The organism is Aeromonas sp. R1-2, from assembly GCF_040908505.1.
Taxonomy (GTDB): Bacteria; Pseudomonadota; Gammaproteobacteria; order Enterobacterales; family Aeromonadaceae; genus Aeromonas; species Aeromonas veronii.
On the sequence record NZ_JBFODU010000024.1, the window covers coordinates 1 to 112,965 of the forward strand.

Below are 112,965 nucleotides of genomic sequence, written 5' to 3' on the forward strand. Positions count from 1 at the left end.
GGCGTTGTTTCCCAAATCAACCATCAAGCAGCAACTGCCCCAGCCCCTGGTGACCGCTACACTCGGGGCTTTCTGACAGGTAGACCAAGGGTATTCAGCTTGTTTATGGCGCTAACATACGCCATGACTTCTCCCACTTGGCCGTTGTAGTTACGCAGACTGATTTTCCCCGCCAGCAATTGCTTGAGCCGATACATCGCCGTCTCTGCCAGCGAGCGACGGTGATACCCCGATATCTTCTTCCAGTGCGCCAGCCCTTTCTTGCGCATCACCAGCACGGCCTCATTTCTTGGATGCCCCTTTTTCCATAACCCCGCGCTCTTACGAGGCGGGATACAGGCTGTCGCCCCTTTGCGCGAGATAAGCTGATGGCTGGCTTTGCTGTCATAGGCACCATCCGCATAAACATGTCCCAGCTTACGCCGCAGAGGGTTGAGCAAGGTGGGCAACACCTCGGCATCATGGACATTTTCCAGTGAGACTTCCGCCGCCACGATATCGTGGGTCACCGGGTCTACCGCCAGATGCAACTTGCGCCACACTCGCCGCTTCTCCGAACCGTGTTTTCTGACCTTCCACTCGCCTTCCCCAAACACCTTCAGCCCGGTTGAGTCGATAACCAAGTCGGTAATACGTTCCTTTGGGGGCTGTCGATAAGCCACAGTCACCGAGCGTGCTCGCTTGCTGACGCAGCTATAGTCCGGTGCGCACAACGGTACATTCATCAACTCGAACAGGGAGTCTAGTAGTCCCTGAGTGGCCCGTAGAGTGAGGTTGAAAATCCCCTTGAGCATCAGGAAGGTACAGATGGTCTGGTCGGTGTAAAGCTGGCTGCGACCTCGGCGCCCATGATGGTCGTGGTGAAACCAGCTGTTCATGGCTTCGGCATCAACCCAGAAGGTGAGTGAACCACGGTTAATCAAAGACTTGTTGTATGTAGGCCAGTTGGTGATGGGGTGAAGCGACGTGCCCATGATGCAAACTTGAAGAGGATGGTGGTGATCAGATCTCCGAGTCCTCAGTAAGTTCCCTTCAAACTGCATCGATTTAGGCAACAACGCCGTTTGCAGATACACCTTGCCCACCCCTTGAGTGCACCGACGAAGAAGGTGTCGACTGCCACCAGTTCCCCGGTGTAGTGAACCTCAATCTGGCGTTCGCGAAACTCGGGGCTGAAGCGTTCTAACAGGCGAATCTGCTCGTCATTGAGCTCAATGGTCTGCTCACGGTGCGTTTTCTCGAGGCGCAACAAGCGGTCGTGTTTGGAGAGCAAGTCGTGCCGTTGCCACACGCCACACGCCACGCACCCCACACCCCACCCGCACAGACATTGATGCCTTGCAGAGCCAGTTCTTGCGCGACCCGCAGCGGGCCATGAGTTGATCTGGGGAGGGAATAATCGAGAATGGCCTGTTCAATCTCGGGTGCGACCCGATTGGGATGAGCTCCTTTACAGCCGGGCAATTTGTCGAGCAAGCCCTCGGCGCCATAGGTCTGGTAATTACGGCGAATTTCGTAGAACTGCTGACGGCTGTAGCCGATGAGCTTGCAGGCTTTGCTGACATTATTGAGTTCTTTGGCGAGCGCTAGCAGGCTGAGTTTGCGACGTGCTATTTTCTCGTTGGTGATCATGCAGAGGCTGATAGTATTTTGCAGGTGCAAAAAAGCCCCTTGGCGGAGCTTGGTGTCTGGCAAGGCCGGTGTCGGGGTTATCAATCGAACAGGATGCGGCCGCTGGTGCCGGCATCGCTGTCTTTCCAGCTGGCGCCGCTTTTGCGCAGGGTGTAAGTGATGGTCTCCTGCTTGAATTTCAGGTGGTCGCTGCCGCTGTGACTTGGTTTGACCTGATTGCCATCAATATAGGTCTCCCCTGTGGTATCGACGTGAATTTCGGCCACGGTGCGGCCATCGTCAGTGACCGCTTTATAGTTGCCAGCCCACGGGCTCTCGTCGCCATACTGCACGGCCCCTTCCTGAGCGTGCGCTTGGGCATGGGTCTTGTGGCCGTGATGGGTTTTGGCCACGGCGCAGCCGGAGATACCGACCGCCAGCAGGCAACCGAGGGTGACATTGAGCAGAGTCTGTTTGGATTTCATTTTCATTTACCTGTATCAAATAATTACAATGGATAAGGGGTGGAGCCCCCACGGTCGGTGTGGGCCCCGTTGAGCCATGGCTCGAAATCAGTCCTGATTGATCCCCGAAATATGGCCGTGGGAGTCGGTGAGGCAGTGCCAGAGCCGGTCATGGGGCCCCTTGATATCAATCATCATCCCCGCCTGGGAGTCGGCCACATAGTCGAGGGTCAGTTTGCTGCGGCTGACGCCCGCTTTTCTGGCGACGGCGTTCATGCAGGCGTTCTCGGCAACCTTGGTTTGTGCAGTGCTGCCGTTGTAGGCACTGCTACTGGCGCTCTCATCATCATCGCCGTCGACATCGTTCTCATCGTCATTGAGCTGGCAGGCGCCGCTGTCGCCATTTTTGACAAAATAGGTGATGCCCCAGTCGCCATTTTTCACCATGGAGAGGGTGGTGCGCCCCTTGCTCGCCTCGTAGAAATTTGAATTCACTTTTTTAAGCGGAACTTGCTGGTTATTGATATAAGCCGTGCCATCTTCGACGCGAAGATTAATATGTCCAGGACAGCTGGCGGATAAATCAGGCACCCCTGCATATGCGGTTCCGGTCATGACCAATACAGAGAGAGCAAGCAGCGTTTTTTTCATCAGATAACCTCAAATCAACAAGGATCAGCAAGTGTGATGTCGTCAAAATAACGGTTGCTATGCCTGAACGTTATTTATGTGCTCATTGCACACCTGTTATTGGTAGCCCGCAGTCAGTCGTTTCAGTGCGCCTCGTCCCGCCGGGATGACGCCAAATTTAGCAGTAGGGTGATGTAAGTAAAATAAAACAGGATTAATTGGGTTCATAAAATATGAAAAACTATAAACCATTTAAAACAATGGGTTATATGTGGTTTAAGTCACTTTGAAAAAGATGGGGGACCATCCGGGATGGTTCCTTATGGGTGTCGATAAAGTTGGCCATAGGGCTGCAATGCCGGGAGTAGAGTATTTCCTATGTTGCATGATGGCACAGGCTGGCGATATCAAGGGCCAATCAGCCATTGCGCGCCGTAAATACACAGACAAAAAACTCCAATATTCGGTGTGTGAGGGGGGAATTAGCCTACCAGCAGGCAGATATTTTTACCTGATATGACTGGGTGGTGAGGCATATGAAAAGGACAGAATAAATAAACCCTCCATCAATAGAGACATGATTATCTGGAGTGTTAATGTACTTTTCCTGAGGATTGCCCACTCTTGGCAGGCAAAACTAACGACTCAGAAACTCATGGCCAACCCGATGGAATAACCGCTGGTGTTGTGGCTGAACATATAGCGGGCAACCAGCCGGGTACGGGTGACTATGATGTCGTATTTGCTGCTGTCCAGCTCCAGACCGGCGCCGATAGAGTTGAGGGAGTCAAAGCCAAGCAACCCCCGCTGCTCCCCCAGATATGCGGTATGGGCCCCTTCCAGTACATAGCGTACCGGTCTGTCGAGCAGGGGCCAGTGGAACAGCGGGGCCCGGCGGCGCAGATAGAGACCGAGGTTCTCCGCCTCGGCGTGACCACGGACGCTGGTCGAGGTACCGCCAAAGCTTTGCAGGTGTTGGTAGGAGTAGCGCACTTCGATATCGATATCCTGCACCTTTGAAAAGAGCTCGTAGTCGAGCATCAGCGAGCCTCCCAGTCCGTACATATTGAGCTGCCCACCATCGAGAAAATCCAGCGAGTAGCCCTTGGTGCGCTCCAGCAGCCAGTTGCCGATCCGCAGATCGCTGGCCATGGTACCGAGCGAGACGTTGGCGATGGGGCGAAGTACCCAGTGGCCACCGCGCGGGTCTTCATGGAGGGCGATATCCCAGCCGATCCCGCCTGAAGCTGTCAGGCTGTTCCATTTGGTCGGGAGGGTGCGGCTCTCGGTGCCGTTGCTCACCACAAACTGGGGATCGTAGCGGCTAAAGCCGATCGCCCCTTCCAGATAGATGGGCACGGCTTCGCTCATGGTGGCGCCGCCACCGATCTGGGTCATGTTCAGGGCGGCAGATTGATTGGTGCCGCTGCCGATATCGAGGTTGCTGGCGGTGATGTCGGGCACCACGGTGAAAGTCATCAGCGAGAGCACCGCATTGGCGCGCTCCTGTGCCCACTCCTGATCCTGTGTTGCGGCTTTGACGGCGCCGCCGGATAGCGCCAGCAGCATTGGCAACAACATCTGCAATAAAGAGGAGCAAGAGCTGTGCATGAGTGTGGTTCCCGATAAGCGGCGTCTGGTTGCCCTGGTTTTACTGTAGCGAGCTTCCTGCCGGTTGGCACGGAGCTAAGAGGGGGGAACAAGCGCCGCTTGCGGTCAGTTGCCGCTTGGGGGCAAGCCTTTGCCACACCAACGGCACGCCTTTGCAGTTTGTCGCTAAAGCTTGGCCTCTTGCCGCCGATATCTCTTGTGAGATCGTGTGGAGGACAAGCAATTGAACGCTTGGATGTTGGGGTTGGTCAGCATATCCGTGAGTATGCAGTTACAGGCTGGAGTCACCGAATTTGGTGCCGGTCTGGATCAATCCGTCTGGCGTTTGACCTCCGATACCCAGATTGAGTGTCGCCTCGAGCATCCTATTCCCAACTGGGGAACGGGGGCCTTTGTCAGCCGCGCCGGGCGCAAGATCAACCTCGACTTCGAGCTCAAGGGCAAGCGGCCGCAGGCCCAGACCCAGACGGTGAGCCTTGGCATCATGCCGCCGGTATGGCGCCCGGGGATCGCCGGGCGAGAAGTGAGCCAGCTGCGCTTCTATCAGCAGTTCGATGGGCTGGTAGAGGGGCAAACCGCCTGGACCATGCTCGACGAGCTGGAGGGGGGGCGGATGCCGACCTTCCAGTATCGGGACTGGTATCGCCAGAACCGTGCGGTGCGAGTGTCCCTCTCGTCGGTCAACTTTCGGGTGAAATATCAGGCCTTTATAGACTGTCTGAGCGGACTGTTGCCCTACAGCTTCAACGACATCGCCTTTAGCGTGCTCACCTACGACAAGAACAGCGATCAGCTCTCCATCCCCTCCAAGCGGCGGCTGGCGATGATCAGCGAGTTTATCAAGGCGGATAAGAGCATCGACGTAGTGGTGATAGACGCCTACAGCGACAGCTATGGCGGCCGCTGGCCGAACCTGAAACTCTCCGAGAAGCGGGCCGATGCCATCAAGAAGGTGTTTGTCGATCTGGGGATCGATCCCGGCAAGATCTCGGTGGAGGGGCATGGTGAGAAGCAGCACGTTGCCTCCAACGAAACCGAACAGGGACGTGCCAAGAACCGGCGGGTGGTGATCAGCATGGGGCGCAATGGCGAGATCTAGCGCCGTCCTAGGTCAGAGAAGCATAAAAAAGAGCGCATCTGCGCTCTTTTTTGATCCTGCCATTAGGCAGCGGGATTAGGGCTGCTTAGAAGCTGTCACCGAGGCCAGTACCGGCATCTTTCTTGGCAATCAGTTCAATCTTGTAACCGTCCGGATCTTCGACGAAGGCGATGACGGTGGTACCGCCCTTGACCGGGCCCGGTTCGCGGGTGATCTTGGCACCGGCGGCGCGCAAGGCATCGCAGGTGGCATAGATGTCGTCCGCTTCCAGCGCGATGTGGCCATAGGCTGAGCCCAGTTCGTACTCGCTCACCCCCCAGTTGTAGGTCAGCTCGATCACCGCTTCATCCTTCTCGTCACCGTAACCGACGAAAGCCAGGGTGTACTTGTACTCGCTGTTCTCGCTCTTGCGCAGCAGCTTCATGCCAAGGACACGGGTGTAGAAGTCGATGGAGCGTTGCAGATCGCCGACACGCAGCATGGTATGCAGAATTCTCATTGCTCAGTTCTCCGGGTTGGTGATGTGTACTGCTTTCAATCTCGGTTGCGAGGCTATCAGTTCTCGGGATAGACCTTCTCTTTGTACTCGCACAGATCCTCGATGATACAGGAACCACAACGGGGCTTGCGAGCCAGACAGGTGTAACGCCCGTGCAGGATGAGCCAGTGGTGGACATCCAGCTTGAACTCGGCGGGTACCACTTTAAGCAGCTTCTCTTCCACCTGATCCACGTTCTTGCCTACCGCAAAGCCGGTGCGGTTCGATACCCGGAAAATATGGGTATCGACGGCGATGGTGGGCCAGCCAAAGGCGGTGTTGAGCACCACGTTGGCGGTCTTGCGGCCGACGCCCGGCAGGGCTTCCAGCGCTTCGCGATTCTCCGGCACCTCGCCGCCGTGGCGCTCCAGCAGGATGGCGCAGGTCTTGATGACGTTCTCGGCCTTGGTGTTGAAGAGACCAATGGTCTTGATGTACTCCTTGAGCCCGTCCACCCCGAGATCCAGCATCGCTTGCGGGGTGTTGGCCACCGGATAGAGCTTGTCGGTCGCCTTGTTGACGCTGACATCGGTCGCCTGCGCCGAGAGCAGCACTGCGATCAGGAGTTCAAACGGCGAGTTGAAATTGAGCTCTGTGGTGGGGTGCGGGTTGTTTTCCCGCAGCCGCTCCAATATCTCTCTGCGTTTCTGGTTGTTCATGCTAGGCGTCCGATCATAGCTCGGTCGCCCGGACGCGAGCCGGGGCAACGTTGCAGTGGGCCACGGTAGCGGCCTGTTTGCGATCACGCCAGTCGTTGATGGCGTTCTTGGCAGCGATCAACAGCCCCAGCCCGATAAAGCCGCCCGGCGGCAAAATCGCCAGCAGCAGGCTGGCATCGGCGTGGAACAGCTCGATGCGCAGGGATTTGGCCCACTCGCCCAGCAGCAGCTCGGCGCCATCAAACAGAGTGCCCATGCCGATGATCTCGCGCATGCCGCCCAGTACCAGCAGCACCAGGGTAAAGCCAAGGCCCATCATCAGGCCGTCGAGGGCCGCCAGCAGCGGCGGATTCTTGGAGGCATAGGCCTCGGCGCGGCCGATGATGACGCAGTTGGTGACGATGAGGGCGATAAAGATGCCGAGCGCCTGATAGAGGCCATAGGTGTAGGCGTTCATCAGCAGCTGCACGCTGGTTACCAGCGAGGCGATGATCATCACATAGACCGGGATGCGAATATCTTTCGGCACCCAGTTGCGCACCAGCGAGACGGCGAGGTTGGAGCAGACCAGCACCGCCATGGTGGCAAGGCCCAGCCCCAGCGCGTTGGTAAAGGTGGAGGAGACGGCGAGGGTCGGGCAAAGCCCCAGCACCTGCACCAGCGAGGGGTTGTTCTTCCACAGCCCCTGACTCATCAGCTCCTTGAGCTCGCCCTTGCGGCTTTCCAGCTCGGCAATCGGGGCAGCGCCCGTTTCAATCTGTTCCATCTGGTTCATGATGGCTCGACTCCGTTAGTTCGCCGCCGGACAAGCCGGGGCGTTGCTGAGCAGTTCGGGTTGCTCCTGCTGCAGTTTAAGCAGGTTTTTCACCGCCTTGACCACGGCTCGCGGGGTGATGGTGGCGCCGGTAAAGGCATCGAACTCGCCGCCATCCTTCTTCACCGCCCACTGGGGCTCGTTGTCATGGGTCAGGAATTTTCCGGCAAAGCTGTTGATCCAGTCCGATTTCTTCAGCTCGATCTTGTCACCCAGGCCCGGGGTCTCGTTGTGAGCGAGCACGCGCACGGCGGTGATGGTGCCCTTGGCATCAAAACCCGCCACGATGCGGATCGCCCCGCTGTAGCCATCCGGCGCGATCGCCTCCAATGCATAGCCGGTCACCACGCCATTCTTGCTGGCGGTATAGAGGGCCTGCGGCTGATCACTGCCCAGATACTTCCTGCTGGTCACCTGCTTGCAGCTGGCCACCAGATCGTTGTCATAGCTCCCCTCCGGCAGCAATACCGAGAGTGTCTGCTGTTTCTCCAGCTGTTGCTGGTGGGCGATTTTATCCTTGGTCAACTCGTTGGTCAGTACCACCAGCGCGGTACAGCCGAGCGCGAACATCGCCAGAATAAGGCCGTTCTTGCGCATGCTCTTTAACATGTCCGGGCTCCGTCAGCTGTGATGGGGGAAAAGGGCAGAAACATCATTGGCGACGGGCTCCATACACTTTCGGGCGAGTCAGGCTGTCAATAAAGGGTACGCAGAGGTTGGCCAGCAGCACGGCGAAGGCAAACGCATCCGGATAGCCGCCAAAGCGGCGGATGATGTAGACCAGCCCCCCAATCAGCACGCCATAGACCAGTCGGCCGCGCGGCGTGGTGCAGGCGCTGACCGGATCTGTGGCGATAAAGAAGGCTCCCAGCATAGTCGCGCCGCTGAATAGATGGAACATGGGCGTGGCGGTCGCATCCGGGCTCACCAGATAGCCGATGGTGGAGGCTGCCAGCAGGGCACCGAGAATCGCGGTGGGAATGCGCCAGTTGATCACCTTCTGTTGCAGCAGGAACAGGCCGCCCAGCAGATAGCCGAGGTTGACCCAGCTCCAGCCGATGCCGCCCCAACCCTCAAACAGCGGGCCGTTCAGGATCTCGCCGGTGGTGAGTCCCTGAGTCAGGCCGGTTTTCAGGGTATCGAGGGGGGTCGCCATGGTGAGACCGTCCACCCCCTGCTTGAGCTGGGCCATGCTGTAACCGTCGAGGCTAAAGCCGGTGAATATCACCGACGCCGCATCACCAAAGCCGAGGCTGTAGGCGCGCACGCTCTCCGGCGGCAGCCAGCTGGTCATCTGCACCGGGAAGGAGACCAGCAGCAGCACATAGGCGACCATGGCCGGGTTGAACAGGTTCTGGCCCAGTCCGCCGTAAAGGTGCTTGGCGACAATGATGGCAAAGGCCGTGCCCACCACCAGCATCCACCACGGCAGCAGCGGCGGCAGGGAGAGACCGATCAGCACGGCGGTGAGCGCCGCACTGCCATCCATCAGGGCAGGCTTGATGGCGCGGCCCCGCAGCTTGAGCACCAGCGCCTCGCACAGCAGCGCAGTGACCATCGCCAGCAGGATTTGGATAAAGGAGCCCCAGCCGAAGAACCAGGTCTGGGCCAGCAAGCCCGGCACGCAGGCCAGGATCACCAGCAGCATCAGGGTTCGGGTCTGTTTGCGGTTATGGGCAAACGGCGCAGTCGCAATATTGAACATGAGTCTGTCGATTACCTTGTGGTTGTTCGGTCGGCTGACGGTGCATCTTCAGCGGCGGTCTCTGCGGCTCTGGCTGCCTCAGCCGCCAGCTTCTTCGCCTTGGCGCGGGCCACCGCGGCTGCAATGGCCGCTTTTTTCGGATCAACCGGGGCATCAGCCGCAGGGGCGCTCGCTTCAGGCGCGACAGTGACGGCAAGTGGTTGCTCACTGCTGGCTGCATCGCTTTGCATCGGCTCGGCCGGTGCGCGCTCACCCTCAGTTCCGACACTCTCTACCTGAGTACCAGCACTTTCTACCTCAGCACTGGTACTTGCGCTCTGCTGGGCCAGCTTTTTGGCTTTGGCACGGGCGATGGCAGCGGCGATAGCGGCCTTCTTGGGATCGACCGCTTCACTTGCTGCCGTATCGCTGTGGCTGGTGGTTACTTCGCTCTTGGCTACCGCCACGTCGCGGGTCTGTGCGCTGGCAGTTGGCTCACTCTGCGCACCCTCAGCACCGGCACTTTCGCCCTGCTGGGCCAGCTTTTTGGCCTTGGCGCGGGCAATGGCAGCAGCGATAGCGGCTTTCTTGGGATCGACCGCTTCGCTGGCCGCAGATGGCACAGTGCTTTGGGTTGCAGCGGATTCGCTGGTGCCAGCATTTGCGGTCGGGTTGCCCTCAGCGCTGTCGCCCTGCTGCGCCAGCTTTTTGGCCTTGGCACGAGCGATGGCAGCAGCAATTGCAGCTTTCTTGGGATCTGCGGGTGCATCGCTTTGGGTGTCAGCGTCGGTTGTTGCGCTGTTGGCTGCGCTTACCGGCTCGCCACTGGCCTCGGCCTTTTTGGCTTTGGCACGGGCAATGGCGGCGGCAATTGCTGCCTTTTTCGGATCAACCTCTGCTTTTTGCTGATCAGCATCTACCGCAGGCGCAGCAACGGCTTCGGCAGCCACAGGCTCGGCGCTATCGCCAGCCTGAGCGGCTTTTTTGGCCTTGGCGCGCGCCAGTGCGGCGGCGATGGCTGCTTTTTTTGGATCGCTGGCGGGGTCAACCGCCTCGGCGGGTTGCGCCGCAGCGGCTGTTTCGCTGTTTGCGCTCTCTGCCAGCTTGGCGGCACGGCGCGCTTCCGCTTCCCGTTTGCGGGCTTCGCGGGCGGCAATCACCACGCTGTTGTCGGGCAAGCCCTCGGCGGTGGCGGCAATGGCAGTGATGGGGGCATCCTGCTTGGCCTTGATACGGGCCAGTGCGGCGGCTACCGGATCTTCCCCGCCTGCGGCCGTCATGGTCTGACGGCGCTGGGCGGCGGCTTCGGCGTGGCGCGCTTCGCGGGCTGCTTTCTCCCGCTCGAAACGGGCCTGCTTGGCCTCGAAACGCTGCTTGGCGCGTTCGGCTTTTTCGGCCTCGGCACGGGCTTCGCGAATGTCGTCTTTGGCGATCTTGTAGTACTGCACCAGCGGGATCTCGCTCGGGCAGACCCAGGCGCAGGCGCCGCACTCGATGCAGTCCATCAGGTTGAGCTTCTCGGCCTTGTCATACTCCTTGGCCCGGCTGTACCAGTAGAGCTCTTGCGGCAGCAGGGTGGCCGGGCAGGCATCGGCGCAGGCGCTGCAACGGATGCAGGGCTGCTCCGGGCCGGGGGCGGGCAGTTCGGCCTGCGTCGGCGCCAGCAGGCAGTTGGTGGCCTTGACCACAGGCACCATGGCGTGGGGCAGGGTAAAGCCCATCATGGGGCCACCCATGATCACCCGTTGCTCCGCTTCCGGTTGCAGTTCAAAACGCTGCAACAGCCAGCGTACCGGCGTACCCAGGCGCACCCAGGCGTTGCCGGGCTTCTTGAAGCTGTCGCCGGTGAGAGTGACGATCCGCTCGATCAGCGGCTCGCCGTCGATGATGGCGCGCTTGATGGCAAACACGGTGGCGACGTTGAGCACCATGATGCCGATATCGACCGCGCGGCCCCCCTTGGGCACCTGACGGCCGGTGAGCAGTTCGATAGTTTGCTTGGCACCGCCGGAGGGGTACTTGGTCGGCACCGTCTTGACCAGCACATCTTCGTCGGTGGCGTGACGGGTCAGCTGCTCGATTGCCTCGGGCTTGTTGTCTTCCACCCCGATCAGGGTCAGCTTGGGCTTGAGCAGGTGCTTGAGCACCCGGATGCCATCCATGATCTCGTCGGCGTACTGCTGCATCAACCGATCATCGGTGGTGATATAGGGTTCGCACTCCAGCCCGTTGACGATCAGGATCTCGGTGAGCTGGCCGCGGCCGTCGAGCTTGCTGTGGGTCGGGAACACGGCGCCGCCAAGGCCCGCTACCCCCGCCTGCTGGATGCGCTCGAGCAGCTCGCCCCGCTCCAGATTCCAGTAATCGGCTTTGCCATTGCGCTCGCCCCACTCATCCTCCCCATCCGGGGTGAGAATGACGCAGAGATCGCCGAGTCCGGAGGGGTGGGCAACCGTGTGGTTGCCAATCTCGGTGATGGTGCCGGAGGTGGAGGCATGGACAGGGACGACCCGCCCCTTGGCATAACGGGTCAGCGGCTGCCCTTTTTTGACCTTGTCGCCCACCTGCACCAGCAGATCGCCGGCGGGGCCTGCGTGCTGGCGCAGCGGAATAATGAGGCGCGGCGGTAGACCGGCGTCTACTACCGGGCTCTGGCTTGATTGCAGCTTGTTGTCGGCGGGGTGAATGCCACCGTGAAAGTCCCAGAGCGTGCCGGCTTTGATACGTTCGAGTAAGGAATGCATGGTTGCTCCGCTGTTTATTCCACTATCTTGACCGGAATCTTGCCCGGAACATGCACGTTATTGAGATCCCACTTCCAGTTATCGACCGTGGTGGGCACCGGGATCATCTCGATGCAATCGGTCGGGCAGGGATCGACACAGAGATCGCAACCGGTGCACTCGTTGGCAATCACGGTATGCATCGCCTTGGTGGCGCCGACGATGGCATCCACCGGGCAGGCCTGAATGCACTTGGTGCAGCCGATGCACTGATCTTCGTGGATAAAGGCGACCTTTTTGACTGGCACCGCAGCCTCGTCACTACCCCCCAGCGGCTGGGGCTCGACCCCCATCAGATCGGCAATCTTGCGCATGGTGGCCTCGCCACCGGGTACGCACTTGTTGATCTGATCGCCGTTGGCGAGCGCCTCGGCGTAGGGTTTGCAGCCGGGATAGCCGCACTGGCCACACTGGGTCTGGGGCAGCAGGGCATCGAGCTGATCGACGATGGGGTCTGCTTCCACATGAAACTTGACGGCGGCAAAGCCCAGGATAATCCCGAACGCCAGCGCCAGCAGGGTGAGCACCAGAATGGCAAAGAGAATATGGATCATGGTTATATCTTGATAAGGCCGGTAAAGCCCATAAAGGCCAGCGACATCAGACCGGCGGTGATCATGGCAATCGACACCCCGCGAAACGGGGCGGGCACATCGGCGGCGACCAGACGCTCGCGCATGGCGGCAAACAGGATCAACACCAGCGAGAAGCCGGTGGCGGCGCCAAAGCCGTAGATCACGCTCTGGATAAAGTCGTGTCGCTCATTGATGCTGAGCAGCGCCACCCCGAGCACCGCGCAGTTGGTGGTGATGAGGGGCAGGAAGATCCCCAGCAGGCGATAGAGGGTCGGGCTGCTTTTGCGTACCACCATCTCGGTAAACTGCACTACCACGGCGATCACCAGAATAAAGGCGAGGGTGCGCAGATAGGCGATATCCAGCGGCAGCAGGATATAGTGCTCCACCAGATAGGAGCTGGCACTGGCGAGGGTCATCACAAAGGTGGTCGCCAGCCCCATGCCGATGGCGGTTTCCAGCTTGCCGGACACCCCCATAAAGGGGCAGAGGCCGAGGAATTTCACCAGCACGAAGTTGTTAACCAGCACGGTGCCGATCAATAAAAGCAGGTACTCAGTCATCAATTACCGTCACTGAAAGTCGGGTTATCCGGGTTTGAAGGCGGCCGGTATTATCTGATGTTAGGGCAAGTTAAACAACCGCAAGGCCGCATGGTTATTATGCAACTGGATAATTTAGCCGGGGTTTTGGGCAAGAATCCGGTGGGTTTTGCGTCATCTTCCCACCGGGTGAGAAGCCTTACTAACCAACAGCCAGTTTGGCGGCCTCTTTCCACATAAATGGCGGCATCGGAGTAGTGAGACGCCATTTAATGTTCATCGGTTGGCTGCCAGTGTGGGATACGTACTCCACCTCACCAAAGTTCACAAAGCCAAGGGTGCGGCCAAATTCATCTTTGCTCTGCTCACGAACGAACAGAAACAAGCGCTTACCTTCTGCTCTGTGGTTTATGTAACTCAGCCCCTTACCCCGTTCTGGGCGAGCGCTGTTTTGGCTCTGCCAATGAAACAGCGACTCGTTGATGGCGTAGTCGTGATAACGGGTAGTGGGGGAGAAGTGCTGTTCCGTTTTGTTCAAGGTCACGAACAGCAACTCGATATTTTGCTCTGCGATGACATAGACCCCTTCGCGAGCCGTGGGTTGCTGCGCGAAGGTGGTCGCACCAAAGCCAACCAGCACCTGCTCTCTGGCATAGCGAGCATGCAGTTGCAGCGGATTACCGGGAAGGTTTGGCATGGCGCTTTGTTCGTGTTGCACCCGGTTGAGCAGCATGGGCAACAGATCTGCCAGCTCGGCCCTTAACTCTGGTTGATTGAGTTGTTTCAGGCTGTGCGCCAAGGAGCTAAAGCCTGCATTGGGGCCGCTCTGTTGCCAGAAGTCGTAATGGCACATCAAGGCCATACGTTCATCGTGTTCGGCCGTTAAGGTAAAGGCGTCTGCCACCAAGGTTTGTAAGAATTTCAAGTAATGGAGCGCATCGCAGCCCAATAGCCGGGTTTTGATGGCCCGGGTGTAGAGGGTCGACAGCTTCTCATCGCTCATTTCAGAAATGGTATGGTTGCTAGCCTGTTTGACCAAGGCGCTCCAGTTACCGCGCTTGTAGATCTCCTCAAGGCTGATGTGAGGGTAGAACTTCAAAAAGTTCGCCAGCGTCAGTGGTAAATCACAGTCCTGTGAGAAACGGCGGATCAGGCCCATGAGGCGCGAGGTATTGAGGGTCGCCCTCTTGATATTGCTCAGAATGAACTCTTGGGTCTGTTTTGAGAGCTCGATGCGGCAACCCAATGGGGCGTGAGGGAAGCCCTGTTTGATCTCGTGGCTGATCGCCTTATTGGTTTTACCCACCAGAGCCCGGAATTTCTGGGCAAAGTCATACTCAGCACGGGCATTGCCAACAAAGTCCAACACGGTGCAGCACTCTTTATCGCTCGCCAGCCGCAGGCCCCGCCCTAATTGCTGTAAATAGATGGTGAGGCTTTCCGTTGGTCGTAAAAACAGCAAGGTATCGACTTCTGGGATATCAACCCCTTCGTTGAAGATATCCACCACGCAGAGAATATTGATAACGCCGGTACGCAAATCTTGTTGTTTGCTATACCGCTCGTCTCGGTTATCGCTGGTGAGAATATCAGCCTTGATGCCCTTCAATAAAAAGGACTTGCGCATAAAATCGGCATGTTCACGGCTCACACAAAATGCCAGTGCTTTGATCTTGGTAATATCCGTGACGATCTCATTGAGGCTCTGGACGATTTTCTGTACCCGCTGCTGATTGTGGGTATAGATATTGGTGAGCTCAGTGATGTCATAACGGCCATTTTTCCAAGCCACTTGGCGCAAGTCAGTATCATCATCGATACCAAAATATTGGAACGGACAGAGATGGCGACGATTGATAGCCTCGGGCAAGCGTATCTCTGCTGCGATGACACCACAAAAGTCGGCAAGAATATCACTGCCATCATGGCGCTCTGGCGTTGCGGTTAATCCCAACAGAATGTGAGGTTCAAAGGCGGCGAGCAGACCGCGATAACTGGCCGCCGCAATATGGTGAACCTCATCGATGACGATGTAATCGAAATAGTCTGGGCTAAGACGTAAATTAGCCAGCTGGTTATTCAAGGATTGCACCGAGGCAAATAGCTGACGGTAGTGGGTTGGCACGGCGCCGCCGACTAAGAGTTCGCCAAAATTGGATTGCTTGAGCACTCCGCGGTATGAGGCCAATGCTTGGCGCAAGACCTCCTCTTTGTGGGCGACAAACAGAAACTTGGCGTCGGGTTTGGTTTTCAGAAAACGCGCAAAATCAAAAGCGGAGATCAGGGTTTTCCCTGTACCGGTGGCCGCAACCACCAAGTTACGGAAGCGCTGGTGTAAAGCGCGCTCCATCGCCAATTGTTCAAGGATCTCCAGTTGATGGGGAAACGGCGTGATATCAAAGAAATAGGCAGGGCTATTTTTGTCCCCATCCCCACGGGCCTCTTGCAGTGCATGCTGCAATTTTGTACAGCTTTCGAGCTTGCCATCAAACAGCTCAAAATCATCGGATTCCCAATAGGTTTCAAAGGTACTTAGAGATTTCTCGATAATATGAGGGATCTCTTGCGAGGTGATTTTTAGGTTCCACTCCAAGCCGCTAGTGAGGGCAGAGTGAGAGAGATTGGAGGAACCTATATAGCCGGTATGAAAGCCGGTATTTCGGCAAAAGAGATAGCTCTTGGCATGCAACCGCTCGCGCTGGGTGTTATAGCTGAGTTTGACTTCGGTATTTGGGAGGTTGGCTAAAAATTCAACTGCCTTGGCGTCGGTCGCCCCCATATAAGAGGTAGTAATTACTTTTAATTGGCGGCCGCTGCGAGTGAACTCTTCCAGCTCATGACGGAAAATCCGGATACCTGCCCATTTGATAAATGAGACCAACCAGCAGATGCTATCTGCCGATAAAATTTCCCGTTTAATCTCCGACTCCATCGACAAACCCGCATTGCTGCCACAAAACAGTTCGCTCTGAGTGAGACCTGTCAGAGGGAAAATATCCTCGGCATATTGCTTTAAATTGGCGGAGATGGGGTTATCCAACTGGTAGAGTGCTGTCAGAATTTTTCCCTGACTATCGATGAGGTTCTCGCTAATAAAGTCTGGGTCTTGGGTGCGATCCTTTAGCCAAAGCAATAACTGGTTAGCCAGCTCAATCTGCCGTTGCAGCTGATCCTCTCCAGTTACCGAGCCCACCGCATATTCCAAAACCCGGCTCAGAAATCTGGATAACCAAACTGCCGCTTCGGTAGGTTCAAGCTGGCGTTCCCCTACGTAAAAGTGCTCGCGGTCGAGTCGAGATGTCAGCAGTTGAGTAATGAGCTGTTCATAAATACCGCATTGTTGCATCACGCACGAGCCTCGAACATTGTCTATAGAAGAAAGAGATAATATCATTTTTTTCATCTAAATCAGCATGTTATTATCGGTGGCATGTTTGGTTATGGAGCCCGTATTATTAATTTTTTCACGTGGCTCACAGATTCAAGATGTGGCAGCATTTTTTTCTTACCCCATGCTGGGCTTTATTACTGCCACTATCTGCAGTGACTGAGGAGTACAGATGTTCAAGAAACCGGTAGCGGTTGAACTGGAGGCCATCAATCAGGAAGGTGAGATACAGGTGGTGCGTGACAGCGGTCTGACCGTTCAAGGCTACAGCGTTTACTTGCGAGTCGAAGAGAGCAACGGCTGTGCCTTGGCAACCTGTGTGGCAGACTACGACACCATCGGCCCTGCCTACGAACTGGCGGAGCGGTTGAGTCAGGCGCTGGCCATCCCGCTCATTGTGATGACTCCAGAAGCATTAATGCCAGTGAAGAGTTAGCCAAACGCGACAACAGCAGCCATTGCAACGCCCAACTGAACACCCCTTAAAAATTACATCATCATTTGCGCTCGCTTTGCGCGCCACGGCACACATGGGTTTCCCCTTGCCGGGTATGATGGGGTAGCCCGCCGTGGCGACGACAGTCGGATGCTTGCGGGCATATGTCGGTCACATCAGCCAGATCACCACCAGGAGGTAACCATGATCAGCCATATCGACCATCTGGTATTGACGGTCAGTGATATCGAACGGGCCGTGGCGTTTTACAGTTCGGTGCTCAATATGGAGGCCATTACCTTCGGTGCGGGGCGCCGGGCGGTGGGGTTTGGCAACCAGAAGATCAATCTGCAACTGCTTGGGCAGGAGCCGCGCAATCGGGCGCAGGTGGGGTCGGGGGATGTCTGCCTTATCACCCGCTGGCCGCTGGAGCAGGTGATGGCCCAGCTTGCCTGCCACGGGGTGGAGATTGTCGAGGGGCCTGTTACCAAAAGCGGTGCCTGCGGGCCGATAGAATCCATCTACTTCCTCGACCCGGATCAGAATCTGATAGAAGTGAGCATCTATCCCTGAGCCCACTAAACCATCACCCCCATCGCCATCATCAATAGAAAGGGGCCGTCAATTGACGGCCCCTTTCTCGTATCGCTATCGACCCAGCGCCAGTGGCTCGTTGCTGATTCTCCAGAAACGCCCTAGAAAGGCGTGTTGCTCTCATCGTTCTCCTGTAAAAACTGCTCCACTTCTGCCTGATAGGCCGCATCAGGTTGACCGCTGCTGGCAGGGGGTACGGCTGCAGACCGAGCCACGGGAGGGGCGGTGAGGGTCTCCATCACCCGCTGCTGCAGATAGGGGTAGAAGGGGTTGGAGGAGGTGCGGGTGAGGGCGCCGGGGTTGACGATCAGCACACCGCGCTCGCCACGCAGGGCTAGGCCGCCGAGATTGATGCCATATTGCTCCCGCTGCTCCGGGCGCGCTGCCATGCCATAGAGGGGGTCGTCCATAGGGAAGGGGAGCGCCACATGGGAGAGGGAGTAGATCTCCTTGGGATAGTCGATGCCCAGCGGGTGAACTTGCTCAGGCTGGTCGGCGCTGGCCAGCGTTCTGGCCTGCGTCGCGGGGGAGGCGGGGTCCACATTGCCCACCACGGTGAGGCGATAGTGCCCGGGGGCGTTTGGCAGCAAGCGGTGCAGCGCCAGCTCTGAGGCCGAGCTCATCAGCGGGCCAAACAGGGTGCTGCGGTTGATATCAAACAGCACCAGTTCGCTGCCGTTGGCCGGCAGGTAGTGGTAGAGATCGGCAATGATGGAGCGGGTGCTGACGGTGTAGTCCATCACCGACTGGAAGGTGAGGGCGGGGGGAAACGCCGCCAGCTCGCCACTGGCGGCCAGTTGGCGCACCTGCTGCTGGATGGCGTGGGTCAGGCGATAGGACTGGCGCGCGCCGTTGACCGGAAACGAGTTGTATTTGAACGGGTTGAACTCCGGCATGGTGTCGAGCCAGGCTGCGTTGGCAAAGGCGGGCAGCAGGGCAGGCACGGCCTTGAGCCCGGCGAAGCGGGCAAAGCGGGTCACCCCGATCATCGGGGAGATCAGCACCAGCCGATCCGGTTTTGCCAGTGCGCCGCTCGGGTCGGCCAGTGCATCGAGCGTATATTTCACCGCCAGCGCGCCGCCGTTGGAAAAGCCCACCAGATGGAGCGGCCGCTTGCCCGGTGCCAGCAATCTGGCCTCCCGCACCGCCAATCGGGTGGCGGCCAGCCAGGTCTCCCAATCCACATCCACGAGGCCAGCGGGCACGGTGCCGTGGCCGGGGATCCGCAGCCCCAGCGCGATAAAGCCCTGCTGCTGATAGCGTCTGGCCAGATGGCGCAGGCTGTAGGGGGAGTCGGTCAGGCCGTGCAACAGCACCGCAACCCCTTTGACGTCCCCCTCGGGGCGCAGCAGGTAGGAGCGGTTCCAGTTCTGCTGAAAGCGGGCGGGATTGATGGGGGCGTCCTGATAGTAGCGATTGCTGGCCAGTTGCTGCTCGGGCGGTGTCTTGGCGACTACCTCGGTGGCCACCAGTTCGAACAGCTCTGCTTCGCGGGCCAGATAGGCTTGCCAGTCGCTGCTGTCGAGCTCATCGGCGCTGAGTTCGGGGGGCACCACTGTGTGCCACAGCTGCAGCGGCGCTGCCTGCCAGGCGAAGTAGGCGATCACCGCCCATGCGGTCAGCAACAGCAGCAACAGGGTCAGCAGAGCACGGCGAACAAGGCGGCGAGTGTGAGCCAGCATGGTGCAATCCTTGGCGATAGAGGGGGGGCCGCCTCTGGGCGGGCGAGTTTGGCGCAGCACATTGGGCGCGGCCAACCGGCTTAAAGCCTAATGGAAACAAGGTGATATGTATAGTTGATGGCGTTCGGCCGCGCTGGCTGTGGGCGCCGGATCCCGCCGTTGGCATCAGGCTGGTTGTTCAAAGGCGGCATCGCGGGCCATCCGGCGGCGTGAACTTGTCCGCAGATGCCCGCTTGGGCGCGCGACCTTGCAACTATCTGCCCCTGAAAGAGGGCAATTATGCTACTGTAGCGGCGTTTTTTGATGGATAAGCTGGCATTGGCCTTTTTTGAAGATGGAATGGTATGCAGAACTTTGACGTAGTGAATTGGCTGATGCAGCAGACAGCCTCCCCGGCGCAGCCGGAACAGGCGATGGCACAATCGGGCGCGGCCCAGAACCTGTGGCAGGTGACCCATGCTGGCTAACGAATCCATGCGCCTGAACAAATACATCAGCGAGAGCGGTATCTGCTCGCGCCGCGAGGCCGACCGCTTTATCGAGCAGGGCCACGTCTTTATCAACGGCAAGCGGGCCGGGATCGGTGATCAGGTGCAGGTTGGCGATCTGGTCAAGGTGAACGGTCAGGTGATCGAGCCGCGCGAGGCGGACAGTCTGGTGCTGATCGCCCTCAACAAGCCGGTGGGCATCGTCAGTACCACGGAGGCGGGCGAGAAGGACAACATCGTCGATTTCGTCAACCACAGCACCCGGGTCTTCCCCATCGGGCGGCTCGACAAGGATTCGCAGGGGCTGATTTTTCTCACCAACCACGGCGATCTGGTCAACAAGATCCTGCGGGCGGGCAACGATCACGAGAAAGAGTATCTGGTGACCGTCGACAAGCCGGTGACCGACGAGTTTGTGCGCGGAATGGCGGCCGGGGTGCCGATCCTCGGTACTGTGACCAAGAAGTGCAAGGTGAAGAAAGAGGCGCCGTTCGTCTTTCGCATCACGCTAGTGCAGGGGCTTAACCGCCAGATCCGCCGCATGTGCGAGCACTTCGGTTTTGAAGTGACCAAGCTGGAGCGCATCCGCATCATGAACGTCAGCCTCAAGGGGCTGCCGGTAGGCGAGTGGCGCGATCTCACCGACGACGAGCTGATCGATCTGTTCAAGCTGATTGAGGACTCCTCCTCCGAGGTGAAACCGGCCAAAGGCGACAAGCCCAAGGCGGCCAAGGCCCCTGCGGTGCAAAGCGCCAAACCGGGGCAGGGCAAGAAGCCGCGCCGCGATGATGATCACGAGATTGGCGGGCGTCCCAATGTGCCGGGCCCGGAAGCCTTTGAGAAGAAACTGCCGGTGGGTAAGGGGGGCGCGGGCAAAGGTGCTGCCAACAAGGGCGGCGCTGGCAAAGGGGCGCCCAAGGGTGGCAAACCGGCCGCTGGCAAGCCGCGCACCGCTAACACAGGACGGCAGAAGAAGGGGCGCTAAGTTGCTCCCCTGAGCGGCGTCAGCCTACCTTGTCATCCCTAACACGGTTATCCCCAACACACCGGCCTCAGGCCGGTGTGTTGTTTTGGGCCGCAGAGCTGGCCGGGAGAGGTGCCGAAAGGGACGGCTCGCTGGCGGTCGGTAACCCCATGACGCGGGGGTAGTGGCGCGGGTCGAGGCGCAGCACCAGCAGGCTCATCAGCAGCAAGCCCCCCAGTTGCCACTGCCAAGCGGCCGCGAAGTCGCCCACATAGTGATAGAGCCGCGCCGCCACCCAGGGGCCGGTGGCCGCCAGCATAAAGCCGAAGCCCTGCATCAGGGCGCTCAGGGTGCCGGCGCGGCGTGGGTCGGGCAGGTGATCGAGCGCAATCACCATGATCAGCGAAAAACTGCCACCCAGACCGGCGCCGCACAGCATGCACCAGAGAATCGGGGAACTGGCTGGCGCCAGCCAGAGGCCGCCGAATCCCGCCAGCTGCATGGCGATGGCAAGGCCCATCCACGGCCGCCGATCCTGACTGCGCGCCGCCAGTAGCGGCAAGCCGAGGCCGCTGGTGGTCTGCGCCAGTGCCAGCCAGGCGACCAGCTCGCCCGCCTGCGCGGCGCTCCACCCTTGCGCCATATAGGCGGGGGCCAGCCAGGCCACTACGATGCCGTAACCGCTGTTGATGATGCCAAAGCAGGCGATCAGCAACCAGCTGCGGGGCAGGGTGATCAATCGCTGCTCGCCGTCGGGAATCGCGACCGCCGCGGTGCTTGGCAGACGCACTTTCCACCCCAGCCAGACGAGGGCCAGCAGCAGCGGCAGGCTCCAGAGCGCCAGTGCCTGCGACCAGTCGAGGCTCACTGCCAGCCTTGGGGTGAGGCTGGCCCCCAGCGCCCCGCCCCCCATCATGCAGGCGGAGAAGATCCCCATCACTAGCGGCACCTTGCGGGTGAAGGCCTGCTTGATAAGGGCGGGCAGCACTCCCTGCACCAGTGCCGAACCCAGGCCGCAGAGCGCGGCGCTGGCGATCAGCAAGGCACCGCTTTGGGCATCGAAGCGCATAGCGCTGCCAATGCCGAGCAGCAGCAGGGCCGCCCCCAATAGTTGGCACGCACTGGCGCGCCGACGCAGGCTGGGTGTGAGCAGCACGCCAATCCCGATCAGCCAGAGCGGCAACAGGGTAAGCCAGGCGAGGGTGTCCATCCCCAGCGACAGGGCGCGGCCAATCTCGCCGCTCAGCGGGCCGATGGCGGTAAGAAAGGGGCGCAGATTCAGGCCAGTCAGGATCACCAGCACCAGCAGGGCAAACTGCTGGCGGCGCGCTTCTGCCGGGCGTTCGAAAGTCCCTTTACTCATGATCAGGCGCTGCTTGTTGCGGCTGGTGGCCGTAGAGATCCGCCGCCGTCATGGTGACGGCCAGTTTGACCAGCGGCAGAGGTGGCGGTGCCAGCGGCAGTCCCAGCGTTTGATAGGCGGCAGTGCTGTCAAAGCCGAACGGGGCCGCATCGGCGTTATCAAAGGCGTAATAGACGGCGGCTATACCGTTCATCACCAGCGCGCCGAGGCACATGGGGCAGGGGTGACCGCTGGCATAGACGATGCCGCCCGCGAGCGGCGCGCTCTGGCTTGCCTTGCGCAGCGCCTCCAGCTCGGCGAAGGGGCGACCGCCCTGCCGGTGATTTGCTCTGGCCAGTTGCACCGCCTGCTCCAGCCATTGTCGGTGAGTCTGGAGTGAGGTTGATGGGGTGAGCGAGCGAAGAGGGGTAGACGCTACAAGAGGCTGTGACATGATGAAAAACCCTGATTTGACAGAACAAATGCCAGCCTAGCGGCGAAAAAAGTCATTTGGAAATTAAATGATAGAATGAGTTTCAGTGGTTTTGTAAATGGAGTGCCCCATGCTGGATCCCCTGTTGCTGCGCAGTTTTGTCGCCATTATCGACACCGGCAGTTTTACCCGCGCCGGTGAACGGGTTCATCTGACCCAATCCACCATCAGCCAGCAGATCCGCCGCCTTGAGCAGCAGCTCGGCTGCCCGCTGCTCGATCGCGCTGGCCGAAGGGTGGTGGCGACGGCGGAGGGGGAAAAATTGCTGGGGCTGGCCCGCCGCATTCTGGCGCTGCTGGCGCAGGCCGAAGAACAAGTGACGGAAGGGAGCGTGGCGCTCAGCCTCGGGGTGCCGGAGGATTTCGCCGCCGGTGCCATCACCCCGGTACAGGCCGCCTTTGCCCGCGATTACCCCGAGGTGCGGCTGGAGGTGGAGAGCGGCCTGAGCCACGAGATCTGGCAGCGCTTCGAGGCGGGAGAGCTGGATCTAGCGCTGGTCAAACAGACGCGGGGGCAGGGTTCGCCCCTTGCCAGCTGGCGCGAGCCGCTGGTGTGGGTCGACAGCCGCGACTGGCCCGCCCGGGAACGGGATCCGCTGCCGCTGGTGGTGTTCCCGAGCGAAGGGCTCTATCGGCGCCAGATGACCGAGGCGCTCGATGGTCTGGGGCGGCGTTGGCGTATCGCCTATGTCAGCGCCAGCCTCGCCAGTTTGCAGGGGGCGGTGAGCGCGGGGATCGGGGTGAGCTTGCTGCCCAAACGGCTGATGCCCGCCGATCAGCTGGCCCTGACCCAGTGGCCCAAGGTGGCGCCGGTGGAGCTGGCGCTCCATGCCGGGGGAAGCGGGAGCGAGCCGCTCACCCGCTTGAGTGCGGCCCTAATCGCCCTCTGTGACGAGGTGATGGGGCCGCAGTGAGTGGCTATGTGGTGAAAAACTGAAGTCGGAAAGATAAAACGGGGGGATCAGTGATCCTTCCCCTCCGCCAGCTTGCGCTCGTAGTCATTTTTTACGATGGTCAGCGCCGCCAGCACCAGCTCGGGGGCCAGCTCATTGGTTTCCAGCAGTTCAATTAGATCCACCGCGAGTTTCACCTCGGGCGGGGCAGTTTCCAGTGACATGGGCAGGGTTCCGGTTGCGGGAAGAGGGGGGATTATACAGGGGCGCCGCCGCAGGCCGAAAGCGCCCGCTGTATCGGGAAGGGGAATCACCAAGGTCAGAGGTGCTGGCGCATCTCCTTGTCGATCTCCTCGCGCAGGGCGATCAGCTTTTTGGCGTACTGCTGCAACTGCAGATCGCTCTCGCTCACCGGCTGCCACTGGGGCACTGGGGTCGGCTTGCCGTGCTCATCCATCGCCACGAAGATGATGATGCAGTGGGTGGTTTTGTGGCGCTCGGTCTCGGTGGGATGGCGGCTGTAGACATCCACCGCCAGATGCATGCTGGTGGTGCCGGTGTGGATCACCTGGGCGTGCACCTCTACCAGTTGGCCAATCTGGATGGGGCGCAAAAAGCGGATCCCCCCTACATAGACGGTCACCGCATAGCCGCCACACCAGCCAGCGGCGCAGGCATAGCCCGCCTGATCGATCCACTTCATCACCATGCCGCCATGCACCTTGCCGCCGAAATTGACGTCGGAGGGTTCGGCCAGAAATTGCAGGGTCAGTTCGCGATTGGGCACAGTTACATCCTTATTGCCTGAAGGGTTTCCCTGAGCTTTGCCCCATCGGCCTGCCCGGTCAAGGGTTCATCCCCGATTCAGGGGGGCGGGGTCACTATCTTGCTCTATCGACGGGAACATAGCCGCAGGAGTGACACCATGAAACAGATGCTGGAACAGTTGCTGGGGGCTGGCAAAGGCTGGCTCAACGAAGGCGGAGAGAAGCGCAAGGGGCAGATGCAGGGGGCGCTGGCCGGTGGTGCGCTCGGTCTGCTGCTGGGCAATAAAAAAGTGCGCAAATATGGCGGTAAGGCCGCGGCCGTGGGCGGCGCGGCGGCCCTTGGCGGGCTGGCCTACAAGCTCTATCAGGATTGGCAGGCCCAGCAGGCGGCACCGGCCCAGCCCACCCATCCCATCAGTGGGCTGGAAGGCAATGCGCTGGATGCCCGTGCGGCCCTCTTGGTGCGCGCCATGGTGGCCGCGGCCCGGGCCGATGGCCATATCGACGGCGCCGAGCGCCAGAAAATTCAGGAGTACCTGACCGAACAGGGCCAGAGCGATGTCGCCCGCTGGATTGACGCCGAGCTGGCCCGCCCCCTCGATCCCCACGCGCTGGCGCGGGAAGTGACCGATATGGAGCTGGCCACCGAGGTCTATCTCGCCTCCCTGCTTGCCATCGAGGTGGATCACTTTATGGAGCGCGGTTATCTCGACGAACTGGCACGCGCCCTCAAGCTCGATGACAACCTGAAAGGAAGCATCGAGCGGCAGGTAGCCCAACTTAACGCCCCCGCCTGATACCCTTACCGCCATGGATTGCCGATAACGCCCCGCTCAAGGGGCGTTGTTGTTTCTGCTGCTCGTAAAAAGATACGAATGAGCCTATTTGGATTGCGGGACACAGCCTCTAAGATGGCGCAGGACCATCACTTTTTTGCAAGGAGCAGTAGTGGGAAATGCGACACTCGTTTATTAACTGAACTCCACATCATGTTAATGTCAAAGAACAATATCAACGTTTGCACAAGGAGCGTGCGTAATGTCAACTTCCCCGGCCGAGCTGGCCAAATATTATAGTGTTGATGATTTAACCAGTGCAACAACGGGTGGAGGCAGGCTCAATAACCTGCTTTTATCAGTTCAAAAAGGCTTGCCACTATCTATTTGGAGTCAGCAATACCTTGAGTCTAAAGGACTTAATGCCTTGCTCGGTTTTCTTACCGGGTCGTTATCCAAAGAGGAGTTTTATAGACGTGCCTTATTAGAGCGAGAACAGCGTATCGCAATTGCTAAAAAGCGGCAGCTTGAACTTGAAGCCATTAAAATAGCCGAGCAGAAAGCTGCCGCCTTGAGGTATGAAATGCTCCAGGCTCAATATGAAGCTGCACGTATAAAACGTGAGAACGATCCAAAGTTTATTGCGAGGAGAAAAAACCAAGAGCTTCGTCGGAAGTTTGGAATTGAATCCTTTGTGGAAAAACATCATTTCAAGCAACTGATGCAGATTTTGCGTACGCTGGATGCCAAGTCACGACTTTCTGAACTTGATTCTATATGGCTAAAAGTTGAGGGGCGGGACTATCAGACAGATGAGATATGGCATGCTTATCATCGAATAGAAGCTGATTTTTATATTTCAGAGTACAAGAAAACCTGCGATCCATGGCAAGCAGTCAATGCCAGTGCGCATCTTCGAAAATGTGCAGCAGCAGCCTCGGCTGTTGAATTGCTCTCGGCTATTCCAGTTAAAGACCAAGAGCATGCGAAGCTCAAATCTGCGATTAGAACAACCCATGGTGGGGCGTTGCGTGACTTGGGAAAGCGTACAGATGCTCTGAAAATGGGGGCTGAGGCTCATGCATTGCAACCGAATAATTTCAGACCATGCACACTGTTAGGTGCGCTCAATATTGAGCTGGGGAATATTGAAGAAGGACATAATTGGTATCTCATGGCGGAGGCTCGTGGTGCTAAGCGGGATAGTATCGAATACGAATTGCGTTCTCTGCTTTTGCGTATGAGTGAAGATAAGCGTAATGCGACTATTGCAGAGCTATTGAGGGTTGCCCCTCGAGAATATGGCTGGTTACGCCGACCATTGAAGAGGTAATTACAGCTGCACTTGGGTTCCTGTGTCATGAGCAGAATTATTGGCGTCATCTTACGTGCCTTGGGCAATTTGGCGATTGATAAGCTCGGCAAGTTTGAATAGGGCCTGCTCCAGCTGTTCGCTCCAGGGATGGGAGCTGTTGAGGCGCAGGCAGTGATTGTGTTGTCCCTGACTGGAAAAGAGCGCGCCGGGGGCCACTGAAAAACCGCTGCCCAGAGCCTTGGCGTGCAGGGCGCGGCTGTCGAAATGGGCAGGCAGTGCCAGCCAGAGGAAGTAGCCGCCATCGGGGGAGGAGATCCGCACCTCGTCCGGCAACAGCCGTTGCAGCGCCGCCCGCATCTGCTGCTGGCGCTGGGCCAGGGTGTGGCGCAGGCGACGAAAGTGGGCATCGACCCCGCCCTGGCGCAGCATCTCGGCCAGCGCCAGCTGGCTCGGTACATTGGTGGAGAGGGTGGACATCAGTTGCAGCCGCTGCACCCGCTCGGCATGGGGCCCCGCCACCACCCAGCCGACCCGAAAGCCCGGCGCCAAACACTTGGAAAATGAGCTGCAGAGCAGGCTGTCGCCACGCTGATCCCAGTGGCGGATCGGCTTGGGGCGCTCGCGGCCGAAGTAGACCTCCGCATAGACGTCATCCTCCACCAGCGGCACCCCGTGGCTGTTGAGCAGTGCCATCAGCCGCGCTTTGTGACCATCCGGCATGGTGTGGCCGAGCGGGTGTTGCACATTGCCCATCAGCCAGCAGGCCTTGACCGGAATGCGGGTGAGGGCGTCGGCCAGCAGGTCGAGGTCGATGCCCACCCCCGGAATAACCGGGATCTCCACCGCCTTGAGTTTCAGCCGCTCGATGGCCTGCAGGGCGCCATAGAAGGTGGGGGACTCCACCACCACCCAGTCACCGGGCTCGGTCAGCACCTGCAGACTGAGGGAGAGCGCCTCCATAGCGCCGGTGGTGATGATGATCTCCTGCGGATTGACCGCCACCCCGTCGCTGGCGTAGCGCTGGGCGATGGCGCGGCGCAGCGCTTCGTTGCCGGGGGGCAGGTCGGCCACCGTGCTGAAGGGATCGAGCTTGCGCATGCAGCTGGCCAGCGCCCGCCCGAGCTGGGGATGGGGGAACAGGGTCGGGTCTGCTACCGACATGCCAAGGGGCACCAGATCCCGCGATTTGCTCGCCTGCAACACCTCGAACACCAGATCGTTGATATCCACCGAGCCGCTGAAGTGGGTCTGGCTCGGCGTGTGCTGCACGACCTGTGGTGAGGCGGCTTTGACGTAGTAGCCGGACTGGGGGCGGGCGAGGATCCGCCCCTGACTCTCCAGCAGTTGATAGGCCTGCAACACCGTCATGGGGCTGAGCCCATGGGTCTTGCAGCTCTGGCGAATGGAGGGGATGCGCTCCCCCGGTTGCCAGATGCCATCGTCGATCTGGCTTTGCAGGCGGTCGGCCAACTGCTGGTAAAGGGACATGATCTGGATCAACTGTTATAGGTGTAATTCAATATAACTGCATCTGTTATAGGTGTCATGCTCCGTGATGTACTTGTCACGCACGAAACGTGCAAGGCAAATACAACAAAAGAGAGTGACGCATGATCAATCCGGATGACGTGGTCAGCCTGTCTCGCCTGCAATTTGGCGCCACGGCCCTGTTCCACTTCCTGTTTGTGCCCCTCACGCTGGGGCTGTCCTGGATCCTGGTGATCGCCGAGTCGGCTTATGTGATGACCGGCAAGGTGATCTATCAGGACATCACCCGCTTCTGGGGCAAACTGTTTGGCATCAACTTCGTCATGGGGGTCACCACGGGGATCACCATGGAGTTTCAGTTCGGCACCAACTGGGCTTACTACTCCCACTATGTGGGGGACATCTTCGGTACCCCGCTGGCCATCGAGGGGCTGATGGCCTTCTTCCTCGAATCGACCCTGGTGGGGCTCTTCTTCTTCGGCTGGGACAAGCTCTCCCGCGGCAAGCACCTGCTGGTGACCATGCTGGTGGCGCTCGGCTCCAATCTCTCGGCACTCTGGATCCTGATCGGCAACGGCTGGATGCAAAACCCGGTGGGAGCCGAGTTCAACCTGCTGACCCAGCGGATGGAGCTGGTGGATATCGCCGCCGTGCTGTTCAACCCGGTGGCGCAGGTGAAGTTCGTTCACACCGTTGCGGCGGGCTATGTGGCGGCCTCCATGTTTGTGATGGGGGTAAGCAGTTGGTATCTGCTGCGCAAGACGGAAGTGCAGTTTGCCCTGCGCTCTTTTGCCATCGCCTCCGGCTTCGGGCTGGCGGCCATCCTCTCGGTCATCGTGCTCGGGGATGAGTCGGGCTATCGCACCGGTGAGGTGCAGAAAGTGAAGCTCGCCGCCATCGAGGCGGAGTGGCACACCGAGCCGGCGCCTGCGTCATTCACCCTGTTCGGCTTCCCGGATCAGCAGGGGGAGACCACCCACGCCGCCATCAAGATCCCGTATCTGATGGGGATCATCGCCACTCGCTCCCTCGATGAGGCGGTGACCGGCATCAAGGATCTCAAGGTGCAGCACGAGGCGCGCATTCGCAGCGGCATGGTGGCGGCCGAGGCCCTTGAGCAGATCCGGCAGGGTGATGACAGCCCGGCCAACCGCGCCCGCTTCGAGCAGCATGGCAAGGATCTCGGCTACGGCATGCTGCTCACCCCCTATGCCAGCAATATCGCCAAGGCCGGTGAGGCGGAGATCGCCAAAGCGGTCGATGACTCCATCCCGCCAGTGGCGCCGCTGTTCTGGGGCTTTCGGGTGATGGTGGGGCTTGGCGTCACCATGCTGGGGCTGATGGTGGTGAGCTTTGTCCAGCTCTGCCGCAACCGGCTGCAAGACTCGCCACGGCTGCTCAAGACCCTGCTCTGGAGCATTCCGTTGCCCTGGATTGCCATCGAGGCGGGCTGGCTGGTGGCCGAGCTTGGCCGTCAACCCTGGACCATCAGCGATGTGCTGCCGGTCTCGGCCTCGGTCTCTTTGCTTCAGCCGGGCCAACTCTGGTTCAGCCTCATCGCCATCTGTTCCATCTACACCCTGTTGCTGGTGGTGGAGCTGTTCCTGTTGCGCCATGTGATCCGCAAGGGGCCCGCCATTCTCCATACCGGCCGCTACAGCGGTGAACAACCCGAACTTGCGAGGATCGCCTGATGGATTACGCAACCCTGAAACTCATCTGGTGGGCGCTGGTGCTCTTCATGATGGTCGGTTTTATCGTGATGGATGGTTTCGATCTCGGCATCGCCATGCTGCTGCCGGTGGTGTCGAAAGATGACGACGACCGCCGTCTGGTGATCAACAGCGTGGGGCCGGTGTGGGAGGGCAATCAGGTGTGGCTGATTGCCGGTGCCGGTGCCCTGTTCGCCGCCTGGCCGCTGGTTTATGCCGCCGCCTTCTCGGGGCTCTACATCCCCATGGTGGTGCTGCTGCTCGGGCTATTTTTGCGTCCGGTCGGCTTTGACTATCGCAGCAAGCTGGCCGATCCGGTGTGGCGCCGCTGGTGGGATCGGGCGCTGGTGGCCGGTGGCCTGATACCGGCGCTCATCCTCGGTGCGGTTATCGGACTGGTGATGGAGGGGCTGCCGTTTCGCTTCGACACGGCGCTGCGCCTGCACTATGGCGCGTTCGACTTCCACTGGGGCTGGCTGCTCTCGGTGCTGGCCACTGCCATCAGCCTGTTGCTGCTGCACGGCGCCGGTTTTCTGCAAGCCAAGGTGACCGGCACCCCAGCGCTGCGCGCACGGGGGATCGCCATCCTGCTGGCCCCGCTGGTGAGCCTCTGCTACCTGCTGGCTGGTTGGCATCTGGTGGATCTGCAAGGGTTTCAGCTGACCGGTGTCGGCACACAACCCTTTGACCCGAATGCCGCCATCAGCCCGCTGATGAAGGGAGTGATCCCGCACGCCGGAGGCTGGCTGCGCAACTACTTTGACTATCCGCTGCTGTGGCTGGTGCCGATCATCGGGATGCTGGCGCCGCTGGTGAGCGGGATTGCCTCCTGGCTGGAGCGGGGCCGAATTGCGCTGCTGGCCAGCGCCATTGCCTGCGCCGCCATGCTCTGCTCGGTGGCCATCGCCCTGTTCCCTTTCGTGCTGCCCTCATCCCTCGATGCAGTCAGCAGCCTGACCCTGTGGGACAGCACCTCCAGTTACAAGACCCTGGCCATCATGTTCGGCCTCGTGCTGGTGCTGATGCCGGTCAACCTGGGCTACACCGGCTGGGTCTATCGGGTGGTGCGTGGCAAGCTCGACCGTGCCCGCATCAAGCGCGACAGCCATCAACTCTACTGACCTCAAGGGATCTGCTATGTGGTACTTCACCTGGATTTTGGGCCTCGGATTCGCCCTGCTGCTGGGCCTGTGCAACCTGCTCTGGCTGGAAGCGCGCTGGCAGGCGGACGAACGGGACGGCAACTGACGGTGGGGCTCGCGCCCCGCCACGGCCGGTGGCTGGCGTTCACTCGTCGCCATCGGCCCCTCTATCCCCCCTCTTTAAACGACACAAACGACACACTTTCAACCGACAACCAACCGACAGGTAATTGTGATGAAACAGAGATTGAAAGCGGTGGCGCTGGCCATCGGGTGCGCGCTCACCGTCGCCCCGGCCTGTGCCGAACCGGTACAACTGACGCCACTGGATAAAACCTTCACCCTGCAGGTGCTCGGCAGTGGCGGCCCCATCTCCGACGACCTGCGTGCCTCCTCCAGCGAGGTGATCTGGTGGAAGGGGAAATCCCGCATCCTGATCGATGCCGGTGGCGGCGTCTACCTGCGCTTCGGCCAGGCGGGGGCCAAGCTCGAAGAGGTCGATTTTATCGGCATCACCCACTTTCACACCGACCATGTGACCGACCTGCCCGCCCTGCTCAAGGGGGCCTACTTCTTCGAGCGCAGCGATCCGCTGGATCTGGCGGGGCCACAAGCCGGTTCGGCCTTCCCCAGCATGAGCGGCTACTTCGATGCCCTCTTCAACAAAGACAAGGGCGCTTATGCCTACCTGAGCGGTTTCAAGGATGGCACCGATGGCCTCTTCCCCATCACCTTGCACGATGTGCCCTACCAGAGCCCGCAGCCTCACACCGTCTATCAGCAGGATGGGCTGACCATCACCGCACTCGGCATTCCTCACGGTGACGTGCCCTGTCTGGCCTATCGCATCGAGAGCGCCGAGGGAACCATCGTTATCTCGGCGGATCAGAACGGCAGCAACCCGGCCTTTGTGCCGTTTGCCAAGGGGGCCGACATTCTGGTGATGCCGCTCGCCATCCACGAAGGGGCCGACTCTGTCTCCGCCTCGCTTCACGCCAAGCCGTCGGTGGTGGCCAAGATTGCCGCCGAGGTGAACCCCAAGCTGCTGGTGCTCAACCACTGGATGGGGGTTGGTCTCAATCACAAGAAAGAGGCGATGGCCATCGTCAAACAGCAGTTCCACGGCCAGATCGTGGCCGCCCGCGATCTCTCCAGCTACCCCGTTTCATCCGTCAAGGAGTCCGCCCATGAGTAACTCAAGCAGCAACAAAACCACCGGCAAACTGACCCTCTCCATCGCCATGACCAGCCTGATTGCCCTGACTCCGGGGCTGGCGCTGGCGGCCACCCCGAGCGATGCGCCGGTCAAGGCCGCCCCCAGCGAACAGCACGGCGGCAAGTGTGCGGCGGGCAAGTGCGGCACCGAGAAGCGCTTCGAGAAGCAGGCCCTCGACAGCGATCCGCAGGGGCGGCTGGTGCGCGCTCGCGATGGCAAGTGTGGCGTGGCGGGCGAGGGGATTGATGGCAATACATCCAGCCAGGGCAGCAAGATGACGGAGGGGGTATGCTGCCAATAAGCTCCCGCAGTCGGGGGATCGGGCTGCGTCAGGAGCATCTGGATGCGCTCTGCTCCGGCCCCGTCCGCCCCGGCATCGACTTTCTCGAGCTGGCGCCGGAGAACTGGATGGCCATAGGCGGCGTCAGGCGGGCGCAGTTGCATCGGCTGGCCGAGCGTTACCCGCTGGTGGCCCACGGCCTCAGCCTCTCTCTCGGCGATTGCCAGCCCCTCAATCGCACCCTGCTCAGCCAGATCCGCACCTTTCTGGACGAGTTCGGTATCGGGATCTACAGCGAGCACCTGAGCTTTTCCCGCGACCAGCAGGGGTATCTTTACGAGCTTTTACCGGTGCCGCGCCAGTGGGAGAACATCCCCTATCTGGCAGAGCGGATCGCGCAGGTGCAGGAGGCGCTGGCCCGCCCGCTGGTGCTGGAAAATATCTCCTACTACCACGGCTATGACCACGAGATGCCGGAGGAGGATTTTCTCGCCGAGCTGGTGGCGCGCAGCGGCTGCGAACTGTTGCTTGATATCAACAACGTCTTCGTCAACAGCCGCAACCACGGTTACTGCCCCAAGCGGATGATTGCCGGGCTGCCGGGCACTGCTATCCGTTACTTCCATATCGCCGGTCATCTGGAAGAGGCGGATGGCACCTTGCTGGATACCCATGGTCGTCCGGTCTGTGAGGAGGTGGTGGCGCTGGCCCGTTATACGGTGCAGACCCACGGCCTGCGTCCCTTGTTGCTGGAGAGGGATCACCATCTGCCACCGCTGGCAGAGCTGGAGGCCGAGCTGGCGCGGGTGCACGGCGCCTGTTGCGAGGCACTCGACCGTCAGGTGCAGGAGGTGCGCTATGGATAGACGGTTATCCCTGATCACTGCGCCTAAAACGGCACCGCAGCGGATGCAGCAGCAGACCGCCTGGCTGGCGAGCCGGGTGCGGCTGCCGCAGGATGGCATCGCCAGCCACTATGCCCGCAGCGTGCGCGCCAATGTGGAGTCGGTGCTGGAGAGCGCTTTTCCGCTCACCCACGCTCACTGGGCGCTGGTGGATAGATGGCAACTGGTGGAGGGCTTTGTTATTCAGCACGGCGCCGAGGCCCCCGAGTTTCACCATATCGCCACCGAGTTTGTCCGCTATGTGCAGCATCGCCACGGCGAGGGCTCTCTCAACTGGCCCAGGCAGCGGTTGGCGCTGCTGGAGTACGAGTGGGCCTGCCTCTGTGTCGAGATTGATGAAGGGGTAGTGCCGCAAGTTATATCGGGGGAGGAGGTGACGGCGGAGAGTTCGTTTGTGCTCAATCCCACCCTGCAACTGCTGGAGCTCCCCTTTGCCATTCGTCGCAGCGGGGTGGTGCCGACCCGGCAGGGCAACCACTTCTATGGCCTGTTTCGCAGCCCGGATCATCAGGTGGTGACCCAGCGCTTGCGCGAATGGGACGTGGCGCTGATCCAGCTGCTGCAACAGCAGCCGGGGATCACCCAAGCCGGGTTCCAACAACAGGTACAACAGGTTCGCAGCGACTTTGATCTGACCAGGTGGGCACGCCATTTTCACCGGCTGGGTCTGCTGACCTTGTCCGTTGGCGAGCGCCAGACCGGCACTCCCTTGCCCCCATTTAGCAAACACCAAGGAGAATTCCCATGAACAACACTCTTATCCAGTGGTACGAGCGGGCGGTGGCCCAGTGCAAGCGGCTCGATTTTCTGGCCCTGCTGGCCATTCGCCTCTATCTCATTCCGGTCATCTATGTGGGGGCCCACTCCAAGGTGATGGGCTTTGCCGGCACGGTCGCCTGGTTTGGGGCCCCGGTCTCGGAAGGGGGGCTCAACCTGCCGTTCCCGACCCTGCTCGCCTTTCTGGCGGCGGGCACCGAGGTACTGGGTTGCATCTGCATCGCCCTTGGCCTCTTTACCCGCATCATGGCCATTCCCACCATCTTCCTGATGAGCGTGGCGAGCGCCATGGTGCACTGGAAGCACGGCTGGGACGCCATCGCCACCGGCAGCATGGAGGCCACTGTGCGCCTCAACGGCTTTATCGAGTGGCTGGCGGCGAACTTCCCCGGTCGCTACAACTACATCACTGAGCTCGGGGATCCCGTGATGCTCAACAACGGGATGGAGTTTGCCGCTACCTACTTTGTGATGCTGCTGGTGCTGCTGGTTTACGGCGGGGGCCGCTACGTCAGCCTCGACTACTGGCTCAAGCGGGCGGTGACCGGCAAAGCAGGCGTGCAACAGGCGGCATAAGGCTTGCCCACGGATAACAAAAACCATAACGACAGAGCGTGAAAAACAGCGAGCGGCCGGGGCCGCTCGCTGTTTTTGTGCTGTGTGGGTGGGAGTGTCAGTTGTGTCAGCCGTTACTGGTAGCGGCCGACCGCGATGGGGGACTCCTGCTCAATCTGGCCAAGGCGCTCGGCCCACTGGGCGAGCCAGGTTTCCCGCTCTTCTTGCGAGACCCGCACCGGGGCATAACAGATATGGGGGCGCAGCACGTCAAAGCCGACAAATTGCAGGATCCCGCGCTGGATGGGGCGCAGCACTCCGTCGATATCTCCGTTGAAGCCGTCGGGCAGATAGGTCTCGGCAGGGCCGCCGGTGGTGAGGCTCAGCAACGCCCGCTTGCCGCGAAACTTGCCGCTCTCGTAGATATGGCCCTGACCATAGACCCGCCCCATGGCAAAGACCCGATCCACCCACCCCTTGAGGATGGCGGGCAGGCCAAACCACCAGAGCGGGAACTGGAAGATCAGCAGATCGGCCGCCTCCAGCTTTTGCATCTCTTGCTCCAGCTGCGGGGCAAAGCGGCCCTGCTCGGTGGCAGCCAGCTCTTCGAGTTGCAGCTTGAGAAAATCGGGATCGCTGGCGGCAGTGAAGTTGCGCCGATCCGAGACGGGATCAAAGCCCATGGCATAGAGATCGCTGGTCATCACTGTGTGGCCTGCCTGCTCCACCGCCCTGATGGCGTGGCAGAAGAGGGCACCGTTGAAGCTTTTCGGTTCGGGATGGGCATAGACAATAAGCACCTTCATAACAGACTCCGTGGAAAATGATGCGAGGGTGACAGGCTTGGTTGCTGAAACAGTTGAGGGCTTGAGGCTGTGTCACAGCATAGAAGCCTGCCGCACCGATTGCAGCAGGCGCCACGCCCTTGCGTGACGCCTGCTGGCGCAGCTTATGCCTGACAGGCAGCGAGCCGGAGGGCTTCGCGGCGCTCGCTGACATGGGTCAGCCCGTAGGCCAGCAGCACGATAAGGGCGCCGATCCAGGGGGTGTGCATCAGGCCGAGGTGTTCCACCACCAAGCCACCGACTACGGAACCCAGCGCAATGCCGACGTTGAAGGCGGCGATATTGAGGCCCGATGCCACATCCACCGCCTTGGGGGTGTGCAGCTCGGCCTGCTTCACCACCAGTACCTGCAGACCCGGCACGTTGCCGAAGGCAAAGGCGCCCCACACCAGCACGGTGAGCACGGCCAGCACCGGATGGGGTGCGGTGAAGGTGAGGGCCAGCAGCACCAGCGCCAGACCGGCAAACAGCAGTTTCAGTGCGGGCAATGGGCCCATCTTGTCGGCCAGCTTGCCGCCCCAGATATTGCCGACGGCAACCGATACCCCGTACACCAGCAGGATCAGGCTCACCGCACCGGCGCTAAAGCCGCTCACCTGCTGCAGGATGGGGGCGAGGAAGGTGAAGGCCGTGAAGGCGCCGCCATAACCAAGGGCGGTTTTGGCGTAGACCAGCAGCAGCGGCTTTTTGGTCAGTACCGAGAGTTGCTCGCGGATGGTCGAGGCTGCCCCCTTGGGCAGGTTGCTCGGGATCAGCAGCAGGCTACCCACCATGGCGACGAGGCCGAGCAGGCTCACTACCAGAAAGGTTTCACGCCAGCCAAAGACCTGACCAATCCAGGTGCCAAGCGGTACGCCGGTCACCAGCGCCACAGTAAGGCCGCTGAACATGATGGCGATGGCGCTCGCCGCCTTCTCTTTGGCCACAAGACCCGTGGCAATGGTGCTGCCCACCGAGAAGAAGACCCCGTGCGCCAATCCGGTCAGGATGCGGGCCACAATCAGGCTCTCGTAACCCGGGGCTTGCCAGGCCAGCAGGTTGCCGGCAGTAAAGAGTGCCATCAGTCCCACCAGCAGCCACTTGCGCGGCACCTTGCCGGTCAGCGCCGTGAGCACGGGGGCGCCGATGGCCACGCCAAGGGCATAGAGGCTGACCAGCAGGCCCGCCGAGGGGAGCGAGACATTGAGCTGCTGGGCTATGGTGGGGATAAGCCCCACGATCACAAATTCGGTGGTGCCTATCGCAAAGGCACTCAAGGTAAGGGCAAATAACGCCAGTGGCATAACAACTCCTTGGTTTGGGACTCCCGACGGGAGAATGGCGCCAGTATGCCGATGGGTTTTGTTGGCAAAAATGACGGTGACATCAAATTACTTTTGCCAAATCAGCAGCAATGGCGATGGGGGGGAGGGGGTTGTGCTGCCCGCTGCGTGAGCGCAACGCAGTGATCTGCCTCGCAGAACGGGATGAACGCTGCTCCTTTTCTGAGCTTGCTTAAGCTCCAGTACAAGCTGGCAGCCATAGGATTTTCCCTGTGAAACCCGTGTGTGTTGAACCCATGCGCGCCGGTGTTGTGATGGCCGTGCGCTTTCATCTACAGGCAATAGACAGGCAATACCCAGCTGACAGGTAACATGATGACATTGAATCGACTCTCCTCTCTTTTGCTGCTGTGCGGCGCCTTTGCGGTACAGGCTGGCCAGAGCGATCCCCTCTCTGCCTGGAATGACACGGCAGCCAAGCAGGCGATCACCCGCTGGGTAACCAATGCCACCGATCAGCAGCAGGCCACTTTTATTCCGCCAGAGAAGCGCCATGTGGTGTTTGACAATGACGGCACCCTCTGGCCTGAAGCGCCCATGACCTATCAGCTGCAGTTTGCGATGGACGAGATCAAGCGCCTGGCACCGGAACACCCGGAGTGGAAGGCCGACCCCATCGTCGCGGCAGTGCTGAACAACGACCTCAAGGCCGTGGCCAAATCGGGGGAGAAGGGGCTCGCCAAGCTGGTGGGACTGAGCCACAGCGGCATGACCACCACCGAGTTTGCCGAGCGGGTCACTCGCTGGGTCAACAGCAGCAAGGATCCCCGTTTTGGCTGCCACTACGATCAGCTCGGTTATCTGCCGATGAAGCAACTGTTGGGGTATCTGCGGGATAATGGCTTCCAGACCTGGATTGTCTCCGGCGGCGGCGTCGATTTTATGCGGGTGATGTCCGAGCAGATGTATGGCATCCCGCCCCAGCAGGTTATTGGCTCCTTTACCCTCGGCGAGTTTGCCCTGACCGGGGAGGGCAGCGAGATCCGCAAGACCATGAACGGCGCCTATTTCGATGACAGCAAGGCGAAACCGGCCGCCATTCACCTCTTTATGGGGCAGCGTCCGGTCGGCGCCTTTGGTAACAGCGATGGCGACGTGCCCATGCTGCAATACACCTCGACCAACCCGGATTACCACACTTTTGGTCTGCTGGTGCACCACACCGATGCCAAGCGCGAATACGCCTACGACAGCCATCCGCCAGCCAGCGGCAAGCTGATCGACGGGCTGGCGCAGGCAAAATCACGGGGCTGGGTGGTGGTTGATATGAAATCAGACTGGAATCAGGTGTTCGATCCTGCCCTTTGCCAGAACGCGCCCTGATTGCGGAGCTGCATCTGGCATCAATGTGGCGACTGGACGCTCAGCAAGCGCTGCAAAGCGTGAGGCAAGAAAAGAGACAGGGAGAGCATGATGCTCTCCCTGTTTCATCTGGCTTGCTGGCGAGCCAGCCTTTTTTCGCGTTAGCCTCACGCCTTTCGCGTCAGTCCCATGCGGGGGCAAAATCGGGATTGGCGCAGCGCTCGCCCCTATCCAGCGTGGCGATGGCGGCCATCTCCTCGCTGCTCAAGGTGATATCGAGAGCGGCCAGATTGGCAGCCTGATTCTCCCGCTTGGTGGAGCTCGGGATCACTGTCATGCCCTGCGCCAGCAGCCAGGCCAGCGACACCTGCGCCGCCGATACCCCGTGGCGCTGGCCAATCTCCATCAGCAGCGGCTCGCTCAGCACCTTGCCATAGGCGAGCGGCATATAGGCGGTGACGGCGATACCGTTAGCTTTGCAGAACTCGACCACCTTGCGGTTTTGCAGCAGGGGATGAACCTCGATCTGCTGGTGGGCGATGGCCCCAGGCCCCAAAATCTCGATAGCCTGTTTGAGCTGGGCCACGGTGAAGTTGGAGACCCCGATCTCCCGGGTCAGGCCCCGGGCCTTGGCCTCGGCCAGCTGCTCCAGATAGACCGCCATCGGCACCTCATCCTTGGGGGAGGGCCAGTGGATCAGCGCCAGATCCAGATAGTCAGTGCCCAGTTTTTCCAGGCTCACCTCAAGGCTCGGGATCAGCTTGCCCGGGCCAAACTCGCTGGTCCACACCTTGGTGGTCAGGTAGATCTCGTGGCGGGCAACAGTGCTGCGGGTCAGCACGGCGCCGACCTCGGCTTCGTTGTCATAGATCTGGGCGGTATCGATATGGCGATAGCCCAGCTCCAGACCGTTGGTCAGGGTGGCAAGCAGCGGCTCGCCCTTCAGGCGGAAGGTGCCCAGACCCATGGGTGGCATATTGATCATCTCGTTCCTCAATGGGGTGGTGGTTGGCCCTTGATGGGCTGAACAGAAACAGGCTCTAGGGCCAGTCAGGCGCCCAGTGGCTGATAGCGGCGAATGGTGCTGCTGGCAAACCAGGGCTCGGCCTTGGCGACAAACTCGGTAAAGTGGGGTTGGCCCTGATGGGCGGTGAGGGCCGCTTCGTTCTCCCACTCTTCGTAGAGCATCCAGCTGTAGGGATTGTCCAGATCCTGATGCAGCTGATAGCGCTGGCAGCCAGCCTCTTGCAAGGTGGCCGCAATCAGCGGCTCAAGGGCGGCGCGAAACTGGGGGGCGAACTCGGGTTTGGCTTCAAGCTGGGCAATCACAATCACGGGTGATGACATCTGAACCTCCTTGGCAAAAACGAAGGGTCAGTATGCCTGCCGTGACTTGCTGGAAACAGAGCGCTGGTCGCAAAACAGTATTGAGGGGAGAGCAGCAATAGCAGTAGTGAGAAATTTTTATGAATGATTGTCGGAATTTGTAGTCAACAACCCTGTTTCTGCATGAGTCACCAGCTCACCTTCGCGGTTTGTGCGTTCAATGGCAAACCACCTAAAACCCGCAAAGAGATATTTTTGGCCCGCATGGACGCTTTTATCCAGTGCTTATCTCACAGTGAGGGCACAACTGTTTGCTCATCTAGTGAATTGTTCGGTTATCTGTGGCAGTGAATGTTGTCCAAGTTATGGTCAATCACTACAAGGCTGCCATGATGGCCGGATGAAGCTTTTTTGCGATCACCATGCCAAGGAAAATGGAGGCAAATAGAGGGAGAGGATCCCAGCTTCGTCGATAGCTGCGCCAGTTGCCATTGTGGTGGCGGAAAAGCCTGTAGGCGAGAACCAAGAGGCCAATGGCGGTTTGGATGAGGCAGTTAATTGAAAAGCTGATAAAAAATTTAACGAAATCTGGCAAGGTGAGAGTCCGAGTCTGTGAAAGTGTGCTCTTCAGAGCCTGTATTGCACTCAGTTTCAATCGGCAGCAGGAGCTTTAACCTTCTTCTGCTGTGCCTTCACTGATGTGCTGGTGCTCCAACTGCTCCCATGGGGTCAATCCAAGCTGCCGGCGCTTGAGCCAGAGTCCAATTAAGGTGAAAAGACCAAATACGCCAGCGAACATGGCTGTGTTGAACAGGGCTGATAAAAGATCCATTCCCTCTGGATGCCAGACGAATGTCCACATAATCAGACCCCATAACGGCGCAATAGATAGGCCGGAACAGAGGAAATTGGTAAGCCAGCCCGCGTAATAAGGCGGCTTGACGGGGACGCCGAGTTTACGCAGCAATTTGAACAGCCACGGATTGTAGTGAAATTCCTTGAGGCCACTGTCAGCCAGTAGTTGATGGGCAATAGCCAGCCGTTCTTCAAACTCCATTAATTTATTCCCTTGATAGTCGGGCTTCATACGATTCCTCTTGATCGCATTCTACTGATTAAACAGGATGAGAGATAGTGATTCTCTCTGATTATTTCTCTTCGAAAAACAAGATCGTCTGTCTGAGCACGCTTGCCAATCCACAGCAGCTACGCCTATAAAGGCCCATAACTCTTGTCCGGATAACAGCAATGAAGACCCATTCTGATGAACTGACCCTGTTTGTGGCGGTGGTGGAGGCGGGCAGTTTTCGCCAGGCGGCGGAGAACCTCGGTATGGATAACTCGGTGGTGAGCCGTGGCATCAAGCGGCTGGAGGAGAAGCTCTCCACCGTGCTGCTCAATCGCACCACCCGACGGGTCAGTCTGACCGAGGAGGGGAGCTGGTTCTATCAGCGGGCGGTGAAGATCCTGACCGAGATGAGCGAGGCGGAGGGGCATCTGCTGATGCGCCGGGAACAACCCGAAGGGGTGTTGAGAGTCGATGCCGCTACCCCCTTTATTCTGCACCGGCTGGTGCCAATTATCGGCGAGTTTCGACGTCGCTATCCTGCCATCGAGCTGCAACTGCACAGCTCGGAGGGCTTTATCAATCTGATGGAGCGGCGGGTGGACATGGCTATCCGCATCGGCGAGCTGACCGACTCCTCCCTGCGCGCGCTGCCGCTGGGCCGTTCGCGGCTGCGGCTGCTGGCCTCTCCCGCTTATTTGAGCGAGCGCGGCACCCCGCGCCAACCGGCGGATCTGCTGAGCGGTCACGAGCTGCTCGGCTTTTTGCATCCCGATCACCTCAACCACTGGCCGCTGCTCAGTGCCGAGCAGGGGGATCGCTTTGCCATCACCCCCAGTCTGCGTGCCAGCAGCGGTGAAACCTTGCGTCAGCTGGCATTGGCGGGGCAGGGGATCGTCTGTCTGTCGGATTTTATGACCGGGCCGGATCGGGAGAGCGGCGCGCTGGTGGAGGTGCTGGCGCGCAGTAACAGTGGCGCCTCGCGCCCCATCAATGCGGTCTTCTACTCCGATGCCCAGCGGGATATCCGACTGCGGGTCTGGCTCGATTTTCTCAAAGAGCAACTGGGCAGCCATACCCTGTAGTTCAGGTTGGTTTGTGCGGTTTGTTTGAACGGTTCGTCGCTGCGGTTTGCTTGGCGAAGAACAAGCCGTGCCTTCGTTGCGGCCAATCAGCATTAGCCTGGTGGCAGATAAACAGACGGCCGACTTGAGGGTCGGCCGCCGGTTCGGGAAGGTGTGTGAGCTGAAGCGCAGTTAGCGTGGCAGTTTGCCCCATACTCGGCTGAGCAGGGCGCCGCCGATCACCGGCGGAATGGCCAGCAGCAGGGTCCACTGCCAGGAGAGGCCGCCGACGGTGGCGGTCAGTACGATGCAGGTGAGCACCACCAGTTGGGCCACCATCATCAGGAAGGTGCCTTCGCGGGGGGTCAGTGTCTCTTTTTGAGTGGCGACGTGGGCTACGGGCGCTTGATTGGTGGTCGGTTTCATGGCGATATCCCTCTGTTGAGTCTGATATCACTAAGCAATGGCCGTTCCACATTTTTTCATGTTAATTATCAATGTCTTGTGAGTTTTGTTGTCATTCCCGTTTCGAGAGCGCAGGCAAAATGATTTGCAAAATGAAAACGCCACCCTGCGGTGGCGTCTTGGTTATTGAGAGGGAGAGGGGGAAGCGCCGGGCCTAGCCAATCCGGTATTGGCGGATCTGCTCGTCGATGGCCTTGGCCAGTTCGAACAGTTCGCGGCTGGCGGCATTGCTCTCCTGTGCGTGTTCCCGCTGGTGTTCGGCCACCATGGCCAGCTCGTCGAGCGCCGTTCTGGCTTGCCCCATCTGTTGATTCTGCGCCTGCGCCAGCGCGCTGATTTCGTTGATCTCGAGGGCGGTCTGGTTGATCTGGCTGGTGGCATCAACCAGCACTTCTCTGGCCTGATTCATCCGGTTGTATCCCTCTTCGCTCAGGTTGCGTGAGTCTGCCATCGAGCTGCTGGCCTGCCGCGTTCCCTCCTGCAGGCGCAAGATAAGATCCTGCACATCCTTGGTGGCGGTCTGGGTACGCACCGCCAGTTGGCGTACCTCGTCGGCCACCACCGCAAAGCCCCGTCCCATATCCCCCGCACGGGCCGCTTCGATGGCCGCATTTAGGGCCAGCAGGTTGGTCTGGTTCGAGACATCGCGGATGAGGTTCATGATCTGGGTGATGTTGTTGCTGTCTTTCACCACTTCATCGAGCAGGGCCGAGGAGCTGCCGATGCTGCTGCGCAAGGTGTCGAGTTGCGCGGCGCTCTGGGTCACATCCTGCTCGATGCTGAGCATATGGTTGGCGATGCGTTGGGTTACGTCGTTGACCCCTTCAGAGCGGCTGGCGATCTGCTCGGCGTTGTCACCGATGGTGGTGACCACAGTGGTCAGCTCCTGAATGCTCTGGGCCTGCTGGCACGCTTCTCCTGCCAGTGCCTGGGCCTGTTGCATGGATTGGGACGACTGCGCGGAGAGGGCGCTGCCTGACTGCTGGAAGCGGGAGAAGCTCTGGTTCAGGCTCTGGATCAGCTGATTGAAACTATGGGCCATCATGCCCAGCTCCGACTCGTCAGAGAAGTCGAGGCGGGTCGCCAGATCCCGATCGGCGGTGATGTGGTGCATGCCATCGGCAGCCTGACGAATGGGGCGACTGATGGAGTGAGCCAGCCAGGCGGAGGCCAGCATGGCGATCCCGCCGATGGCGAGCGACACCATGATGATGAGCTGGCGGGATTCCTGCAGTCCCTCTTCCAGCTCGGCGCTGTTGATCTCGCCAATCAGCAGCCGGTTGAGGGTGGGGATGTAACGCACCGCGATGAGGTAGGTTTGCCCCTCCAGTGTTAGCGCCTCTACGGCCACCTGTTCCCGGGCATTGGGAATAAGCCGTTTGACGGTATCGAGGAAGGATTGCTGGTGGTGGGCGGCCCCCTCCACCTCCTGCTCGGGGTGGATCTCGATATTGCCCTCCATGTCGGCCAGATAGACCTGACCACTCTTGCCGATCCGGTAGCCGCTGATGAGCTTGCTCAGGGCGCTCATGTCAATGGATGTGCCTGCCACCGCCAGAGTCTTGCCCTCGTGGGTGACGGCGGTGTTGATATAGAGGGAGGCTCGCTTGTCAAAATCCGAGATGTCGAGGTTCAGCTCATAGGGTTTGCTGCGTTTGAGAAAGCCGAAAAACCACCCATCTTTCGGGTTTGATTCGCTCAGCGATTTCTGGGCGGTGGGGCCGCCGCTGAAGTTGATCAGGGTGTTGCTCTGGCGGGGTGCGATAAAGACGTTGCCGCCGATCCGCCGTTGCAGATCCTGAAAGTAACGCTCCATGGCGGGCCACTCTTGCTCTGGCATGCCAGCGGTCAGCCAGTCGATGACAAAACGGTTGCTGGCCAGCGCCTGCGCCTCGGTCAGGTGCTGGATAAGCTGGGCTGTCAGCTGGTTGGCAATGCGATCCACGCTGCTTGGCAGCTCGTAGCGTTCGACCCGCTGCTGGGCCTGACTGTGGGATATCTGCTCGAGGATCAAGGTGATGCAGCTGATGGCGATGGCCATCAGTATCGCCACGCCAGCGAGGATCCGGGTGCGGATCCCGAGCCCTGACCAGAGTGAGTGCAGTGTAAAACGGTGTATCGCCCTCTCCATATCGCTCTCCTCATAAATAAGGTCGCATATGCGACCCAGATGATGATTATAGATAGAGAACTCAATTGCGTTGTGATGGATGGTGACAACAGAGGGCGGCAGAAAAAGGGAGGGAGCAATGAGCGGGGAAGGGGGTAGAAAGCGGCAAGGGAAAGCATAAAAAGAGAGGCCGACATTGCGGTCGGCCTCTCTGGTGTTTATCTCAACGGAATGTCGGGTGCCCGATCAATCCTCTTCAGCCCAACGGCGTGAACGCTCAACCGCTTTTTGCCAGCCGCTGTAACGTTTGGCGCGATCGTCTCTGTCCATTTGCGGGATGAACTCGCGGTCCACGCTGAATTTGTCTTCCAGCTCGTCCGAGCTCTTCCAGAAGCCGACTGCCAGACCCGCCAGGAAGGCGGCGCCCATGGCGGTAGTCTCGATGCGGGTCGGACGTACCACCGGGGTGTGCATCATGTCAGCCTGGAACTGCATCAGGAAGTCGTTGGCTACGGCGCCGCCGTCTACCTTGAGGGCTGCCAGCTTGATGCCGGAGTCCTGCTGCATCGCATCCAGCACATCGCGGCTCTGATAGGCGATGGATTCCAGCGCAGCACGGATGATGTGGTTGCGGTTGGCACCACGGGTCAGACCGACCATGGTGCCGCGAGCATACGGATCCCAGTAGGGGGCGCCCAGACCGACGAAGGCCGGTACCAGATAGACACCGTTGGTGTCACCCACCTTGGAGGCGAAGTAGTCGGTATCGCGGGCATCGTGGATGATCTTCAGCTCGTCACGCAGCCACTGGATGGTGGCGCCACCCATAAACACCGCACCTTCCAGCGCGTAGTTCACTTCCCCTTTCGGGCCGATGGCAACGGTAGTCAGCAGGCCGTTGCTGGAGCGAACCGGCTCGGTGCCGGTGTTCATCAGCATGAAGCAGCCGGTGCCGTAGGTGTTCTTGGCCATCCCTTTTTCAAAGCAGAGCTGGCCGAACAGGGCAGATTGCTGGTCACCGGCGATACCGGCGATGGGGATGCGGGAGCCGCCGCCACGGGTGGTGTAGCCGTACACTTCGGAAGAGGGTTTCACTTCCGGCAGCATGGACATGGGGATGCCCAGCTCGTCCAGCATCTTCTCGTCCCACTTCAGCTCGCGGATGTTGTAGAGCATGGTACGGGAGGCGTTGGTCGGGTCGGTGACGTGCACTTCGCCATTGGTCATCTTCCAGACCAGCCAGGTATCGATGGTGCCGAACAGCAGCTCGCCGTTCATCGCCTTCTCGCGGGCACCTTCCACGTTGTCGAGGATCCACTTCACCTTGGTACCGGAGAAGTAGGCATCCAGCACCAGACCGGTGTTCTCACGAACGTACTCTTCCAGACCGCGCGCTTTGAGCTCTTCACAGATGGCGGCGGTGCGGCGGCACTGCCAGACGATGGCGTTGTAGATGGGCTTGCCGGTGGCCTTTTCCCATACCACTGTGGTTTCACGCTGGTTGGTGATACCGATGGCGGCGATCTCTTCGCTGCGCAGGCCGGTCTTGGCCAGCACTTCGGTAAAGACGGAGGATTGGGTCGCCCAGATCTCCATCGGGTCGTGCTCTACCCAGCCCGCTTTCGGGTAGTGCTGGGTGAATTCGCGCTGGGAGGTACCGACAATGTTGGCATCCTGATCAAACACGATGGCGCGGGAAGAGGTGGTTCCCTGGTCCAGAGCGACGACATATTTCTTTTCAGCAGACATGATGTTCTCCACGTTTCTATTTTCCACGTTTTTATACGTTGGAGGGGCCGCTCTTATGCGGCAGCCTCTTCTTTGGCGGTTTGGGTCGCTTGCTCGGTGGTGACGACACGGTTGCCCGGGACGCAGGGAGCCAGCACTTTGACATATAGAGCGGTACCAATCTGGGCGCCAACGATGGGGCCAAGGATCGGAACCCAGAAGTAGGGGTTGTCACGACCACCGGTCAGGGCAACATCACCCCAGCCAGCAAAGAACGCGAACAGTTTCGGACCAAAGTCACGGGCTGGGTTCATGGCAAAACCGGTTAACGGGCCAAGGGAGGCGCCGATCACCGCGATCAGGATACCGATCAGCAGAGCGGCCGCGAAACCTTTGGGGGCGCCGTTGTTGTTGTCACCCAGCGCCATGATGCCCAGCATCAGGACGGCGGTGATCACCAGCTCGACGGCAAAAGCTTGCATATTGGTCAGCAGGGCATTGGGGTAGGTGGAGAAGATCCCGGCGGTGCCGAGGCTCTCGACGCTGCCGCGCACCACGTTATGGGTCACTTCCCACTGGGTGAAAAGGTTACCATAAAGGAAGTAGACAAGGGCCGCGAAGCAGAAGGCACCGGCTATCTGGGCGATGATGTAGGGCACTACCTTGCGCTTGTCGAACCCGCAGAAGGTCATCAGCGCCAGGGTTACAGCCGGGTTCAAGTGGGCACCTGAAATGCCGCCGGTCACATAGATGGCGATGGCCACACCCAGACCCCAAGTAATGGAGATTTCCCACTGCCCGAAGTTGGCGCCTGCCAGCACCAGTGCCGCCACACATCCGACGCCGAAAAATATCAGCAGGCCGGTTCCGATAAACTCGGCGATGCACTCGCCAAGCAGGGTATTGGGTCTTTGTATGCTCATACTTTTGTTCCTTATATCCACCCGTAGAGGTTTGATGTTCCGTTTTATCTTTTTGTGTCTATCCGTTGCTGCCGAAAACGTTTCCTTGTTGTTTTTGCGTCTTGCGCAAACGTTATGCTCGTTTGCGCTCGTTATCGGTCGTGACAGAAAATAACCCTTCCCAATAATTTCACCATCCCCCCTCCATAGGAAATGTGGACAAGATCCCACTCATTGCTAAGAAAATGTGACGTAAAGCATCTTGATCATCGCCATTTACCACTTATGGGGTAGCTCGCAACCCTTGCCACACAAGGGCTGGCGCTTGCTGAGCGATTTCTCATTTGGAGCTTTTGTTTGTAATAAAACTGCAATATTTGAGCATGCATCACAGATTAAATGAGCGCATATGAGCACAATAGGCTCGCTTACGAATTGGTGGACTCACATGATTCGTTGGAATGGTCAGGGCATCCTCAACCGCCCATAACAACAATAAGGAAGCAGAACATGCTTAGTCTCTTCAGGCCTGCGGCGCACATCGACAGGCTCCCGGCTGACAAGGTCGACCCCTTCTACAAACGCATGCGTTGGCAGGTGTTTTTCGGGATCTTCTTCGGTTACGCCGGCTACTATCTGGTACGGAAAAACTTCAGTCTGGCGATGCCCTATCTGATCGAGCAGGGCTTCTCCCGTGGTGATCTCGGTTTCGCGCTCTCCGGGGTCTCCATCGCTTACGGTTTGTCCAAGTTCCTGATGGGGAACGTCTCCGACCGTTCCAACGCTCGTTACTTCCTCTCCGCCGGTCTGCTGCTCTCGGCTGCCATCATGTTCATGATGGGTACCATGCACTGGGCTACCTCCAGCATTGCCATCATGTTTGTGCTGTTGTTCCTGAACGGTTGGGCACAGGGCATGGGCTGGCCGCCCTGCGGTCGCACCATGGTGCACTGGTGGTCACAGAAAGAGCGCGGCGAAGTGGTTGCGGTCTGGAACGTGGCCCACAACGTGGGTGGCGGCATGATTGGCCCGCTGTTTATCCTCGGGATGGGCTGGTTCAACGACTGGCGCAGCGCCTTTTATGTGCCTGCGGCAGCGGCGGCCGCCATCGCGGTGATCGCCTTCTTCGTGATGCGTGATACCCCGCAATCGGTCGGTCTGCCTCCTATCGAGGAGTACAAGAACGACTATCCGAAGGATTACAACGAGAGCCACGAGCAGGAGTTTTCCGCCAAGGAGATCTTCGTCAAGTACGTGCTGCACAACAAACTGCTGTGGTACATCGCGATCGCCAACGCTTTCGTTTACCTCATTCGTTACGGTGTGCTGGACTGGGCGCCAACCTACCTGAAAGAGGCCAAGCACTTCACCGTCGACAACTCCTCCTGGGCTTACTTCCTTTACGAGTGGGCCGGTATTCCGGGCACCCTGCTGTGTGGCTGGATCTCTGACAAGATGTTCCAGGGCCGCCGCGCCCCGGCCGGTATCCTGTTCATGGTGCTGGTGACCCTGGCTGTGCTGGTTTACTGGTTCAACCCGGCCGGCAACCCGACCATCGACATGATGGCGCTGGTGGCTATCGGCTTCCTGATCTACGGCCCTGTCATGCTGATCGGCCTCTATGCTCTTGAGCTGGCACCGAAGAAAGCAGCCGGTACTGCGGCAGGTTTCACCGGTCTGTTCGGTTATCTGGGCGGCGCCGTGGCAGCCAACGCCATGCTGGGTTATACCGTTGACCACTTCGGTTGGGATGGCGGCTTCATGGTGCTGACCGTCTCCTGCGTGCTCTCCATCATCCTGCTGGCGATGACCCTCAAGCATGAGAACATTGCTGTTGCGGCCAAGAAAGCGGCTGCCCATAAGGCATAAAACGTGATCCTCAGCTTATTGATCCCAAAGGGGATCAGGTAAACTGCCAAAAGGCCCCGCATCTGCCGGGGCCTTTTTTTGTCTCATCATCGGAGTGTAAGCGTGAAGCAAACCCAACGACATCTGGAGATCCTGGACGTCCTGACGCGGCAGGGATTTGTCTCGACCGACGATCTGGTGACCCACTTTGACGTCAGCCCCCAGACCATTCGCCGGGATCTGAACGATCTCGCCGAACAGAACAAGATCCGGCGCCATCATGGCGGTGCCTCCCTGCATTCGAGTACCGTCAATACCGCCTACAGCGCCCGTAAAGTGATGCAACTCAAGGAGAAAGAGCGCATCGCCCGCGAGGTTGCGGCCAATATTCCCGACGGCTCATCGCTCTTTATCGACATAGGTACCACCACCGAGGCGATTGCCCGAGCCCTGCTCGATCACCGCGAGCTGCGCATCGTCACCAACAACCTCAACGTGGCCAGCATTTTGACGGCGAAGGATGACTTCACCGTCATCATTGCCGGTGGCGAGATCCGCAACCGCGATGGCGGCATCGTCGGGGAGGCGACCCGCGACTTTATCGGTCAGTTTCGCATGGACTATGGCGTCATCGGGATTTCGGGGATCGACAACGACGGCTCCCTGCTCGATTTCGACTATCACGAGGTGAAGATTGCCCAGGCCATCATCGCTCACTCCCGTCAGGTGTTCCTGGCCGCCGACCACACCAAGTTCGGTCGCAACGCCATGGTCAATCTGGGCAATCTCAGCCAGATCCACGCCCTCTTTACCGATCAGGAGCCACCGGAAAAGCTGGCGCGATTGATGGCGCAACACCAGATCGCCTGCCACATCTGCTGACGGCGAAACACGCCAAGGCTGTGCCGGTCGCCCGTCAGGGCGGCCTCCTTTCTTTTTTTGTCTCCCATCCCTGTACTCATATCACCCCTTTATAGGTATTGCCAAAACCACTATTCAATCTGGTTTTTTGGCTATTAACACGCCGATGTTGGCCCGACGCCATTTGCTCCGCTGACCTGTCCCCTTTGCCACCTCTGGCGGGCTGTGGCGATCACACTTTCATCATAAAATGTTCGTTTGTTGTATTTTCATGTTCTAAAATGAGCGAAATCAAACATTGCTGTTATGGCAATCATAAAAATGAAAGTAGGTGAACATGAGCGAACATTATGATCTGGTCGTCGTCGGTGGCGGCATCAACGGGGTCGGCATCGCAGCCGATGCGGCAGGACGGGGTCTGAAGGTTGCCCTGTTTGAGGCGCAAGATCTCGCCTCTGCCACCTCCTCCAACTCCAGCAAGCTGATCCACGGCGGTTTGCGCTATCTCGAGCATTACGAATTCCGGCTGGTGAAAGAGGCGTTGGCGGAGCGGGAGGTGCTGCTCGGTATGGCGCCCCACATCGCCCGTCCCATGCGTTTTCGCCTGCCGCACCGTCCACACCTGCGTCCGGCCTGGATGATCCGCGCCGGTCTGTTCCTCTATGACAATCTGGCCAAGCGCGACAAGCTCAAGGGGAGCTGTGGCGTGCGCTTCCTGCCGCAAGATGGCTTGACCGCAGGGATCAATAAGGGGTTTGAATACTCGGACGCCTGGGTCGACGACGCCCGGCTGGTGGTACTCAACGCCATGATGGCCCGTGACAAGGGGGCCGATGTGCAGACCCGCACTCACTGCATCAAGGCGGTGCGCGGTTCCAAACACTGGACGCTCACTTTGGAGCGGGAAGGGGGCGAGCAGTTCACCGTCACCTGCCGTGGTCTGGTCAATGCGGCGGGCCCCTGGGTCAAGACCTTCTATGACGAGAGCCTGCACGAGAAATCCCCCCGCGGCATTCGCCTTATTAAAGGCAGCCACATGATAGTGCCGCGCATCCACGAGCGCGAAGAGGCTTATATCCTGCAAAACGAGGACAACCGCATTGTCTTCGTCATCCCCTATCAGCAGGATTACTCCCTCATCGGCACCACGGATGTGGAGCATCACGGCAGCCCGCGGGAAGCGAAGATCAGCGAAGCCGAAATTACCTACCTGTGCAAGGTGGTCAACGCCCACTTCACTCGCCAAATTGCGCCGCAAGATGTGATCTGGACTTACGCCGGGGTGCGCCCGCTCTGTGACGACGAGTCAGATTCACCGCAGGCGGTGACCCGCGACTACACCCTCGAGCTCTCTGGCGAGTCTGACGGTGCGCCGCTCTTGTCGGTGTTTGGCGGCAAGCTCACCACCTATCGGAAGCTGGCGCAGGCCGCCTGCAACAAGCTCAAGCCCTGGTTCAGCCAGATGGGGGATGACTGGACGGCGACCAGCCGTCTACCCGGCGGCGAGTTTGACTGCTCGGTGCGCGAGCTGGCCCGCGCCTTTGCGCTGGAGTTTGACTGGCTCGATGATCGCAGCGCCCTGCGTATTGCCGAGGCCTATGGCGCCCATGCCCGTCTCTGGCTGAAAGAGGAGCGCGGCATTCACTTCGGTGGCGGCCTCTACGAGTCGGAGGTGCGTTATCTCATCGAGCGGGAGTGGGCCTGTTCACTGGACGATATCCTCTGGCGCCGCAGCAAGCTGGGGCTGCGCCTGAACGACTCAGAGCAGCAGATGCTGCAGATCTGGCTCGACCAATACCATCAGGCTCTGCGCAAGGCGAGCTGATGAGTGACGGTGGGCAGTGCGCTGCTGCCCACCGTTTTCCACCGTAAATATGAAACAAACCTCTGATAGAACAATTACCTACACACAATAATAAAGAGCATCACATATGAAAAAACTCGCCGTTTCCCTCATCGCCTTGAGCCTTGGGGCATCCCTCTCATTACCCGTGTTGGCTGCCGATGAAGGCAAGGTGGTGATCGCCCACCGTGGCGCTTCCGGCTACCTGCCCGAGCATACCCTGGAGTCCAAGGCGCTGGCCTATGGCATGGGGGCTGACTATCTGGAGCAGGATCTGGTGATGACCAAGGATGACCAGCTGGTGGTGATGCACGATCACTTCCTCGATGGCATCACCGATGTGGCGGCGCGCTTCCCTGGCCGTGCCCGTCCGGACGGTCGTTACTATGTGGTGGATTTTACCCTGGATGAGGTGCGTTCCCTGCGTATGACCGAGCCGTTCCAGCTGGTGGATGGCAAGCAGGTGCCGGTTTATCCGGCCCGCTTCCCGCTCTGGAAGTCAGACTTCAAGATCCATACCTTCCAGGAGGAGATCGAGATGATCCAGGGGCTCAACAAGAGCACCGGCAAGAACATCGGCATCTATCCGGAGATCAAAGCACCCTGGCTGTTCCGTCACGAAGGCAAGGATATCTCCAAGGCGGTGCTGAAGGTGCTCAAGGAGTACGGCTACACCGGGAAGGATGACAAGGTCTATCTGCAGTGCTTCGATGCCGATGAACTCAAGCGCATCAACAGCGAGCTGATGCCCGCCATGGGTATGGATCTGAAACTGGTGCAGCTGATGGCCGAGACCGACTGGAACGAGACCATGGTCTACGACGCCAAGGGTAAGGCGACCCCCTACAACTATGACTGGATGTTCAAGCCGGGAGCGATGAAAACCATCGCCAGCTATGCCGAAGGGATTGGCCCGTGGAAACCGATGATCGTCACCGAGCCGGGCACTTTGGGCAAACCGGTCTTCACCGGCATGGTAAAAGAAGCCCATGCGGCAGGTCTCAAGGTGCATCCTTATACCTTCCGTCAGGATGAGGGGCAGATCCCGGCCTATGCCAAGGACTTTACCGATCTCCTTAACATCTTCCTCTATCAAGCCGATGTGGATGGTGTGTTCAGCGACTTCCCCGACAAGGCGGTGGCCGTCATCAAGGCCCATCAAGAGGCGGCCAAATAGCACTCTGGCGCCATTTGAATGCAACGCGAGGCCAATTGGCCTCGCTTTTTGTTTCAGGTTCCCGCAACGGGAGTGTGCGCCCTGTCAGAAAATAGCCAGATCACGTCATGGTGTGCCGGATCTGCATCATTTTACGCAGTTTTTACGTAGCAGATCGCTGGCATGAAATCGGCAGAGCGGTTAGTCTAGCGGCGTTGAACCAACCCCATGAGGTACAGATGAAAACCGTATTGCGTTTTAGCCTGCTGGGCGCCTTGTTGCTGGGTGGCCATGCCTTCGCCGCCGAGCCGAAAAAATTTGATATCAGCATGTTCCCAGCCGCTGACGTGAATCAGGAACGTGTGGTGATCCGCCTGCCTGAAGTCGAGAAAGAAGCCGACATGATGGTCGAGCTGCAGGTCGGCAAAAAGATGATGGTTGATTGCAACGTACCGCGTTTTGCAGGCAACCTGGAACAGCACAGCGTCAAAGGTTGGGGCTACAACTACCTGAAACTGGGCAAGGTTTCCGACCCCATCAGCACCCTGATGATGTGCCCGGATAACCAGCAGAAAGAGACCTTCGTCCAGATCTACGGTCAGGGCTTCTTCGTGAACTACAACTCAAAACTGCCGTTCGTGATCTACGTGCCGCAGGAGTATGAAGTGCGCTACCGTCTGTGGCGTGCCGACAACCTGGCCCAACCGGCCATGATTGAGTAAGCATGTTTGAACCAAAGGTTCAGCTGGTTCACCTGATGTGATAAATAAAGCGCCGTATGGCGCTTTATTTTTGCCTGCACAGTCCAAAAAGTGACGTGCAAATTGGCTGCACGTTTACATAAGTTTATTATTTATCAACGTTTTTTGTGTGTTATGCCACAAAATCGGCGTCAGCGATGGGGCAAAGTGACATCGATAAAAGATATTTATTAACATAGTGAGAAAATTGATTTTGCACTCGGCGATGGCCTGATGATACTTGCCCGCAAAGGTCAAACTAACCAGAAAAAAGAGCACTATGAGCTTCGAATCAGACAAGCGTTTCAACGACTTCAAACATTTTCCCCGTGGCCTGCGTCGCAGTGGCGAATTCACTGTGGCCGAAGCGGACAGTCTGGAAAAGTATGGTACCGCCATGCTGGCACTCTACCAGGGCAACCTTGCACCCCGTGACGATGTCGAGTCCGCCTTCGTCGAACAGGTCAAATCCGGCGAAGCCGGTGCCAACCCCCATGCCAAGGTGTGGTTCAAGTACCTCAAGGTGATCGGTCCCAAGCGCGTTCATCGCCTCTGCACCGTCGTTGGCGGCGCCAGCGAAGAGAGCAGCGGTGGCGGCAGCTTTGATGTCGGTGGTGGCAGCGGCGGTGGCAGTGACGAGTCCATCGATTAATGGATACCGAGCTGCTTCGGACCTTTATCGAGGTGAGCAAGACCCGGCACTTTGGCCGGGCTGCTGAAAATCTCTACCTGACCCAGTCGGCGGTGAGTTTCCGGATCCGCCAGCTAGAGCAGCAACTGGGTGTCAGTCTGTTTGCCCGTCATCGCAACAACATCCGCCTGACCGCCTCCGGTGAGCGTCTGCTGCCCTACGCAGACGCCATCTTGCACACCCTTGGTCGCGCCAAGCAGGATGTGGCGCTCTCGCCGGGATTCAGCCAGCAGTTGGCTATCGGCGCGCCCGCGGTGTTCTGGGAGCTCGATTTCAACGACTGGCTCAATCACATCTATGCGCTGGCGCCCGGTTTGGCGGTGCGGCTGGAAACAGCCTCCCGCGAGCATCTCTGCCGCCAGTTGCTGGAGCGCTCCCTCGATCTGGCCCTGCTCTCCGAGCCCACCAAGATCGACGAGATTGCCCTGCATCCCATCGGTGAGCTGGTGTTCGAGCTGGTGAGCCGGGATCCGGCCGCCAATGCCGACAACCTGATGCAGATGCCGCACATCCACCTCGACTGGGGCACCAGCTTCGAGCCGCAACCCAGCCGTTTGCAGAGCCTGCAAAAGACCCCGGTGCTGCACTCCAGCTCCGCCAGCATGGCGTTGCAGTTCGTGCTGGCCAACGGTGGTGCTGCCTACCTGCCACGGCGGATGGTCAGCCCCTTCCTCGAGAAGGGGGCGCTCCATCTGGTGGAGGGGGGCCAGCCGCTGAGCCGTCCGCTCTATCTCGCCTATCTGGAGAAATCCGATCGCCGGGAGCTGATCGATCAGCTGTTGACCCTGCCACTGGGTTGGCACGACGCCGAACTGCGCCTCAACGTCGAATAAGCGTCGAGTGTTATCCAAGAAAGAGCCCACCCCACGGTGGGCTCTTCTGTTTGGGGAAAATTGCAGGGAGCGAAGTCACGTAATTGGCGCGGGAGGCTTGGCGTCATCGGCCTGTAACGGTACCTTTTCAGGCTGTTTATCCGATTGAGCACTGACAGGGATGGATTGTAATTGATCGACTTTAGTCACCCCGAATGGCGGGCACTGGCGCAGCAGTTGCTGAGCCACTCACCTGTGGTGATCCGTGGCCGCCAGTGGCAACCGCTGGTGGGCCTGCTCAAGGATAACCAGCTGCTGCTCGCCCATGGCAGCCACAGCTATGAGCTCACCCCGGCCGGACGGCGCTATCTCACCCGCGAGCTGATGCTGGCCGAGATCGCCACCGCGCCCCCCGAGCCCGAGGAGTGGTTGCATGCTCAGGGCTGGCAATTGGGGGAGCAGGTCAACGAGCGAGTGTTGGCGGCGCTCTATCGCAAGAGCGAGGTGAACTTCACCCCCAACGAGCAGATCGATTTCGAGGACAAGGGGATCCGGCTCTGTGCCGATCAGCTGTTGCGCTTGCGCGCAGCCCAGCCGTTCAGCCTCTTTTTCAGCGGCGGCACCCTGATCGACGCAGCCCCCTGGTTGCAGGCGCTGGGGGAGGTGGCCCTACCCGAGCGCACCCTGGCGGGTCTTGGCAAGATCCTGTGGGGGGAGGGGAGTATCGAGCGGGTGATCACCACAGATAGCGTCGGCGCCTTTGCTGAGTTGCCCCTTGATGCTGGCACCTTGCTGGTGTGGGCTCCCCCATCGGCTCCTCTCGCCTTGCAGCAGGTGGTGGCCGCCTTGCCCCCCAATGTGCTGTGGAGTCATCTCACCGCCCTTGACCCTGCCGGGGTGGATCGGCTGCAGGCGCTGGCCCAGCGCTTGGGTCGTCCGGCCAGCTGGTGGCTGCCCCGTGATCTGGCTCCCATCCTGAGCGCGTATGCCCAACCTTTGACTGAGGCCCGGCCCTGGGAACCGAGCCGGATCCCCAAGTCATTGTTAGCAGTTTGTAGCGGTTTGGTTGAGTCCAATGGTGGCTTGTCGGCCGAGGTGTGTGCGCTGGCGCCAGCGTGGCATGCCGTTGGTTGAAATTGGCCTGAAAGCGAGCCAAAAAGCGGTTTTCCCCCATTGAACGCGGTGATATAAAGAGTTAACGAAGCGCTCGCCAGATGAGCGCTTTTGTTTATCAAGCCGCTTTGCCACCCAACGAACTCAACGGAATACAGGGAATACCATGTTTGAAAAGGTTGTTGCCGCCCCAGCGGATCCGATCCTGGGCCTGACCGAAGCCTTCCGCGCTGACTCTCGCAGCCACAAGATCAATCTGGGCGTAGGGATCTACAAGGACGAGTCCGGTGCTACCCCCATTCTTCACTGCGTCAAGAAAGCCGAGCAGAAGCTGCTGACTGACGAGAAGACCAAGAACTACCTCGGTATTGAAGGCAATATCGAATATGGCCGCATCGTACAGCAACTGCTGTTCGGGCAGCATTCTGCGCTGGTTGCCAGCGGCCGCGCCAAGACCGCCCAAGCGCCGGGCGGTACCGGTGCCCTGCGTATCGCGGCCGAATTCGTGGTGCGCAACGGTCTGGCCAAGACCATCTGGATCTCCGATCCCACCTGGGCCAACCACGTCAGCGTGTTCCAGGCCGCCGGTCTGACCGTCAAGTGGTACAAGTACTACGACGCCGCCACCAAGGGGCTCGACTTTGCTGCCATGCAGGCCTCGCTGGCCGAAGTGCAGCCGGGTGAGCTGGTGCTGCTGCACGGCTGCTGCCACAACCCGACCGGTATCGACCCCACTAGTGATCAGTGGCGCGCGCTGGCCAAGCAGAGTGCTGCTGCCGGCTGGTTGCCGCTGTTTGACTTCGCCTATCAGGGTTTTGCCCGTGGTATCGAAGAGGATGCCGAAGGCCTGCGAATCTTCGCCGAGTGCCATGACGAGCTGCTGGTGGCGAGCTCTTTCTCCAAGAACTTCGGCCTCTACAACGAGCGGGTCGGCGCCTTCACGCTGGTGAGCGCGACCAAAGAGATCGCCGATGTGGCCTTCACTCAGGTCAAGACCGTCATTCGTGCCAACTACTCCAACCCGCCGTCACACGGCGCCGCTGTGGTCACCGCCGTGGTGAGCGATCCGGCTCTCTATGCCGAGTGGGTCGAAGAAGTGGCTGCCATGCGGGTGCGTATTCGCGAGATGCGCGAGCTGCTGGTCGAGAAGCTGGCTGCCCTCGGCGTGAGCCAGGATTTCAGCTTTATCCGCGAGCAGAACGGCATGTTCTCCTTCTCCGGTCTCACCAAGGATCAGGTGGAGCGCCTCAAGAGCGAATTTGCCATCTACATCGTCGGCTCAGGCCGGATCAGCGTCGCCGGTATTACCCGCGCCAATATCGATCCCCTGTGCGAGGCCATTGCCAAGGTGCTGTAATCGCATCGCCTGATGCTCTGGCACTATGCAGCACTATGCCATGAAAAAGCCCGTCACCTTGGTGACGGGCTTTTTTGATCGCCAACGGCTGATCGTCAAACGATGGGAAGGTGGGCTCACTGTTGGCGGGCACCTTGCCACAGTTTGCGCAGTTGCAGCAGCAGCGCGGTCAGGGCGCCGCCGCTCAGGGCGGTGAGTACCGCCAGCAGCAGGCTGCCGAGCAGGAAGGGGGGCACCAGGGTCGCAGCCTCCTGCTCCAGCCAGTGGAGGGTCCAGCTGAGGTGGAAAGGCTCCGGTGTCTGGTGCAGTACCAGACAACCGGTGCGATAGGCGTAGAGATACATGAATGGCAGGGTCAGCGGATTGTTGAACCAGACCGCCAGCAGTGCCAGCGGCAGGTTGAGGCTGAATGCCAGCGCCAGACCGACTGCGATGAGTGAGTGCATCGGGATGGGGAACCAGCAGGCGAAGATCCCGGCCGCTACGGCGCCGCTCAGGGCGCGGGTGCCCCCTTGCCAGAGGGCGGGGGCAAGCAGCCGTTCACCAAACAGGGCAAACCACTTCTGCTGGCGCAGGGTGTCGGGATCGAGCTTGAAGCGGGCAAACCAGCGACTCAGCATGGGCGGGCCATCTTGCGTTTTTGCCACTGGCGCACCGTACTGATCCGCCAGAAGGTGCGGATCAGGGTGTAGCCGATAAGGGAACTGAGCAGGGCCAGGATCAGCGAGCCCAGCAACAGCGGCGGTGCCACTGTGCCCAATACCGAGACCAGCCAGTCCCAGGTGAATTCAATCTCTATCTGCTGCGCCGAATGTCCCAGCAACTGGCAACCCACCAGATAGGCACCATAGAGCAGGGGCGGCATGGTAAAGGGGTTGGAGAGCCAGACCAGCGCCACCGAGAGCGGCAGATTGACCCGGCACAGGATGGCGCCACCGGCAGCCAGCAGCATCTGGCAGGGGAGCGGCACCCAGGCCATGAAGAGGCCCACCGCAAATGCCCCGGCAGCCGAGCGGCGGTTGAGGTGCCAGAGGTTGGCATCGAGCAGCAGTTTGCCGAACAGCCGCAGGTGCTTGTGTTCTTTCAGGGTTTGCTGATCGGGCATCCAGCGTTTAATGAGTCGTTTGGGCATATTGAAACCTTGCTAAATACTTGCTCCATGGATCTGCGTCTGTTGTCGTTTGCCCTGGGGGCAAGCTCCTCACTGCTCTGGCCATGGTTACCTTCACTCGCATGGGGGGGCCTGTTGCTGTCCCTGCTGATCCCCCTTGCATATTGCCGTGCCTGGCGGTGGCTGTTTCTCCTGCTTGGCATCCTCTGGATGCAGGCCAATCTTGCCTATCGGCTGGCCTGGCTGGAGCGGTTGGGCGATCAGACGAGCCACATGATAACCGCACAACTGCAAAGTGCAGAGCCCGAGGGGGATAAATTTGTCCGGCTGCTGCTGCGGGTGAGCACACTCGACGAGCAACCGGTGACACCTGAGCCCCTGATCCGGGTCAATGCCTATCAGGCATTACCCGCCATGACGGTAGGCAGCCGGATCACCCTGGTGACCTCGTTGAAACCGGCTCACGGTCTGGCCAACGAGGCGGGGCTGGATGGGCGGCGTCTGCTGCTGGGCAAGGGGATCACCGCCACCGGCAATCTGCGTCGGGTGATAGATATTCAACAGGCACCTGCGGGTTGGCGCGAACGCTGGTTGGGGGCCGCGACTGAGAGTTGGCGTCCGCTTGACTATGCCCCCTTGCTGGCGGCGCTCACTTTTGGCGAGCAGAGCGGTATCACGGATACCCAGTGGGAGCTGTTTCGCGGCAGTGGTCTGACCCATATCATCGCCATTTCAGGGCAACACATCGCGCTGGTGGCGGTGCTCGGGTGGTGGCTGGGCAGGCTGTTTGGTCTGCGCGGCGCCATCATCACCTCCCTGCTGTTTGCCGCCGTCTACAGCGCGTTGGCCGGGTTTGCGGTGGCGACCGAGCGGGCCCTGATCATGGTGCTGGTGTGGAGTGTGCTGCGCTGGAGCCGGCGAGAGTGGCCGGCCTGGCGCATCTGGCTGTGGGCCTTTGTGGTATTGACCCTCTGGGATCCCTTCGCCCTCTATTCGGCCGGCTTCTGGCTTTCGTTTCTGGCGGTGGCCATCTTGCTGCTGGTGGGATATGTCCACGACAAGCCGGGGCTCTGGCAGATCCAGCTCTGGCTGCTGCTCGGTCTGCTGCCGCTGCAACTGGCGTTGTTCGAGGGGATAGCGCCCCTTGCCATGGTGATCAACCTGTTGGCGGTGCCGCTCTTTTGTATCGCCATCATCCCGCTGGCGTTGATTGGGGTGCTGCTGGCGCCGCTCTTCACCTCGCTTGCCTATGTCCTGTTCTGGCTGGCGGATTTGGCGCTCGGTTGGGTGCTGACGAGCCTGAATTGGCTGGCCGATCAACTGCAACTGTGGTGGCCACTGCCCGGCTGGTGGCTGCCACTCTGCACCTTGCTGTTGCTGCTCTGGTTCGCCGCACAGTGGCGCCCGGCACGTTGGCTCTGGTTACCGGGCGCCCTTGCGCTGGTGTTGGCACTCTGGCCAACGCCTGCCCGCTGGCAACTGCGGGTGCTGGATGTGGGGCAGGGGCTGGCGGTGCTGATCAGCAAGGGGGAGCGCGCCATCCTTTATGACACCGGTGATCGCTATCCCGGAGGCTACAACATGGCGGATGCGGTGATCCTACCCCAGCTGAGCCATCTGGGGATCCGGGTCATCGATCGTCTCATTATCAGCCACAAGGATCGGGACCATGCCGGCAATCGCAAGCGACTGCTCAGCGCCATGGCGGTGCGCCACGAGCTCTCCTCTTACCCCTTCAGTGAGGGAACGACGCTCTGCCAGCGTGGGCAACAGTGGCGCTGGCAGGGGCTCTCGTTTGCAGTGCTCTGGCCCGAGCGCCCCGGTGGCGGGCGCAATAACGATGGCTGCGTGGTGCGCATCAGCGATGGCGAGCGCAGCGTGCTGCTGAGCGCAGATATCGAGCGGCAAGCCGAGCAGCGGCTGGTGGCGCTGGAGGGGGAGGGGATGGCCAGCACCTTGTTGGTGAGCCCCCATCATGGCAGCCGCACCTCCTCCACGCCCCCGTTTGTCGCGGCGGTAGCGGCGCAGGAGGTGATCCACAGCGCCGGTTTTATGAATCAGTGGGGCTTTCCCCGTCCCGATGTAGTAGCCCGCTATCGGGATGCCCGCCAGTGGATCACCGGTCAGCAAGGGGCGGTGCTGGTCGAACCCACCGCAGCGGGCTTGCGCGTCACCGCCGAGCGAGATGTGGGGCCCTGGTACCGGCGCAGTGGCGACTGGTGGCGACCGCGAGTGTGGTTTGAGCAATAATCGGCCATTTCTGCCGTGTAGGAATGCGATATAGGTGGCGGCGCTTGGTGTAAGCCTGCGCTTTGGCTAGAATAGCCCGTCATTTCCATTACTAACGGCTATTCATGCAACAAGAAACCTCACAAGAGAGCTGGCCAGTATTCAAACGCCTGCTCGGTTATGTCCGTGATCGCAAGCTGGGCCTGGTCGGTGGCATCATCGGGATGCTGGGCTACGCCGCCGTGGATACCACCTTTGTCTACTCCATCAAGCCGCTGATCGATCAGGGCATCAATGGCAACGACAGCACCGTTTTGAAATGGATGCCCTTCTTCGTCCTCGGCATCGTGGCCTTGCGCGGTGTCGCCAACTTTCTCTCCAACTACTGCATGGCCTGGGTCGGCAACCACGTCGTGATGCGTCTGCAACAGCAGGTGTTCAATCACATGGTGGCGATGCCGATGAGCTTCTTCGACCGTCAGAACACCGGTCATCTGCTCTCCAAGGTGACCTATGACGCCAGTCAGGTCTCCTCGGCGGCGAGCACCACGCTAGTGACCCTGGTGCGGGAAGGGGCGACCGTGGTCGGCCTGCTCGGCCTGATGTTCTGGCACTCCTGGCAACTGTCGGTGATCTTCCTGGTGGTTGGCCCGCTGGTGGGGGTCATCATCGGCCTTATCAGCCGCCGTTTCCGCCAGATCAGCCGTCACATCCAGCAGGCGGTAGGGGATATCACCACCTCCACCGAGCAGATGCTCAAAGGGCACAAAGAGGTGCTGATGTTTGGTGGCCAGAAGGTGGAAGAGAAACGCTTCTTCCAGGTCAGCAACAACATGCGCCAGCAGACCATGAAGATGGTCGCCGCCGATGCCATCGGCAGCCCGGTGGTGCAGATGGTAGCCTCCATCGCGCTGGCGGCCTTCCTCTACGTCGCGACCATTGACAGCGTCAAGTCAACTCTGACTGCCGGTACGTTTACCGTCATGATCACCTCCATGATGATGCTGCTCAAGCCGCTGAAAAGCCTGACCGACGTCAACAACCAGTTCCAGCGCGCCATCACCGCCTGCCACAGCCTGTTTGGCCTGCTCGACACCAAGCCGGAGCAGGATACCGGCACCCGCACTCTGGAGCGTGCCCGCGGCGAGATCGAGTTTCGCAACGTCACCTTCACCTACCCGACCAAGGACACCCCGGCGCTGCACAACGTCAGCTTCAAGGTGGAGGCGGGTAAATCGGTGGCGCTGGTGGGCCGTTCCGGCTCTGGCAAGAGTACCATTGCCAGCCTGTTGACCCGCTTCTACGACATCGATCAGGGCGAGATCCTGCTCGACGGCATCAACATCCGCGAATACAAGTTGAGCGAGCTGCGCAAGCAGTACGCGTTGGTCTCCCAGCATGTCCACCTGTTCAATGACTCGGTGGCCAACAACATCGCCTACGCGGCAGAAGACAAATACAGCCGCGACCAGATCGTGCAGGCCGCCCGTATCGCTCATGCCGACGAGTTCGTCAGCAAGATGAGCAACGGGTATGACACTGTGGTTGGCGAGAACGGTGCATCCCTCTCCGGTGGTCAGCGCCAGCGTGTTGCCATCGCCCGCGCTCTGCTGCGCGATGCGCCGGTTCTGCTGTTGGATGAGGCCACCTCGGCCCTCGATACCGAATCCGAGCGCCACATTCAGGCGGCCATCGACGAGCTTTGCAAGGCGCGTACCTCGCTGGTGATCGCCCACCGTCTCTCTACCATCGAGAAGGCGGACGAGATACTGGTGATCGACGAAGGTCATATCGTCGAGCGCGGGAACCACGAAGCATTGATGGAGCAGCGCGGCACCTATGCCCAGCTGCGTGCCATTCAGTTTGGCAATGCAGGAAACAAGTCCTGATGCTGGAACGGCTCTGGTATCGCAAAAGTGGCTGGCGCTGGTTGCTGGCCCCTTTTGCCCTGCTGTTTGCCATCATCAGCGGCACCCGCCGCTACGCCTATCGCCACGGCTGGCGCAAGGGGTATCGCTCCTCCTTGCCGGTGATCGTGGTGGGCAATATCTCGGTGGGCGGCAACGGCAAGACGCCGGTGGTGGTCTGGCTGGTGGAGCAGTTGCAAGCCCGCGGCTATCGTCCCGGGGTGGTGAGCCGTGGTTATGGCGGCAAGGCGCCCCATTACCCCTATCGGCTTGATGAGACCAGCACCACGGCGCAGGCCGGAGATGAGCCTGTGCTGATTGCCCGGCGCTGCGGCTGTCCGGTGGTGGTTGCCCCGAAACGGGCCGACGCGGTACGACTGCTGGAGCAGAGCGGTGAGGTGGATATCATCATCACCGACGACGGCCTGCAGCACTACGGGCTGGCCCGCGACATCGAGCTGGTGGTGGTGGACGGAGCGCGCCGTTTCGGCAATGCCTGCCTGCTGCCCATGGGGCCGCTGCGCGAGCCGGTCACTCGACTCAAACGGGTGGACGCCATCATCTGCAACGGCGGCGAGCCGGGCAAGGGGGAGTACCCCATGCAACTGGTCGCCGATACCCCGCGCCGGGTGCGCGACGATGCACCGCTTGCCGCCCCCTTGTCGGGGCCGGTCGATGCGTTGGCTGGGATCGGTCATCCGCCCCGCTTCTTTGCCACCCTGGAAGGGCTCGGCTATCAGCTGGATCAGCAGGCCGCCTACGGCGATCACCACCCCTTCGATCGGGATGAGCTGGTGGGCCGCTTTGCCAGCAAGCCGCTGCTGATGACCGAGAAGGATGCGGTCAAGTGCCGCGCGTTTGCCCTCGAAAACTGGTGGTATCTGCCGGTCAGTGCCGAGTTGCCCGCCTCCTTGCTCGATACCTTGTTGCACAAGTTGAGCGCGACTGGAAAGGCGCAAGGCGTAACCAAGGCACAAGATTATCTCTCTCGCCTGAGCGGGGGAGAAGTGGACCGATAGCGGTCCCGTATGGAATATCTGGTTGCTCGACATCCATCGCTGGCGTGATGAAGCCGCCAGCGCGACATCGTTGAAGGAGTATCGTTTTGGCTTTGGACATCAAGTTGCTCGACATCATCGCCTGCCCGGTCTGCAAGGGTAAGCTGCACTACAACAAAGCAGTTCATGAGCTGGTCTGCCGCTTCGACAAGCTGGCCTATCCGCTGGAGGAGGGGATTCCGGTACTGCTGGAGAACCGTGCCCGTCCGCTCAACAGCGATGAGCTGCCGTCATGAGTTTCGTCGTCGTCATTCCTGCCCGCTATGCGTCAACTCGTCTGCCGGGCAAGCCGCTGGCGGATATCCATGGCAAGCCCATGGTGCAGCACGTGGTGGAGAAAGCCCTGCAATCCGGTGCCGATCGGGTGATCGTTGCCACCGATGACGAGCGGGTGCAGCAGGCACTGCAGAGCACCGGCGTCGAGGTGTGCATGACCTCACCGGATCACCAGTCCGGCACCGAGCGTCTGGCCGAGGTGTGCCGTCACTACGGCTTTGCCGCCGATACCATCATCGTCAATGTGCAGGGGGATGAGCCGCTCATTCCGCCCGCCATCATTCGTCAGGTGGCGGACAATCTGGCCGCTGCCACGGCGCCGATGGCGACCTTGTCGGTGCCGATCAAGGATGCCGAAGAGGCGTTCAACCCGAACGCAGTGAAAGTGGTGACTGACAAGGATGGCTACGCCCTCTACTTCAGTCGCGCCAGCATTCCTTGGGATCGGGATCGCTTTGCCAACAGTCACGAGCAGATTGGTGACCACTACCAGCGTCATATCGGTATCTACGCCTATCGCGCCGGCTTTATCCAGCGTTACGTAGACTGGGCACCGAGCGTGCTGGAGCAGGTCGAGGCACTGGAGCAACTGCGGGTGCTCTGGTACGGGGAGAAGATCCACGTCGCCCAGGCCCTTGAAGCGCCGCCGGTCGGGGTGGATACCCAGGCCGATCTGGAGAAGGTGCGCGCCTTTTTGGCCAAGTGATGGCCACAGCACTAACGTCATGAAAAACGGTGTCGCAAGGCACCGTTTTTTGTTTTGAAAATTTATATAATTATTTGATTTTAAACGCTAAACATGGGTTTTCTCAAACTTTTGGCGTGCATGGTTTGCCAAAGCGACGAGTTTGGTTATGATGCAAGACGCCCTGTTAACCCTAACCGGGCGGCTAAAACGAGATAAAACGGGGTGTTTGGGTGATAAATGTATTCCTGGTCGATGATCATGAGCTGGTGCGTACAGGGATAAGACGCATTCTTGAAGATGTGCGCGGGATCAAGGTGGTGGGCGAGGCACAGAGCGGCGAGACCGCAGTTACGTTCTGTCGCCAACACCATCCGGACGTGATCCTGATGGACATGAACATGCCGGGTATTGGTGGTCTGGAAGCGACCCGCAAAATTCTGCGGATCCGCCCCGATGTGCGCATCATAGTGCTGACCATTCATTCAGAAAATCCGTTCCCCACCAAGGTGATGCAGGCCGGCGCCGCCGGTTACCTGACCAAGGGGGCTGCCCCTGACGAGATGATCCAGGCGATCCGGTTGGTGCACTCCGGTCAGCGCTACATCTCCCCGGAGATTGCCCAGCAGATGGCCCTCAGCCAGTTTGCCTCCGCTGACGAGAATCCCTTCAAGTCCCTCTCCGAGCGCGAGCTGCAGATCATGATGATGATCACCAAGGGGCAGAAGGTGACCGATATCTCCGAGCAGCTCAACCTGAGCCCGAAGACGGTCAACAGCTACCGCTATCGTCTCTTCAGCAAGCTGGGGATCAACGGTGACGTGGAACTGACCCATCTGGCCATTCGCTATGGCATGCTGGATGCCGATACCCTCTAATCGGGTGGCGTGTGGTCACAAAGGCGGCGCGTGCCGCCTTTTTGCTTTTCTGCCCTTTTGCTTTTCAGGCGGCGGGGGCAGTATGCTCTGCCCGTCAATTTTTGCCTTTGTGTGAGCCGAGTAGCTGATGACCCTCTCTCCCGAACATCTCTTCGACAGCAAGGCGTTTCTGGGCGCCGTCACCCATCAAAGTGGCGTCTACCGCATGTATGACAGCGGTGGCACCGTGATCTATGTGGGCAAGGCCAAGGATTTGAAAAAGCGGCTCGCTTCCTACTTTCGCACCAACGTCGACAGCATCAAGACTCGCACCCTAGTGCGCCAGATCGCCGATATCCAGGTCACCGTCACCCACACCGAGACCGAGGCGCTGATCCTCGAGCACAATCTCATCAAGCAGTACCAGCCCCGTTACAACGTGCTGCTGCGGGACGACAAATCCTACCCCTGGATCATCATCACCGCGCACCAACATCCGCGTATCGGCGTCCATCGCGGTGCCCGCAAGGTGAAGGGGGAGTACTTCGGTCCGTACCCCTCTGGCGGCGCGGTGCGCGAGAGTTTGCATCTGATGCAGAAAATATTTCCGGTGCGTCAGTGCGAAGATGCGGTCTATGCCAACCGCACCCGTCCCTGCCTGCTCTACCAGCTCAAGCGTTGCGCTGGCCCTTGTGTTCCTGGACTGGTGAGCGAAGCCGAATATGCCCAGCAGGTGGAGCTGGCCAAACTGTTTCTGGCGGGCAAGAACCAGCAGGTGATTGGCGAGCTGGTGGGCAAGATGGAGTCCGCCAGCGGCGATCTGCGCTTTGAAGAGGCAGCCCGCTATCGGGATCAGATCCTGGCGCTGCGCCGGGTCACCGAACAGCAGTCGGTGAGCGGCAACGTGCTGGACGAGCTGGATGTGGTGGGGGTCGCCTTCCAGCAAGGTGCGGCCTGCATCCACGTGCTCTTTATCCGTCAGGGCAAGGTGCTCGGATCGCGCAGCTACTTCCCGAAAGTGCCGGCTGACACCCCGCTTGACGAGGTGGTGCAATCCTTCCTGCTGCAGTTCTATCTGTCGGGGCAGGGGGGACGGCAGATCCCGAGCGAGGTGCTGCTCGACGTGGCGTTGGAGGACGAGAGTGTCATTGCCGAGACCCTGAGCCAGACCGCAGGCTACAAGGTGCGGGTTGTGAGCCGAACCCGCGCCGAACGGGCCCGCTTTATCAAGCTCGCCTCCATCAACGCCGAGACGGCGCTGCGATCACGGCTGGCTCACAAGAGCACCATCACCGCCCGCTACGATCAGCTGGAAGAGCTGCTGGAGCTTGAGCGCCCCATCGCTCGCATGGAGTGTTTCGATATCTCCCACACCATGGGGGAGCGCACCGTGGCCTCTTGCGTGGTGTTCAACCGGGAGGGACCGCTCTCATCGGAATATCGTCGTTTCAACATCGACGGCATCACCGGCGGTGATGACTACGCGGCGATGGAGCAGGCGCTGGAGCGCCGCTTTGGCAAGCAGCAGGAGCCGGACAAGGTGCCGGACGTGCTGTTTATTGACGGTGGCCTCGGCCAGTTGCGCCGCGCCGAAGAGATCCTGGCCCGTCAGCTGGAGTTCCTCGGCGGCAAATATCCGCTGCTGGTGGGGATTGCCAAGGGGGTCACCCGCAAGGCGGGGTTGGAAACTCTCATCATGGGGGAGAGTCACGAAGAGTTGCATTTGCCGGCAGATATGCCCGCTTTGCACCTTATTCAGCATATTCGCGATGAATCCCACCGTTTTGCCATTACCGGCCACCGGGCCAGACGGGCCAAGGCCCGCACCAGCAGCAGTCTGGAGGATATTCCGGGGGTGGGGCCAAAGCGGCGGCAGGCACTGCTCAAATATCTGGGCGGCCTGCAGGAGGTCAAAAAGGCGAGCGTGGATGAACTGGCTAAGGTACCTGGCATCAGTCAGGAGCTGGCCCAGACCATCCACGATGGCTTGCACAGCGCCTGAGCAGGGTTAGCGGCATGGCAAAATCGCTAACTCCTTGATGCACAAGAGCCGTGACGCGGGGGGGCCGTAAATGCCATAATGGCCCTCGCATTTTGAGAAGATTGATGGATTAAAAAGACCAAGACGGGCGCCAGTGCGGTTGCATCGCAAATCGGCTTTGGCGCACTATGTAGCGACGTACAAGAAGTGGCTGAAAATAATGACAAATATACCTAACCTGTTGACGTTTTTCCGGATTTTGCTCATTCCCGTCTTCGTCATCCTGTTCTATCTGCCTTATCAATGGTCCTATCTGGCTGCCGCCATCATCTTTATTCTGGCCGCTGCCACCGACTGGTTTGATGGCTATCTGGCTCGCAAGCTCAATCAGTCCACCGCCTTTGGCGCCTTCCTTGACCCCGTTGCCGACAAGATCATGGTCGCCGCCGCGCTGGTGGTCATCGTCGAACACTACAACACCATCTGGGTGACCATCCCCGCCATGACCATGATTGGCCGCGAGATCATCATCTCCGCCCTGCGTGAGTGGATGGCCGAGCTCGGCAAACGCTCCTCGGTGGCTGTCAGCTGGATTGGCAAGTGGAAGACCATGATCCAGATGGTGTCGCTCACCGGTCTTATCTGGCAATACAACGTCTGGATGGTGTGGCTCGCCTATGTGATGCTCTATGTCGCCACCGTGCTCACCTTCTGGTCGATGTTCCAGTACATGAAGGCCGCCTGGGGCGATCTGACCCACCACGCTAACTTGTGAGTCACCCGCGCTGCAAGGTGAGGTTTCCGCTGATTTGAGGCAGGAAACGGCCAAAGGCGCTAAAACTGTTCAAAAAGGGTAAAAAATGCCCGAACGATCAGGTAATTAAATATTTCTGGTTGACTGGGCGAGGAACATCGCTAGAATGCGTCCTCGTAGTCAGGCAGTCAGCCAGACCAATGCGGGAATAGCTCAGTTGGTAGAGCACGACCTTGCCAAGGTCGGGGTCGCGAGTTCGAGTCTCGTTTCCCGCTCCAAATTCAGACAATAGAGAGCCAACTCTCTTTTGCATGGCGCGTTAGCAAAGCGGTTATGCAGCGGATTGCAAATCCGTTTAGTCCGGTTCGACTCCGGAACGTGCCTCCATATTGACAAGCCCGCCACGCGAGCTTGATACCGATTGCGGTGCCCGAGTGGTGAAATCGGTAGACACAAGGGATTTAAAATCCCTCGACGTTCGCGTCGTGCCGGTTCGATTCCGGCCTCGGGCACCATTAAAATCAAAGAGTTACGAAAGGCCACTAGAAATAGTGGCCTTTTTCTTTTTCCTCCGAGTCCACATTTGAGCCACACAGGTGTAGTCCGGTAGAGCCTGCGGCTTTTACTTGCCAGCTCAAGCTCACTATCAGGCTTGCCCACCTCCTGACTCGGTGGGGAATACAGAGCGAGTACAAGGGATACTGCGGCCAGTTTGAATTCCTCCGTGCAACGTTTCAGCTTGCTCATAACACTTGTTGAATGACGTCAATTTGAGGCTCTTGAAGTGTCAGAGAAAGCGGGGCGATTAGCGTTGATATATTGGGTGTTTTTATACCATTAGTGACAGATGGATGCGGTCTGTTAAAAAGGGCGAGATCGTTCAGATCTCGCCCTTTTATATCAATATATCCCGTCATCTTTCTATCGGATCAGGCTCCCTGCTCCGGGTGGGCGTCCGGGATCAGCGGATTGGCTTTGCGGCGGCGCAGCAGGCGTACCAGCGGGGGTAGGGTGATCACTGCAATGGCCAGTACCAGCAGGGTCTGGCTGATGCCGCTGCTCCACAGGATGGTGGTGTCGCCATTGCTGATGGAGAGGGCGCGGCGCAGGTTCTGCTCCAGCATTTCACCCAGCACGAAGCCCAGAATGAGCGGTGACATGGGGAAGTGCATCTTGCGCAGCAGGTAGCCAAAGACCCCGAGGGCCACCATCAGCAGCAGATCGAAGGTAGTGCTGTGCACCGCATAGACACCCACCGCCGAGACGCTGGCGATGGCGGGCACCAAAAACCAGAGCGGGATGGAGAGCATGCGGGTAAAGAGCCCCACCATGGGGATGTTCATCACCAGCAGCATGACGTTGGCCAGCAAGAGGGCGGCGATCAGTCCCCACACCACATCGGGCTGTTCGGTGAACATGGTGGGGCCGGGGGTGATGTTATAGAGGGTCAGCGCCCCCATCATCACTGCTGTGGTACCCGACCCCGGCACTCCCAGTGTCAGCATGGGGATAAAGGAGCCGCAGGCTGACGCGTTGTTGGCCGCCTCCGGTGCGGCCACGCCGCGAATGTCCCCTTCGCCGAATTTGGCATTGGGCCCTGCCAGTCGCTTCTCGGTCATGTAGGTGATGGCACTGGCGATGGTGGCACCGGCGCCGGGCAGAATGCCGACGAAGAAGCCGATGGTGGAGGAGCGCAACATGGTGCCGGTGCAATGGACCAGCTCCTTGAAGTTGAACAACATCCGTCCGGTGGTGCGCACCAGCTTGCCGCCACCGCTGGTGTGCTCCAGCATCAGCAGGATCTCGCTCACCGAGAAGAGGCCGATCACCACCACGATAAACTGCACCCCGTCCGAGAGGTGAACGCTGTCGAAGGTGAAGCGATAGACGCCGGTATTGGCATCCACCCCGACGGTGGCGAGCCCCAGCCCAATCAGCGCCGCCATAAAGGATTTGAGCGGGTTCTGGCTCATCATGCTGCCAAGGCAGGCGATGGCGAACACCATCAGGGCGAAATACTCCGCCGGGCCGAAGGCCAGTGACCAGCGCGCCAGCGCCGGGGCGAACAGAATGATCCCGCCGATGGCGAGCATGGAGCCGACAAAGGAGCTGACCGCCGAGATGGAGAGGGCCACTCCAGCCTTGCCCTGCTGGGCCATGGGGTAGCCATCCAGCGCGGTCATGATGGCGGCGGCATCCCCCGGCACGTTGAGCAGGATCGAGGAGATCCGCCCGCCATACTCGCAACCGATATAGACGGTAGCGAGCAGAATGAGCGCCGATTCGGGGGGCAGTTTCAGGGCAAAAGCCAGCGGCAACAGGATGGCGACCCCGTTGATGGGGCCAAGGCCCGGCAGCAGGCCGACCACGGTGCCGACAAAGCAGCCGATGAGGGCAATCACCAGATTCTCCGGGGTGAGTGCCACCGCAAATCCCTGGGAGAGGTACATCCAGGTATCCATATTGACTCCTTAAGAGAACCAGACGCCGAGGGGCAGGGTGACATCCAGCAGCCGGTCGAAGGCGAGATAGAGCACCAGACCGCCGACGACGCCGGAGAGCAGGGCGGCTTTGGCAGAGGCGCCAAACAGGCGCCCCAGTACAAAGGTGAGCAGGGTGGTGGCCAGCGGAAAGCCCAGCCACTCGAAGCTGGCACCGTACCCGGCCAGCGCCACCACCATGATGGCGAGGTGGCGCAGGGTACGCAGCGGCGGCCAGGTAACGGTGTCCGGCTGGCGGCGCAGCAGCAACAGGGCGCAGAGCGCCATCAGGCCGATGATGCCGAGGGGGAAGGGGCGCGGCCCCAGCGGCTCATAGCTGTATTCGCTCTGGATCTGCCAGGCGATGGCGGCGCCTGCCAGACAGAGCAGCAGCCAGATGGCGGCGAAGATGCGATCGCTCATGGCTGTGGCTCCTATTTGGCCAGACCGAAGGCTTTGGCCTGCTCGCGATATTGCGCCACCTGCTCCTTGACGTAGCTGTCGAGCGCCTCGCCGGTGAGGTCAAACTCGAACAGGCCGCGCAGATCCCGCTGCGCCTTGAAGGTGTCGGTCTTCACCAGCTGATCGAAGGTCTGCTTCCACCACTGGTATTCGCTGTCGCTCACCTTGGGGCCGACATAGAAGCCGCGGATCACCGGCCACACCAGGTCATAACCCTGCTCCTTGGCGGTGGGGATGGTGGCCAGCTTGCCGGGCAGCCGTTCGGCAGAGAACACCGCCAGCACCCGCAGTTTGTCGCCGCCGATATAGGGCACCATCTCGCTCAGATCGCCGGAGACCGCTTGCACATGGTTGCCAAGCAGCGCGGTGACCGGCTCGCCGCCCCCTTCAAAGGCGACGTAGCGCATCTTGTGCGGGTCAACCCCGGCCTGTTTGGCCAGCAGCGCCGTCTTCATCCAGTCCTGACTGCCGATGGAGGCGCCTGCGCCGATCACCACGCTGTTGGGATCGCGCTCCATGGCGCTCACCAGCTCCTTGAGGTTCTGATAGGGGGCATCGTGGCGCACCGCGATCATGCCGTAATCGGTGCCAACCGCCGCCAGCCAGCGCACATCGTCCACCCCGTAACGGCCAAATTTCCCCTGTGAGAGGTTGAGCAGGGAGCCACCGGAGAAGGCGACCACGGTCCCCGCCTCGGCAGGGCGCTGGGCCACGATGGCGTTGTAGGCCACGGCGCCGACTCCGCCCGGCATATAGGTGACCCGCATCGGCTTGTCGATGGTACCGGTCTCCTGCAGGCTCACCTGCAGCAGCTTGCAGGTGAGATCGAAACCACCGCCCGGTTTGGCCGGTGCGATGCATTCGGTACGGCTCGGGGTCGTGGCACTTTCGGCCGCCTGAAGTGGCAGGGCGCCGAGCAGGGTCAGCAGGGCGAGGGCATGACGTGTGCGTTGCTTCATGGTTGTGTGCTCCATCTTGTCGTTGTTTTTCCTGGGTGTGACTCCGTCGATAGACGAAGTGATGCGAAATTGTTAAAACAACAACCTTTCATTCACCTTTCAATCGCTGACCAAGAGCCGGGAGTGTGACCCTGATCGCACCTTCTCCCGCAATAGCAGTGACGAAGGGATGCAGTTGAAGCAGTGTGGCTGAATGCTGCGGTTAGGAACAAGGGGAGAGGGATGCGCTTGCTGTTGGCAGAAGATAATCACGAACTGGCCCACTGGCTGTCGCGGGCACTCACCAGCGCCGGTTTCGCGGTGGATTGGGTGGCTGACGGAGCTCAGGCTGACCACCTGCTGCGCCACGAACAGTACGCGCTGGCGGTGCTCGATATCGAGATGCCCAAGCTCGACGGGCTGGCGGTACTCGGCCGGTTGCGCAGTCGGGGGCAGGGGGTGCCGGTGCTGCTGCTCACCGCACGCGGCGCGGTGGAGGAGCGGATCTGCGGCCTCAATGCGGGAGCCGATGACTATCTGGCCAAGCCGTTCGATCTGGGGGAGCTGGATGCCCGGCTGCGGGCCCTGCTGCGACGCAGCGAAAGCGGTGGTGCCGAGCTGCGGCTGGGGCGCCTGACCCTGCACCCCGACGGCTATTTTCTGCTGGCCGATGCCCGCCTTGCCTTGACTCCGCGCGAACTGGCGCTGCTGACAGCGCTGATGTACCGCCACGGGCGGCCGGTCGCCAAGGGGCAGCTGTTCGAGCAGGTGTTCAACCTCGATGACGAGGTAGGGCTCGACAGCATCGATCTCTATATCCACCGGCTGCGCAAAAAGCTGGTGGGCAGCGGGGTGGTGATCACCACACTGCGCGGTCTCGGCTATCTGCTGGAAGCGGCGCCGGAGGCTTCCCATTAGTCGCTCCCTGCTCCATCAACTGCTGCTGTTTCTGGGGGGCCCCTTGCTGATCCTCTGGGCCGCCTCGGCCTGGTACAGCTACTACGGCGCGTTGGCGGCGGCCACCTCGGCCTATGATCGCACCCTGCTTGCCTCGGCCCGCACCGTTGCCGAGCGGCTGACGGCAGCCGAGGGCAGCCTCAGGGTGGATGTGCCCTATGTGGTGCTCGACAGCTTCGAGCGCAACATGCGCGATCGCCTCTTCTATCAGGTGCGCGGCATCGACGATAGGGTCATCTCCGGCTTTGACGACTTGCCCCCCATGCCCGTCGGTACGCCGCTGACCGACCGCTATCCGGCGCTCGCCTACTTCTACGACGGGCTCTATCAGGAGGCACCGATCCGCGCCGTGATGCTGCTGCAACCGGTAGGTGAGGGGGGCGTCAACGGCATGGCCCGCATCACGGTGGCGGAAACCCTGCTCGGTCGCCAGCAGCTGGCGGAGCAGTTGCTCTGGTCGGCCCTGCTGACCCAGGGGGCGCTGGTGGTGCTCACCCTGCTGCTCGCTTATCTGTTGCTCAAACGGCTGCTCACCCCGATGCGCCGTTTGTCGCGGGAGATCCTGCGCCGCGATGCCGCCAATCTTGCCCCCTTGCCGGATTTGCTCCCCTGGCAGGAGACCCGGCCGCTGGTGCAGGCGTTCAACCGCCAGCTGGCCCGATTGCGCCAGCTGGTGGCCCGGCAGGAGCGCTTTAGCGCCGATGCCGCCCATCAGCTGCGCACGCCGCTCACCATTTTGAAAACCCAGGTGGAGGTGGCGCGCGGCAGTGGCGATCCCGCCCTGATGAGCGAAAGTCTCGATGCCATGGCCGTGCGGCTCGATCACACCATCGCCCTGACCGAGCGGTTACTGCTGCTGGCCCGGCTCAAATCGGACGAGTGCTCCGGGCTGCGCCAACGTGAGCCCATCGAGTTGACGGCGCTGGTGCAGCAGGCCTGTCTGTCACGGCTGGCGCAGGCCCGCAGCAAGGGGATCGATCTCGGTTTCGAGGGGGAGGAGTCCGCCATCATGGTGGCGGGGGAGCCGCTGCTGCTGGGGGAGCTTTGCGCCAACCTGCTCGACAACGCCATCAAATACACCCCGCCCCACGGCACCGTGACGGCGCGGGTGGTGCGCAGCAATGGACAGATCTGGCTGGAGGTGGAGGATAGCGGCCCCGGCATCGCCCCCGAACTGGCGGAGCGGGTCTGGCAGCCGTTCCAGCGCCTCGAGCAGGGGAGTGAACAGCCGGGAGCGGGGCTGGGTCTGGCGCTGGTGCGCGATATCGCCCACTACCACCACGGCGAAGTGGTGCTGCTGCCGGCCACCCAGCTGGGGGGCTTGCTGGTGAGGCTGATCTTGCCGCTTGCAACATCGTGAGGGCGATAAAAAAGAGAGGGCACCTCGCGGTGCCCTGTTTATCTACACATAGATGGCGTTGGGGGTCAGCTGCGGATCTTGTTGAAGACAAACAGGACGATAAGGGCACCCACGGTCGCCAGCGCGATGCTCGGGATATTGAAACCGGTCACCGAGCCCAGCCCCAGCAGGGTACCCACATAGCCGCCAACCATGGCACCGACAATCCCCAGCAGGGCGGTCATGAAGAAGCCACCGCCATCGCGGCCCGGCATGATCCACTTCGCCAGAATACCCACCAACAGTCCCAATACGATCCAGCTGATAAAGCCCATGGATTAATCCTCTCTGTGTGTTTGAGCCCGCATTATAGGCAGGGATGCCGGGATGCGAAGGGCCAGACGGTGCTGGCTGGTCACAAGCTGTCGGACGGCGGCCGGCGCTGGTCGGGCTGCACAGTCCGGTTATGAGCGGTTGAAAGGCGGTATGTGCGCCGCCAAACAGGGGCGGGGATGGCCCACGTAAAGGCCAAAATGAGAAAAGCCCCGCAAGCGGGGCCGGGTTTGTGACGGGGTTGTGCCCTCACTTCTTGAGGTGTTTTCTGATCGCCTTGCCTGAGGTGCCGACTGCCTTGACCGCCCGTTTCAGCTGGACTTCGGTGCACTCGAACATTTTGATCCACTGCTTCATCTCATAGGGATCGTTGACATTGATCTTCTTGGCATCGAACGGGTGAGCGACCGCATTGCTGTCAGGCATATAAACCTCAACTTGTTGAAATAGCTGGCGAGAAAGATGTTTCTGCCTGAGCGCCATCATCCTCTCAATTGGCAAGGGGCAAGGTGACGGGGTTCACACAACCCGGGGACTGAAGGAGGAGTGCAGGTTTGCTTTGCTGATCTGTGAGCGATCACCACTTATTCGCTCGCGCCTGATGGGCAGTGAACCGGATGGCGCGAACGATGGGGAGTGATGGGGGGGCCGGCGCTTGGTGGTCAACCGGACTGGCGGGCTATCAAGCCTCTGCCAGCGCCCGCATTTCCAAGCGCTGCTCGCCTGGGCGGCAGATCAGTACCGAGCCCTGCTCGAACCAGTCTCCCAGCACGATGCGGCGGGCGGGGTGGCCATCGAGGGTGAAGTCGTGGATGGCGGGTCTGTGGGTGTGGCCGTGGATCATTATCCGGCAGTCGTGGGCGCGCAGGGTGTCGTCCACCGCCGCGGGCGTCACATCCATGATGATCTGGCTCTTGTGGGCATTTTCCATCTGGCTTTGGCCGCGCATCTTGCAGGCGATGGCCTGACGGCGGGCGAGCGGCAGTCGCAAAAAGAGCCAGCGCAGCCACTTGAGCTGGGTGATGCGGCGAAACTTCTGATACCCCTCATCCAGGGTGCAGAGCAGATCGCCGTGGCTCAGCACCACCCGCTCCCCATAGAGGTCGATGACGCAAGGGTCACCCAGCAATGTCATCCCCGCGAGCTTGGCAAACTGCTGGCCCAGCAGAAAGTCGCGGTTGCCGTGGATAAAGTAGATGGGCACGTTCTGCTGGCTCAGGGCCAGAAAAGCGTCGGCCATCTGCTGATGGAGCGGATTGGGGTCATCGTCGCCAATCCAGAATTCGAAGAGATCCCCCAGCACATAGAGGGCATCGGCGCCGGGGGCGTCGTGCTCGAGAAAGCGCACCAGTGCCGCGGTCATATCGGGCCGCTGGGCAGAGAGGTGAATGTCACTGATAAAGAGGGTGCTCATGATGTGGGGTCGGGCTCTCGGTCGAAACAGGGCAAACAGGGGTGGCAGAGGTAGTAGAAACAACGGGGGACGAATAGTGCGCTGCGGGCGCCATCGCGCCAGTTAAGGTATGGATATCGTCACGGGATGGCGGCTGCCATGACAGCTCGGCCAGATTGCGCCCCTCCAGCGTCAGCAGGGCGACGTAAGGATCGCCCGCCAGACCCAGCAACCGGCACATGGCCGCTTCCCCTTTCAATCCCTCTTCAAGGCGCAGACGCAGCACTTCGCGGTAGAAAGCATCGCCAAACCGCTCGAGCAACGCGGCCATCAGAGTGAGGTGGCGCCAGCCGTTCAGCGTCTCGATGGGGGCGGGGGTGACATAGAGCTCCAGCGGCCAGTTGGTGATGCGGTTATCGCAACCGCTAACAGCACAGCTCTGGTCGAGACAGGAAAAGGTGCGCTCCAGCAGCCAGATATTGTCGCCCTTGTGGCTCGCCTGCCAGCCTTGCTCTGCAAAAGTAGCGGCAAACGCAGCCGGATCAGCATGCTGGCAGAGAATATCGAGATCGCTGCCCGGCCGATCGAGGCCGATGGCGAGCGTGCTCACCAGCGCCATATCGCTGCACTGCGTGGCCAGCTCATCCCACACACCGGCGGTGAGCAGGACATGGGCCGAGCGCTGGCGCGGGTTGCCGTGGGCCAGATAGTCGAGGCGGCGCCAGTTTGGGCTGGCAGTGGGGGAGGCAGATGGAAAAACTGCGGCCGGGGCCGCAGTTTTGTCAGTGCCGAGTCGGCAGAGATCAGTCAGCAAGGGTCACCTTGGTGATCACCACGTCTTCTACCGGCACGTCCTGATGGATGCGGCCGTAGTTACCGGTCTTGACGCCCTTGATCTTGTTGACCACGTCCATACCGGCAGTCACTTCACCGAATACGCAGTAGCCGAAACCCTGGGTGGTAGCGGATTTGAAGTCGAGGAAGTCGTTATTGTTCACGTTGATGAAGAACTGGGCGCTGGCAGAGTGCGGCTCCATGGTGCGGGCCATGGCGATGGTGCCGATCTTGTTGGAGAGACCATTGGCCGCTTCGTTCTTGATGGGAGCGCGAGTGTCTTTCTCTTCAAAGCCCGGGGCATAGCCGCCGCCCTGGATCATGAAGCCGTCGATGACGCGGTGGAAAATGGTGTTGTCGTAGTGACCGTCACGGCAGTATTGCAGGAAGTTGGCCACGGTTTCCGGGGCTTTTTCAGCGTTCAGGGTGAGGGTGATGTCGCCGTGATTGGTATGCAGAGTGACCATGATATGTCCTTTCATTTGATGCGGACGACGAAGTGCCCGCAGGTGTATGGCATAAAGTGGTGGCAATTCTAGCCCATCAGGGGCTGGCGGCATAGTCTCTCAGGCGCCGTAACCGTGCTGGCAGGCGGGATTGGCCCGCTTTTCTGCCTCGTTTTCTGCCCCTGAACGGGGTATTATGACCAACCATTTTACTCACAGGCAGTGGTTAGAAGATGCTGAAGATATACAACACACTCACTCGTCAAAAAGAAGAATTCAAACCTATCCACCCGGGCAAGGTGGGCATGTATGTGTGTGGTGTCACCATCTACGATCACTGTCATATCGGCCACGGCCGCACCTTCGTCGCCTTTGATGTGGTGGCTCGCTACCTGCGTTACGCCGGTTATGACCTCACCTATGTGCGCAACATCACCGACGTGGATGACAAGATCATCAAGCGTGCCGCCGAGACCCAAGTGACCTGCGACGAGCTGACCGAACGTCTGATTGGCGACATGCACGCCGACTTCGACGCCCTCGGCATGGTGCGCCCGGATATCGAACCGCGCGCCACCCAGCACATCGAAGAGATCATCGAGCTGGTGCAATCCCTGCTGGAAAAAGAGCACGCCTATGTGGCGGATAACGGCGACGTGATGTTTATCGTCGAATCCTATGCCGACTACGGCAAGCTCTCCGGCCAGGATCTGGAGCAGCTGCAAGCCGGTGCCCGCGTTGACGTGGTCGATGCCAAGCGCAACCCGCTCGACTTCGTGCTGTGGAAGATGTCCAAGCCCGGCGAGCCGACCTGGGAAAGCCCCTGGGGCCCGGGCCGTCCTGGCTGGCACATCGAGTGCTCCGCCATGAACTCCAAGCACCTTGGCAACCACTTCGACATCCACGGCGGCGGCTCCGATCTGCAGTTCCCGCACCACGAGAACGAGATCGCCCAGTCCTGCTGCGCCCACGGTGGCGACTACGTCAACACCTGGATGCACAGCGGCATGGTGATGGTGGATAAAGAGAAGATGTCCAAATCCCTTGGCAACTTCTTCACCATCCGCGATGTGCTGGCCCACTACGACGCCGAAACCGTCCGTTACTTCCTGATGTCTGGCCACTACCGCAGCCAGCTCAACTACTCGGAAGATAACCTCAAGCAAGCCCGCGCCGCGCTGGAGCGCATGTACACCGCCCTGCGCGATCTGCCGGTAGCTGCTGCTGCCGGTGGCGACGAGCAGGTGGCGCGCTTCAAGGAAGCGATGGACGACGACTTCAACACCCCGGAAGCCTACTCCGCCCTGTTCGATCTGGTGCGCGAGATCAACCGCCAGAAGGGTGAAGACATGGCCGTTGCCGCCGCACTGGGCGCCCGTCTGCGCGAGCTGGGCGCCGTGCTCGGCATCCTGCAGCAAGACCCCGAGGCTTTCTTGAAGGGTGACGAAGCGGATGAAGAGGTTGCCGAAATCGAGCGCCTGATCGCCGAGCGCAATCAGGCCCGTGCCGACAAGAACTGGGCTGCTGCCGATGCCGCCCGCAACCGTCTCACCGAGATGGGGATCGTGCTGGAAGACAGCGCCGGCAAAACCAGCTGGCGCCGTGCGTAAGGACGGTTGGCCTTGTTGGCGTCTGGTGCCAACAGGTTGAGCCAATAAAAAACCGCAGCCCTTGGGCTGCGGTTTTTTTTGTGTATCTTCCCTCGACACCTCTTAAGCCTCTGCGATCTGCTTAAGCCTCGGTGGCCTGCGCTCTGATCCCCTCTCCCCTTGTGGGAGAGGGTTAGGGTGAGGGGGGCTAACGTCATTTCTCGGCTGAATATCGTCCTACGCCTTAATGGCATGGCTTCGCCATGCAGGACGCGAGGGCCTTGCCCTCGAAGGTGTTTCGCCCGCCCTTCGGGCTGGGGCGAGTGACTTTTGAAAGACCAAAAGTCACCAAAAGTCTTTTCCCCCGGCAAACCGCCCGCTTCGCGGGTTCCCTCGTCTCGTCCAACGGGTCGGACGGAGCGCCGCAGACGGCACATCCCTGTGCCGGCTGCGGCTGCGCCATCATCCCTGATGGCGCTCCTGACCCGTTGAACTCGGCTCGGCGGTTTGCAGGGGGAACCAATACCGTGCCCGCCCGTGGCATTAGCGTGCATGTTGACCGCCTTTTCCGCTGAAAGGGGAGAGCTGTGCAAGGGGGGAAAAATTGAGTGCAAAAGTGTTTGGGGAATAGAAATAAAAACCGCAGCTCAAGGCTGCGGTTTTTCCCTTTAGTGCAGGAAGGTTACTTTTTATTGCAAAGTAGCGAAAGGATATTCCATTTCTAAATGGGTGCCGTCTGCCTCCAATCGTGTGTGTGGCTAAGGTTACCCTCAGCCCGTAAACTAACCACAATGATGCTTGAGTCCCCAAGCCCTCACGAGAAGTGAAGCCTCGGTGCTTGAGGCCTCTACTGACCACCTATGAAGGTGGTCAGTAGCAATCATTGAAGCCAGCTTAGATGCATACGGAAGCAGACGACATAAACTAGTCATACGAGAAGAGATACTCTTTTTTCTTTAAACAACTCTTCAAGTAATCAGAATCTCTCCAACAAACAATAAAGTCTTTATGTAGGACCTGTTGAGCTTGTTGGTTTACGTTGAAGCTTACTTGATTCTGACTGTTGCTCCAAGTTTTATTTTTAACTTTTTGAATCATGTGTAATTTTTTTTGCAGGTCAATATGTGGACAAGCAAGATAGTCAAAATAGAACATAAAATATTCAGCTGAAATGAACATATCCGGATGGGAAAGAAGGAAGATTTCAGCCTTTTGTATTAGATTGTTTCTTATTTGATCATATCCATCCTTGCTCCCTATATATAGCATGCAGGTCACCCATATAAAATAAAAATCATTTGTGTTTGAGCTGCTGTTTAGATGTTCTAAATATTCCTGCACTTTAGATTCATGTAATTGATATTTAGCGGGAAGCATAGTTAGGATTATTAAGAGGTTTAGTGTTTCAAGGCCAATCATATCGTTTGAATGATTTATGAAAATATTCATCGCCTGTTTAACATGGTCAAAAATTTTCTTATTAATAAGGTCTTTGTAATTTTCTGGCCAATTATTTGTAATTTCAATTATATCATTGATAAATCTACCAAGCCTATCGGTTGGTCTGATGCGAATGTCCATTGCATGAATAAAAAACAATAAATCTAAATCTACTAGAAGCCAGTTTAAATGATGTTCTTCCTTTTCCTGTAGACCTGATAATTTTGATAGATATGTAAGTGTGTTTTTGGTAATTGCACTAAATAAATAGTTTGAAATTGAATGGTATTCTACTTTATGTTTAGCTAGTGCCATCTTGAAATCGGAGATGGTTCTATTACCTTTCGATTCGGGTCTATTTAATTTTGATATGTATTCAAGGTCACTCCCTTCTAATTTATAGCGTGAAGAATAAAAGTCGTTAACTACAGTTTTCAACGAGTGTTTAGCTAGAGAAATATCAGTTGCAAAGGGCCGAGAGACCATCGTTGTCTTTGCTTCATTCAAGTACATCTTATATTCTAAAAGGGTGAGTTCAAGGCATTTAACAAATGCAACCCTAACGTTTTCAGCTCGATAAAAAACAAAATAGTCATCAACATAACGTCTAAAATCAAAATCCTTTGAAATTTTAAATCCACTCTCTTGCATTCTCTTGACAAGATTTAAGTCTATTTTTTGTAAAATTATTTCAGCGAAAATTCGGCTCACTTCAGGCCCAATAATTATCCCATTCGTTTCGCGGTAATTTATTAGCTGCATTAAATTGTCAAACTCACCGTCGAAACTACCTTTAGGCTTTGATTTTGCTAGACGCTTATCCTTTACAGCCCAGCCAATTGAATGGGTATATATACTAGGGAAGCATTTAGATATGTCGACTTGGAGCATACAGTGAAACTGCTTCTCTAGTCGATGATACTCATATGATTCGAAAAAACGATATAAGAAAGGATATTTTTTATACTTAAAGTAAGAGCTAGAGACAATTCTTTCTTCATCAATACTCTCTACACCATCAAGGAGATTCGAACCTCGTTGTGCTTTACCATAAAACTTTGTAGATTTTCTATATGGATATCTCAGTGAGAAAATGGATTTTGTACATGAATACTCAATTAGGTTATCGTATTCATGATAAAAATCACAAACTTTTAATTGTGCAGCAGGATGCATTATTGATATTGTTCTTGGACTTTTATTTCCCCCTCTACTTATTTGATAATCTAAAGGGATGTAAGTACCACCTGCATTATCGAAATTCAATCCTGATATTGTCTTATATGCATTTAAACATTGAGGCTCTTTGAGTCTCTGGTACATAGAAAAATTTGAAAACCACAATGGTAACTCATAGGGAAGGACATCAGTTAGAAGAGTTCTTAATTTATCTCTAGTATCAACCTTTATAATGTTAGACATCTTTCCATACCTGCATGATTTGAATCGTTTTAATTCGACTAAAATTACCTACTTTCTTATTTCTAACATTGCCATAAAAAGTTATTTTATTGATTGCATTCAACTGGTGTAGACTAAGTTGAAATCGTGCAGAGTTAAGATGATGTAGAAGAAATCCATCAATTGACTTCAAGCATTCAAATTCATCGGTAACATATTGATAGTTATGAGCAATGCCTGCTAATAAATTACCATTCCTCCCTTTCTTTACGATTTTTAACATCGAAAGATATTCAAGTCTCCGTTTTAGAAGACTGAAGTTGTTTTGTCTCTTATAGTCAGATAAACATGTAATGATTCTGGTTTTAATTTTGTTAAGTTTTGAACTAGATATTCTAGCCATTACTTTATTTGGTTTGTTGTTTGCCGGGCTAACTTGAATTGAGTATCCTAAGAAATCAAAATTTGCTTGGGACGAAGGTCCGCTAAAATATTTGCTCGATGTTTTATTGAACTCGAACCCCATTTCATTAGCTATTGCATCTATATGCTTTTCTACATCTAATTCTTGCCCTTGAGGAACAAGAATTACTATATCGTCTACATATCTAGCACTATAAATAACGCTAGGTGATGCGGAAATTTCATTATCTAATTTTTCTAGATATAATTCAGCTAGAGTAGGGCTAATAGAAAGCCCTCTGGGTAAACCATCATAATTATGAATGCTTTTGAGCCAAGTGCTTATTTGTCTTAGTATCTTCATGCACTCTGGCGATAAGATCAAATCATCTTCCATTTTTGTTATTAATTTTTGAAATGGAATGCTTTCATAACAATCCTTGATATCCAATCTAATTACATGATATTTTCCAGAGTCTTTTAATAACGATAATAGCTGTCTAATGATTCGGTTTCTATCTGATTGCCTGACTTTATATATCCTCCGAATGAATCTATCTAGTAGCCTTATTGATAAATCATCTTCTGCTATAGACGCGCTGAATACTTTTTTTCTTTTAACTAATGTGCTTTTTAGAGGGGATAAAGATAATTCTGAACGTCTCCAGTGATTTGAGATATTAACTATGGCTGTATCTATAGAGCCATGTTGAGATAGCAACCGCCACTTATATACATCTGCTGGAGTCAGTATTTTTACCAGCTGCTCTTTATCAAAGGTTTGTTTTAGCATGATTTTTCTAAATAACTGAGGCCATTAATACAAGGATGAAAATTGATGTTAAATATATTTTTGGTGTGGAAGTTGATTCGATTAACGAAGCGTGATCGGACGTTCGAGAAATAAGGTTTTATTACAGTGAAATATTCACTATCGGGCCTTCAATACAAAACCGTTTCCCGATAGGGATGGGGGCCGCCTACTGCCGCCTACTGTTGCATAGGTGCGACAATCTGATCTCGCCAGTGGTGGGCGAGGGATTGGTTCTGAGATAAGGGTTCCCCAATAGTTATCCCCGATAACACCGGGATGCGAGCAGTAAAAACAGTACATTGCCCCACTATTTCTAAGTACGGCTTTCAACTTTCCAATGGTCACCTTCACTAGATGGTTTGTTGTTTTTCTCACCATCCATACATCGAGTCACTTTATTTTTTCCTGTGCCCATTATAAGCGGGAACCAAATAGGATTTTGACCTTTGGTAAGCATAAAATAGACTGGATCTTCAATGGTTACGTTTTGTGGCTCTTTTGGGCTGCAAAGTAAAAAGTGAGGCCTTACATTTGGCCATGTATCTTCATCGCCGAAAATAGCCTTGAACCTCTTGTTTTTACTGTTTAACTGAGCGTTGCTAAAATAGCTATCGCCTTTAGCTTCAATCATCACAATATGGGTTGTGTTTTCGTGATCAACAAAAGCAAGAAGAAAATCGACATCCTCTTGAGTGCCTGATATTTGCAAGTCCACCTTTTTATTATTGTCGATGAAGTTTCGTGGGAATGTTTTTTCATCATGTTCTTGGGTGAGAAATAGGCTGGCATAGATCCAGTCAAGGTGATAATCCATAGCAGCAAAGTATTCACTGGGGATTGTGATACCGATGAGCCTAGATATCTCATCAAGCTGTATTTTATCCATGCGAAATTCTGGGTTTCCCAGCATTTGACCAATTAGGTAAAACCGCTCTTTTCGGTTAAACGATTTCAAATTATCAATTAGGCTGTTGCTCATATCAATCTCGAAAATGTATCTTGTCTGATAGGAAATAATGCAATGGAAATCGGTGTATATCGTAGGGTGTAATGAACGAAGTGAATTACATCTCTCTCTCGGATCGGCATGAAACCTGTATCTGATATTTTCCTCGGGGCTATGGGTCGGGTGTTGCCCCCTGTTGTTCGCCGAGGTGAGGGCACAAGGTCAGGAGCGCCGCCATGGACGACGGCGCAGACGCAGGCGGTACAGGGATGTACCGTCTGCGTCGTTCCGCCAGACCTTTTGCCTGAACCGAGGGAACCCGACGCAGGAGGGCGAACAAGTGGGGGTGGCCTTTCTTTTGGTGACTTTTCTTTGGCCACGCAAAGAAAAGTCACTCGCCAAGCCGCGCAGCGGCGGCGAAACCCCGTCGAGGACGGAGTCCTCGTGTCCTGCATGGCGAATCCATGCCAATTAGACGGCGATATTTCGCCAAGCAATGACGTTACCGACCCCCTCACCCTAACCCTCTCCCGCAAGGGGAGAGGGGACGGTTACCTTGGTGCAATGCGCTGCGCTTATTGCACCCTACCGCTTACCCGCAGGGAGAGGGGATGGTTACTGCGGACGATTACGCTTCGCTAATCGACCCTACTCGACCCTACTCGACCCCATTCGACCCGATTCGACCTTACAAATTGCCCCAAGCGTCGTATCCGCATGGGGGCATGGGCACAGCCCCGGGGGCTGACGGGAGCGCCCGTCGAGGGTGCAACCCTCGCACCTCGGCGCAGGCGCGGGAGACCGGCTGGTTTCCGCTAAAGTGGCTACCGCCCCTGACTGTCGCTACCAGATTGCGCCGTTGACCATTGATCTCGGAAAAGGGGTCAACAGACGCCCATCGCCATATTACGGAGCCAGAGTGGTCTTATCTATGGTTTTGATGAGCTAACTATCAGAAAAGAGTGATTTTTTGCGCTGGCACAAACTTTTATTAATTAGCGATTAGTTGATGATTGTCGGGGCTTGGCAGTGGCAGGGCGGTAGGGTGACGCCGCGAGAGGAGTGCAAACGGTAAAAAGAGGGGCGCGCAAACGGTAAAAAGCGAAGGGGCCCGCGGTGGGCCCCTTGTTGTTGGCGCTCGACGCGGCGCCGCTATTTGGCGGCGGGGGTTGGGAAGTATTTGCTGTGCAGCAGCGGGTATTCGCTGCTCGCCAGCACCTGGGTCAAGCCAGTCTGGAACTCCTTGACCAGTTCGTCGCTCACCGGATGGCTGAAGGCGAAGCAGAGCTGCTCCGAGCTCAGCACCCACTGCTCCTTGAAGCTGGCTGGGTCGATCTTTTGCTCTGCGACCAGCATCTCCATGGTGGTCTTGTGAGTTGACAGCAGATCAACCCGGCCGGAGGTGAGCATCTTGAGCGCCTGTGCCAGCCGATTGGCAGTCATCAGCCTGGTCTCGTCAAAGCCGTTGTTGAGCAGCAGCTGTTCCCCCACATCGGCCCGCACCGCGCCGATATTGAACGCCTTGGCATCGTCGAGCTTGGTGATGGTGATATTGCGCTCGGCCAATCCTACCAGCACGACTTCGATATAGCCGACGGGACAGGCCCACTTGAACAGGGGATCCCGTGCCTGGGTGCGGGCGGTGGAGAAGAGCACCGCATTGGGCTTTTGGGTCAGCAGGTAGTAGCCGCGCGCCCACGGCATGATAGTGATGGGCTGTGCCGGCGTGTTGGTCTTTTTCCATACCAGTTGCAGCAGCTCGACCGCGAGGCCGGTGGGGGCGCCGCTGGCATCGGCGTAGTTGTAGGGTTTGTACTCTTCGGTGATGTAGTGCAGTTTGCCGAGCTCAGGACTCGCCTGTGCGAGGGTGGCCAGCAGCGCCCCGGCCAATCCAATCCATGGTTTCATTTTTGCCATCCTGATCAAGGGAATATCTGCTCAAGTGTGACCAAGCTGGCCGATTTCGCCAAGGCGACGGAGCATGTTTGGCAAAAAAGCGCGGGTGCACAGTCCCATCCCGCGCCCTATGTCGGCGGCGATCAGGGCGTTAGCGCAGCGGCAGGTATTTGGCTTGCAGGGCCGAGAAATCCGCCGAGGCGACGACGTGGGTCAGCGCCTGCTGAAAGAGGGCGACCTCGCTGTCGGGCACCTGACGGCTGAAGGCGTAGCACAGCGGTCTGGCATCCAGCACGAAGGCGACATGAAAATCATCCGGCTTGAAGCCAAGCTGCTGCAGGGTTTGATAGCCCGCCAGCTTGTTGGTCGCAAACAGATCGGCGCGACCTGAGGTGAGCATTTTGGCCGCCTGGGTGAGGCGGTTGGCCAGCATCAGCTGGCGCTCATCGATACCGCGTTCGAGCAGCAGCTGTTTGGAGACGGTGGAGCGCACCACGCCGACCTTGTAGCTGCTGATCTCGGCCTCCGAGCCGAGGGTGATGTTGTCCGCCTTGCGCCCCAGCAGCACAAACTCCGAGTGATCGATGGGGCAGGCCCACTTGAAGAGTGCTTCCCGCTGCGGGGTGCGGGCGGTGGCAAACAGCACCACATTGGGTTTTTGTTGCAGCAGGTTGTAGCCCCGGGCCCAGGGCAGAATGCGGATGGGCTGGGGCGACACGCCCCGCACTTTCCAGATAAGCTGCATCAGCTCCACCGACAATCCGGTCGGCATCCCTTGCTGGTCGCTGAAATTAAACGGGGGAGAGATTTCGCTCAGATACTCGAGTTTGCCCGGATCGGCCTGCGCGAAGGTGGCCCACAAGAGCAGTAGCAGATGAGGTAGGTGCCATGTCCGCACGGGAAAGATCCTTCACAATCAACTATGTAGCCCAGTTTGACTGCTTGCGGCGGGAATAGCTAGCCACCTCTATTGCATCTTTCATCAATAAAATGGGCAGCGAACTGCTGCCCAGCGGGTGAGTGAGTGCTCAGCGCACCGGCAGGTATTTGGCCTGCAATTTGCGAAACTCTTCCGAGGCGAGGGCGCGGGTCAGGCCCTGCTGAAAGAGGGTGATCTCGCTGTCGGGCACCTGACGGCTGAAGGCATAGCAGAGCTGCTCGGCGCTCAGCACCATGGCCACGTTGAAGTCGTCGCTGCTCAGCTTCAGTTCGCGGATGGCGTCATATCCCGCCAGCTTGCTGGTGGCGAGCAGGTCGGCGCGGCCGGAGAGCAACATCTTCAACCCCTGCGACAGGCGGTTGGCCGGGATGATGTTGTTGTCATCCATGCCGTTGTTGAGCAGCAGCTGCTCGGCGGCATCCGAACGCACCGCGCTGATCTTGTATTGGCTCATCTGTTCGAAGGCGGTCAGGGTGATGTTCTGTGCTTTGCGGCCCAGCAGTATGTACTCCGAGTAGCCGATGGGGCATACCCACTTGAAGAGATCCTCCCGGGCCTGGGTGCGGGCGGTGGAGAAGAGCACCACGTTGGGCTTCTGGGTTAGCAAGTAATAACCCCGCGCCCAGGGCAGGATGCGTACCGGCTGGGGTGTTACGCCGCTGTGTTGCCAGATCATCTGCAGCAGATCGACCGCAAGGCCGGTGGGCTGGCCTTGCGGATCGCGGTAGTTGTAGGGGGGGTACTCTTCGGTGAGGTACTCGAGCTTGCCCAGATCAGCCCGGGCCGTCGAGGCCCAGCAGAGCAGCAACAGATGACAGATCAGCCATATCCTCATTGGGAACATCCTTAGCGATCAACCTTCCCTTGAGTGTGACCATGAACAGAGTAAATAGCCACTCACTGCCGTTACCAGCGGGCGCGGATCTGCCCGATGGGCTGGTAGGCCTCATCCCGCAGCCCCACCAGCAGGGTCTTGCCATCCGCTTGCAACCGGAACTCGCCGTAGCGGGCCGCTTCGTACTGCTCCCCCGTGCCCTCTTCAAAGAAGTAGGCATCGGGGCCGATCTGCCACTGCCGCTCGCTCTGGTGAACCTGCAATAGCCGCTCATCGCTGGCGAGCCGATCCGGTTTGCCATCGGCCACCAGAGTGGCCACCTGATGGGCATCGAGCCGGATCACCAGGGTATCGCTGCCCTTGTTTTGAGTAGTACGAGCGTCGCGGCTGGTCAGCTCGCGGGCAATCTCGTAGTTCAGCCGCATGTAATCCCCCTGCATCAGGGAGCGGGGATCGACCGGGGCGAGCCGCAGCAGCACCACTTCGCCGCTGCTCATGGCGCGCTCATAGCGCCAGACGGTGGCATTGATGCCTGCCAGGATGGCGAGGCCGCTCAGCAACAGGGAGAGCTGTCGGGTGACGGGTTTCATGTGTCGCTCCTTGCCGCGAAGGTGGTGAGCAGTTGGCGGGCACCCAGCAGCAGGATGCCGGAGCCCAGCAGCAGCCAGGATTTGGTCATCAGGGTGAGCCCCAGATCGTAGTAATAGAGCGAGCCATAACCGAGCAGCAGCAGGGCCGAGAGGGTCATCAGCCCCAGACTGCCGGCATAAAAGCCGAGGATCAGCACCAGTGCGCCCGCCCCCATGCCGGGGATAACGGCGCTGATCAGCACCAGCGGCAGGCCAAACAGCAGGGGGAGCCTCAGTTTCACCATCACCGCCAGCAGCAGGGCGGCGCAGATCAGCGGATTGAGCCAGAGCGGCAGGCGAGACAGCCCCAGTTCGTCCAGCACGCTGCTGCCGCCATCCCACAACGGGTGGTGCAGACGACCCAGCACCAGCAGGGAGAGGGCCAGCCCCAGCGTGATGGAGTGGTAGAGCTGGTGGCGCTCTGGATCCCTATCTGCCCGCAGCCAGCAGAAGGTGATGGCCGCCATCACCAGCGGCAGGGCCAGCAGTTGCAGCCCGAGGCAGGCAAGGCCAAGGGTGAGCAGCAGGGCCGCCGCCACGCTGTGAAACAGCCGCACCAGCCAGTGATCGAACAGCACGGCGATGGCAAGGGAGAGCAGGCACAACCCAAACCAGAGCAGGGCGTGATGAAGGTCCAGCTGATCGAGCAGACCATAGAGCAGCCAGGCATCGGCCGCCAGGGTGAGGGCCAGCACGAACTGATCCCAGAGATCGCCGCGCTGGCTGCGATTGAGGGCGTAGGCCCCCGCCAACAGCACGGCCCCGAGCAGCAGGGCACTGTTGGCCTCGCGGGTCAGCTGCTCGAAGGTGAGAAACAGGAAAAAGAGCAGGAACAGGGCGGCAATCCAGCCCACCAGCCCCAGCAGAAAGCGGCTCGACCAGTGGGGCTGGGTATCACGGGGCTGATCCCCTTCCACCAGATTGGCCTGTTGCAGTGCTTGCCAAAGGGTCAGATCACTCATGAGACCTCCGTTGTTGTTGCAGCCAGCGGGCGGCGGTGACAGAAAGGCCGATGGCAATCAGGCTCAGCAGCAAAAAACCGTTGATGTCGGGCTCCATCCACTTGCCCAGCGCCGCGAGGATGACGGCAATCAGACTGAGGCACCCCATGGCGAGTCCGGCGATAAATCTGTGATGCCAAAGTGCGTAGGCCGCGGCCAGCCAACCAAACCAGAGCGGCCACACCAGCGCAGATGCGGCATCAAACAGCGCCAGCAGGGTGAGCAGGGTAGCTCCTAGACCGGCAGCAAGGCCCGCCAGCCAGCTTGGCATCAGGCGCCAGCTGGCAGGTGCCAGCAGAAGCAGAGCCCAGAGGGCGGCGTTGAGCAGGGTAAGGCACCAGCCCAATCCCTCTTCATCAAAGGTAAAGAAGAGCGTGAACAAACCGAGCCGCCAGTAGAGCACCAGCGCCAGCTGGCCGAGCAGCCAGCTTAAGGTCCAGAGCAGGGGGCTTTGGCCAAATAGCGCCAGTGGAACCAGCATCAGCGCCCAGGTGGCGAACAGCTGCCAGGGATCGGCACCGGTCTGGTAGGTTTGACCCACCAGCGCCAGCAGGGCGCCGATATTGAGGGCGATAGCGAGCAGCAGTGCCTGACGGGGGGTATCCCCCAGCGGTTTTCGCCACAGCAGAAGCAGCATGGCGAGCAGCGGTGCCTCCAGCAGGGCGAGGCGGGAGACCCGGCCCAGCTCTTGCCAGTTGAAGGCGACGAAGAAAATAAGGCCAGCCCCGATGCAGAGGGCACCGAGCCAGAGCAGCAGCCGGTCAAACAGCCACTGCCAGCGCGCCGGATGGGGGGGAAGATCGGCGAGGGTCAGGGCGTCCGCCAGCTTCTCTGGCGCCAGCCGTCCCTGTTTGACCCATTCGAGAAGCGTCTCTCTTGATACGTTGTGCATGGGGGGACTCCACGAGGTTTGCCCCATTATGGCATGAGGCACCCGCAACCGTGCACTGTCCCTTGGCTCTGCGGCTGGTGGTTGCGACAGCGGATTACGTAGCAAACAAAGCAGCAAACAAAAAAGCCCTCCACAGGGGAGGGCTTGGTCATCGGGTACGGGCCATCAGGCAAAGATCAGGGTGCTCACCCCGAGGCCGACGAAGAGGATGGCGCAGGTGATGCGGATCCCCTTGAGCGGCAGCTTGTCTGCCCCCAGCTTGCCGATCAGCACCACAGGTACGTTGGCCAGCATCATGCCGAGGGTGGTGCCGGTAATGACCTGCACCAGCGAGTCATATTTGGCGGCCAGCAGCACGGTGGCGATCTGGGTCTTGTCACCGATCTCGGCGATGAAGAAGAGCACGAAGGTGGCCATAAAGGGGCCGTATTTATCGAGCGGGCTCTCCTCGTCATCCATCTTGTCCGGCACCAAAATCCAGATAGCCATGGCGATAAAGGCGATGGCGACCAGCCAGGTCATTATCTTGGGATCGAGCCAGCGGCTGATGAACTCGCCAATCCAGGCAGCGCCCGCATGGTTGAGCAGGGTAGCCGCCAGCATGCCGGCGATGATGGGCCAGGGCTTGCGAAAACGGCAGATGAGCAGCAACGCCAACAGCTGGGTTTTATCGCCGATTTCGGCAATAGCGACGCTGAGGGTTGAGGTTAACAAAGCTTCCATAAAAATGACCGGGGGACGGAATTGTTATAAACCAAAGACAAGCCTGCGCCATCCGTCCCCGGTATTGGCACTGGCCCGTCAAAGGTCTTGTCAAATCCATGGCTGGCATGGATCACCCTGACCATGGTGATTTGGCACCAAGTATGTTGATCAGGGTCGCAAACCGGTATTCATGCAATGGATGGCACCGGCGTGCGAGACTACTCCCCCTCGATGGGAGCGGGCATTCTAGGGAAAAACCGCATGAGTGACAAGGGGATCAGCCACCCACCAGCTTGACGCTGAAACCGGCTTTCTCCAGCTCGGTTTTGATCAGGTCCCGTTTATCTCCCTGGATCTCGATCACTCCCTCCTTGATACCGCCTCCGGTGCCGCACTTTTTCTTGAGCAGGGTGGCCAGGGATTTTTGCTGATCGGCGGGTACGCCATGAATGGTGATCACCCCGGCACCCTTGCGCCCCTTGGTCTCGCGGCGAATGCGCACGGTGCCGTCGGTGGGGAAGGGGGAGGCGGATTGGGGAGCGCTCTGCTCCTTGATCATGCCGCCATCTGTGCTGTAAACGAGGCGGCTGTTGTTGTCGTGACTCATGGCAATACTTTATGGGTTAGCTAAGCGGAGTTTGATTTTACTCAAATAAAAGTTGAAGACACAGCTTATAATGCCCCAAGTAAAAGCGAATTATTATTGTTTAACTTCAGGAGTCAGTCATGGTACTCACGCAGTTGTCACCGGGACAGAGTGCTCGCATCAAGAATATGAATCAGCTCGCCCGGCCGCTGCGCCGCAAACTGATGGTGATGGGCCTGTTGCCCCAGACTGAAGTCATTTATCTGCGCTCCGCCCCCCTGGGGGACCCGCTCCAGATCCAGTGCCAGGGGATCTGTCTCTCCATGCAAAAGAGTCTGGCCCAGCAAATAGAAGTCGAGCCGGTATAACCCCCTGTTCGGCTGCCGCTCCGGTCAAGAAAGTCACCGGGAGCGGTTCAGAGACAAGAAGTCGAACCTGCAAAGCGACTTGCCACACGCACGCGGCGGGTTCAGAAGAAAATAGAGGTAGAGCTGGTATGAATTATTCCCTGGTAACGGTAGGTAACCCCAATAGCGGCAAGACCTCCCTGTTCAACGCCCTGACCGGCGCCCGCCAGCAGGTAGGCAACTGGAGTGGTGTCACCGTCGACAAGAAGATGGGTGAGTTCAGCGCGGGTGAACATCACTTCAAGCTGATGGATCTGCCCGGTATCTATAGCCTGGCCAGTCAGGATGGCAGTCTGGACGAGCAGATCGCCAGCCGCTTTGCCCAGGGCCAACAACCCGATCTGCTGCTCAACGTGATCGACGCCGCCAATCTGGAGCGCTCCCTCTACCTCACGCTGCAACTGCGCGAACTGGGCCTGCCCATGGTGGTGGTGCTCAACAAGCTGGATATCCTGCAAAAGCGCCGCATCGTCATCGACGAGAGCAAGCTCGGCAAATCCCTCGGTTGCCCGGTGGTGGCCCTCTCTGCCCACAACAGCAAGCAGGTTGCCGCATTCAAGCAGCAGATCCGGCAGTTTATCGGTCAGCCGCAAGCGGCCTTGCAGCTCGATTACGGCCACGAGCTTGAAACCGATCTGGCGGAGCTGGAGACCCTGCTCGCCCCGCATCACCTCACTACCCGTGGCCGCGCCCTGCGCCTGCTGGAAGAGGATGCGGTGATGCAGGAGACCCTGCTGCCCGGTCAGCAGGCGGCCGCCGCCAATGTGGTAGCTCGTGCCCATCAGGGACAGGATATCGACCTGCAGCTGGCGGATATTCGCTACGGCCATATCCACCAGTGGGTACAACAGGCTCGTCAGCAGAAGGGCAAGCTCACCGAGGCCCAGAGCGAGTGGCTGGATCGGGTGCTGCTCAATCGCTGGATTGGCATCCCCTTCTTCCTGTTTGTCATGTACCTGATGTTCCTGTTTGCCATCAACGTCGGCAGCGCCTTTATCGACTTCTTCGACATCATGGGCGGCGCCCTGTTTGTCGATGGGGTGCACCACCTGCTGGGGCTGATCAATGCCCCCGAATGGTTGGGCGCCATTCTGGCTGACGGCTTCGGGGTTGGTTTGCAGACCGTGGCCACCTTTATTCCGGTGATTGGCTGCCTCTATCTGTTCCTCGCGGTGCTGGAGAGCTCCGGCTATCTGGCCCGTGCCGCCTTCGTGGTGGATGCTCTGATGCGCCGCCTCGGCCTGCCGGGCAAGGCGTTCGTGCCGATGCTGATGGGCTTTGGTTGTACCGTCCCCTCGGTGATGGCGACCCGTACCCTCAACTCCGAGCGGGAGCGGCTGATGACCTCCGCCATGGCTCCCTTCATGTCGTGCGGTGCCCGTCTGCCGGTTTACGCCCTGTTTGCGGTGGCTTTTTTCCCCGAGTCTGGCCAGAACCTGGTGTTCGGTCTCTACCTCATCGGCATTCTGGTGGCGGTGCTCACCGGCCTGTTGCTGCGCAGCACCCTGCTGCCGGGCAAGAGCGACTCCATGCTGATGGAGATGCCGGATTACGAGTGGCCGCGGCCGGTCAACGTTGCCATCAAGACCTGGCAGAAGCTCAAATCCTTCGTCTTTGGCGCCGGTAAAACCATCGTACTGGTGGTCGCCGTGCTGAGCGTGCTCAATTCCCTGGGTACCGATGGCAGCTTTGGCCATCAGGAGCAGGAGAGCTCGGTCCTGAGCAAGATCAGCCAGGCGGTGACCCCGGTGCTGCACCCCATCGGTGTGCGCGATGACAACTGGCAGGCTACGGTCGGTATCGTCACCGGTATCTTCGCCAAAGAGGCGGTGGTCGGTACCCTCAACAGCCTCTACGCCGGTGGTGGTGGTGAAGAGGAGGAGAGCGAGTTCTCGCTGGTGGCCAGCTTCCACGAGGCGATAGATGCCGTGGCAGCCAATCTGGCGGAGATCAACCCGAGCGACCCCATGGGGCTTGATGTTGGCAACCTTGACGACCAGAAAGCTGCCGCCGAGGCGCAGGAGGTCGATGTCTCCACCTACGGCAATATGCAGACCCACTTCGATGGGGCGGCCGGTGCCTTTGCCTACCTCTTGTTCGTGTTGCTCTACATGCCTTGCGCCGCCGCCATGGGCGCGCTGGTGCGGGAAACCGGTCGTCAGTGGGCGCTAATGACGGCGGTATGGTGCAACTATATGGCCTTTATGTGCGCGACCCTCTTCTATCAGGTCGCGACCTTTGCCGCTCATCCGGAGCAGAGCCTGTTCTGGATCGTCAGCTACGGCCTCTCTCTGGTACTGCTCTGGTGGGCCGGTCGCCGTCACGGTGACATCGTTGCCCGCAAGGTGGTGACCTTATGATCCTGCGCGAGCTGGGGGATTACCTCGCCGCGCAGCAGAAGGTGAGCCGGCGTGATCTGGCTCGCCACTTCCACACCTCGGAAGATGCGGTGGAGGCCATGCTCGGCGTCTGGATGCGCAAGGGGCGGGTCATCAAGCGTGAAAGCCGTATCTGTGGTGGCAGTTGCTGCGGCAAGAGCGAGGAGGTGATGTTCGAGTGGTGTGACGCGGGCCAGATTGGCATCAAGATCCGCTAAACGACTACCTAACCTCATCACCAAACATCGAACAATAAAAAACGGCAGATCCTGCGCAAGGGTCTGCCGTTTTTATTGCTGAAAACAGGCGAGATCAGGCGCTCTGGCGAGCCTCGCTCAGCAGTGCCAGCGCCGGTTGGGCGTTGTCTGGCATCAGCCGGTAGGCCTTGTGATGTTTGACCAGGGTGGTCTTCTTGTTGCCCTGGCTCAGCAGCAGGCCGTGCTTGAAGGCCGCCTCAGCCAGCACCTTCTCGTCACCGCGCACATAGAGGGTGAGGGGTTTGACAAGCTCACCGTCCTCGATATGGCCTTCATATTCGCTATGGCTTACCACCAAGCTCGCCTGACCGCCCGATTGCAGGCGCAGCTTGGCGTTCACCTCGCTCTCGGTCAGCACCAGCCAGCCTGCCGCTGAGAGCTCCTCCAGCAGGGCAGCCAGCTTGGCTCCCAATTGCCGCGGATTGGTCATGGCGCACTGGTACTGGAAGGCGATGCGCTCCAGCAATCCCTTGAGATCGGCCCCCGCACCCAGAGTGCGGCCAAGCTGCACCCAAGCTTTCAAATCTTCCATCACCAGACGGGAGAAGCGCTTCTCCTTGAGGGAGTCGGCCATCCAGGTGCAGAGAAAGTGGCTCTCTTGGGCCGGAGTGCGCTTGCCCGCCTTTTGTTCGGCGGTGCGGGCCAGTTCGGCCAGGCTCAGGGTGGCCATCTCGAACAGGGCCTGATTGTAGGTCGGAGAGGTCATAAGCAATCCTTCAGTTGACCACCAGGGGCCAACACCGATGACAGAGATGGCAAAGGCGCCAGTGGCGCCTTTGCGGTTCAATAGAGCAACTGCCCGCCTTATTTCGGCTGACGGGGCTTCTTGGCTGCAGCCAGACGCTTGAGGCGCTGACCCTGCAGCTTGGCTTCGGCCATCACCTGGGCCACGGCGTTATCTTCACGCTGCGGGCGCTTGCCAAAGCGGCGACGCTCTTGCAGCTGCTTGATCAGCTCGTCACGGCTGCTCACCTCATAGCCAGGCACCATGATGCGGCGGATCTTCTGGCCGATCAGGGCCTCGATCTCCAGCAGAGTGCGCTCCTCTTCACGGCTGACGAAGGAGATGGCCATGCCGCGTTTGCCGGCACGACCGGTACGGCCGATGCGGTGCACGTAATCTTCCGCCAGGAACGGCAGATCATAGTTGACCACGTATTCCAGATCCGGAATGTCCAGACCACGGGCGGCCACTTCGGTGGCGACCAGTACCCGTACCTTGCCTTCCATGAATTCGCGCAGGGCGCGGCGACGGTTGCCCTGGGCCTTCTCGCCATGGACAACGGCGGACTTGATGCCGTCGAGGTTCAGCTCCTCGACCAGCACATCACAGCTCTCGCGGGTACTGGCGAACACCAGCACCTGCTGCCAGTTCTGCTTGCCAATCAGCTCGGAGAGTAGCTCGCGCTTGCGCTTCTGCTCGACCGGATAGACGGTGTGGCTGACGGTGTCGGCGGTGGAATTCTGCTTGTTGACGCTGACGATCTGCGGTCTGTCCAGCATCAGGTTGGCCAGCTTCTTCACCGCGTCGGAGAAGGTGGCGGAGAAGAGCAGGTTTTGACGGGTCTTGTTGACCGCTTGCAGGATCTTCTGCACATCGGCACTGAAGCCCATGTCGAGGATGCGATCCGCTTCATCCATCACCAGACACTCGACGCCGGAGAGGCTGAGGTTGCAGGCGGTGAGGTGCTCCAGCAGACGGCCCGGGGTGGCCACAATGATGTGAGCGCCCGCTTTGAGCTTCTTGGCCTGCACGTCCTGTTTGCCACCGCCGACGATGGTGATGGTGGTGATATCGAGATACTTGGCGAAGTCATTGATGTTGCTCGCCACCTGAGCCGCCAGCTCGCGGGTCGGGGTCAGGATCAGCACACGGGCGTTGGAAGGCTGGACCGGAGCCGGATTGTCTACCAGACGCTGCAAGATGGGCAGGGCGAAGGCGGCGGTCTTGCCGGTACCGGTCTGGGCGCTGGCCAGCACATCGCGGCCACGGCGAATGGCCGGGATCGCCTGTTGCTGCACAGGGGTCATCTCCTGATAACCGCAATCTGAGACAGCACGCAAAATCTCGGGGGCAAAATCGAACGATTCAAATCTCATAATGGGTTCCTGTGTTCCAGCTGGGCTGTGTTTGGCTTGGTTAGCTCGGCATGAGCGAGACGGAGGTTGTAACCACCGACGGCTGCGCCTGACATCAAGTCAGAGAGTGAGCCGGAAAATGGCGGGCGCGAAGTGTAACAGATAGACGTCACAAATTCTGCCTCAAATGGTTGTCCTTTTCTCATCCTTTGTGGTGTGAATGGCGGTTGAAAGCAATCATTTGACTCCCAAATGCCAAGCTTGGAGGTGTGGGCTAACGGTTTTGGGCAAGGACGAAAGGGATATCTATGGAACTGGAACAGTTAAAACGCCAGCTGGAGCAGCTTGGCGAGCGCAATGACAGCATGCAGCAGGCACGTCACCGCAAGCTGCTCAATATCACCCGCGACACGGGGGAGTTGCTGTCAGTGCTGGTGCAGACCCGTGGGGCGCAGGCGGTGCTGGAGATTGGCACCTCCAATGGTTACTCCACACTCTGGCTGGCAGAAGCGGTGCGTCGGCTGGAGGGGCACGTTACCACCATTGAGCTGGATGAGAATAAGCGCGTGCTGGCCCATGACAACTTTCAGAGGGCAGGGCTGGCCCCTTGGGTAACCTTGCTGGCAGGGGATGCGAGTGAGCTGTTACCGACCTTGCCGCAAGCCGGCTATCAGCTCATCTTCCTCGATTCGGATCGTCAGCACTACCGGGCATGGTGGCCACAGATCCGCCGCCTGCTGGCACCCCGTGGCCTGCTGGTGGTTGATAACGCCATCTCCCATCGCAGCGAGATGGTGGAGTGGATGAACGAGGTCGGGCAGGATCCGGCCTTTGCCACCTCGCTGGTGCCGGTCGGCAAGGGGGAGTGGCTGGTGGTGCGTGTGTAGGGAGAGTGAGTATGGAATTGAACACCATGGAGCCAAAAGCAGTGGTAGAGGCCTATTGGCAGGAGATGCAGAGCAATGACTTTGCGAAGGCGGCAAGCTGGCTGGGAGATGATTTTTTCTGTGACTGGCCCCAATCGGGAGAACGGATTGTGGGGCGAGAGAATTTTATTGAGATCAATCGTCGCTACCCCGCCGCTGGCCTGTGGCGCTTCGAGATTGTCCGTCTTCTGGCACAAGGGAGTGAGGTGGTCAGTGAGGTGCTGGTCAGCGATGGGGTCGTAAATGCTCGCGCCATCACATTTCACCATGTTGCGGAAGGTAAAATTCAACAGCAGACCGAGTATTGGCCCGATGAGTATGCCGCGCCAGAATGGCGCAGTTCTTGGGTTTGTCCGATGCCAAAGAGTTAGCCATCGCTATTCACTGGCGGCATGTCAAAGAAATCAGCCCCGCATTGGCGGGGCTGATAGTGAAAGTGCATCAGGGTCTTGGCCGGTCGGATCAGACCGCCAGATAGTCCATGATCCCTTCGGCCGCTTTGCGCCCTTCGTAGATGGCAGTCACCACCAGGTCGGAGCCACGCACCGCGTCGCCACCGGCGAACACCTTGGGGTTGCTGGTCTGGAAGGCATACTCCGCCTGTTCGCGCGCCTTGATGCGATCCCGGTTGTCGAGCTCGATGCCGAACTCCGCCATCCAGGGCTGGGGGTTGGGTTGGAAGCCAAACGCCATCACCACGGCATCGGCGGCCAGCACCTGCTCGGAGCCCTCGATGACCACCGGATTGCGGCGACCATTGGCATCGGGTTCACCCAGCTCGGTGCTCACCACCTTGATGCCGACGGTGCGACCGTTGGCATCCAGTTCGACTGCCACCGGTTGCAGGTTGAACATGAATTCAACCCCCTCCTCGCGGGCATTTTTCACCTCCCGCTTGGAGCCCGGCATGTTCTCCTCGTCGCGGCGATAGGCGCAGATCACCTTGGCGGCCCCCTGACGGATGGCGGTCCGCACGCAGTCCATGGCGGTATCGCCACCGCCCAGCACCACCACCTGCTTGCCAGCGAAGTCGATATAGTCGGCTTGCGCCTTCTCAAAGCCCAGCAAGCGGTTGGCGTTGGTGATGAGGTAGGGCAGGGCGTCATAGACGCCCGGCGCCTCTTCGTTGGCAAAGCCGCCCTTCATGTACTTGTAAGTGCCGACCCCAAGGAAGACCGCATCGAACTCGCCAAGCAGATCGGCGAAGGTGATGTCCTTGCCCACTTCGGTTTCGAGACGAAACTCCACGCCCATCCCCTGGAAGATCTCGCGGCGACGCTGCATTACCTCTTTTTCCAGCTTGAAGGAGGGGATGCCGAAGGTGAGCAGGCCACCGATCTCCGGATACTTGTCAAACACCACCGGGGTGACGCCATTGCGTGCCAGCACATCGGCACAGGCGAGGCCTGCAGGGCCGGCACCGATGACGGCGACCCGCTTGCCGGTCTTGACCACGTTCGAGAGATCGGGCTTCCAGCCCATCTCGAACGCCTTGTCGGTGATGTATTTTTCGATGTTGCCGATGGTCACCGCGCCGAAGCGATCGTTGAGGGTGCAGGAGCCCTCGCAGAGGCGATCCTGCGGGCAGACCCGACCGCACACTTCCGGCAGGCTGTTGGTCTGGTGGGATAGCTCCACCGCCTCAAGAATGCGCCCCTCTTTGGCCAGTTTCAGCCAGTTGGGGATGTAGTTGTGGACCGGACACTTCCACTCGCAATAGGGGTTGCCGCACTCGAGGCAGCGATCCGCCTGCATCTGTACCTGCGGCTGATTGAAGGACTCGTAGATCTCCACAAACTGGATTTTGCGGATCTTGAGCGGCTTCTTGGGCGGGTCGACCCGCTGGACATCGATAAACTGAAATACGTTCTGGCTCATAGGGTTCCCTCCTTATTGCGCCTGGATTCTGAGTTCTGCACTGGAACGGCTGGTGTGACCCAGCAGCGATTTCACGTCGCTGGACTTGGGTTTGATCAGCCTGAACTTGGGCACATAGGAGTCGAAGTTGGCCAGGATCTCCTCGGCGCGCGAGCTGCCGGTCTCATTGAGGTGCGCCGTGATGATGCCGCGCAGGTGCTCCTGATGGATGGCGAGATCCGCCACATCCAGCAGTTCCACCAGCTCGGGGTTGGTGCGCTTGGCGAAGTTGCCGCACTCGTCGAGCACGTAGGCAAAGCCGCCGGTCATGCCCGCCGCGAAGTTGACGCCGGTCTGACCCAGTACGGTGACGATGCCGCCGGTCATATATTCACAACCGTTGTCGCCAATCCCCTCGACTACCGCCAGGGCGCCGGAGTTACGCACCGCGAAACGCTCGCCGGCAGTGCCTGCGGCGTAGAGTTTGCCGCCGGTGGCGCCGTAGAGGCAGGTGTTGCCGATGATGGCCGCTTCATGGGACTTGAACGCCACGCCGACATGGGGCTTGATCACCAGCTTGCCGCCGGTCATCCCCTTGCCCACATAGTCGTTGGCGTCACCGGTGAGGATCATCTCGAGGCCACCCGCGTTCCAGACGCCGAAGCTCTGGCCTGCGGTGCCGTTGAAGTGTACCTTGACCGGATCCGCCGCCATCCCCTGATTGCCGTGACGTTTGACGATCTCGCCCGAGAGGCGCGCACCCACCGAGCGGTCGGTGTTGCGAATGTCGTAGCGGAACTCGCCACCGCTTGAGGTTTCCACCGCTTCCAGCAGATCTTCCACCATCTTGAGGTTGAGCGGCCCCTTGTCGAAGGTGGGGTTGTGCTGCTGGCTGAACAGGCTGGAGCCTGCCGGAGCAACCGGACGGGCCAGAATGCCGGAGAGATCCAGCTTGGCCTGACGGGCGGTGAGGCCGGGCAGGGCTTCCAGCAGATCGGTGCGGCCAATCAGGTCGGTCAGCTGGGTGACGCCGAGCTGGGCCATCAGCTCGCGGGTCTCTTCAGCGATGAACTTGAAGTAGTTCATCACCATCTCCGGCAGGCCGGTGAAGTGCTCGCGACGCAGCTTCTCATCCTGAGTGGCAACGCCGGTGGCGCAGTTGTTCAGGTGGCAAATACGCAGGTATTTGCAACCGAGTGCCACCATGGGGCCGGTGCCAAAGCCGAAGCTCTCGGCGCCGAGGATGGCCGCCTTGATGATGTCGAGGCCGGTTTTGAGACCACCATCCACCTGCAGCCGCACCTTGTGACGCAGACCGTTGGCGACTAGCGCCTGCTGGGTTTCAGCCAGACCCAGCTCCCACGGGGAGCCGGCATATTTGACCGAGGTGAGGGGGCTCGCGCCAGTGCCGCCGTCATAACCTGAGATGGTGATGAAGTCGGCATAGGCCTTGGCCACGCCGCAGGCGATGGTGCCCACGCCGGGCTCGGAGACCAGTTTCACCGACACCAGACAGCTCGGGTTGATCTGCTTGATGTCGAAGATGAGCTGGGCCAGATCCTCGATGGAGTAGATGTCGTGGTGCGGCGGCGGCGAGATCAGGGTTACGCCGGGCACGGAATAACGCAGCTGGGCGATCTGGGCGGTGACCTTGTCACCGGGCAGCTGGCCACCTTCGCCAGGCTTGGCACCTTGAGCCACCTTGATCTGCACCACATCTGCGTTCATCAGGTAGTGAGGGGTGACGCCAAAGCGGCCGGAAGCCACCTGCTTGATGCGGGAGTTCTTCTCGGTACCGAAACGCTTGGGATCTTCGCCACCTTCGCCGGAGTTGCTCTGACCGCCGAGGCGGTTCATGGCGACAGCCAGCGCCTCGTGGGCTTCAGGGCCGAGGGCACCGATGGACATGGCGGCGGAGTCGAAGCGGGGGAACAGCTTGTCGGCTGGCTCAACCTGATCCAGCGCGACCGGATTGTCGACCTTCTTCAGCGCCAGCAGATCGCGCAAGGTGGCAACCGGGCGCTCGTTGACCAGACGGGCGTACTCCTTGTAATCGGCATAGTTGCCGGAGCGCACCGCCGCTTGCAGGGTCTGCACCACATCCGGGTTGTAGGTGTGGTACTCGCCGCCGTGGACGAACTTGAGCAGGCCGCCATGGGGGAGGGGCTTGCGCACCAGCCAGGCCTGACGGGCCAGATTGTGCTGATCCTGCTGGATGTCGGCAAAATCGGCACCCTGAATACGGCTCGATACGCCGCGGAAGCAGGTATCGACCACCGACTTGGCCAGGCCCACAGCTTCGAACAGCTGGGAGCAGCGGTAGCTGGCGACCGTGCTGATGCCCATCTTGGACATCACCTTGTAGAGCCCCTTGTTGATGCCGTTGCGGTAGTTGACCATGGCCTGGCGCAGGGACATGGTGAGCACGCCCTCTTCAACCTGTTTGGCCAGGGTTTCGTAGGCGAGATAGGGGTAGATGGCGGTCGCGCCAAAGCCCAGCAGCACCGAGAAGTGGTGCGGATCGCGGCAGCTTGCGGTCTCCACCAGAATGTTGGCGTCGCAGCGCAGGTTGTTGTCCACCAGGGTGCGCTGCACTGCACCCACCGCCATGGCGGCCGGGATCGGCAGGGTATCGGCGCTGATATCGCGATCCGACAGCACCAGCAGTACGGTGCCACTCTTGGCAGCAGTTTTTGCCTCCTCGCAGATACGCAAGATGGCCGCTTCCAGCCCCTCTTCGGGCTTGAAGTTGAGGCTGATCACCTGATGACGGTAGTACTCACCTTCCAGTGCCAGTAGCTGGTGGAAGTCGGAGTAGAGCAGGATCGGTGACTGGAACAGCACCCGGTGGGCGTGGCCGAAGGTCTCGTTGAAGACGTTCTGCTCGCGACCGATACAGGTGGCCAGCGACATGACGTGGTTTTCCCGCAGCGGATCGATGGGCGGGTTGGTCACCTGGGCAAACATCTGGCGGAAGTAGTCATAGAGGGTACGCGGGCCGGAGGAGAGCACCGCCATCGGGGTATCATCCCCCATGGAGCCCACCGCCTCCTGACCATTTTCACCCAATACCCGGATGATCTGATCCAGCTCCTCGAAGGAGTAGCCAAACAACTTCTGATAGGTTTTCAGCTGATCGTCGGAGAACTCGCGGCTACCGGTCTGGCTGTCGTCCATCTGCTCGAAGGGGACCAGTCGGCGGCAATGTTTATCCATCCACTGCTTGTAGGTGTGGCGGTTTTTGAGATCGTCATCGATCTCGAAGCTGGTCCACACCTTGCCGTTGCTGGTATCCACAACGAACAGCTCGCCCGGGCCGACACGGCCCTTCTCCAGCACTTCGTCCGGGGTGTAGTCCCAGGTACCGACTTCTGAGGCGAGGGTGATGAACTTGTCCTTGGTGATGACGTAGCGGGCCGGACGCAGGCCGTTTCTGTCAAGGGCGCAGGTGGCGTAGCGACCATCGGTCATGACGATACCGGCGGGGCCATCCCACGGCTCCATGTGCATGGAGTTGAAGTCGTAGAAGGCGCGCAGGTCGTCATCCATGTTCGGATGTTTTTGCCATGCAGGCGGGATCAACAGGCGCATGGCGCGGAACAGGTCCATGCCACCGGCGAGGAAGAGATCCAGCATGTTGTCGAGACTGGAGGAATCCGACCCCGTGGTGTTGACGAAGGGGGCCGCTTCCTGCAAATCGGGAATGAGCGGCGTCGCAAACTTGTAGCTGCGCGCCTTGGCCCACTGGCGGTTGCCGGCGATGGTGTTGATCTCGCCGTTGTGGGCCAGATAGCGAAACGGCTGCGCCAGCGGCCAGCGCGGGCTGGTGTTGGTGGAGAAACGCTGGTGGAAGACGCAGATGGCCGCCTGCATACGGATGTCGGCGAGATCCAGATAGAAGCGCGGCAAGTCCACCGGCATGCACAGCCCTTTATAGACGGTGACCAGGTTGGAGAGGCTGACCACGTAGAAGTAGTCGTCGTTGACGCGCTTTTCGATGCGGCGACGCACGATATAGAGACGGCGCTCGAGATCCTTGTCGACCCAGCCGGGCGGGGCGTTGACAAAGACCTGTTCAATGCTGGGCAGGGAGGCTTTGGCGATGGTACCCAGTACGTTGGTATCGACAGGCACCTTGCGCCAGCCGACCAGACTCAGGGTCTCTTTTTCCAGCTCTTCGTCGATGATGTCGCGGGTCTGCTGGGCCAATACGGGGTCAGGGTTGAGAAACAGCATGCCGACCGCATAGTTGCGGCCAAGGTGCCATCCCTTCTCCTCGGCGACAGCTCTGAAGAAGCTGTCCGGTTTTTGCAGCAGCAGGCCACAACCGTCGCCGGTCTTGCCATCGGCGGAGATCCCGCCGCGGTGCTGCATGCGAGCCAATGCTGACATCGCGAGACGGACAAGCTTGTGGCTGGCTTCCCCTTCCATGTGGGCCAACAGGCCGAAGCCACAGTTATCCCTCTCCAGCTTTGGATCATATAGTGACATTGCATTTCTCCCTTGCTCGGCCTTGTATCGCACAGTCATCACCTGACTGCATAAATTGCGATTGGCTCTTGTGGTTCCGTCTGCCTGACGTGGCGAATCTCCAAACTAATGGGATTTTCTGGCGAGGTCAATCGCAGGTCAGGTTTGTCTTCATGGTTACATTCGCATAACAAAATGTCGGGTTAGGGGGATTAGCTCGCAGTTATGGAGTGTTTATTCTGTGCGGCTTGATTTTGTTGGTTAAATATATCGCCATTGACGGGCTCAATGGTGCGCTCGGCGACGATGGGCGAATGTAGTAATTTTACCAACCCGATGTGGCCGACAGCGGAAGGGATCACATTTTCAATATCCCATGCTTGCAATTGTGTGCTGTCGGGTCTCTTTGAATTTTTCATTGTTCAACAGTGGGTTATCAGGTCTCATTTTCATATGGATGTTTACTGTTTGAATCGTCAAAGAACTGTAAAAATCCTTTTTTTGCGCTTTTTCTCTATATTTATTCAAAATTGGTCGGGTATTTATATGTTTACCCTCTCCGCGAGCTTGATCCAGCTCAGCCCCTGTTTTGCGCAAGCTCGTACAATGGCGCTCCTTTAGCGGAGGTGTCATGCAGTTACACGAACTCGTCAATACATTCGGTCAGGATCTCAAGCAGCGTCATGGTCAGAAGATCCACAAACTCTCCATCCACGGGGCCTTCACCTGCCCGAACCGTGACGGCACCCTGGGCCGTGGTGGCTGCACCTTCTGCAACGTATCCTCTTTTGCTGACGAGTCGGCTCAGCAACTCTCCGTGGTGCAACAACTGCTGGCTCGCCGGGACGAAGTCACCCGTGCCAAGCGCTATCTTGCCTACTTTCAGGCCTATACCAGTACCTATGCCGAAGTCGAATATCTGCAGCGGATGTATGAAGAGGCGCTGTCAGTGAGCGATATGGTGGGGCTCTGTGTGGGCACTCGTCCCGATTGCGTGCCGGATGCGGTGCTGGATCTGTTGGCGGGCTATCAGGCCCGGGGTTACGAGGTGTGGCTGGAGCTTGGGCTGCAAAGCGCCAATGACAAGACCTTGCAACGGATCAACCGTGGCCACGGTTATGCCGCCTATGAGGATGCGGTAAGACGTGCCCATCAGCGCGGCATCAAGGTATGTGCTCATCTGATCGTCGGCCTGCCGGGCGAAGTGCCGATGGACAGCCTCGATACCCTGCATCGCATCGTTGAGACCGGTGTTGAGGGGATCAAGTTGCATCCGCTTCATGTGGTTGAAGGCAGTACTCTCGGCAAGGCGTGGCAGGCGGGGCGGCTTGAGGTATTGACGCTGGATCAGTATGTGGAGGCGGCCGTTGCCATGATCCAGCACACGCCGCCCGAGGTGGTGTATCACCGGATTTCGGCCTCCGCGCGCCGTCCGACTCTGTTGGCGCCAGCCTGGTGTGAAAACCGCTGGACTGCCATGGCGGATATTGCCAAAGCACTCTCATTGAATGGCCCGCAAGGTCACGCGTTGGGCAGACCCTTCATACTTCCTGACCTATAATTGAGCACCAGATTATTATTTTCACGTAAAACATAGGGTTATATAAAAAACTTCATACCCTAAACTATAGTTTTGGTACGTGCCGGTTGATATAGTGGTGCGCCATAATAAATGTCATTATCAATTAACTCCGACATTCACCCTGATTGCAGTGTTAGCATGGTGTTGATGAGCCGATTATTTTTACCAATAACGAATCATGCCGCCATTGCTGCTGTGCCGGGAAATTGGGGATGAGTGTCGCGATCTATCTGGACAGGTTTATCCCCTGATCAGTCTCATCAGCGGGAAGGCCACTCGGTTTTAGCGTGGCTATAGCAGGGAAATAGGAGCGATGAACGCTCTTATCTACCTCATTTATGCAGTGACAGGATGCTATGCAAGCAGAAACAAGTCGTATTGATGAGTTATTGGAGTGTCTGGTCTTCTTGACCCGTTTTTATGGTGTGCCCAACAGTCAGGATGCCCTGACGACCGGGTTGCCACTGGTCTCCGGACGCCTGACTACCGCACTCTTTTGCCGTGCTGCCGAGCGGGGCGGGTTATCCGCCCGTGAAGTGATCCAGCCACTGGCTGATATCTCTCCCTTGCTGCTGCCTTGTGTATTGCAGATGCGCAGTGGTGGCGCCTGTATATTGCTGGAGTGGAACGAAGATCGCAGCCAGGGGAAAGTGATTTTCCCGCAGGCCGGTGATGCCGCGCAATGGCTGACCGCAGCCCAGTTGGGTGATGAGTATCTGGGGCGCCTCTTCTATGTAAAGAAGCAGTTCAAGTTTGACGAGCGCTCGCCCAAGGTACTGGAAACCCGTGATGGACACTGGTTCTGGAGCACCTTGTTCGAATCCCGCGGCATCTATCGCGATGTGCTGATCGCCTCCATTCTGATCAACCTGTTTGCCATCGCCAGTCCGCTCTTTACCATGAACGTTTATGACAAGATTGTGCCCAATCTGGCGTTTGATTCGCTCTGGGTGCTGGCGGTCGGGGCCATGGTGGTCTTTACCTTCGATTTTGTGATGCGGCAGTTGCGTAGTTACTTTATCGACATTGCCGGTAAAAAGTCTGATGTGCTGCTGTCCGCCAAGATTTTTGCCAAGGTGATGGGTATGAGGATGGAGTCTCGTCCCGCTTCCACTGGCGCGTTCGCCAAACATCTGCAGGAATTTGAATCGGTGCGGGAGTTTTTCACCTCCGCAACGGTTTCTACTCTTATCGATCTGCCCTTTGCCGTCTTCTTCCTTTTTATTATCTGGATGTTTGCAGGCGTAATGGTGGTGGTTCCCATCGTCGCCATGTTGATCCTCATCGCCTACAGCTTTTATATTCAGGAGCCCCTCAAGCAGTCCATCGAAGAGGGTTCACGCCTTGCGTCCCAGAAGAACGCCAACCTGATTGAAAGTATTTCAGGGCTGGAAACCGTCAAGATTTTCGGCGCCGAGAGCATGTTCCAGCATCGCTGGGAACAGGCCGTTTCTCATATTTCCACCTGGGGCGTACAGACCCGCCGCATTACCAACTCCATGTCCTCGCTGGCCAGCTATATCCAGCAGGTGGTGACGGTCGGTCTGGTGATCGTCGGTGTTTACCAGATCTCCGAAGGTTTGGTCACCATGGGGGGCATGATTGCCGCCGTGATGCTCTCCAGCCGCGCCATTGCGCCCATGGTGCAACTCTCCGTGTTGTCGACCCGTTATAACCAGGCCAAGTCAGCACTGGATATTCTGGAAAAAATCATGCAAACCCCGGGGGAGCAGGAGGAGGGCAAGCAATATATCCATCATCCGGTGATTGCCGGTCGCATTGAATTCGAGAATGTCTCCTTCAAATATCCCGGCATGGAAACCAGCACCCTGCACAATATCAATTTGCGCATTCAGCCGGGCGAAAAGGTGGCGATTATCGGCCGGATTGGGGCGGGTAAAACGACCCTGGAGAAGCTGTTGATGGGACTGTATCGACCGACCGATGGTTCGGTACGTATCGATGGTTTTGAACTCGATCAACTGCCGCCTGCGGTGATCCGTCGCAATATCGGCTGTGTTCCGCAAGATGTCATTCTCTTTTTCGGATCTGTGCGGGACAACATCATGCTGGGTAATCCGCTGGTGGATGATGTGAGAGTCTTGCGCGCAGCCAAGCGGGCGGGTGTCACCAACTTTACCAACCGGGATCCCAACGGGCTGGATCGGCAGATAGGCGAGGGTGGCCGTCAGCTCTCCGGTGGCCAGCGTCAGTCGATCCTGCTGGCACGCGCCCTGCTCAATGATCCCCCCATTCTGGTGATGGATGAGCCGACCTCCAACATGGACAACCAGTCCGAGATGCAGGTTAAGCAAGAGCTCGCCAGACTGGGCCCGGAAACCACATTGATCCTCATCACTCACAAAACCTCAATGCTGGATGTGGCATCGCGAGTGATCGTTATCGAGCAGGGGCAGATCGTTGCTGATGGCCCCAAAGAGGTGGTGTTGCTGCAGTTGAAGGAAGGCAAGGTGCGCGTGCAGGAGGTGTCCCATGGTTAAGGGGCTCATGGACTGGTTCAAGCGCAGCAAAAAGACGCCTTCAGGCGAGGTATTGCCAGCACCCGAGCATCTGGAGTTTGTCGATGACGGCGCGGCAGCTGTACTGCTGACCACGCCGACCGGAGCTCGCATCCTGTTGTGGTGCTGTTTCCTCTTTTTCATGAGTGCCATCGTCTGGGCGGCCTGGGCCGAACTGGATGAAGTCACCGTGGGTCAGGGCAAAGTTATTCCGTCCCGTCAGCTGCAGGTGATCCAGAACCTGGAAGGGGGGATCGTCAAAGAGATCTTCGTCAAAGAGGGGGACATCGTCGAAAAGGGGCAGCCGCTGCTGCGTATTGATGACACCCGTTTCCGCTCCGACTTTAGAGAACGGGAGCAAGAGGTCGTCACCCTCAAGGGGGATGTTGCCCGTCTGCGCGCCGAGATGGCCAGCGTCGAGGTGAAAAACGACCCGGCACTGGGGTGGCGTGAACAGGTCGTGGTAGGTGAAGCTCCAATCCAGTTTCCCGATGGTTATGAAACCGTCTTTGCCGAATACGCACACCGTGAGCGCTCTGTACAGCGGGATCGCCTCAATAACCTGAAGAACCAGCTCTATATTCTTGGTCAGCAAATCGAACAGAAAGAGCAGGAGCTGATTGAACTGAATGCCAAGATCCGCACCGTGAATCGCAGTGTGGATTTGGCCAGACAGGAACTGAATATTAGCCGTCCGCTGGCGAAAGAAGGTATAGTGCCTCAAGTGGAGCTAATCAAGCTTGAGCGGCAGGTCAACGAGATGCAGGGGGAGCTGGAGAGTAACCGTCTGCTGATCCCAAAACTCAATTCGGTACTGCGTGAGACCATCTCCAAGCGTAATGATATTGCGCTGAAGTTCAGAGCAGACTCCCAGACTGAACTGAATGAGAAACAGGGGCGGCTTGGCCAGTTATCAGAAGGGCAGGTTGGCTTGCGAGACAGGGTTGACCGGACCAGCGTGATTGCTCCGCTCAAGGGCACCATCAAGAAACTCAAGATCAACACCCTGGGCGGCGTGGTTCAGCCCGGCATGGATTTGATGGAGATTGTGCCGTTGGAGGATACCTTGCTGGTAGAAGCCAAGGTGTCACCGAAAGATATCGCCTTCCTGCGACCGGGGCTGGATGCCATTGTCAAAATTACTGCCTACGACTTTACAATCTATGGAGGATTGCATGGCAAGGTTGAACAGATAAGTGCAGATTCGATCCAGGATGAGGAGGGGAACTCCTTTTATCTGGTTCGGGTTCGAACAGAGAAGAGTTACTTGGGCGATGAGCTTAACGCACTTCCCATCATCCCCGGTATGTTAGCCAGTGCTGATATCATTACTGGTAAAAAAAGTGTCCTAGACTATTTGCTTAAGCCGATTTTACGGGCAAAGCAGTCGGCACTGAGAGAACGATAAGCCAACAATCTAAAAACAAAACATGACTGGAGATAACATGAAAAAAACGATTGTTGCCATGCTGGTCAGTGGCTGCATCCTGATCCCGAGTTTGGGTCAGGCCCAGACTCTGGAAGAGTCGGTGGCACAGACACTTGCTACGCATCCCAAGATAAAGGAAGCGTTTGATCTGTATCAGGCACGACTCTATCAGCATGATGGAGCCAAGGGTGGCTATTATCCTACGATCGATCTGCGTGGCGGTGTAGGCTATGAAAAAACTGATAGCCCTTCAACGCGTCGTGATCCAACTAGTGATGACTCGTTGACTCGTAAAGAGGCTGGGCTCAGTCTGCGGCAAATGTTGTTTGATGGCTTTGATGTCAGCAACAATGTCTCCAGAACCGAAGCTGAAGCCAATGCCCAGCGTCTGGCGATGATCTCCGAAGCAGAAAACACCGCGCTGCGGGTGGCTGAGGTCTACCTCAATATGCTGCGTCAGCAGGAGATTTTGGAACTCTCCAAACAAAACCTGGAAACCCACGAACAGATCCGCAGCGACATCAGCAAGCGGACTGATTCAGGGCTTGGCTCTACTGCGGATCAGACCCAGATTGAAGGTCGTGTTGCCCGAGCCTATTCAAATCAGGCTGCTGCTGAAAACAACTATCGCGATGCAGAGAGTGAATTTATTCGTGTCGTGAACGAGGTGCCCAAAGATCTGGTTCAGCCGGTTCCCAATACCGAGCTTATCCCGACCAGCCTCGATAGTGCGCTGAAAACGGCGACCGAAGTCCACCCGACCCTGCTCTCTTCCCTGCAGGATATCGAAGCGGCCAAGTATCAACACGAAGGCGCCAAATCCGGTTTCTACCCCAATGTGACATTCGAGGTCGATCAGAACTGGAATGAGGATATCGATGCGGTAAAAGGGCGCAACGATGATCTGACCGCAATGGTGCGGATGCGTTACAACCTGTTCCGTGGCGGCTCTGATGTGGCAGAGAGCAATGCAACATCGGCGCTCTACTCTCAGGCGAAAGACATTCATTTGAATGCGTTCCGCCAGGTGGAGGAAGGCACTCGTCTGGCCTGGAACGCGAAAGAGTCGCTGGCCAAGCAAAAGACCTTCCTGAAAGAGCATGTTGACGCCAGCTATGACACCGTACAGGCGTACAAGAAGCAGTTTGGGTTGGGTCAACGGACATTGCTGGACGTATTGAACACCGAGAACGAACTGTTTGAGGCGCGTCGCAGCTATATCACTGCCGAGTATGATGCACTGCTGGCGGACTATCGCATTCTCAACGCGACAGGCAGTCTGCTCAATGCATTTAGCGTCAAACAACCCGCTGAATGGCAGGCCAGGCAATAACCGTTTGTTCATGATCCCGCAGGGATCATGAACGCCAACATGGTGACTGCTGCTGGTAGTCACCATGTTTGGCTAACGCAGATGGTTGCACGGGCTTTGAGGAGTGCAGCAGCAATAATGCAGCAGGAATATGACGTGACACTCCAGCGCGGAACCGGCGGCAGATGGTGTTATCTTCTTAATGAATGGAGATACCGATCGCTACGCGCTCTGCGCCACTCCTTATGGATCCTGCTGTTACCCTTCTCACTTCTGCTCTGTGCCAGTCAGCCTCTGCCACAGGAAGATCTCAACTTGATCAAACGGGCGGAGCAGACCTATGGCGCCAGAGCCGGCAAGCGTGTAACTAGTTGGCGTATGCTGGTCATGGAGACGAAGGGCAGGGCCCTGAGCGAAGAAAAAAAGCTTGAGCGGGTAAATAATTTTTTCAATCGAATGCGTTTTATTGACGATATCAAGTTGTGGCGCAAAAAGGATTATTGGGCAACCCCGCTGGAATTTTTGGGAGCCGCTGGGGGAGACTGTGAAGATTTCAGTATCGCCAAATACTCTACGCTGCTCGAGCTTGGGATCCCGGATGATAAAATGCGGATGGTGTACGTTAAGGCTCTTGATTACAACCAGTTTCACATGGTGGTGGCATATTATGAGACACCCTCTTCCGTTCCGGTTATTTTGGATAATTTGATAGGCTCGATTCGCCCTGCCACACAGCGGCGTGATCTGGTGCCTATTTACAGTTTTAACGGTAGTCACTTGTGGTTGATGAAGGCACGAGGCCAAGGGGAACTGGCTGGTCAATCATCCCGCTTGGGATTATGGAATGATTTACGCAATCGCATGACCTCGGGGCGATTGGCTCGGCCAGTGGTGAATTTGGATGATTAACCTATGACGCTCTATCGACAGTTATTAGCCACCATGCTGCTGCTGTTTGGATTGTTATTTGCGGCCACATACTGGGTGCAATTCAATTCAACCCGCACTTATCTTGCGCAGCAACAGGAAACAACGGTCATCAATACGGCAACCTCGCTGGGGCTTGCGCTCACCCCCTATCTGGAAAACGGTGACAAGGTCGGTGCCGAGTCGGTGATCCAGGCCATTTTTGATGGTGGCTATTATCGATTGGTTCGCTTGGATTTGCTGGCATCAAAGGATGTCATCGAGCAGGAAAATACCAACAATATTCAGGGGGTACCGCGGTGGTTTGTAAATTTGGAACTGTTTCCTGAGGTATCCAACGAGTCCATCCTGACGTCTGGCTGGTTGCAGCTTGGAAAATTAAAAGTAGTTGGTCACCCCGGCCAGGCTTATTACGAGTTGTGGCGGGGGATGAGCGAGCTGGCGAGCTGGTTTCTGGTCGGCTTTTTGATCACCACCATTTTGTTGATGAGAGCACTCAACTACTTGCTCAAGCCACTCAAACAGATCTGTGATCAAGCCGTAGAGATCGAGCTGCACCATTTCGGTCATACGATCCCGGAGCCTAAAACTCATGAATTGAAGCAGGTCGTTCAGGCGATCAATATCCTCTCAAGCAAGTTGGCGTTGCAGTTCAAAGAGCAAGCCGATGAGGCCGAGAAATTGCGTGAGCGGGTTTATGTCGATGCCGTATCGGGACTTGGCAACCGAGCCTATTTTGTGGGTCAGGTTAACGCATGGATAGCGGAGGCTGGCCAAGGTGGCGTCATGTTGGTTGCGGTCGACATGCTGGATGATATCTATCGCGATGAAGGCTTTGCTGCCCGTGACAACATGGTCAAATCGATAGCTCAGGCTTTGAAAGAGCAATTAAAAGGGTGGGGTGGCGCAGCCTTGGCACGGATCTCCGCGACGGAATATGCGCTGCTCTGTCCAACTGACGATCTGACTCAGCTAAAAGAGCTGGCTGAAGTGATTAATAGCCGCATTGCCGATCTGGTGGTGAATCCAATGGGCGAAGGGGATGCGCTCTCCGTCATTGGTATTGCCGGTCGTGATGGCAATGATGATCTCTCTGCCTTGTTGACCAAAGCCGATAATGCGCTTGGCAAGGCGCGCAATGAACGCCGTGGTGCTGTGGTGATGGAAGGGGGGACCGAGCAAGGTTTGATGGGGCGTTTGGCCTGGCGAGATCTGGTACAAGATGCAATTTCACGACAACTTTGGCGCTTCAAAGCCCAACCAGCTTGCCGGTTTGATAATGGAGAAAGGTTGCATGCCGAGCTGTTTGCTTCTATCTCTCGGGATGGCACTGATTATTTTGCCGGTCAGTTCTTGCCCGCGATTGAACAATTCAAATTGGGTGGCGAGTTTGACCAGGCGGTGCTTGATGCTTGCGTTCCATTACTGCAAAGACAGTCTGATCTGGTACTGGCGATCAACATCACTGCTGGCTCGCTCTGCTCGGATGAATTTTTAACCTGGCTGACGCGTTACCTGACCGAGCATGTTGAGCTGAAAGAGCGGTTGTTATTTGAAATACCTGAAGCTGCCATCATGAAACATAAAGACAACGTGGCTGCGTTGGTGGGCACCTTGCAAGCTCATGGCTTCCAGTGGGGGGTTGACCACTATGGTCGTCACTTCCAGTCTCTGGGCTATCTGGAGGAGTTGTCGCCGGCTTATGTCAAGGTTGATCACGGTTATACCAGTCAGGTCATGGAGCCGGGGGCTGACACCTCATTCCTGGCTGCAGTGTGTCGCGCCGCACATAATGCCGGTGTGACCACCATTGCAACCCGCGTCGAAGATCAACATCAAGTGGAACTGCTTTCCAAGTTGCATATCGATGGTTACCAGGGATTTGTTCATCCCGCCTTCCCATTGTCTTGAATTAAATGCTGGAAATGGCCCC

Annotated in this window: 102 protein-coding genes, 3 tRNA genes and 1 pseudogene; 52 read left to right on the forward strand and 54 right to left on the reverse strand. The window is 58.5% G+C overall.

Translation table 11 applies throughout. The features are described 5' to 3' along the window. Nucleotides 1-56: 56 nt before the first annotated feature. The 5 genes and pseudogenes from AB5Y76_RS09125 to AB5Y76_RS09145 all read right to left on the reverse strand — a co-directional run bounded on the left by AB5Y76_RS09125 (nt 57) and on the right by AB5Y76_RS09145 (nt 4,316). Nucleotides 57-974 (reverse strand): IS5 family transposase, encoded by a 918-nt coding sequence (locus tag AB5Y76_RS09125; protein ID WP_100645812.1) that lies wholly within the window; start codon nt 972-974, stop codon nt 57-59. Nucleotides 975-1,061: 87 nt separating this feature from the next. Further along, a pseudogene (locus AB5Y76_RS09130) lies at nt 1,062-1,632 on the reverse strand (helix-turn-helix domain-containing protein); the annotation flags it as partial. 80 nt (nt 1,633-1,712) lie between these two features. Then, the gene (locus AB5Y76_RS09135) at nt 1,713-2,096 is read right to left on the reverse strand and encodes a hypothetical protein (protein ID WP_368177713.1); all 384 of its coding nucleotides are present in this window, start codon (nt 2,094-2,096) and stop codon (nt 1,713-1,715) included. An 87-nt stretch (nt 2,097-2,183) separates the two neighbouring features. Continuing rightward, nucleotides 2,184-2,726, reverse strand: coding sequence for a hypothetical protein (locus tag AB5Y76_RS09140; protein WP_236325090.1), 543 nt, complete (start codon nt 2,724-2,726; stop codon nt 2,184-2,186). A gap of 624 nt (nt 2,727-3,350) precedes the next feature. After that, a complete protein-coding gene (locus tag AB5Y76_RS09145; protein WP_368177714.1) occupies nt 3,351-4,316 on the reverse strand; it encodes an autotransporter domain-containing protein in 966 nt (321 codons plus the stop codon). 223 nt (nt 4,317-4,539) lie between these two features. Between AB5Y76_RS09145 and AB5Y76_RS09150 the strand changes: the two genes are divergently transcribed. Further along, nucleotides 4,540-5,415 carry an OmpA family protein gene (locus AB5Y76_RS09150; RefSeq protein ID WP_005359611.1) on the forward strand — a complete coding sequence of 292 codons (876 nt, stop codon included), beginning with the start codon at nt 4,540-4,542 and terminating at the stop codon, nt 5,413-5,415. Nucleotides 5,416-5,500: 85 nt separating this feature from the next. On the opposite strand, the gene gloA is transcribed toward AB5Y76_RS09150, so the two are convergent. The 9 genes from gloA to AB5Y76_RS09195 all read right to left on the reverse strand — a co-directional run bounded on the left by gloA (nt 5,501) and on the right by AB5Y76_RS09195 (nt 16,356). Beyond that, nucleotides 5,501-5,914, reverse strand: a complete 414-nt coding sequence (gloA, locus tag AB5Y76_RS09155; protein WP_005347113.1) for a lactoylglutathione lyase — start codon at nt 5,912-5,914, stop codon at nt 5,501-5,503. Between the two features lie 56 nt (nt 5,915-5,970). After that, nucleotides 5,971-6,612: an endonuclease III gene (gene nth / locus AB5Y76_RS09160; RefSeq protein ID WP_108612160.1), complete on the reverse strand. Its 642-nt coding sequence runs from the start codon at nt 6,610-6,612 to the stop codon at nt 5,971-5,973. Between the two features lie 13 nt (nt 6,613-6,625). Continuing rightward, nucleotides 6,626-7,378: an electron transport complex subunit E gene (locus tag AB5Y76_RS09165; protein ID WP_041202329.1), complete on the reverse strand. Its 753-nt coding sequence runs from the start codon at nt 7,376-7,378 to the stop codon at nt 6,626-6,628. A 24-nt stretch (nt 7,379-7,402) separates the two neighbouring features. Then, nucleotides 7,403-8,035 carry an electron transport complex subunit RsxG gene (gene rsxG / locus AB5Y76_RS09170; RefSeq protein WP_005359614.1) on the reverse strand — a complete coding sequence of 211 codons (633 nt, stop codon included), beginning with the start codon at nt 8,033-8,035 and terminating at the stop codon, nt 7,403-7,405. A 43-nt stretch (nt 8,036-8,078) separates the two neighbouring features. Further along, complete coding sequence (rsxD, locus tag AB5Y76_RS09175; protein ID WP_368177715.1) at nt 8,079-9,131, reverse strand: electron transport complex subunit RsxD; 1,053 nt, start codon at nt 9,129-9,131, stop codon at nt 8,079-8,081. An 11-nt stretch (nt 9,132-9,142) separates the two neighbouring features. Beyond that, nucleotides 9,143-11,854 carry an electron transport complex subunit RsxC gene (gene rsxC / locus AB5Y76_RS09180; RefSeq protein ID WP_368177716.1) on the reverse strand — a complete coding sequence of 904 codons (2,712 nt, stop codon included), beginning with the start codon at nt 11,852-11,854 and terminating at the stop codon, nt 9,143-9,145. A 14-nt stretch (nt 11,855-11,868) separates the two neighbouring features. Next, nucleotides 11,869-12,447, reverse strand: a complete 579-nt coding sequence (gene rsxB / locus AB5Y76_RS09185; RefSeq protein WP_005350799.1) for an electron transport complex subunit RsxB — start codon at nt 12,445-12,447, stop codon at nt 11,869-11,871. A 2-nt stretch (nt 12,448-12,449) separates the two neighbouring features. Beyond that, on the reverse strand, nt 12,450-13,031 hold the full coding sequence (gene rsxA / locus AB5Y76_RS09190) for an electron transport complex subunit RsxA (RefSeq protein ID WP_005337600.1): 582 nt from the start codon (nt 13,029-13,031) through the stop codon (nt 12,450-12,452). A gap of 181 nt (nt 13,032-13,212) precedes the next feature. Continuing rightward, complete coding sequence (locus tag AB5Y76_RS09195; protein ID WP_263717593.1) at nt 13,213-16,356, reverse strand: DUF3427 domain-containing protein; 3,144 nt, start codon at nt 16,354-16,356, stop codon at nt 13,213-13,215. Nucleotides 16,357-16,570: 214 nt separating this feature from the next. Here AB5Y76_RS09195 and AB5Y76_RS09200 point away from each other — a divergent pair, with 214 nt between their 5' ends. Next, nucleotides 16,571-16,834 carry a hypothetical protein gene (locus tag AB5Y76_RS09200; protein WP_042056561.1) on the forward strand — a complete coding sequence of 88 codons (264 nt, stop codon included), beginning with the start codon at nt 16,571-16,573 and terminating at the stop codon, nt 16,832-16,834. A gap of 204 nt (nt 16,835-17,038) precedes the next feature. Continuing rightward, entirely contained in the window at nt 17,039-17,407 is a 369-nt protein-coding gene (locus AB5Y76_RS09205; RefSeq protein ID WP_005337594.1) for a VOC family protein, read from the forward strand. Nucleotides 17,408-17,529: 122 nt separating this feature from the next. On the opposite strand, the gene AB5Y76_RS09210 is transcribed toward AB5Y76_RS09205, so the two are convergent. Further along, nucleotides 17,530-19,110 (reverse strand): carboxylesterase, encoded by a 1,581-nt coding sequence (locus AB5Y76_RS09210; RefSeq protein WP_263717538.1) that lies wholly within the window; start codon nt 19,108-19,110, stop codon nt 17,530-17,532. A 344-nt stretch (nt 19,111-19,454) separates the two neighbouring features. Between AB5Y76_RS09210 and AB5Y76_RS09215 the strand changes: the two genes are divergently transcribed. Together AB5Y76_RS09215 and rluF are read left to right on the forward strand one after the other, a co-directional pair. After that, on the forward strand, nt 19,455-19,577 hold the full coding sequence (locus AB5Y76_RS09215) for a hypothetical protein (protein ID WP_263717539.1): 123 nt from the start codon (nt 19,455-19,457) through the stop codon (nt 19,575-19,577). Continuing rightward, nucleotides 19,567-20,583 (forward strand): 23S rRNA pseudouridine(2604) synthase RluF, encoded by a 1,017-nt coding sequence (rluF, locus tag AB5Y76_RS09220; RefSeq protein ID WP_236293228.1) that lies wholly within the window; start codon nt 19,567-19,569, stop codon nt 20,581-20,583. Before AB5Y76_RS09215 ends, rluF begins: the two co-directional genes overlap by 11 nt. A 67-nt stretch (nt 20,584-20,650) precedes the next feature. Here rluF and AB5Y76_RS09225 read toward each other — a convergent pair whose 3' ends face one another. Then, nucleotides 20,651-21,925, reverse strand: a complete 1,275-nt coding sequence (locus AB5Y76_RS09225) for a cyanate transporter (protein ID WP_263717540.1) — start codon at nt 21,923-21,925, stop codon at nt 20,651-20,653. Next, on the reverse strand, nt 21,918-22,358 hold the full coding sequence (locus AB5Y76_RS09230; protein ID WP_263717541.1) for a deaminase: 441 nt from the start codon (nt 22,356-22,358) through the stop codon (nt 21,918-21,920). Before AB5Y76_RS09230 ends, AB5Y76_RS09225 begins: the two co-directional genes overlap by 8 nt. 109 nt (nt 22,359-22,467) lie before the next feature. On the opposite strand from AB5Y76_RS09230, the gene AB5Y76_RS09235 reads away from it, so the two are divergent. Next, the gene (locus AB5Y76_RS09235) at nt 22,468-23,310 is read left to right on the forward strand and encodes a LysR family transcriptional regulator (protein WP_263717542.1); all 843 of its coding nucleotides are present in this window, start codon (nt 22,468-22,470) and stop codon (nt 23,308-23,310) included. Nucleotides 23,311-23,357: 47 nt separating this feature from the next. Here the strand turns inward: AB5Y76_RS09235 and rsmS are convergent, their stop codons facing one another. After that, the gene (gene rsmS / locus AB5Y76_RS09240; protein ID WP_076493688.1) at nt 23,358-23,513 is read right to left on the reverse strand and encodes a pleiotropic regulatory protein RsmS; all 156 of its coding nucleotides are present in this window, start codon (nt 23,511-23,513) and stop codon (nt 23,358-23,360) included. Nucleotides 23,514-23,608: 95 nt separating this feature from the next. Beyond that, nucleotides 23,609-24,076: an acyl-CoA thioesterase gene (locus AB5Y76_RS09245; protein ID WP_108612015.1), complete on the reverse strand. Its 468-nt coding sequence runs from the start codon at nt 24,074-24,076 to the stop codon at nt 23,609-23,611. A 138-nt stretch (nt 24,077-24,214) separates the two neighbouring features. Here AB5Y76_RS09245 and AB5Y76_RS09250 point away from each other — a divergent pair, with 138 nt between their 5' ends. Both AB5Y76_RS09250 and AB5Y76_RS09255 read left to right on the forward strand, forming a co-directional pair. Next, nucleotides 24,215-24,853 carry a tellurite resistance TerB family protein gene (locus tag AB5Y76_RS09250; protein ID WP_139428430.1) on the forward strand — a complete coding sequence of 213 codons (639 nt, stop codon included), beginning with the start codon at nt 24,215-24,217 and terminating at the stop codon, nt 24,851-24,853. Nucleotides 24,854-25,094: 241 nt separating this feature from the next. After that, on the forward strand, nt 25,095-26,165 hold the full coding sequence (locus tag AB5Y76_RS09255; RefSeq protein WP_263717544.1) for a hypothetical protein: 1,071 nt from the start codon (nt 25,095-25,097) through the stop codon (nt 26,163-26,165). A gap of 51 nt (nt 26,166-26,216) precedes the next feature. On the opposite strand, the gene AB5Y76_RS09260 is transcribed toward AB5Y76_RS09255, so the two are convergent. Then, nucleotides 26,217-27,635 carry a PLP-dependent aminotransferase family protein gene (locus AB5Y76_RS09260; RefSeq protein ID WP_263717545.1) on the reverse strand — a complete coding sequence of 473 codons (1,419 nt, stop codon included), beginning with the start codon at nt 27,633-27,635 and terminating at the stop codon, nt 26,217-26,219. Nucleotides 27,636-27,757: 122 nt separating this feature from the next. Here AB5Y76_RS09260 and AB5Y76_RS09265 point away from each other — a divergent pair, with 122 nt between their 5' ends. The 8 genes from AB5Y76_RS09265 to AB5Y76_RS09300 all read left to right on the forward strand — a co-directional run bounded on the left by AB5Y76_RS09265 (nt 27,758) and on the right by AB5Y76_RS09300 (nt 34,243). Beyond that, nucleotides 27,758-29,329 carry a cytochrome ubiquinol oxidase subunit I gene (locus AB5Y76_RS09265; RefSeq protein WP_139442580.1) on the forward strand — a complete coding sequence of 524 codons (1,572 nt, stop codon included), beginning with the start codon at nt 27,758-27,760 and terminating at the stop codon, nt 29,327-29,329. Further along, the gene (gene cydB / locus AB5Y76_RS09270; protein ID WP_263717546.1) at nt 29,329-30,468 is read left to right on the forward strand and encodes a cytochrome d ubiquinol oxidase subunit II; all 1,140 of its coding nucleotides are present in this window, start codon (nt 29,329-29,331) and stop codon (nt 30,466-30,468) included. The genes AB5Y76_RS09265 and cydB overlap by 1 nt, the downstream gene beginning before the upstream one ends. A 16-nt stretch (nt 30,469-30,484) precedes the next feature. Then, nucleotides 30,485-30,595 carry a cytochrome bd-I oxidase subunit CydX gene (cydX, locus tag AB5Y76_RS09275; RefSeq protein ID WP_005337572.1) on the forward strand — a complete coding sequence of 37 codons (111 nt, stop codon included), beginning with the start codon at nt 30,485-30,487 and terminating at the stop codon, nt 30,593-30,595. Nucleotides 30,596-30,724: 129 nt separating this feature from the next. After that, nucleotides 30,725-31,684, forward strand: coding sequence for an MBL fold metallo-hydrolase (locus AB5Y76_RS09280; protein ID WP_263717547.1), 960 nt, complete (start codon nt 30,725-30,727; stop codon nt 31,682-31,684). Continuing rightward, on the forward strand, nt 31,677-32,006 hold the full coding sequence (locus AB5Y76_RS09285; RefSeq protein WP_263717548.1) for a hypothetical protein: 330 nt from the start codon (nt 31,677-31,679) through the stop codon (nt 32,004-32,006). Before AB5Y76_RS09280 ends, AB5Y76_RS09285 begins: the two co-directional genes overlap by 8 nt. After that, on the forward strand, nt 31,994-32,851 hold the full coding sequence (locus AB5Y76_RS09290) for a DUF692 domain-containing protein (RefSeq protein ID WP_263717549.1): 858 nt from the start codon (nt 31,994-31,996) through the stop codon (nt 32,849-32,851). Before AB5Y76_RS09285 ends, AB5Y76_RS09290 begins: the two co-directional genes overlap by 13 nt. After that, entirely contained in the window at nt 32,844-33,638 is a 795-nt protein-coding gene (locus AB5Y76_RS09295; RefSeq protein ID WP_263717550.1) for a putative DNA-binding domain-containing protein, read from the forward strand. Before AB5Y76_RS09290 ends, AB5Y76_RS09295 begins: the two co-directional genes overlap by 8 nt. Further along, the gene (locus AB5Y76_RS09300) at nt 33,635-34,243 is read left to right on the forward strand and encodes a DoxX family protein (protein ID WP_005337566.1); all 609 of its coding nucleotides are present in this window, start codon (nt 33,635-33,637) and stop codon (nt 34,241-34,243) included. The genes AB5Y76_RS09295 and AB5Y76_RS09300 overlap by 4 nt, the downstream gene beginning before the upstream one ends. A gap of 113 nt (nt 34,244-34,356) precedes the next feature. On the opposite strand, the gene AB5Y76_RS09305 is transcribed toward AB5Y76_RS09300, so the two are convergent. Both AB5Y76_RS09305 and AB5Y76_RS09310 read right to left on the reverse strand, forming a co-directional pair. After that, on the reverse strand, nt 34,357-35,028 hold the full coding sequence (locus AB5Y76_RS09305) for an NAD(P)H-dependent oxidoreductase (RefSeq protein WP_263717551.1): 672 nt from the start codon (nt 35,026-35,028) through the stop codon (nt 34,357-34,359). A 143-nt stretch (nt 35,029-35,171) separates the two neighbouring features. Next, the gene (locus AB5Y76_RS09310; protein ID WP_263717552.1) at nt 35,172-36,350 is read right to left on the reverse strand and encodes an MFS transporter; all 1,179 of its coding nucleotides are present in this window, start codon (nt 36,348-36,350) and stop codon (nt 35,172-35,174) included. Nucleotides 36,351-36,701: 351 nt separating this feature from the next. Here AB5Y76_RS09310 and AB5Y76_RS09315 point away from each other — a divergent pair, with 351 nt between their 5' ends. Continuing rightward, nucleotides 36,702-37,712 carry an HAD family phosphatase gene (locus AB5Y76_RS09315; protein ID WP_263717553.1) on the forward strand — a complete coding sequence of 337 codons (1,011 nt, stop codon included), beginning with the start codon at nt 36,702-36,704 and terminating at the stop codon, nt 37,710-37,712. Nucleotides 37,713-37,872: 160 nt separating this feature from the next. On the opposite strand, the gene dkgB is transcribed toward AB5Y76_RS09315, so the two are convergent. The 3 genes from dkgB to AB5Y76_RS09330 all read right to left on the reverse strand — a co-directional run bounded on the left by dkgB (nt 37,873) and on the right by AB5Y76_RS09330 (nt 40,074). Beyond that, on the reverse strand, nt 37,873-38,676 hold the full coding sequence (gene dkgB / locus AB5Y76_RS09320; RefSeq protein ID WP_129504258.1) for a 2,5-didehydrogluconate reductase DkgB: 804 nt from the start codon (nt 38,674-38,676) through the stop codon (nt 37,873-37,875). A gap of 65 nt (nt 38,677-38,741) precedes the next feature. Continuing rightward, nucleotides 38,742-39,038, reverse strand: coding sequence for a putative quinol monooxygenase (locus AB5Y76_RS09325; protein WP_263717554.1), 297 nt, complete (start codon nt 39,036-39,038; stop codon nt 38,742-38,744). 649 nt (nt 39,039-39,687) lie between these two features. Beyond that, nucleotides 39,688-40,074 (reverse strand): DUF6404 family protein, encoded by a 387-nt coding sequence (locus AB5Y76_RS09330; RefSeq protein ID WP_100654787.1) that lies wholly within the window; start codon nt 40,072-40,074, stop codon nt 39,688-39,690. A gap of 191 nt (nt 40,075-40,265) precedes the next feature. On the opposite strand from AB5Y76_RS09330, the gene AB5Y76_RS09335 reads away from it, so the two are divergent. Further along, a complete protein-coding gene (locus AB5Y76_RS09335) occupies nt 40,266-41,168 on the forward strand; it encodes a LysR substrate-binding domain-containing protein (protein ID WP_005359673.1) in 903 nt (300 codons plus the stop codon). Nucleotides 41,169-41,339: 171 nt separating this feature from the next. On the opposite strand, the gene AB5Y76_RS09340 is transcribed toward AB5Y76_RS09335, so the two are convergent. From AB5Y76_RS09340 to AB5Y76_RS09355, 4 genes are all read right to left on the reverse strand, one after another. Beyond that, nucleotides 41,340-41,573 (reverse strand): hypothetical protein, encoded by a 234-nt coding sequence (locus AB5Y76_RS09340; RefSeq protein WP_263717555.1) that lies wholly within the window; start codon nt 41,571-41,573, stop codon nt 41,340-41,342. 193 nt (nt 41,574-41,766) lie between these two features. Beyond that, nucleotides 41,767-43,743 (reverse strand): methyl-accepting chemotaxis protein, encoded by a 1,977-nt coding sequence (locus AB5Y76_RS09345; RefSeq protein WP_263717556.1) that lies wholly within the window; start codon nt 43,741-43,743, stop codon nt 41,767-41,769. Nucleotides 43,744-43,968: 225 nt separating this feature from the next. Continuing rightward, nucleotides 43,969-45,471 (reverse strand): glycerol kinase GlpK, encoded by a 1,503-nt coding sequence (gene glpK / locus AB5Y76_RS09350; protein WP_005337546.1) that lies wholly within the window; start codon nt 45,469-45,471, stop codon nt 43,969-43,971. Nucleotides 45,472-45,524: 53 nt separating this feature from the next. Then, nucleotides 45,525-46,373, reverse strand: a complete 849-nt coding sequence (locus AB5Y76_RS09355; protein ID WP_005337544.1) for an MIP/aquaporin family protein — start codon at nt 46,371-46,373, stop codon at nt 45,525-45,527. 489 nt (nt 46,374-46,862) lie between these two features. Between AB5Y76_RS09355 and glpT the strand changes: the two genes are divergently transcribed. The 9 genes from glpT to AB5Y76_RS09400 all read left to right on the forward strand — a co-directional run bounded on the left by glpT (nt 46,863) and on the right by AB5Y76_RS09400 (nt 56,773). Next, nucleotides 46,863-48,221, forward strand: a complete 1,359-nt coding sequence (glpT, locus tag AB5Y76_RS09360; RefSeq protein WP_005337540.1) for a glycerol-3-phosphate transporter — start codon at nt 46,863-46,865, stop codon at nt 48,219-48,221. A 102-nt stretch (nt 48,222-48,323) separates the two neighbouring features. After that, nucleotides 48,324-49,082 (forward strand): DeoR/GlpR family transcriptional regulator, encoded by a 759-nt coding sequence (locus AB5Y76_RS09365; protein WP_005337538.1) that lies wholly within the window; start codon nt 48,324-48,326, stop codon nt 49,080-49,082. Nucleotides 49,083-49,398: 316 nt separating this feature from the next. After that, a complete protein-coding gene (glpD, locus tag AB5Y76_RS09370; protein WP_263717557.1) occupies nt 49,399-50,886 on the forward strand; it encodes a glycerol-3-phosphate dehydrogenase in 1,488 nt (495 codons plus the stop codon). Between the two features lie 106 nt (nt 50,887-50,992). Continuing rightward, entirely contained in the window at nt 50,993-52,081 is a 1,089-nt protein-coding gene (gene glpQ / locus AB5Y76_RS09375) for a glycerophosphodiester phosphodiesterase (RefSeq protein WP_005337531.1), read from the forward strand. A 218-nt stretch (nt 52,082-52,299) separates the two neighbouring features. Beyond that, on the forward strand, nt 52,300-52,782 hold the full coding sequence (gene eco / locus AB5Y76_RS09380) for a serine protease inhibitor ecotin (protein ID WP_005337529.1): 483 nt from the start codon (nt 52,300-52,302) through the stop codon (nt 52,780-52,782). A 298-nt stretch (nt 52,783-53,080) separates the two neighbouring features. Continuing rightward, nucleotides 53,081-53,452 (forward strand): DUF413 domain-containing protein, encoded by a 372-nt coding sequence (locus tag AB5Y76_RS09385; protein WP_005350885.1) that lies wholly within the window; start codon nt 53,081-53,083, stop codon nt 53,450-53,452. Next, nucleotides 53,452-54,324: an HTH-type transcriptional regulator HdfR gene (gene hdfR, locus AB5Y76_RS09390; protein ID WP_005337525.1), complete on the forward strand. Its 873-nt coding sequence runs from the start codon at nt 53,452-53,454 to the stop codon at nt 54,322-54,324. Before AB5Y76_RS09385 ends, hdfR begins: the two co-directional genes overlap by 1 nt. Nucleotides 54,325-54,495: 171 nt before the next feature. Then, nucleotides 54,496-55,437: a hypothetical protein gene (locus AB5Y76_RS09395; protein WP_185900003.1), complete on the forward strand. Its 942-nt coding sequence runs from the start codon at nt 54,496-54,498 to the stop codon at nt 55,435-55,437. Between the two features lie 145 nt (nt 55,438-55,582). Beyond that, on the forward strand, nt 55,583-56,773 hold the full coding sequence (locus AB5Y76_RS09400) for an amino acid aminotransferase (protein WP_005350888.1): 1,191 nt from the start codon (nt 55,583-55,585) through the stop codon (nt 56,771-56,773). Between the two features lie 116 nt (nt 56,774-56,889). Here AB5Y76_RS09400 and AB5Y76_RS09405 read toward each other — a convergent pair whose 3' ends face one another. Together AB5Y76_RS09405 and AB5Y76_RS09410 are read right to left on the reverse strand one after the other, a co-directional pair. Further along, nucleotides 56,890-57,393, reverse strand: coding sequence for a DUF2062 domain-containing protein (locus tag AB5Y76_RS09405; protein ID WP_043825728.1), 504 nt, complete (start codon nt 57,391-57,393; stop codon nt 56,890-56,892). Continuing rightward, the gene (locus AB5Y76_RS09410; protein ID WP_103251047.1) at nt 57,387-57,905 is read right to left on the reverse strand and encodes a DUF2062 domain-containing protein; all 519 of its coding nucleotides are present in this window, start codon (nt 57,903-57,905) and stop codon (nt 57,387-57,389) included. The genes AB5Y76_RS09405 and AB5Y76_RS09410 overlap by 7 nt, the downstream gene beginning before the upstream one ends. 27 nt (nt 57,906-57,932) lie before the next feature. Here AB5Y76_RS09410 and AB5Y76_RS09415 point away from each other — a divergent pair, with 27 nt between their 5' ends. The 11 genes from AB5Y76_RS09415 (at nt 57,933) to AB5Y76_RS09465 (ending at nt 68,146) form a co-directional block, all read left to right on the forward strand. Continuing rightward, nucleotides 57,933-60,134, forward strand: a complete 2,202-nt coding sequence (locus AB5Y76_RS09415) for a DNA internalization-related competence protein ComEC/Rec2 (RefSeq protein ID WP_263717559.1) — start codon at nt 57,933-57,935, stop codon at nt 60,132-60,134. Nucleotides 60,135-60,238: 104 nt separating this feature from the next. Further along, nucleotides 60,239-62,002: a lipid A ABC transporter ATP-binding protein/permease MsbA gene (gene msbA / locus AB5Y76_RS09420; RefSeq protein WP_263717560.1), complete on the forward strand. Its 1,764-nt coding sequence runs from the start codon at nt 60,239-60,241 to the stop codon at nt 62,000-62,002. Then, nucleotides 62,002-63,039: a tetraacyldisaccharide 4'-kinase gene (gene lpxK / locus AB5Y76_RS09425; protein WP_263717561.1), complete on the forward strand. Its 1,038-nt coding sequence runs from the start codon at nt 62,002-62,004 to the stop codon at nt 63,037-63,039. The genes msbA and lpxK overlap by 1 nt, the downstream gene beginning before the upstream one ends. A gap of 86 nt (nt 63,040-63,125) precedes the next feature. Then, nucleotides 63,126-63,314: a Trm112 family protein gene (locus tag AB5Y76_RS09430; protein WP_005347033.1), complete on the forward strand. Its 189-nt coding sequence runs from the start codon at nt 63,126-63,128 to the stop codon at nt 63,312-63,314. Further along, the gene (gene kdsB, locus AB5Y76_RS09435) at nt 63,311-64,060 is read left to right on the forward strand and encodes a 3-deoxy-manno-octulosonate cytidylyltransferase (RefSeq protein WP_021229372.1); all 750 of its coding nucleotides are present in this window, start codon (nt 63,311-63,313) and stop codon (nt 64,058-64,060) included. Before AB5Y76_RS09430 ends, kdsB begins: the two co-directional genes overlap by 4 nt. Before the next feature lie 212 nt (nt 64,061-64,272). Next, nucleotides 64,273-64,917 carry a UvrY/SirA/GacA family response regulator transcription factor gene (gene uvrY / locus AB5Y76_RS09440; protein ID WP_005337448.1) on the forward strand — a complete coding sequence of 215 codons (645 nt, stop codon included), beginning with the start codon at nt 64,273-64,275 and terminating at the stop codon, nt 64,915-64,917. Nucleotides 64,918-65,044: 127 nt separating this feature from the next. Then, nucleotides 65,045-66,898 (forward strand): excinuclease ABC subunit UvrC, encoded by a 1,854-nt coding sequence (gene uvrC, locus AB5Y76_RS09445; RefSeq protein WP_263717562.1) that lies wholly within the window; start codon nt 65,045-65,047, stop codon nt 66,896-66,898. A 199-nt stretch (nt 66,899-67,097) separates the two neighbouring features. Continuing rightward, nucleotides 67,098-67,652 carry a CDP-diacylglycerol--glycerol-3-phosphate 3-phosphatidyltransferase gene (pgsA, locus tag AB5Y76_RS09450; RefSeq protein ID WP_031227442.1) on the forward strand — a complete coding sequence of 185 codons (555 nt, stop codon included), beginning with the start codon at nt 67,098-67,100 and terminating at the stop codon, nt 67,650-67,652. 181 nt (nt 67,653-67,833) lie between these two features. Further along, a tRNA-Gly gene (locus tag AB5Y76_RS09455) sits at nt 67,834-67,909 on the forward strand. Nucleotides 67,910-67,944: 35 nt separating this feature from the next. Next, a tRNA-Cys gene (locus tag AB5Y76_RS09460) sits at nt 67,945-68,018 on the forward strand. Nucleotides 68,019-68,059: 41 nt separating this feature from the next. Next, nucleotides 68,060-68,146, forward strand: a tRNA-Leu gene (locus tag AB5Y76_RS09465). Nucleotides 68,147-68,560: 414 nt separating this feature from the next. Here the strand turns inward: AB5Y76_RS09465 and AB5Y76_RS09470 are convergent. The 3 genes from AB5Y76_RS09470 to AB5Y76_RS09480 are packed head-to-tail and all read right to left on the reverse strand — an operon-like array spanning nt 68,561 to nt 71,532. Continuing rightward, a complete protein-coding gene (locus tag AB5Y76_RS09470) occupies nt 68,561-70,093 on the reverse strand; it encodes a tripartite tricarboxylate transporter permease (protein ID WP_263717564.1) in 1,533 nt (510 codons plus the stop codon). 9 nt (nt 70,094-70,102) lie between these two features. Then, complete coding sequence (locus AB5Y76_RS09475; protein ID WP_042082375.1) at nt 70,103-70,534, reverse strand: tripartite tricarboxylate transporter TctB family protein; 432 nt, start codon at nt 70,532-70,534, stop codon at nt 70,103-70,105. Between the two features lie 11 nt (nt 70,535-70,545). Then, nucleotides 70,546-71,532, reverse strand: coding sequence for a tripartite tricarboxylate transporter substrate binding protein (locus AB5Y76_RS09480; RefSeq protein ID WP_005350924.1), 987 nt, complete (start codon nt 71,530-71,532; stop codon nt 70,546-70,548). 222 nt (nt 71,533-71,754) lie between these two features. Between AB5Y76_RS09480 and tctD the strand changes: the two genes are divergently transcribed. Beyond that, nucleotides 71,755-72,429, forward strand: a complete 675-nt coding sequence (tctD, locus tag AB5Y76_RS09485) for a transcriptional regulator TctD (protein ID WP_005350926.1) — start codon at nt 71,755-71,757, stop codon at nt 72,427-72,429. Nucleotides 72,430-72,472: 43 nt separating this feature from the next. After that, entirely contained in the window at nt 72,473-73,828 is a 1,356-nt protein-coding gene (locus AB5Y76_RS09490) for a sensor histidine kinase (RefSeq protein ID WP_263717566.1), read from the forward strand. A gap of 65 nt (nt 73,829-73,893) precedes the next feature. Here AB5Y76_RS09490 and AB5Y76_RS09495 read toward each other — a convergent pair whose 3' ends face one another. The 5 genes from AB5Y76_RS09495 to AB5Y76_RS09515 all read right to left on the reverse strand — a co-directional run bounded on the left by AB5Y76_RS09495 (nt 73,894) and on the right by AB5Y76_RS09515 (nt 76,834). Continuing rightward, nucleotides 73,894-74,142, reverse strand: a complete 249-nt coding sequence (locus AB5Y76_RS09495) for a GlsB/YeaQ/YmgE family stress response membrane protein (protein ID WP_005350930.1) — start codon at nt 74,140-74,142, stop codon at nt 73,894-73,896. Nucleotides 74,143-74,389: 247 nt separating this feature from the next. After that, entirely contained in the window at nt 74,390-74,566 is a 177-nt protein-coding gene (locus AB5Y76_RS09500; RefSeq protein WP_019445078.1) for a DUF3606 domain-containing protein, read from the reverse strand. A 256-nt stretch (nt 74,567-74,822) separates the two neighbouring features. Further along, nucleotides 74,823-75,554 carry a UDP-2,3-diacylglucosamine diphosphatase gene (gene lpxH, locus AB5Y76_RS09505; protein WP_263717567.1) on the reverse strand — a complete coding sequence of 244 codons (732 nt, stop codon included), beginning with the start codon at nt 75,552-75,554 and terminating at the stop codon, nt 74,823-74,825. Next, nucleotides 75,532-76,347 (reverse strand): DUF4269 domain-containing protein, encoded by an 816-nt coding sequence (locus AB5Y76_RS09510; protein ID WP_263717568.1) that lies wholly within the window; start codon nt 76,345-76,347, stop codon nt 75,532-75,534. Before AB5Y76_RS09510 ends, lpxH begins: the two co-directional genes overlap by 23 nt. Next, complete coding sequence (locus AB5Y76_RS09515) at nt 76,337-76,834, reverse strand: peptidylprolyl isomerase (protein WP_005337417.1); 498 nt, start codon at nt 76,832-76,834, stop codon at nt 76,337-76,339. The genes AB5Y76_RS09510 and AB5Y76_RS09515 overlap by 11 nt, the downstream gene beginning before the upstream one ends. 212 nt (nt 76,835-77,046) lie before the next feature. On the opposite strand from AB5Y76_RS09515, the gene cysS reads away from it, so the two are divergent. Next, the gene (gene cysS / locus AB5Y76_RS09520) at nt 77,047-78,423 is read left to right on the forward strand and encodes a cysteine--tRNA ligase (RefSeq protein ID WP_041208491.1); all 1,377 of its coding nucleotides are present in this window, start codon (nt 77,047-77,049) and stop codon (nt 78,421-78,423) included. A gap of 903 nt (nt 78,424-79,326) precedes the next feature. On the opposite strand, the gene drt3b is transcribed toward cysS, so the two are convergent. The 11 genes from drt3b to AB5Y76_RS09575 form a co-directional block, all read right to left on the reverse strand. Continuing rightward, nucleotides 79,327-81,264 (reverse strand): antiviral reverse transcriptase Drt3b, encoded by a 1,938-nt coding sequence (gene drt3b / locus AB5Y76_RS09525; RefSeq protein ID WP_263717570.1) that lies wholly within the window; start codon nt 81,262-81,264, stop codon nt 79,327-79,329. Beyond that, the gene (drt3a, locus tag AB5Y76_RS09530; RefSeq protein ID WP_263717571.1) at nt 81,257-82,438 is read right to left on the reverse strand and encodes an antiviral reverse transcriptase Drt3a; all 1,182 of its coding nucleotides are present in this window, start codon (nt 82,436-82,438) and stop codon (nt 81,257-81,259) included. Before drt3a ends, drt3b begins: the two co-directional genes overlap by 8 nt. 334 nt (nt 82,439-82,772) lie before the next feature. Next, a complete protein-coding gene (locus tag AB5Y76_RS09535; RefSeq protein ID WP_263717572.1) occupies nt 82,773-83,438 on the reverse strand; it encodes a hypothetical protein in 666 nt (221 codons plus the stop codon). 1,119 nt (nt 83,439-84,557) lie between these two features. Further along, complete coding sequence (locus AB5Y76_RS09540) at nt 84,558-85,313, reverse strand: ABC transporter substrate-binding protein (RefSeq protein WP_263717573.1); 756 nt, start codon at nt 85,311-85,313, stop codon at nt 84,558-84,560. 139 nt (nt 85,314-85,452) lie between these two features. Further along, nucleotides 85,453-86,199, reverse strand: a complete 747-nt coding sequence (locus AB5Y76_RS09545; RefSeq protein ID WP_263717574.1) for an ABC transporter substrate-binding protein — start codon at nt 86,197-86,199, stop codon at nt 85,453-85,455. Between the two features lie 130 nt (nt 86,200-86,329). Then, on the reverse strand, nt 86,330-87,076 hold the full coding sequence (locus AB5Y76_RS09550; protein WP_263717575.1) for an ABC transporter substrate-binding protein: 747 nt from the start codon (nt 87,074-87,076) through the stop codon (nt 86,330-86,332). A gap of 71 nt (nt 87,077-87,147) precedes the next feature. Then, nucleotides 87,148-87,666: a GDYXXLXY domain-containing protein gene (locus AB5Y76_RS09555; RefSeq protein ID WP_263717576.1), complete on the reverse strand. Its 519-nt coding sequence runs from the start codon at nt 87,664-87,666 to the stop codon at nt 87,148-87,150. Beyond that, complete coding sequence (locus AB5Y76_RS09560) at nt 87,663-88,667, reverse strand: DUF4401 domain-containing protein (protein ID WP_263717577.1); 1,005 nt, start codon at nt 88,665-88,667, stop codon at nt 87,663-87,665. The genes AB5Y76_RS09555 and AB5Y76_RS09560 overlap by 4 nt, the downstream gene beginning before the upstream one ends. Continuing rightward, nucleotides 88,660-89,598 (reverse strand): DUF2157 domain-containing protein, encoded by a 939-nt coding sequence (locus AB5Y76_RS09565; RefSeq protein ID WP_263717578.1) that lies wholly within the window; start codon nt 89,596-89,598, stop codon nt 88,660-88,662. The genes AB5Y76_RS09560 and AB5Y76_RS09565 overlap by 8 nt, the downstream gene beginning before the upstream one ends. Before the next feature lie 165 nt (nt 89,599-89,763). Then, entirely contained in the window at nt 89,764-90,321 is a 558-nt protein-coding gene (locus tag AB5Y76_RS09570; protein ID WP_263717579.1) for a TMEM165/GDT1 family protein, read from the reverse strand. Between the two features lie 259 nt (nt 90,322-90,580). Continuing rightward, nucleotides 90,581-90,910: a translation initiation factor gene (locus AB5Y76_RS09575; protein WP_005337385.1), complete on the reverse strand. Its 330-nt coding sequence runs from the start codon at nt 90,908-90,910 to the stop codon at nt 90,581-90,583. Between the two features lie 119 nt (nt 90,911-91,029). On the opposite strand from AB5Y76_RS09575, the gene AB5Y76_RS09580 reads away from it, so the two are divergent. From AB5Y76_RS09580 to AB5Y76_RS09590, 3 genes are all read left to right on the forward strand, one after another. After that, nucleotides 91,030-91,257 carry a FeoA family protein gene (locus tag AB5Y76_RS09580; RefSeq protein ID WP_005337384.1) on the forward strand — a complete coding sequence of 76 codons (228 nt, stop codon included), beginning with the start codon at nt 91,030-91,032 and terminating at the stop codon, nt 91,255-91,257. Between the two features lie 128 nt (nt 91,258-91,385). Beyond that, nucleotides 91,386-93,656, forward strand: a complete 2,271-nt coding sequence (gene feoB, locus AB5Y76_RS09585; RefSeq protein WP_263717580.1) for a Fe(2+) transporter permease subunit FeoB — start codon at nt 91,386-91,388, stop codon at nt 93,654-93,656. Next, nucleotides 93,653-93,892, forward strand: a complete 240-nt coding sequence (locus AB5Y76_RS09590; protein ID WP_064339967.1) for a FeoC-like transcriptional regulator — start codon at nt 93,653-93,655, stop codon at nt 93,890-93,892. Before feoB ends, AB5Y76_RS09590 begins: the two co-directional genes overlap by 4 nt. A gap of 94 nt (nt 93,893-93,986) precedes the next feature. On the opposite strand, the gene AB5Y76_RS09595 is transcribed toward AB5Y76_RS09590, so the two are convergent. Further along, nucleotides 93,987-94,637, reverse strand: a complete 651-nt coding sequence (locus tag AB5Y76_RS09595; protein WP_263717581.1) for a DUF2913 family protein — start codon at nt 94,635-94,637, stop codon at nt 93,987-93,989. Between the two features lie 98 nt (nt 94,638-94,735). Then, a complete protein-coding gene (locus AB5Y76_RS09600; RefSeq protein ID WP_005337380.1) occupies nt 94,736-96,031 on the reverse strand; it encodes a DEAD/DEAH box helicase in 1,296 nt (431 codons plus the stop codon). A gap of 287 nt (nt 96,032-96,318) precedes the next feature. On the opposite strand from AB5Y76_RS09600, the gene AB5Y76_RS09605 reads away from it, so the two are divergent. Further along, nucleotides 96,319-96,897, forward strand: coding sequence for an O-methyltransferase (locus AB5Y76_RS09605; RefSeq protein WP_263717582.1), 579 nt, complete (start codon nt 96,319-96,321; stop codon nt 96,895-96,897). A gap of 11 nt (nt 96,898-96,908) precedes the next feature. Continuing rightward, nucleotides 96,909-97,307, forward strand: a complete 399-nt coding sequence (locus AB5Y76_RS09610; RefSeq protein ID WP_064341968.1) for a nuclear transport factor 2 family protein — start codon at nt 96,909-96,911, stop codon at nt 97,305-97,307. Between the two features lie 91 nt (nt 97,308-97,398). On the opposite strand, the gene AB5Y76_RS09615 is transcribed toward AB5Y76_RS09610, so the two are convergent. Next, entirely contained in the window at nt 97,399-98,814 is a 1,416-nt protein-coding gene (locus tag AB5Y76_RS09615) for an FAD-dependent oxidoreductase (protein ID WP_263717583.1), read from the reverse strand. Nucleotides 98,815-98,826: 12 nt separating this feature from the next. Continuing rightward, nucleotides 98,827-103,284: a glutamate synthase large subunit gene (gltB, locus tag AB5Y76_RS09620; protein ID WP_069555675.1), complete on the reverse strand. Its 4,458-nt coding sequence runs from the start codon at nt 103,282-103,284 to the stop codon at nt 98,827-98,829. Nucleotides 103,285-103,894: 610 nt separating this feature from the next. Between gltB and AB5Y76_RS09625 the strand changes: the two genes are divergently transcribed. The 6 genes from AB5Y76_RS09625 (at nt 103,895) to AB5Y76_RS09650 (ending at nt 112,943) form a co-directional block, all read left to right on the forward strand. Then, the gene (locus AB5Y76_RS09625) at nt 103,895-104,824 is read left to right on the forward strand and encodes a TIGR01212 family radical SAM protein (RefSeq protein WP_005359766.1); all 930 of its coding nucleotides are present in this window, start codon (nt 103,895-103,897) and stop codon (nt 104,822-104,824) included. A 377-nt stretch (nt 104,825-105,201) separates the two neighbouring features. After that, on the forward strand, nt 105,202-107,346 hold the full coding sequence (locus AB5Y76_RS09630) for a type I secretion system permease/ATPase (RefSeq protein WP_263717584.1): 2,145 nt from the start codon (nt 105,202-105,204) through the stop codon (nt 107,344-107,346). After that, the gene (locus AB5Y76_RS09635) at nt 107,339-108,772 is read left to right on the forward strand and encodes an HlyD family type I secretion periplasmic adaptor subunit (RefSeq protein WP_005350982.1); all 1,434 of its coding nucleotides are present in this window, start codon (nt 107,339-107,341) and stop codon (nt 108,770-108,772) included. The genes AB5Y76_RS09630 and AB5Y76_RS09635 overlap by 8 nt, the downstream gene beginning before the upstream one ends. 37 nt (nt 108,773-108,809) lie before the next feature. Further along, nucleotides 108,810-110,126: a TolC family outer membrane protein gene (locus tag AB5Y76_RS09640; RefSeq protein WP_058059334.1), complete on the forward strand. Its 1,317-nt coding sequence runs from the start codon at nt 108,810-108,812 to the stop codon at nt 110,124-110,126. A 135-nt stretch (nt 110,127-110,261) separates the two neighbouring features. Further along, nucleotides 110,262-111,014 carry a transglutaminase-like cysteine peptidase gene (locus AB5Y76_RS09645; RefSeq protein ID WP_223849329.1) on the forward strand — a complete coding sequence of 251 codons (753 nt, stop codon included), beginning with the start codon at nt 110,262-110,264 and terminating at the stop codon, nt 111,012-111,014. Between the two features lie 3 nt (nt 111,015-111,017). Next, nucleotides 111,018-112,943, forward strand: coding sequence for an EAL domain-containing protein (locus AB5Y76_RS09650; RefSeq protein WP_263717585.1), 1,926 nt, complete (start codon nt 111,018-111,020; stop codon nt 112,941-112,943). Nucleotides 112,944-112,965 lie beyond the last annotated feature (22 nt).

What these genes read in the sequence shown, in the direction of transcription:
- AB5Y76_RS09125 (WP_100645812.1), bottom strand. Translation starts at nt 974, where the DNA reads ATGGGCACGTCGCTTCACCCCATCACCAACTGGCCTACATACAACAAG.
- AB5Y76_RS09135 (WP_368177713.1), bottom strand. Translation starts at nt 2,096, where the DNA reads ATGAAATCCAAACAGACTCTGCTCAATGTCACCCTCGGTTGCCTGCTG.
- AB5Y76_RS09140 (WP_236325090.1), bottom strand. Translation starts at nt 2,726, where the DNA reads ATGAAAAAAACGCTGCTTGCTCTCTCTGTATTGGTCATGACCGGAACC.
- AB5Y76_RS09145 (WP_368177714.1), bottom strand. Translation starts at nt 4,316, where the DNA reads ATGCACAGCTCTTGCTCCTCTTTATTGCAGATGTTGTTGCCAATGCTG.
- gloA (WP_005347113.1), bottom strand. Translation starts at nt 5,914, where the DNA reads ATGAGAATTCTGCATACCATGCTGCGTGTCGGCGATCTGCAACGCTCC.
- nth (WP_108612160.1), bottom strand. Translation starts at nt 6,612, where the DNA reads ATGAACAACCAGAAACGCAGAGAGATATTGGAGCGGCTGCGGGAAAAC.
- AB5Y76_RS09165 (WP_041202329.1), bottom strand. Translation starts at nt 7,378, where the DNA reads ATGGAACAGATTGAAACGGGCGCTGCCCCGATTGCCGAGCTGGAAAGC.
- rsxG (WP_005359614.1), bottom strand. Translation starts at nt 8,035, where the DNA reads ATGTTAAAGAGCATGCGCAAGAACGGCCTTATTCTGGCGATGTTCGCG.
- rsxD (WP_368177715.1), bottom strand. Translation starts at nt 9,131, where the DNA reads ATGTTCAATATTGCGACTGCGCCGTTTGCCCATAACCGCAAACAGACC.
- rsxC (WP_368177716.1), bottom strand. Translation starts at nt 11,854, where the DNA reads ATGCATTCCTTACTCGAACGTATCAAAGCCGGCACGCTCTGGGACTTT.
- rsxB (WP_005350799.1), bottom strand. Translation starts at nt 12,447, where the DNA reads ATGATCCATATTCTCTTTGCCATTCTGGTGCTCACCCTGCTGGCGCTG.
- rsxA (WP_005337600.1), bottom strand. Translation starts at nt 13,031, where the DNA reads ATGACTGAGTACCTGCTTTTATTGATCGGCACCGTGCTGGTTAACAAC.
- AB5Y76_RS09195 (WP_263717593.1), bottom strand. Translation starts at nt 16,356, where the DNA reads ATGCAACAATGCGGTATTTATGAACAGCTCATTACTCAACTGCTGACA.
- AB5Y76_RS09200 (WP_042056561.1), top strand. Translation starts at nt 16,571, where the DNA reads ATGTTCAAGAAACCGGTAGCGGTTGAACTGGAGGCCATCAATCAGGAA.
- AB5Y76_RS09205 (WP_005337594.1), top strand. Translation starts at nt 17,039, where the DNA reads ATGATCAGCCATATCGACCATCTGGTATTGACGGTCAGTGATATCGAA.
- AB5Y76_RS09210 (WP_263717538.1), bottom strand. Translation starts at nt 19,110, where the DNA reads ATGCTGGCTCACACTCGCCGCCTTGTTCGCCGTGCTCTGCTGACCCTG.
- AB5Y76_RS09215 (WP_263717539.1), top strand. Translation starts at nt 19,455, where the DNA reads ATGCAGAACTTTGACGTAGTGAATTGGCTGATGCAGCAGACAGCCTCC.
- rluF (WP_236293228.1), top strand. Translation starts at nt 19,567, where the DNA reads ATGCTGGCTAACGAATCCATGCGCCTGAACAAATACATCAGCGAGAGC.
- AB5Y76_RS09225 (WP_263717540.1), bottom strand. Translation starts at nt 21,925, where the DNA reads ATGAGTAAAGGGACTTTCGAACGCCCGGCAGAAGCGCGCCGCCAGCAG.
- AB5Y76_RS09230 (WP_263717541.1), bottom strand. Translation starts at nt 22,358, where the DNA reads ATGTCACAGCCTCTTGTAGCGTCTACCCCTCTTCGCTCGCTCACCCCA.
- AB5Y76_RS09235 (WP_263717542.1), top strand. Translation starts at nt 22,468, where the DNA reads ATGCTGGATCCCCTGTTGCTGCGCAGTTTTGTCGCCATTATCGACACC.
- rsmS (WP_076493688.1), bottom strand. Translation starts at nt 23,513, where the DNA reads ATGTCACTGGAAACTGCCCCGCCCGAGGTGAAACTCGCGGTGGATCTA.
- AB5Y76_RS09250 (WP_139428430.1), top strand. Translation starts at nt 24,215, where the DNA reads ATGAAACAGATGCTGGAACAGTTGCTGGGGGCTGGCAAAGGCTGGCTC.
- AB5Y76_RS09255 (WP_263717544.1), top strand. Translation starts at nt 25,095, where the DNA reads ATGTCAACTTCCCCGGCCGAGCTGGCCAAATATTATAGTGTTGATGAT.
- AB5Y76_RS09260 (WP_263717545.1), bottom strand. Translation starts at nt 27,635, where the DNA reads ATGTCCCTTTACCAGCAGTTGGCCGACCGCCTGCAAAGCCAGATCGAC.
- AB5Y76_RS09265 (WP_139442580.1), top strand. Translation starts at nt 27,758, where the DNA reads ATGATCAATCCGGATGACGTGGTCAGCCTGTCTCGCCTGCAATTTGGC.
- cydB (WP_263717546.1), top strand. Translation starts at nt 29,329, where the DNA reads ATGGATTACGCAACCCTGAAACTCATCTGGTGGGCGCTGGTGCTCTTC.
- cydX (WP_005337572.1), top strand. Translation starts at nt 30,485, where the DNA reads ATGTGGTACTTCACCTGGATTTTGGGCCTCGGATTCGCCCTGCTGCTG.
- AB5Y76_RS09280 (WP_263717547.1), top strand. Translation starts at nt 30,725, where the DNA reads ATGAAACAGAGATTGAAAGCGGTGGCGCTGGCCATCGGGTGCGCGCTC.
- AB5Y76_RS09285 (WP_263717548.1), top strand. Translation starts at nt 31,677, where the DNA reads ATGAGTAACTCAAGCAGCAACAAAACCACCGGCAAACTGACCCTCTCC.
- AB5Y76_RS09290 (WP_263717549.1), top strand. Translation starts at nt 31,994, where the DNA reads ATGCTGCCAATAAGCTCCCGCAGTCGGGGGATCGGGCTGCGTCAGGAG.
- AB5Y76_RS09295 (WP_263717550.1), top strand. Translation starts at nt 32,844, where the DNA reads ATGGATAGACGGTTATCCCTGATCACTGCGCCTAAAACGGCACCGCAG.
- AB5Y76_RS09300 (WP_005337566.1), top strand. Translation starts at nt 33,635, where the DNA reads ATGAACAACACTCTTATCCAGTGGTACGAGCGGGCGGTGGCCCAGTGC.
- AB5Y76_RS09305 (WP_263717551.1), bottom strand. Translation starts at nt 35,028, where the DNA reads ATGAAGGTGCTTATTGTCTATGCCCATCCCGAACCGAAAAGCTTCAAC.
- AB5Y76_RS09310 (WP_263717552.1), bottom strand. Translation starts at nt 36,350, where the DNA reads ATGCCACTGGCGTTATTTGCCCTTACCTTGAGTGCCTTTGCGATAGGC.
- AB5Y76_RS09315 (WP_263717553.1), top strand. Translation starts at nt 36,702, where the DNA reads ATGATGACATTGAATCGACTCTCCTCTCTTTTGCTGCTGTGCGGCGCC.
- dkgB (WP_129504258.1), bottom strand. Translation starts at nt 38,676, where the DNA reads ATGATCAATATGCCACCCATGGGTCTGGGCACCTTCCGCCTGAAGGGC.
- AB5Y76_RS09325 (WP_263717554.1), bottom strand. Translation starts at nt 39,038, where the DNA reads ATGTCATCACCCGTGATTGTGATTGCCCAGCTTGAAGCCAAACCCGAG.
- AB5Y76_RS09330 (WP_100654787.1), bottom strand. Translation starts at nt 40,074, where the DNA reads ATGGAGTTTGAAGAACGGCTGGCTATTGCCCATCAACTACTGGCTGAC.
- AB5Y76_RS09335 (WP_005359673.1), top strand. Translation starts at nt 40,266, where the DNA reads ATGAAGACCCATTCTGATGAACTGACCCTGTTTGTGGCGGTGGTGGAG.
- AB5Y76_RS09340 (WP_263717555.1), bottom strand. Translation starts at nt 41,573, where the DNA reads ATGAAACCGACCACCAATCAAGCGCCCGTAGCCCACGTCGCCACTCAA.
- AB5Y76_RS09345 (WP_263717556.1), bottom strand. Translation starts at nt 43,743, where the DNA reads ATGGAGAGGGCGATACACCGTTTTACACTGCACTCACTCTGGTCAGGG.
- glpK (WP_005337546.1), bottom strand. Translation starts at nt 45,471, where the DNA reads ATGTCTGCTGAAAAGAAATATGTCGTCGCTCTGGACCAGGGAACCACC.
- AB5Y76_RS09355 (WP_005337544.1), bottom strand. Translation starts at nt 46,373, where the DNA reads ATGAGCATACAAAGACCCAATACCCTGCTTGGCGAGTGCATCGCCGAG.
- glpT (WP_005337540.1), top strand. Translation starts at nt 46,863, where the DNA reads ATGCTTAGTCTCTTCAGGCCTGCGGCGCACATCGACAGGCTCCCGGCT.
- glpD (WP_263717557.1), top strand. Translation starts at nt 49,399, where the DNA reads ATGAGCGAACATTATGATCTGGTCGTCGTCGGTGGCGGCATCAACGGG.
- glpQ (WP_005337531.1), top strand. Translation starts at nt 50,993, where the DNA reads ATGAAAAAACTCGCCGTTTCCCTCATCGCCTTGAGCCTTGGGGCATCC.
- eco (WP_005337529.1), top strand. Translation starts at nt 52,300, where the DNA reads ATGAAAACCGTATTGCGTTTTAGCCTGCTGGGCGCCTTGTTGCTGGGT.
- AB5Y76_RS09385 (WP_005350885.1), top strand. Translation starts at nt 53,081, where the DNA reads ATGAGCTTCGAATCAGACAAGCGTTTCAACGACTTCAAACATTTTCCC.
- hdfR (WP_005337525.1), top strand. Translation starts at nt 53,452, where the DNA reads ATGGATACCGAGCTGCTTCGGACCTTTATCGAGGTGAGCAAGACCCGG.
- AB5Y76_RS09400 (WP_005350888.1), top strand. Translation starts at nt 55,583, where the DNA reads ATGTTTGAAAAGGTTGTTGCCGCCCCAGCGGATCCGATCCTGGGCCTG.
- AB5Y76_RS09405 (WP_043825728.1), bottom strand. Translation starts at nt 57,393, where the DNA reads ATGCTGAGTCGCTGGTTTGCCCGCTTCAAGCTCGATCCCGACACCCTG.
- AB5Y76_RS09410 (WP_103251047.1), bottom strand. Translation starts at nt 57,905, where the DNA reads ATGCCCAAACGACTCATTAAACGCTGGATGCCCGATCAGCAAACCCTG.
- AB5Y76_RS09415 (WP_263717559.1), top strand. Translation starts at nt 57,933, where the DNA reads ATGGATCTGCGTCTGTTGTCGTTTGCCCTGGGGGCAAGCTCCTCACTG.
- msbA (WP_263717560.1), top strand. Translation starts at nt 60,239, where the DNA reads ATGCAACAAGAAACCTCACAAGAGAGCTGGCCAGTATTCAAACGCCTG.
- lpxK (WP_263717561.1), top strand. Translation starts at nt 62,002, where the DNA reads ATGCTGGAACGGCTCTGGTATCGCAAAAGTGGCTGGCGCTGGTTGCTG.
- kdsB (WP_021229372.1), top strand. Translation starts at nt 63,311, where the DNA reads ATGAGTTTCGTCGTCGTCATTCCTGCCCGCTATGCGTCAACTCGTCTG.
- uvrC (WP_263717562.1), top strand. Translation starts at nt 65,045, where the DNA reads ATGACCCTCTCTCCCGAACATCTCTTCGACAGCAAGGCGTTTCTGGGC.
- pgsA (WP_031227442.1), top strand. Translation starts at nt 67,098, where the DNA reads ATGACAAATATACCTAACCTGTTGACGTTTTTCCGGATTTTGCTCATT.
- AB5Y76_RS09470 (WP_263717564.1), bottom strand. Translation starts at nt 70,093, where the DNA reads ATGGATACCTGGATGTACCTCTCCCAGGGATTTGCGGTGGCACTCACC.
- AB5Y76_RS09475 (WP_042082375.1), bottom strand. Translation starts at nt 70,534, where the DNA reads ATGAGCGATCGCATCTTCGCCGCCATCTGGCTGCTGCTCTGTCTGGCA.
- AB5Y76_RS09480 (WP_005350924.1), bottom strand. Translation starts at nt 71,532, where the DNA reads ATGAAGCAACGCACACGTCATGCCCTCGCCCTGCTGACCCTGCTCGGC.
- tctD (WP_005350926.1), top strand. Translation starts at nt 71,755, where the DNA reads ATGCGCTTGCTGTTGGCAGAAGATAATCACGAACTGGCCCACTGGCTG.
- AB5Y76_RS09495 (WP_005350930.1), bottom strand. Translation starts at nt 74,142, where the DNA reads ATGGGCTTTATCAGCTGGATCGTATTGGGACTGTTGGTGGGTATTCTG.
- AB5Y76_RS09500 (WP_019445078.1), bottom strand. Translation starts at nt 74,566, where the DNA reads ATGCCTGACAGCAATGCGGTCGCTCACCCGTTCGATGCCAAGAAGATC.
- lpxH (WP_263717567.1), bottom strand. Translation starts at nt 75,554, where the DNA reads ATGAGCACCCTCTTTATCAGTGACATTCACCTCTCTGCCCAGCGGCCC.
- AB5Y76_RS09515 (WP_005337417.1), bottom strand. Translation starts at nt 76,834, where the DNA reads ATGGTCACTCTGCATACCAATCACGGCGACATCACCCTCACCCTGAAC.
- cysS (WP_041208491.1), top strand. Translation starts at nt 77,047, where the DNA reads ATGCTGAAGATATACAACACACTCACTCGTCAAAAAGAAGAATTCAAA.
- drt3b (WP_263717570.1), bottom strand. Translation starts at nt 81,264, where the DNA reads ATGTCTAACATTATAAAGGTTGATACTAGAGATAAATTAAGAACTCTT.
- drt3a (WP_263717571.1), bottom strand. Translation starts at nt 82,438, where the DNA reads ATGCTAAAACAAACCTTTGATAAAGAGCAGCTGGTAAAAATACTGACT.
- AB5Y76_RS09535 (WP_263717572.1), bottom strand. Translation starts at nt 83,438, where the DNA reads ATGAGCAACAGCCTAATTGATAATTTGAAATCGTTTAACCGAAAAGAG.
- AB5Y76_RS09540 (WP_263717573.1), bottom strand. Translation starts at nt 85,313, where the DNA reads ATGAAACCATGGATTGGATTGGCCGGGGCGCTGCTGGCCACCCTCGCA.
- AB5Y76_RS09550 (WP_263717575.1), bottom strand. Translation starts at nt 87,076, where the DNA reads ATGAGGATATGGCTGATCTGTCATCTGTTGCTGCTCTGCTGGGCCTCG.
- AB5Y76_RS09555 (WP_263717576.1), bottom strand. Translation starts at nt 87,666, where the DNA reads ATGAAACCCGTCACCCGACAGCTCTCCCTGTTGCTGAGCGGCCTCGCC.
- AB5Y76_RS09560 (WP_263717577.1), bottom strand. Translation starts at nt 88,667, where the DNA reads ATGAGTGATCTGACCCTTTGGCAAGCACTGCAACAGGCCAATCTGGTG.
- AB5Y76_RS09565 (WP_263717578.1), bottom strand. Translation starts at nt 89,598, where the DNA reads ATGCACAACGTATCAAGAGAGACGCTTCTCGAATGGGTCAAACAGGGA.
- AB5Y76_RS09570 (WP_263717579.1), bottom strand. Translation starts at nt 90,321, where the DNA reads ATGGAAGCTTTGTTAACCTCAACCCTCAGCGTCGCTATTGCCGAAATC.
- AB5Y76_RS09575 (WP_005337385.1), bottom strand. Translation starts at nt 90,910, where the DNA reads ATGAGTCACGACAACAACAGCCGCCTCGTTTACAGCACAGATGGCGGC.
- AB5Y76_RS09580 (WP_005337384.1), top strand. Translation starts at nt 91,030, where the DNA reads ATGGTACTCACGCAGTTGTCACCGGGACAGAGTGCTCGCATCAAGAAT.
- feoB (WP_263717580.1), top strand. Translation starts at nt 91,386, where the DNA reads ATGAATTATTCCCTGGTAACGGTAGGTAACCCCAATAGCGGCAAGACC.
- AB5Y76_RS09590 (WP_064339967.1), top strand. Translation starts at nt 93,653, where the DNA reads ATGATCCTGCGCGAGCTGGGGGATTACCTCGCCGCGCAGCAGAAGGTG.
- AB5Y76_RS09595 (WP_263717581.1), bottom strand. Translation starts at nt 94,637, where the DNA reads ATGACCTCTCCGACCTACAATCAGGCCCTGTTCGAGATGGCCACCCTG.
- AB5Y76_RS09600 (WP_005337380.1), bottom strand. Translation starts at nt 96,031, where the DNA reads ATGAGATTTGAATCGTTCGATTTTGCCCCCGAGATTTTGCGTGCTGTC.
- AB5Y76_RS09605 (WP_263717582.1), top strand. Translation starts at nt 96,319, where the DNA reads ATGGAACTGGAACAGTTAAAACGCCAGCTGGAGCAGCTTGGCGAGCGC.
- AB5Y76_RS09610 (WP_064341968.1), top strand. Translation starts at nt 96,909, where the DNA reads ATGGAATTGAACACCATGGAGCCAAAAGCAGTGGTAGAGGCCTATTGG.
- AB5Y76_RS09615 (WP_263717583.1), bottom strand. Translation starts at nt 98,814, where the DNA reads ATGAGCCAGAACGTATTTCAGTTTATCGATGTCCAGCGGGTCGACCCG.
- gltB (WP_069555675.1), bottom strand. Translation starts at nt 103,284, where the DNA reads ATGTCACTATATGATCCAAAGCTGGAGAGGGATAACTGTGGCTTCGGC.
- AB5Y76_RS09625 (WP_005359766.1), top strand. Translation starts at nt 103,895, where the DNA reads ATGCAGTTACACGAACTCGTCAATACATTCGGTCAGGATCTCAAGCAG.
- AB5Y76_RS09630 (WP_263717584.1), top strand. Translation starts at nt 105,202, where the DNA reads ATGCAAGCAGAAACAAGTCGTATTGATGAGTTATTGGAGTGTCTGGTC.
- AB5Y76_RS09635 (WP_005350982.1), top strand. Translation starts at nt 107,339, where the DNA reads ATGGTTAAGGGGCTCATGGACTGGTTCAAGCGCAGCAAAAAGACGCCT.
- AB5Y76_RS09640 (WP_058059334.1), top strand. Translation starts at nt 108,810, where the DNA reads ATGAAAAAAACGATTGTTGCCATGCTGGTCAGTGGCTGCATCCTGATC.
- AB5Y76_RS09650 (WP_263717585.1), top strand. Translation starts at nt 111,018, where the DNA reads ATGACGCTCTATCGACAGTTATTAGCCACCATGCTGCTGCTGTTTGGA.